At 72.8% G+C, this 115,343-nt stretch carries 92 protein-coding genes and 2 pseudogenes (2 of these 94 running past the window's edge); 55 read left to right on the top strand and 39 right to left on the bottom strand.

Annotated features, from left to right (window positions below):
- The 3 genes from IF01_RS0121025 to IF01_RS0121015 form a co-directional block, all read right to left on the bottom strand.
- Positions 1 to 1,278 carry the 5' portion of an ABC transporter substrate-binding protein gene (locus tag IF01_RS0121025; RefSeq protein WP_030395017.1) on the bottom strand. The gene continues 84 nt to the left of window position 1, outside the view, so only the first 1,278 of its 1,362 coding nucleotides appear in the window; its start codon is at positions 1,276 to 1,278; its stop codon lies beyond the left edge, outside the window.
- A 153-nt stretch (positions 1,279 to 1,431) separates the two neighbouring features.
- Positions 1,432 to 2,619, bottom strand: coding sequence for an ROK family transcriptional regulator (locus IF01_RS0121020; RefSeq protein ID WP_030395016.1), 1,188 nt, complete (start codon positions 2,617 to 2,619; stop codon positions 1,432 to 1,434).
- Between the two features lie 227 nt (positions 2,620 to 2,846).
- Positions 2,847 to 4,061 carry a mechanosensitive ion channel family protein gene (locus IF01_RS0121015; RefSeq protein ID WP_078880150.1) on the bottom strand — a complete coding sequence of 405 codons (1,215 nt, stop codon included), beginning with the start codon at positions 4,059 to 4,061 and terminating at the stop codon, positions 2,847 to 2,849.
- A gap of 479 nt (positions 4,062 to 4,540) precedes the next feature.
- Here IF01_RS0121015 and IF01_RS0121010 point away from each other — a divergent pair, with 479 nt between their 5' ends.
- A complete protein-coding gene (locus tag IF01_RS0121010; RefSeq protein WP_078880149.1) occupies positions 4,541 to 5,215 on the top strand; it encodes an HNH endonuclease in 675 nt (224 codons plus the stop codon).
- Here the strand turns inward: IF01_RS0121010 and IF01_RS42100 are convergent.
- Positions 5,212 to 9,339, bottom strand: coding sequence for a glycoside hydrolase family 84 protein (locus IF01_RS42100; RefSeq protein WP_244215576.1), 4,128 nt, complete (start codon positions 9,337 to 9,339; stop codon positions 5,212 to 5,214). The two genes, IF01_RS0121010 and IF01_RS42100, sit on opposite strands and share 4 nt — an antisense overlap.
- 531 nt (positions 9,340 to 9,870) lie before the next feature.
- On the opposite strand from IF01_RS42100, the gene malQ reads away from it, so the two are divergent.
- Entirely contained in the window at positions 9,871 to 12,057 is a 2,187-nt protein-coding gene (malQ, locus tag IF01_RS0121000) for a 4-alpha-glucanotransferase (protein WP_063764259.1), read from the top strand.
- Positions 12,058 to 12,077: 20 nt separating this feature from the next.
- Complete coding sequence (locus IF01_RS0120995) at positions 12,078 to 12,308, top strand: hypothetical protein (RefSeq protein ID WP_030395011.1); 231 nt, start codon at positions 12,078 to 12,080, stop codon at positions 12,306 to 12,308.
- 153 nt (positions 12,309 to 12,461) lie between these two features.
- Here IF01_RS0120995 and pepN read toward each other — a convergent pair whose 3' ends face one another.
- Positions 12,462 to 15,041: an aminopeptidase N gene (gene pepN, locus IF01_RS0120990; RefSeq protein WP_030395010.1), complete on the bottom strand. Its 2,580-nt coding sequence runs from the start codon at positions 15,039 to 15,041 to the stop codon at positions 12,462 to 12,464.
- A 139-nt stretch (positions 15,042 to 15,180) separates the two neighbouring features.
- On the bottom strand, positions 15,181 to 17,076 hold the full coding sequence (locus IF01_RS51080; RefSeq protein WP_157855302.1) for an outer membrane protein assembly factor BamB family protein: 1,896 nt from the start codon (positions 17,074 to 17,076) through the stop codon (positions 15,181 to 15,183).
- Positions 17,077 to 17,606: 530 nt separating this feature from the next.
- On the opposite strand from IF01_RS51080, the gene IF01_RS0120980 reads away from it, so the two are divergent.
- The 3 genes from IF01_RS0120980 to IF01_RS0120970 all read left to right on the top strand — a co-directional run bounded on the left by IF01_RS0120980 (position 17,607) and on the right by IF01_RS0120970 (position 22,612).
- The gene (locus tag IF01_RS0120980; RefSeq protein ID WP_030395008.1) at positions 17,607 to 18,791 is read left to right on the top strand and encodes an ROK family transcriptional regulator; all 1,185 of its coding nucleotides are present in this window, start codon (positions 17,607 to 17,609) and stop codon (positions 18,789 to 18,791) included.
- Between the two features lie 202 nt (positions 18,792 to 18,993).
- On the top strand, positions 18,994 to 20,913 hold the full coding sequence (gene dxs / locus IF01_RS0120975; protein WP_030395007.1) for a 1-deoxy-D-xylulose-5-phosphate synthase: 1,920 nt from the start codon (positions 18,994 to 18,996) through the stop codon (positions 20,911 to 20,913).
- Between the two features lie 157 nt (positions 20,914 to 21,070).
- Positions 21,071 to 22,612, top strand: a complete 1,542-nt coding sequence (locus IF01_RS0120970; RefSeq protein ID WP_244215575.1) for an ArnT family glycosyltransferase — start codon at positions 21,071 to 21,073, stop codon at positions 22,610 to 22,612.
- A 111-nt stretch (positions 22,613 to 22,723) separates the two neighbouring features.
- Here the strand turns inward: IF01_RS0120970 and IF01_RS0120965 are convergent, their stop codons facing one another.
- The 5 genes from IF01_RS0120965 to IF01_RS0120945 form a co-directional block, all read right to left on the bottom strand.
- Positions 22,724 to 24,853 carry a 3-hydroxyacyl-CoA dehydrogenase NAD-binding domain-containing protein gene (locus IF01_RS0120965; protein ID WP_030395005.1) on the bottom strand — a complete coding sequence of 710 codons (2,130 nt, stop codon included), beginning with the start codon at positions 24,851 to 24,853 and terminating at the stop codon, positions 22,724 to 22,726.
- A gap of 2 nt (positions 24,854 to 24,855) precedes the next feature.
- Positions 24,856 to 26,073 carry a thiolase family protein gene (locus IF01_RS0120960; RefSeq protein ID WP_030395004.1) on the bottom strand — a complete coding sequence of 406 codons (1,218 nt, stop codon included), beginning with the start codon at positions 26,071 to 26,073 and terminating at the stop codon, positions 24,856 to 24,858.
- 256 nt (positions 26,074 to 26,329) lie between these two features.
- Entirely contained in the window at positions 26,330 to 27,607 is a 1,278-nt protein-coding gene (locus IF01_RS0120955; protein WP_051755787.1) for a ribonuclease D, read from the bottom strand.
- 166 nt (positions 27,608 to 27,773) lie between these two features.
- Complete coding sequence (locus IF01_RS0120950; RefSeq protein ID WP_030395002.1) at positions 27,774 to 28,502, bottom strand: response regulator transcription factor; 729 nt, start codon at positions 28,500 to 28,502, stop codon at positions 27,774 to 27,776.
- A gap of 317 nt (positions 28,503 to 28,819) precedes the next feature.
- Complete coding sequence (locus IF01_RS0120945; protein WP_030395001.1) at positions 28,820 to 29,482, bottom strand: DUF3000 domain-containing protein; 663 nt, start codon at positions 29,480 to 29,482, stop codon at positions 28,820 to 28,822.
- 249 nt (positions 29,483 to 29,731) lie between these two features.
- Here IF01_RS0120945 and hemE point away from each other — a divergent pair, with 249 nt between their 5' ends.
- Complete coding sequence (hemE, locus tag IF01_RS0120940; RefSeq protein ID WP_030395000.1) at positions 29,732 to 30,835, top strand: uroporphyrinogen decarboxylase; 1,104 nt, start codon at positions 29,732 to 29,734, stop codon at positions 30,833 to 30,835.
- A gap of 55 nt (positions 30,836 to 30,890) precedes the next feature.
- On the opposite strand, the gene IF01_RS0120935 is transcribed toward hemE, so the two are convergent.
- Positions 30,891 to 31,883 carry a DUF4349 domain-containing protein gene (locus IF01_RS0120935; protein WP_157855301.1) on the bottom strand — a complete coding sequence of 331 codons (993 nt, stop codon included), beginning with the start codon at positions 31,881 to 31,883 and terminating at the stop codon, positions 30,891 to 30,893.
- A 220-nt stretch (positions 31,884 to 32,103) separates the two neighbouring features.
- Between IF01_RS0120935 and IF01_RS0120930 the strand changes: the two genes are divergently transcribed.
- Genes IF01_RS0120930 through hemQ form a run of 3 tightly spaced genes read left to right on the top strand, consistent with a single transcriptional unit; the run spans position 32,104 to position 34,893 of the window.
- Complete coding sequence (locus IF01_RS0120930) at positions 32,104 to 32,700, top strand: Uma2 family endonuclease (RefSeq protein ID WP_030394998.1); 597 nt, start codon at positions 32,104 to 32,106, stop codon at positions 32,698 to 32,700.
- 34 nt (positions 32,701 to 32,734) lie between these two features.
- Positions 32,735 to 34,171 (top strand): protoporphyrinogen oxidase, encoded by a 1,437-nt coding sequence (gene hemG / locus IF01_RS0120925; protein ID WP_030394997.1) that lies wholly within the window; start codon positions 32,735 to 32,737, stop codon positions 34,169 to 34,171.
- Positions 34,168 to 34,893 carry a hydrogen peroxide-dependent heme synthase gene (gene hemQ, locus IF01_RS0120920; RefSeq protein WP_030394996.1) on the top strand — a complete coding sequence of 242 codons (726 nt, stop codon included), beginning with the start codon at positions 34,168 to 34,170 and terminating at the stop codon, positions 34,891 to 34,893. Before hemG ends, hemQ begins: the two co-directional genes overlap by 4 nt.
- 73 nt (positions 34,894 to 34,966) lie before the next feature.
- On the opposite strand, the gene IF01_RS0120915 is transcribed toward hemQ, so the two are convergent.
- The 3 genes and pseudogenes from IF01_RS0120915 to IF01_RS45730 form a co-directional block, all read right to left on the bottom strand.
- Positions 34,967 to 35,743 (bottom strand): TIGR04222 domain-containing membrane protein, encoded by a 777-nt coding sequence (locus tag IF01_RS0120915; RefSeq protein WP_030394995.1) that lies wholly within the window; start codon positions 35,741 to 35,743, stop codon positions 34,967 to 34,969.
- A gap of 99 nt (positions 35,744 to 35,842) precedes the next feature.
- Positions 35,843 to 36,925, bottom strand: a complete 1,083-nt coding sequence (locus tag IF01_RS0120910; RefSeq protein WP_030394994.1) for a TIGR04222 domain-containing membrane protein — start codon at positions 36,923 to 36,925, stop codon at positions 35,843 to 35,845.
- A gap of 178 nt (positions 36,926 to 37,103) precedes the next feature.
- A pseudogene (locus IF01_RS45730) lies at positions 37,104 to 38,389 on the bottom strand (MbnB/TglH/ChrH family RiPP precursor modification enzyme).
- 434 nt (positions 38,390 to 38,823) lie between these two features.
- Here IF01_RS45730 and IF01_RS0120895 point away from each other — a divergent pair.
- The 9 genes and pseudogenes from IF01_RS0120895 to IF01_RS45725 form a co-directional block, all read left to right on the top strand.
- Positions 38,824 to 39,744 carry a GNAT family N-acetyltransferase gene (locus tag IF01_RS0120895; protein WP_030394991.1) on the top strand — a complete coding sequence of 307 codons (921 nt, stop codon included), beginning with the start codon at positions 38,824 to 38,826 and terminating at the stop codon, positions 39,742 to 39,744.
- Positions 39,745 to 39,951: 207 nt separating this feature from the next.
- A complete protein-coding gene (locus IF01_RS0120890) occupies positions 39,952 to 40,698 on the top strand; it encodes a hypothetical protein (RefSeq protein ID WP_030394990.1) in 747 nt (248 codons plus the stop codon).
- A 231-nt stretch (positions 40,699 to 40,929) separates the two neighbouring features.
- Positions 40,930 to 41,952, top strand: a complete 1,023-nt coding sequence (locus tag IF01_RS0120885) for an MBL fold metallo-hydrolase (protein ID WP_051741332.1) — start codon at positions 40,930 to 40,932, stop codon at positions 41,950 to 41,952.
- Between the two features lie 97 nt (positions 41,953 to 42,049).
- Complete coding sequence (locus tag IF01_RS0120875; RefSeq protein ID WP_051755779.1) at positions 42,050 to 43,954, top strand: ATP-binding protein; 1,905 nt, start codon at positions 42,050 to 42,052, stop codon at positions 43,952 to 43,954.
- Between the two features lie 107 nt (positions 43,955 to 44,061).
- The gene (locus tag IF01_RS0120870) at positions 44,062 to 44,454 is read left to right on the top strand and encodes a roadblock/LC7 domain-containing protein (RefSeq protein ID WP_030394988.1); all 393 of its coding nucleotides are present in this window, start codon (positions 44,062 to 44,064) and stop codon (positions 44,452 to 44,454) included.
- Positions 44,451 to 44,813, top strand: a complete 363-nt coding sequence (locus tag IF01_RS0120865) for a DUF742 domain-containing protein (protein ID WP_030394987.1) — start codon at positions 44,451 to 44,453, stop codon at positions 44,811 to 44,813. The genes IF01_RS0120870 and IF01_RS0120865 overlap by 4 nt, the downstream gene beginning before the upstream one ends.
- Entirely contained in the window at positions 44,791 to 45,426 is a 636-nt protein-coding gene (locus IF01_RS0120860; protein ID WP_030394986.1) for a GTP-binding protein, read from the top strand. Before IF01_RS0120865 ends, IF01_RS0120860 begins: the two co-directional genes overlap by 23 nt.
- A complete protein-coding gene (locus tag IF01_RS0120855) occupies positions 45,423 to 46,676 on the top strand; it encodes a cytochrome P450 (protein ID WP_030394985.1) in 1,254 nt (417 codons plus the stop codon). The genes IF01_RS0120860 and IF01_RS0120855 overlap by 4 nt, the downstream gene beginning before the upstream one ends.
- A gap of 103 nt (positions 46,677 to 46,779) precedes the next feature.
- A pseudogene (locus IF01_RS45725) lies at positions 46,780 to 47,916 on the top strand (RNA-guided endonuclease InsQ/TnpB family protein); the annotation flags it as partial.
- 165 nt (positions 47,917 to 48,081) lie between these two features.
- Here the strand turns inward: IF01_RS45725 and msrB are convergent.
- The 4 genes from msrB to IF01_RS0120835 all read right to left on the bottom strand — a co-directional run bounded on the left by msrB (position 48,082) and on the right by IF01_RS0120835 (position 51,431).
- Positions 48,082 to 48,489, bottom strand: a complete 408-nt coding sequence (gene msrB / locus IF01_RS0120850; protein WP_030394984.1) for a peptide-methionine (R)-S-oxide reductase MsrB — start codon at positions 48,487 to 48,489, stop codon at positions 48,082 to 48,084.
- A 21-nt stretch (positions 48,490 to 48,510) separates the two neighbouring features.
- Positions 48,511 to 49,914, bottom strand: coding sequence for a UDP-N-acetylmuramate--L-alanine ligase (gene murC, locus IF01_RS0120845; RefSeq protein ID WP_030394983.1), 1,404 nt, complete (start codon positions 49,912 to 49,914; stop codon positions 48,511 to 48,513).
- A gap of 146 nt (positions 49,915 to 50,060) precedes the next feature.
- Positions 50,061 to 50,522: a hypothetical protein gene (locus IF01_RS0120840; protein ID WP_030394982.1), complete on the bottom strand. Its 462-nt coding sequence runs from the start codon at positions 50,520 to 50,522 to the stop codon at positions 50,061 to 50,063.
- Positions 50,523 to 50,663: 141 nt separating this feature from the next.
- Entirely contained in the window at positions 50,664 to 51,431 is a 768-nt protein-coding gene (locus IF01_RS0120835) for a pyrimidine reductase family protein (RefSeq protein ID WP_030394981.1), read from the bottom strand.
- Positions 51,432 to 51,493: 62 nt separating this feature from the next.
- Between IF01_RS0120835 and zapE the strand changes: the two genes are divergently transcribed.
- The 4 genes from zapE to IF01_RS0120815 all read left to right on the top strand — a co-directional run bounded on the left by zapE (position 51,494) and on the right by IF01_RS0120815 (position 56,910).
- Positions 51,494 to 52,570: a cell division protein ZapE gene (gene zapE / locus IF01_RS0120830; RefSeq protein WP_244215574.1), complete on the top strand. Its 1,077-nt coding sequence runs from the start codon at positions 51,494 to 51,496 to the stop codon at positions 52,568 to 52,570.
- Positions 52,571 to 52,606: 36 nt separating this feature from the next.
- The gene (uvrB, locus tag IF01_RS0120825; protein ID WP_030394979.1) at positions 52,607 to 54,712 is read left to right on the top strand and encodes an excinuclease ABC subunit UvrB; all 2,106 of its coding nucleotides are present in this window, start codon (positions 52,607 to 52,609) and stop codon (positions 54,710 to 54,712) included.
- Positions 54,713 to 55,114: 402 nt separating this feature from the next.
- Positions 55,115 to 55,696 (top strand): TerD family protein, encoded by a 582-nt coding sequence (locus IF01_RS0120820; RefSeq protein ID WP_030394978.1) that lies wholly within the window; start codon positions 55,115 to 55,117, stop codon positions 55,694 to 55,696.
- Between the two features lie 212 nt (positions 55,697 to 55,908).
- Entirely contained in the window at positions 55,909 to 56,910 is a 1,002-nt protein-coding gene (locus tag IF01_RS0120815; protein ID WP_030394977.1) for a TerC family protein, read from the top strand.
- Between the two features lie 77 nt (positions 56,911 to 56,987).
- Here the strand turns inward: IF01_RS0120815 and IF01_RS0120810 are convergent, their stop codons facing one another.
- Together IF01_RS0120810 and IF01_RS0120805 are read right to left on the bottom strand one after the other, a co-directional pair.
- Positions 56,988 to 57,641: an MBL fold metallo-hydrolase gene (locus IF01_RS0120810; protein ID WP_030394976.1), complete on the bottom strand. Its 654-nt coding sequence runs from the start codon at positions 57,639 to 57,641 to the stop codon at positions 56,988 to 56,990.
- A gap of 57 nt (positions 57,642 to 57,698) precedes the next feature.
- Positions 57,699 to 58,481 (bottom strand): maleylpyruvate isomerase family mycothiol-dependent enzyme, encoded by a 783-nt coding sequence (locus IF01_RS0120805; protein ID WP_078880147.1) that lies wholly within the window; start codon positions 58,479 to 58,481, stop codon positions 57,699 to 57,701.
- A gap of 269 nt (positions 58,482 to 58,750) precedes the next feature.
- On the opposite strand from IF01_RS0120805, the gene uvrA reads away from it, so the two are divergent.
- From uvrA to IF01_RS0120750, 11 genes are all read left to right on the top strand, one after another.
- A complete protein-coding gene (gene uvrA, locus IF01_RS0120800) occupies positions 58,751 to 61,663 on the top strand; it encodes an excinuclease ABC subunit UvrA (RefSeq protein ID WP_030394974.1) in 2,913 nt (970 codons plus the stop codon).
- 136 nt (positions 61,664 to 61,799) lie between these two features.
- The gene (locus tag IF01_RS0120795; protein WP_030394973.1) at positions 61,800 to 62,234 is read left to right on the top strand and encodes a Rieske (2Fe-2S) protein; all 435 of its coding nucleotides are present in this window, start codon (positions 61,800 to 61,802) and stop codon (positions 62,232 to 62,234) included.
- Between the two features lie 51 nt (positions 62,235 to 62,285).
- A complete protein-coding gene (gene uvrC / locus IF01_RS0120790) occupies positions 62,286 to 64,376 on the top strand; it encodes an excinuclease ABC subunit UvrC (RefSeq protein WP_030394972.1) in 2,091 nt (696 codons plus the stop codon).
- 118 nt (positions 64,377 to 64,494) lie between these two features.
- Positions 64,495 to 65,406, top strand: coding sequence for an RNase adapter RapZ (gene rapZ / locus IF01_RS0120785; RefSeq protein ID WP_369826124.1), 912 nt, complete (start codon positions 64,495 to 64,497; stop codon positions 65,404 to 65,406).
- Between the two features lie 93 nt (positions 65,407 to 65,499).
- Complete coding sequence (locus IF01_RS0120780; RefSeq protein ID WP_094745610.1) at positions 65,500 to 66,603, top strand: gluconeogenesis factor YvcK family protein; 1,104 nt, start codon at positions 65,500 to 65,502, stop codon at positions 66,601 to 66,603.
- Positions 66,594 to 67,574, top strand: a complete 981-nt coding sequence (whiA, locus tag IF01_RS0120775; protein ID WP_030394969.1) for a DNA-binding protein WhiA — start codon at positions 66,594 to 66,596, stop codon at positions 67,572 to 67,574. Before IF01_RS0120780 ends, whiA begins: the two co-directional genes overlap by 10 nt.
- A gap of 334 nt (positions 67,575 to 67,908) precedes the next feature.
- Positions 67,909 to 68,913, top strand: coding sequence for a type I glyceraldehyde-3-phosphate dehydrogenase (gap, locus tag IF01_RS0120770; protein ID WP_030394968.1), 1,005 nt, complete (start codon positions 67,909 to 67,911; stop codon positions 68,911 to 68,913).
- Between the two features lie 151 nt (positions 68,914 to 69,064).
- Positions 69,065 to 70,270 carry a phosphoglycerate kinase gene (locus IF01_RS0120765; protein WP_030394967.1) on the top strand — a complete coding sequence of 402 codons (1,206 nt, stop codon included), beginning with the start codon at positions 69,065 to 69,067 and terminating at the stop codon, positions 70,268 to 70,270.
- A gap of 7 nt (positions 70,271 to 70,277) precedes the next feature.
- Positions 70,278 to 71,063 carry a triose-phosphate isomerase gene (gene tpiA, locus IF01_RS0120760; protein ID WP_030394966.1) on the top strand — a complete coding sequence of 262 codons (786 nt, stop codon included), beginning with the start codon at positions 70,278 to 70,280 and terminating at the stop codon, positions 71,061 to 71,063.
- Between the two features lie 87 nt (positions 71,064 to 71,150).
- Entirely contained in the window at positions 71,151 to 71,387 is a 237-nt protein-coding gene (gene secG, locus IF01_RS0120755) for a preprotein translocase subunit SecG (protein ID WP_030394965.1), read from the top strand.
- 205 nt (positions 71,388 to 71,592) lie between these two features.
- Complete coding sequence (locus tag IF01_RS0120750) at positions 71,593 to 71,880, top strand: RNA polymerase-binding protein RbpA (protein ID WP_030308030.1); 288 nt, start codon at positions 71,593 to 71,595, stop codon at positions 71,878 to 71,880.
- 69 nt (positions 71,881 to 71,949) lie between these two features.
- Here IF01_RS0120750 and pgl read toward each other — a convergent pair whose 3' ends face one another.
- The 5 genes from pgl to tkt form a co-directional block, all read right to left on the bottom strand.
- Positions 71,950 to 72,738 (bottom strand): 6-phosphogluconolactonase, encoded by a 789-nt coding sequence (pgl, locus tag IF01_RS0120745; RefSeq protein WP_030394964.1) that lies wholly within the window; start codon positions 72,736 to 72,738, stop codon positions 71,950 to 71,952.
- Entirely contained in the window at positions 72,735 to 73,808 is a 1,074-nt protein-coding gene (gene opcA / locus IF01_RS0120740; protein ID WP_030394963.1) for a glucose-6-phosphate dehydrogenase assembly protein OpcA, read from the bottom strand. Before opcA ends, pgl begins: the two co-directional genes overlap by 4 nt.
- The gene (gene zwf / locus IF01_RS0120735; RefSeq protein WP_030394962.1) at positions 73,805 to 75,352 is read right to left on the bottom strand and encodes a glucose-6-phosphate dehydrogenase; all 1,548 of its coding nucleotides are present in this window, start codon (positions 75,350 to 75,352) and stop codon (positions 73,805 to 73,807) included. Before zwf ends, opcA begins: the two co-directional genes overlap by 4 nt.
- 67 nt (positions 75,353 to 75,419) lie before the next feature.
- Positions 75,420 to 76,559 carry a transaldolase gene (gene tal / locus IF01_RS0120730; RefSeq protein WP_030394961.1) on the bottom strand — a complete coding sequence of 380 codons (1,140 nt, stop codon included), beginning with the start codon at positions 76,557 to 76,559 and terminating at the stop codon, positions 75,420 to 75,422.
- A gap of 91 nt (positions 76,560 to 76,650) precedes the next feature.
- Complete coding sequence (gene tkt / locus IF01_RS0120725; protein ID WP_030394960.1) at positions 76,651 to 78,747, bottom strand: transketolase; 2,097 nt, start codon at positions 78,745 to 78,747, stop codon at positions 76,651 to 76,653.
- A 508-nt stretch (positions 78,748 to 79,255) separates the two neighbouring features.
- Here tkt and IF01_RS0120720 point away from each other — a divergent pair.
- Entirely contained in the window at positions 79,256 to 80,197 is a 942-nt protein-coding gene (locus IF01_RS0120720; RefSeq protein WP_030394959.1) for a heme o synthase, read from the top strand.
- A gap of 81 nt (positions 80,198 to 80,278) precedes the next feature.
- On the opposite strand, the gene IF01_RS0120715 is transcribed toward IF01_RS0120720, so the two are convergent.
- The gene (locus IF01_RS0120715; RefSeq protein ID WP_030394958.1) at positions 80,279 to 80,920 is read right to left on the bottom strand and encodes a DUF2461 domain-containing protein; all 642 of its coding nucleotides are present in this window, start codon (positions 80,918 to 80,920) and stop codon (positions 80,279 to 80,281) included.
- Positions 80,921 to 80,992: 72 nt separating this feature from the next.
- Here IF01_RS0120715 and IF01_RS0120710 point away from each other — a divergent pair, with 72 nt between their 5' ends.
- A complete protein-coding gene (locus tag IF01_RS0120710) occupies positions 80,993 to 81,331 on the top strand; it encodes a hypothetical protein (protein WP_030394957.1) in 339 nt (112 codons plus the stop codon).
- 95 nt (positions 81,332 to 81,426) lie between these two features.
- Here IF01_RS0120710 and IF01_RS0120705 read toward each other — a convergent pair whose 3' ends face one another.
- The gene (locus IF01_RS0120705) at positions 81,427 to 82,413 is read right to left on the bottom strand and encodes a COX15/CtaA family protein (RefSeq protein WP_037780471.1); all 987 of its coding nucleotides are present in this window, start codon (positions 82,411 to 82,413) and stop codon (positions 81,427 to 81,429) included.
- Between the two features lie 252 nt (positions 82,414 to 82,665).
- Between IF01_RS0120705 and IF01_RS0120700 the strand changes: the two genes are divergently transcribed.
- Both IF01_RS0120700 and IF01_RS0120695 read left to right on the top strand, forming a co-directional pair.
- Complete coding sequence (locus tag IF01_RS0120700) at positions 82,666 to 84,072, top strand: choice-of-anchor A family protein (protein WP_030394955.1); 1,407 nt, start codon at positions 82,666 to 82,668, stop codon at positions 84,070 to 84,072.
- A gap of 343 nt (positions 84,073 to 84,415) precedes the next feature.
- The gene (locus tag IF01_RS0120695; protein WP_037780468.1) at positions 84,416 to 85,165 is read left to right on the top strand and encodes an LAETG motif-containing sortase-dependent surface protein; all 750 of its coding nucleotides are present in this window, start codon (positions 84,416 to 84,418) and stop codon (positions 85,163 to 85,165) included.
- A 94-nt stretch (positions 85,166 to 85,259) separates the two neighbouring features.
- On the opposite strand, the gene IF01_RS0120690 is transcribed toward IF01_RS0120695, so the two are convergent.
- Both IF01_RS0120690 and IF01_RS0120685 read right to left on the bottom strand, forming a co-directional pair.
- Positions 85,260 to 85,979 carry an ABC transporter permease gene (locus IF01_RS0120690; protein ID WP_051741328.1) on the bottom strand — a complete coding sequence of 240 codons (720 nt, stop codon included), beginning with the start codon at positions 85,977 to 85,979 and terminating at the stop codon, positions 85,260 to 85,262.
- 41 nt (positions 85,980 to 86,020) lie between these two features.
- Positions 86,021 to 86,947, bottom strand: coding sequence for an ABC transporter ATP-binding protein (locus IF01_RS0120685; protein ID WP_030394952.1), 927 nt, complete (start codon positions 86,945 to 86,947; stop codon positions 86,021 to 86,023).
- Between the two features lie 164 nt (positions 86,948 to 87,111).
- Here IF01_RS0120685 and IF01_RS0120680 point away from each other — a divergent pair, with 164 nt between their 5' ends.
- From IF01_RS0120680 to IF01_RS0120645, 8 genes are read left to right on the top strand one after another with little or no spacing between them, the layout of a single operon-like run.
- Positions 87,112 to 87,957, top strand: a complete 846-nt coding sequence (locus tag IF01_RS0120680; RefSeq protein ID WP_051741072.1) for a helix-turn-helix transcriptional regulator — start codon at positions 87,112 to 87,114, stop codon at positions 87,955 to 87,957.
- Between the two features lie 9 nt (positions 87,958 to 87,966).
- Positions 87,967 to 89,382, top strand: coding sequence for a Fe-S cluster assembly protein SufB (gene sufB / locus IF01_RS0120675; protein WP_030394950.1), 1,416 nt, complete (start codon positions 87,967 to 87,969; stop codon positions 89,380 to 89,382).
- Positions 89,383 to 89,442: 60 nt separating this feature from the next.
- Entirely contained in the window at positions 89,443 to 90,675 is a 1,233-nt protein-coding gene (gene sufD / locus IF01_RS0120670) for a Fe-S cluster assembly protein SufD (protein ID WP_030394949.1), read from the top strand.
- A 5-nt stretch (positions 90,676 to 90,680) separates the two neighbouring features.
- Positions 90,681 to 90,998 (top strand): bifunctional 3-phenylpropionate/cinnamic acid dioxygenase ferredoxin subunit, encoded by a 318-nt coding sequence (locus IF01_RS0120665; RefSeq protein ID WP_030394948.1) that lies wholly within the window; start codon positions 90,681 to 90,683, stop codon positions 90,996 to 90,998.
- A 6-nt stretch (positions 90,999 to 91,004) separates the two neighbouring features.
- Entirely contained in the window at positions 91,005 to 91,769 is a 765-nt protein-coding gene (sufC, locus tag IF01_RS0120660) for a Fe-S cluster assembly ATPase SufC (RefSeq protein WP_030394947.1), read from the top strand.
- Between the two features lie 26 nt (positions 91,770 to 91,795).
- Positions 91,796 to 93,043 carry a cysteine desulfurase gene (locus IF01_RS0120655; protein WP_030394946.1) on the top strand — a complete coding sequence of 416 codons (1,248 nt, stop codon included), beginning with the start codon at positions 91,796 to 91,798 and terminating at the stop codon, positions 93,041 to 93,043.
- Between the two features lie 17 nt (positions 93,044 to 93,060).
- On the top strand, positions 93,061 to 93,510 hold the full coding sequence (gene sufU / locus IF01_RS0120650; RefSeq protein ID WP_030394945.1) for a Fe-S cluster assembly sulfur transfer protein SufU: 450 nt from the start codon (positions 93,061 to 93,063) through the stop codon (positions 93,508 to 93,510).
- 23 nt (positions 93,511 to 93,533) lie between these two features.
- Positions 93,534 to 93,911: a metal-sulfur cluster assembly factor gene (locus IF01_RS0120645; RefSeq protein WP_078880144.1), complete on the top strand. Its 378-nt coding sequence runs from the start codon at positions 93,534 to 93,536 to the stop codon at positions 93,909 to 93,911.
- A gap of 312 nt (positions 93,912 to 94,223) precedes the next feature.
- Here IF01_RS0120645 and IF01_RS44120 read toward each other — a convergent pair whose 3' ends face one another.
- Both IF01_RS44120 and IF01_RS0120635 read right to left on the bottom strand, forming a co-directional pair.
- Positions 94,224 to 95,087 (bottom strand): helix-turn-helix domain-containing protein, encoded by an 864-nt coding sequence (locus tag IF01_RS44120; RefSeq protein WP_078880143.1) that lies wholly within the window; start codon positions 95,085 to 95,087, stop codon positions 94,224 to 94,226.
- 139 nt (positions 95,088 to 95,226) lie between these two features.
- Positions 95,227 to 95,658 (bottom strand): NUDIX hydrolase, encoded by a 432-nt coding sequence (locus IF01_RS0120635; RefSeq protein WP_030394942.1) that lies wholly within the window; start codon positions 95,656 to 95,658, stop codon positions 95,227 to 95,229.
- Between the two features lie 363 nt (positions 95,659 to 96,021).
- Between IF01_RS0120635 and hemC the strand changes: the two genes are divergently transcribed.
- The gene (gene hemC, locus IF01_RS0120630; protein ID WP_030394941.1) at positions 96,022 to 96,984 is read left to right on the top strand and encodes a hydroxymethylbilane synthase; all 963 of its coding nucleotides are present in this window, start codon (positions 96,022 to 96,024) and stop codon (positions 96,982 to 96,984) included.
- Here the strand turns inward: hemC and IF01_RS44115 are convergent.
- Complete coding sequence (locus IF01_RS44115; RefSeq protein WP_051755777.1) at positions 96,945 to 97,916, bottom strand: porphobilinogen synthase; 972 nt, start codon at positions 97,914 to 97,916, stop codon at positions 96,945 to 96,947. The two genes, hemC and IF01_RS44115, sit on opposite strands and share 40 nt — an antisense overlap.
- Positions 97,917 to 97,950: 34 nt before the next feature.
- Positions 97,951 to 98,475 (bottom strand): ATP-binding protein, encoded by a 525-nt coding sequence (locus IF01_RS42085; protein ID WP_051755776.1) that lies wholly within the window; start codon positions 98,473 to 98,475, stop codon positions 97,951 to 97,953.
- 220 nt (positions 98,476 to 98,695) lie between these two features.
- Here IF01_RS42085 and IF01_RS0120610 point away from each other — a divergent pair, with 220 nt between their 5' ends.
- Positions 98,696 to 99,970 carry a helix-turn-helix domain-containing protein gene (locus tag IF01_RS0120610; RefSeq protein WP_244215573.1) on the top strand — a complete coding sequence of 425 codons (1,275 nt, stop codon included), beginning with the start codon at positions 98,696 to 98,698 and terminating at the stop codon, positions 99,968 to 99,970.
- Between the two features lie 223 nt (positions 99,971 to 100,193).
- Positions 100,194 to 100,838 carry a Uma2 family endonuclease gene (locus tag IF01_RS44110; protein WP_051755773.1) on the top strand — a complete coding sequence of 215 codons (645 nt, stop codon included), beginning with the start codon at positions 100,194 to 100,196 and terminating at the stop codon, positions 100,836 to 100,838.
- A gap of 310 nt (positions 100,839 to 101,148) precedes the next feature.
- Here IF01_RS44110 and IF01_RS0120600 read toward each other — a convergent pair whose 3' ends face one another.
- Positions 101,149 to 102,480 (bottom strand): MFS transporter, encoded by a 1,332-nt coding sequence (locus tag IF01_RS0120600; protein WP_051755772.1) that lies wholly within the window; start codon positions 102,478 to 102,480, stop codon positions 101,149 to 101,151.
- A 357-nt stretch (positions 102,481 to 102,837) separates the two neighbouring features.
- Between IF01_RS0120600 and IF01_RS48390 the strand changes: the two genes are divergently transcribed.
- Positions 102,838 to 104,466, top strand: coding sequence for a hypothetical protein (locus IF01_RS48390; RefSeq protein WP_244215572.1), 1,629 nt, complete (start codon positions 102,838 to 102,840; stop codon positions 104,464 to 104,466).
- 42 nt (positions 104,467 to 104,508) lie between these two features.
- On the opposite strand, the gene IF01_RS0120590 is transcribed toward IF01_RS48390, so the two are convergent.
- Positions 104,509 to 104,955: a VOC family protein gene (locus IF01_RS0120590; RefSeq protein WP_030394934.1), complete on the bottom strand. Its 447-nt coding sequence runs from the start codon at positions 104,953 to 104,955 to the stop codon at positions 104,509 to 104,511.
- A 372-nt stretch (positions 104,956 to 105,327) separates the two neighbouring features.
- Between IF01_RS0120590 and IF01_RS0120585 the strand changes: the two genes are divergently transcribed.
- The gene (locus IF01_RS0120585) at positions 105,328 to 106,521 is read left to right on the top strand and encodes a hypothetical protein (RefSeq protein WP_030394933.1); all 1,194 of its coding nucleotides are present in this window, start codon (positions 105,328 to 105,330) and stop codon (positions 106,519 to 106,521) included.
- 277 nt (positions 106,522 to 106,798) lie between these two features.
- Complete coding sequence (locus IF01_RS0120580) at positions 106,799 to 108,283, top strand: alkaline phosphatase PhoX (RefSeq protein WP_030394932.1); 1,485 nt, start codon at positions 106,799 to 106,801, stop codon at positions 108,281 to 108,283.
- Between the two features lie 89 nt (positions 108,284 to 108,372).
- On the opposite strand, the gene IF01_RS0120575 is transcribed toward IF01_RS0120580, so the two are convergent.
- A complete protein-coding gene (locus tag IF01_RS0120575) occupies positions 108,373 to 109,974 on the bottom strand; it encodes a PucR family transcriptional regulator (RefSeq protein WP_030394931.1) in 1,602 nt (533 codons plus the stop codon).
- A 288-nt stretch (positions 109,975 to 110,262) separates the two neighbouring features.
- Here IF01_RS0120575 and pruA point away from each other — a divergent pair, with 288 nt between their 5' ends.
- The 3 genes from pruA (at position 110,263) to IF01_RS0120560 (ending at position 113,852) form a co-directional block, all read left to right on the top strand.
- The gene (gene pruA, locus IF01_RS0120570; protein ID WP_030394930.1) at positions 110,263 to 111,891 is read left to right on the top strand and encodes an L-glutamate gamma-semialdehyde dehydrogenase; all 1,629 of its coding nucleotides are present in this window, start codon (positions 110,263 to 110,265) and stop codon (positions 111,889 to 111,891) included.
- A 150-nt stretch (positions 111,892 to 112,041) separates the two neighbouring features.
- Positions 112,042 to 112,971 carry a proline dehydrogenase family protein gene (locus IF01_RS0120565; protein WP_030394929.1) on the top strand — a complete coding sequence of 310 codons (930 nt, stop codon included), beginning with the start codon at positions 112,042 to 112,044 and terminating at the stop codon, positions 112,969 to 112,971.
- Between the two features lie 185 nt (positions 112,972 to 113,156).
- Positions 113,157 to 113,852 (top strand): RraA family protein, encoded by a 696-nt coding sequence (locus IF01_RS0120560; protein ID WP_369826123.1) that lies wholly within the window; start codon positions 113,157 to 113,159, stop codon positions 113,850 to 113,852.
- A 24-nt stretch (positions 113,853 to 113,876) separates the two neighbouring features.
- On the opposite strand, the gene IF01_RS0120555 is transcribed toward IF01_RS0120560, so the two are convergent.
- On the bottom strand, positions 113,877 to 114,368 hold the full coding sequence (locus tag IF01_RS0120555) for a GNAT family N-acetyltransferase (protein WP_030394927.1): 492 nt from the start codon (positions 114,366 to 114,368) through the stop codon (positions 113,877 to 113,879).
- A gap of 64 nt (positions 114,369 to 114,432) precedes the next feature.
- Positions 114,433 to 115,343, bottom strand: the 3' portion of a protein-coding gene (locus tag IF01_RS0120550) for a TerD family protein (protein WP_030394926.1). The gene runs 361 nt beyond the window's last position; only the last 911 of its 1,272 coding nucleotides appear in the window; its start codon lies beyond the right edge, outside the window; its stop codon occupies positions 114,433 to 114,435.

The following is a 115,343-nucleotide window of genomic DNA, read 5'->3' as shown; positions in this document are numbered from 1 at the left end:
GTAGTCGTAGCCGAGGTTCTGCACGGAGACCAGGTAGCCGCCGCCGTTGACCACGGCCGGCGTGGTGCCGGAGCTGGCGTGCTTGGCGATGTTCACGAAGGTCTTGAAGTTCTCGTCGGCGACCAGCTTCGGCGACTCCAGCGCGGCGAAGGTGCTCGGCACGTTGTGGATCGCGTTGGCGAAGGAGACGACCGCGTCGGTGTCGGTGGTCAGGAACTTCACGAACTCCCAGGCGGCGGCCTGCTTCTTGCTGGTGCTGGCGATGCCGACGATGGTGCCGGTCTGGTAGCCGCGGCCGTAGGTGTCCTGCTGGTCGTCCGGCACCGGGAACGGGGCGGTGGCCCACTCGAAGTCCGGCTTGTCGGTGGCGAGCGAGGCGGTGCGCCACTCGCCGTCGATGGCCATCGCGACCTGGCCGGTGTGGAACGGGTTCTTGGCGCTGAACTCCTCGCCGAAGGTGGCGCGGTACTTCTCCAGCTTGTCGAAGCCGCCGAGCTTGTCGACCATGCTCTTCTGCCACTTCATCATCGCGGCGACCTTCGGGTCGGTGGCGACGGTGGACTTGCCGGCGGGGTCGAAGTAGGTGGGGCCGTACTGGCCGAGGAAGTGCTCGGTGGTCGACTCGTAGCCGTGGTAGAGCGGCATGAAGCCGAGCTGCTTGTAGCCGTCGCCCTCGGGGACGGTGAGCTTGTTGGCGACCTCGGCGAACTCGCTGAAGGTCTTCGGCGGGTTGGTGATGCCCGCGTCGGCGAAGGCCTTCTTGTTGTAGTACAGGCCGAAGGCGTCGCCGAGCAGCGGCAGGGAGCACTGGTTGCCCTGGAACTGCGTGTAGTTGAGCATCGCGGCCGGGAAGGTCTTGGCGGCGTCGATGCCGTCCTTGGCCAGCAGCGGCTTGAGGTCGACGAAGGCCTTGGTCGAACAGAACATGCCGACGTTGTTGGTGGTGAAGGAGGACACCACGTCGGGGGCGTCGTCGCCGCCGGCCCGCAGGGACTGGTTGACCTTGTCGTCGGCGATGTTGCCGACGGCCTTGACGTGGATGTTCGGGTGGGCCTTCTCGAAGGCGGCGATGTTGTCGTTGATCGCCTTCACCTCGGAGTCCTGGCTCCAGCCGTGCCAGAAGGTGATCGTGACGTCCTTGCCACTGGCCGAGTCGTCGCTGCCGCCGCCGTCGCTGCTGCCGGTGCAGGCGGTGGCGAGCAGGGCGAGGACGGCGCTGCCGGTGACGGCGGCGAGGGTCCGGCGGCTTCTGCGGGCGGGGGAGGTGGTGGATTGCACTTCGAGGTCCTCCTGGGGGTGCCGCGGGCAGGCGTCATTGCCTCGGGTCCCGCGTTCGGGATGGGGAGAGGTGGGTGCAGGGTCGGGCGGTGCAGGCGGTGCGTCGGGCTGTACGTCGGGCCTGGGGCGGTGCGTCGGGCCGTGCGGCGGGCGTCAGTGGGTCGAGAAGACCGCCTCGCGGGCGGCGGCCAGCGCGCGGGCCAGTGCGCCGATCAGGACGGGCGAGCCGGTCAGCGTGCTGCCCCGGACCTCGGGCCGGGCGGGCGAGATCCTGGCCAGCTCCTCCTCGACCAGGGCCCGCAGCCGTTCGCCACCGGTGGTCGGGACCCCGCCGGAGAGCACCACCAGCCGGGGGTCGACGACGGCGACGATCACGGCCAGGCCGACGGCCAGCCGGGCGGCCAGTTCGGTGAGGAAGGCGTCCCCCGCGCCGGGGGTGGCGAGGGCCCGGGCGACCGCCTCCTCGGCGGTCGGCGCGGCGATCCCGTGCTCCTTGGCCAGGGCCCGGACGGCGGGGGCGCCGACCAGTTCCTGGAACCCGCCGGAGTTGCGCCGGCGGACGTCCCGGACCGGCGAGCCGGGCACCGGCATGTAGCCGACCTCCCCGGCGCCGCCGGTGAAGCCGCGGTGCAGCCGGCCGGCGATCACGATCGCGGCGCCGGTGCCCTCGCCCGCCCACAGCAGCACGAAGTCCTCGAAGCCGCCGGCCGCGCCGGAGGACTGCTCCGCGACGGCGGCGAGGTTCACGTCGTTCTCGATCGTCACCGGCGCGCCGATCGCCTCGGCCAGCCCCTCGACCAGCCGGGGCGCGTGCCAGCCGGGCAGGTGCGAGGCGTACCGCAGCTTGCCGGTGACCGGGTCGGGCGCGCCGCCGACGCCGATCACCACGGTGTGCAGCGCGTCCTCGGCGAGCCCGGCGGCGCGGACCGCCCCGGCGACCGCGTCGGCCACCCGGGGCACGGTCGCGGCGGCCTGCCAGCCCTTGGTGGGGACGACGTGCTCGGAGAGGGTGGTGCCGCTGATGTCGGCGACCGCGACCCGGACCTGGCTGTTGGTGACGTCCAGCCCGGCGACGTATCCGGCGGCGGGATTCACTTGGTACAGCTGCGCGTTGGGCCCCGGTCCGCCGGCCGTGGTGCCCACCGGCAGCACCAGCCCGGCCGCTTCCAGCCGCGCCAGCAGCTGGGAGGCGGTCGGCTTGGAGAGCCCGGTGAGGGTACCGATCTGGGTGCGGGAGAGCGGGCCGTTCGCCAGCAGCAGTTCGAGCGCGGCGCGGTCGTTGATGGCCCGCAGCAGGCTGGGGGTGCCCGCGAGGGGGGTCTTGGTGTGGCTTCTGGTCACGTGACGATCCTCCTCCTCGGGGCGGCCGGGTTTCCGGTCGGGCCAGCGGCGAACTGTTAGGAAACTTTCCAGTCGCTTGGGACAGGACCGTACGGGCCCCGTCAGCGGAGTGTCAATGGCCCTTCGCACGGAGGATGCCGACTCGTTACCGGACCGCCCCCGAACGGTCCGGAGCCCCGCCCCCGAGTGGCTCGGGGGCGGGGCTCCGCAGGGGTGTCGGACCGGCGTCAGGGGGTCCTGGTGGGGTCGGCCGGAGGGGACTGCGGCAGCGGTATCGGGGTCGCCGCCTTGTAGCCCGCCGAGGTCGGGTCGGCCAGGGCGGACGGCGGGGCCGGGTCGGTGCCCGGGGCCGGGGCCGCGGCGGTGCTCAGGACCATCGCGGCGGCCGTCCCGGCGGCCGCGCCCGCGGCGGCGGCGGGGGTGACCTCCTCCTTGACCTTGATCCCGGCCTCGTCGAAGACCTGCTTGAGCCGCTGGCGCAGCGCCCGCCCCACGCTCAGCGACTTGCCGGGGGCGGTCCGCGCCTCGACCCGCAGCACCACCGAGTCCGCCGCGACCGACTCCACGCCCAGCACCGAGAACGGCGCCCAGACCAGCTCGTCGAACGGCGACTCCTTGGCCAGCGCCTCCGCGGTGTCCTTGATCAGCGCCTCGACCCGCTCCAGGTCCTCCTTGTAGCCGACCTGGACGTCCACCGAGGCGGTCGACCAGCCCTGGCTCATGTTGGCGATGCGCTTCACCTCGCCGTTGCGGATGTACCAGATCTCGCCGCCCGCGCCGCGCAGCTTGGTCACCCGCAGGCCGACCTCCAGCACCGTGCCGGTGGCCACCCCGGTGTCGATCTCGTCGCCGACGCCGTACTGGTCCTCCATGATCATGAAGACCCCGGAGAGGAAGTCGGTGACCAGGTTGCGGGCGCCGAAACCGATCGCCACACCGGCCACACCGGCGCTCGCCAGCAGCGGCGCCAGGTTCACCCCGAGCGCGGACAGCACCATCAGCGCCGCCGTGCCCAGGATCGAGAAGGACGCGACGCTGCGCAGCACCGAGCCGATCGCCTCGGCCCGCTGCTGGCGCCGCTCGGGGTTGACCACCCCGGTGTTGGCCAGCAGCCCGCCCAGCCGGCTGGGCTCGTCCTCGTTCTCGCCCGGCCGCACCATCCGCGTTATCAGCTGGGTGATCACCTTGCGCACCATCGCCCGCAGCACCAGGGCCAGCACGATGATGAAGACGATCCGGACGCCGCTCGCCAGCCAGTCCTGCCAGTGCGAGTCGAACCAGCTGGCGGCCTGCCGGGTGGTGTCGGAGACCTCCTGGGCGCTGGTCGGGATTCTGAGGTCCGGCAACTCCGGGGCCGTGGGAGTCGGGGACGGCGCGGGCGTCGAGGCCGGCGTCGTCGTGGACGCGTCGGCGAGGAGGCCGGCGGCACCGGAGCGGAACACGTGCGGGACCTTCCTGCAGGGGTCGTGACCCGGTCCGCCGCCGCGGTGCCCACCCGGGGTTGGCACGCCCCTGGCCTGCGGACCGTCCGCCTACCCTAGCCGCCGCCCGGCCGCGGGCTTGACACGCCGAGGGCAGGCCGAGGGCAGGCCGAGGGCACGCCGAACGGGCCGGGAGGGTCCGCCGCAGGGCGCGTGCACCCGTCCGGACGCCCCGTCAACGCCCCCGCACGCCGCGTTCCGCGCTGCTCCGCCCGGCCCAGCGACACCCCGGAGGGGCACCGGAGTGCAACCCGCGCTTCCCCCGGGCATACCGGGTATGACAGAACCCACACCCGGAGTTCACATCGGGTCCGTTACACAGGAGTGGTGGCGCCGTACAAAGGCGTAAGGCGACACTGGGGTGGATCACGCACCCGTTGCGTGATCGAACCGCTCGTCCCGGCGCGAGCCACGCGCCGCAGGCGTCCAAGGAGGCATCCGTGCCGCATGTCCTGGTCCTCAACGCGTCCTACGAGCCACTCGGCGTCGTATCGATGCGCCGCGCACTCATCCTCGTCCTCAACCACAAGGCGGTCAGCCTGGAGGACTCGGGGGTCACTCTGCACAGCGCCACCAGCGCCCTTCCGGCGCCGTCCGTCGTCCGTCTGACCCGCTTCGTCCGGGTCCCCTTCTGCGGGCCGGTCCCGCTCACCCGCCGGGCGCTGTTCGCCCGCGACCACGGTCGTTGTGTCTACTGCGGGGCCGCCGCCACCAGCGTCGACCACGTCATCCCGCGCAGCCGGGGAGGCCAGCACCGCTGGGACAACGTGGTGGCGGCCTGCCGCCGCTGCAACCACACCAAGGCCGACCGCCACCTCACCGAACTCGGCTGGCGGATGAAACGACCACCCGCGCCGCCCAGCGGCCTGGCCTGGCGGATCATCGGCACCGGGATCAAGGATCCGCGCTGGCGGCCCTACCTGGAGCCGTACGGCGGGAACGACCAGCTGCGCGCCCCGCAGTGGGACGAGTACGAACACCACGACCATACCGACCCGGCCCACCCGGTCCCACTCGGCCGGGCCCACGCCGGCCACCCCACCCCGCACCGGGGAGCACGGCGGCCCGCCGTTTGCCCCCGTGCGGGGCGAACGGCGGGCGACGACGGACGCTAGGGCTTCTGCCGCGAACCGGTCGGACTGCCGCTCGGGGTGCCGGCACCGCCACCCGGGCCGGTGGTGGTGGTCGGTGCGGGGGCCGGCCCGGTCGGGGAGGCCGAGGGCGTCGGCACGGCCGGCGGCGTGGTCGCCGTCCCGCCCCCCGGGCCCCCGGTCTGGCCGCCGCCCGACTGCTGGCCACCGCCCGGCTGCCCGGTCGGCGGCGTCACCGGCGGGGTGACCGGAGGCGTCACCGGCGGCGCCACCTGGCCGTCCACCGGGGCGACGGCGTACAGCTCGACGCCCCAGAGCGAGTAGCCGTACTTGGTCGCCCTGGCCACGCCCTGGATGCGCAGGAACTTCGCGCCCGGCGCGTCGAAACGCACCGTCTCGTTGCCGCCCCTGCCGTCCCCGACGGTCGCGACCGTGGTCCAGGACCGCCCGTCCGCCGAGGACTGGATCTTGTACGCGGCGGCGTACGCGGCCTGCCAGTGCAGCACCGCCGAACCCAGGTGGGTCGCCTTCGGCAGCTCCAGCTGCACCCAGGCGTCGTCCGCCGCCGGCGAGGACCAGCGGCTCTTCGGGTCCTGGTCGGCCACCGCCGAGGCCGGGAAGTTCGCGGTCTCGTCGCCCGAGGAGGTGGCCTGCGCGGTGATCGCCAGGTCGGGACCGCCGGTCGGCGGCACCACGTGCACCTGGAGCACCTGGCGGACCGTGGTCTGGCCGGCCACGAACACCACCGGCACCTGGTACGTCCCGGACGGCGTCTCCGGCCCGGCGGTCACCAGCAGCGGCACGCCGACCTTGCCGCCGCGCGGCACGCTCACCCCGGTCACCGGCGCCACGGTCAGCCCCTTGGCGACCACCGGCACCTCGGTGCGCAGCTCCCCGGTGACCCCCTCCGGCCGGCCGGCCTCGACGGTGACCCGGGCCTGCACCGGGACGGCGTCCCCGGTCACCGCGTCCACCGAGGCGTCGGCCAGGCTCAGCCGGGCCGCCGGGGCGTCCGCGTACCAGGGGATCACCTGGTTGACCACGGGCGGCTCCCCGCCCGGCTTCCAGGCCAGCCGGAACGCGTCGGCGGGCAGACCGCCGGCCGCGAGCTCGTTCCAGCCCGGCTGCACGGTGCCGATCTCGGTCCAGGTGCCGTCCGGGTGCCGCACCGCGACGGCGGCCGAGGCCCGCACACCCGGGTCGGTGAGCACGGTCAGCCGGTCCAGCGGCCGGGCGGCGCCCAGCTCGACCGTCAGCGGCTCGTCCTGCGCGGTCGGCGCGGTGGCCGCCCGGTAGGCGGTGTCCGGGTTGCCGTCCAGCACCGCGGACGCCGAGGAGCCGGGCAGCGCGGCCGGGCCGCCGGAGACGCTGGACGGCAGCTCGTCGGGCGCGGTCACCGAGAACTCGCGCACCGCGACCGCGGTCTTCTGCGCGGCGGTGGCCCGCAGCCGCACCGCCCGGACCACCGTCCCGGCCGGCACCTGCGCCGAGACGGACTTCTGGTTCTTCACCGAGGCCAGCTTCTTCCAGCCGCCCTCCCCGGTGGAGTACTCCAGCACGCCGTCCCGGATGTAGTCGTCCAGCGCGCTCTGCCCGTCCGGGCCGCTGCCCCAGGAGCCCATCAGCACGGTGACACTGCCGACCGGGCGCCCGCCGCCGAGGTCCAGGCCGACCGAGTCGCCCTGCTGCGGCGGCGCCGAGCTCCAGTAGAAGGTGTCGGCGACGCCGTCGGCCATCAGCGCCGGCAGGTGGTCGTGCGCGGTGCCCAGGGTCGTGGTCGCGGTGATGCCGCCGCCCTGCACCCCGGCCCAGGTGTCGGCCGCCTGCAGCGCCCGCTCCAGGAACGGGCCGAGCACGCCCGCGCCGACCGTCGCCGGGCTCTGGCCGAGCTGCTCGCGCAGCTTGGTCAGCTCCACCCGGGCCTTCCAGGCGGCCCCGCCGTCGCCGCCGCGCTGGGCCAGCAGCATGTCCAGGGCGGACTGCCCGGCCAGCCCGAAGTCGCGCAGCGGCGCCAGCCAGGGCGCGGCCTCGGCGGCCAGCGGGGCGGTGGCCTGGGCGGCGGCCAGGGTCTGCTGGGCGCCGGCCATCGCGGTGAACGCCTCCCGCAGCGGGGCGGCCGACTCGATCAGCCGCGCCAGGTCCGGCGCCGCCCCCGAGGTCGGCTCGGCGGACGCCCAGAACCGGTCCATCAGCGGCAGCAGATAGCCGGACTCCTGCTTGGCCAGCGGCGAGGACACGCTGTTCCCGGCCAGCGCGGTCACCGCGGCCAGGGTCTCCCCGGTCGGCGTGGCCGTCGCGCCGGTCGGCCCGGCCAGCGAGCGCAGCGCCGCCCGCCAGGAGTCCTCCGGCTTGTAGGCGGACGGGTTCCAGGCGAAGTCGCCGGCCGTGGAGAGCGCGATCCGTGAGGCCACCGGCTGCCGCATCGCACCGGTCAGCATGACGGCCGACCGGGTCGCCACCTCACTGTCCCGGCCGGTGTAGGCGCCCAGGAAGAGCCGGTCCGGGGTGGCGTCGTTGACCGGGTAGTTGTCCATGGTGACCAGCGGGTGCCCGTACAGGCCGCCGGTGTCCGCGACCTGGGTGCCGGTGATCCGCTCCGGGATCACCCCGACGCCGCTCCAGGCCACCTGCACCGCGGGGGGCAGCGCGGCGGCCAGCGCCGTCCGGTACGGGCTGGAGCCCTGCTGGTGGTACTCGGTGGGGACGACCGACAGCGGCGCCAGGGCCGGGTTCCGCGCGATCAGCCGGTCCTGCACCTTGGCCGCCAGCTCCGCCTGCGCCCTCGCCGCCGCGGCCGGGCCGGTGCCGTACTTGGACCGGTCGTCGGAGCAGTGCCACTCCTCGTAGGACACGTCCAGGAACTGCAGCTGGAACGCCGAGAAGCCGAGCCGGCGCAGCCCGTCCAGCTTGGCGACCAGCGCGTCCGCGTCCTTCCCGGAACTGAAGCAGAAGGACTGCCCCGGGTCGATCGCGTAACCGAGGGTGACATGGTCGCGCGCGGCGCGGGCGCCCAGCGCGCGCAGGTCGTTCTCCCGCTCCTGCGGGTAGGCGTCCCGCCAGCGGGCCAGCCGGTACGGGTCGTCGCCCGGCGCGTAGAGGTAGAAGTTCTGCTTCGACCGGCCGAGGAAGTCCAGCTGGTCGAGCCGCTGCTGCTGCGTCCACGGGGTGCCGTAGAACGCCTCGGCGGTCCCGCGCACCGGCGCGCCGGACGGCCAGTCGCGCAGCACGATCCCGGGCAGCCCGAGGCCGGCCGCGCCGGGCAGCTGGCCCTGGTCCGCCGGGACGGCCGCCAGCAGCTGGCGCAGCGACTGCGCGGCGTAGAAGGTGCCGGCCGCGTCGGCCCCGGCCAGCACCACCGCGCCGTAGCTGCCGCCGCCGGCCACCGGCAGCTGACCGGCCACCAGCACATGGCCGCCGGACGGCAGCCCGGCGGTGGTGGGCGCGGCGGTGTCCTTGCCGCCGGCCGCGACGGTGAGCTCGCGCAGGATCCGGTCGGTGTCGCCGCCCGCGCCCTCGGCGGGTCCGCCGACGTACACCACCAGCGAGCCGGCCACCGGCGGGTTCGGCGCCGGCAGCGCGGTCACGGCGGTCGCGCCGGCGACGCCGAGGACCTCCCGCACCGCAGCCACCGCGCCGGGGTCCGCGTTCGGCGCGGTGACCAGGGTGACGGCGCCCGGCACGGTGACCGGCTTCCCGGTCACCCGCTGCTCCTGCGGGCGCGGGAACACCTGGGGGTCGCCCAGACTGCCGAGCGGGGTCTGCGAAGTGCCGCTCGCGGTGCTCACCACGTCCGGACCGGGCGTGTACCCGGGCGCCACGGCGTACGCGGCCGGCCCGCTCACCAGCAGACCGCCGACCACGGCGGCCGCCGACAGGGTGGCCGCCACCTGGAGGGTCCGCCGGCTCGGCGCCCCCGGGCGGGCGGCCAGGGCGCGCTCGGCCCGGACCGAAGGCAGCAGCGGCGAGGTGCCCTTGAGATCGGCGATCAGTCGATCGGCCGTCCTGGGGGCCAGTTGACGGCACGTCCGCGCGGTGGCCCGGCGGGCCGCGAGCGCCGTCGGGTGCTGGAGCACCTCGCGCAGCGCGGGGCTCTGCTCCAGCTGCTGACGGAACCGCCGGCCGGCCACCTCGGACACTCGGGCTTGCACAGGAGCCTCCTAGCCAGGCCGGAACCACATCGCGGCACAGCCCACCAGCTCTGTTTGACGGTGTCAACGTCGTCGACGGGTATGCCGACTTTGTCCGGTTTACCCGCGACTGCAACCCTTCGCGCACCCCCCTTTCTTGGGCTCGGCTCGCCTCCGGGGCGCTTACCCCTTCTTCGGGCTCGGCTCGCCTCCGGGGCGCTCTGGTCCGGTGCCGACGGTCGGCGCTCCCTCGCTCCTTCGTCGCTCCCTCGCGCTCTCCCTTTCGGCACCGGCGCGCCCCTTCGGCTCGCTCGCGGTCCGTGCCTGGCGGGGGTCAAAGAACCCACCCGCGCGTGGTGCCGCTGGACTCCATCCGTGCGTGGCGCCGGTGGACTTGCCCGCTCGTGGTGCCCCTGCGTCCGTGTACTCGTGGTGCCCCGGTCGGCTCCCGGTTCCGATCCCCCTCGTGTCGCGCCGGGTCACCGGGTCGTCACCCGGGTAGGACTGTGCCTGTCCTGACTGGGCGTTGCCGAGACATCGCAGGAGCCGCGAGTGGCCGCTTATCTCGACCGTGACGGAGCCGACGCACTGGAGGTGCCGGCCCAGGACGCGCCCCCGCCGCCGCCCGAGCTGGTGGCGCTGGCGCAGGCCCACGGGGTGGACGCCGGCCACGGCCCCGGCGGGGTGCCGGCCGGTGCCCGCACCCTGGTCGCCGTCCTCGCCGCGCTCGGCGTGGCCGCCGCCACCCCCGACGCCGCCCGCGAGGCCCTCGCCCGCCACCGGGCGGAGCAGCGCGCCCGCCTGCTGCCCCCGACGGTGGTCGCCCGGGCCGGCCGCCGCACCGCGCTCGACCTCCCCGCCGACACCCGGCTCACCGTCGTCCTGGAGCAGGGCGAGCGGTGGCGGCTGCCGAACGGCCACGCCCACTGGCTGCCCGCCGACCTCCCGCCCGGCCGGCACACCCTGCACGCCGAGGCCGCGGACCGCACCGCCACCGCGCACCTGATCGTCGCCCCCGACCGCCTCCCCGCCCTGCCCGGCCGGGGCTGGGGCTTCCTCGCCCAGCTGTACTCCGTCCTCTCCGACCGCTCCTGGGGCATGGGCGACCTCGCCGACCTCGCCGACCTCGCCACCTGGGCGGGCTCCCTCGGCGCGGGCTTCGTCCAGATCAACCCGCTGCACGCGGCCCTGCCCTCGACGCCCTCCGACCCGTCCCCCTACCGCCCCTCCTCCCGGCGCTTCGCCGACCCGGTCCACCTGCGGATCGAGGAGGTGCCGGAGTACGCCTACCTGGCCGGCGAGGAGCGGGCCGAGGTCGACGAGCTGCTCGCCCGCGCCGCCCGGCTGCGCGCCGAGGTGCTGGTCCACGACGGCCTGATCGACCGCGACGAGGTCTGGGCCCTCAAGCGCAGCGCCCTGGAGCTCCTGCACGCCGCGTACCGCCGGTACGCGGACGGGCACGGCGCCGTCCGCACGGCCGCGTTCGACGCCTACCGGGCCCGCGAGGGCGAGTGGCTGGAGCGGTACGCGGTCTGGAACGCCCTGGCCGAGCGTCACAGCGCCGACCACCATCACTGGCCGAAGGGCCTGCGCCACCCGGACTCCCCGCACGTCCGCCACGAGGCCGCCGAACTGGCCGACCGGGTCGCCTTCCACCGGTGGCTCGCCTGGCAGGTCGACCGCCAGCTCGGCCGCGCCCAGCAGGCGGCCCGCACCGCCGGCATGCCGGTCGGCCTGGTGCACGACCTCGCGGTCGGCGTCCACCCGGACGGCGCCGACGCCTGGGCGCTCCAGGACGTCCTGGCTGCCGGGATCTCGGTCGGCGCGCCGCCGGACGCCTTCAACGCGCACGGCCAGGACTGGGGCCTGCCGCCCTGGCGCCCGGACGCGCTGGCCGCCGCCGGCTACGCGCCCTTCGCCGAGCTGATCCGCTCCGCCGCCCGGCACGCCGGCGCCCTGCGGATCGACCATGTGATGGGCCTGTTCCGGCTCTGGTGGGTGCCGGCCGGGCACGCCCCGACCGAGGGCGTCTACGTCCGCTACGACGCGGAGGCGATGCTCGCGGTGCTCGCCCTGGAGGCCCACCGGGCCGGCGCCGCCGTGGTCGGCGAGGACCTCGGCACCGTCGAGCCGGGGGTGCGCGAGGAGCTGGCGGAGCGCGGCGTGCTGGGCACCTCGGTGCTCTGGTTCGAGCGGGACTGGCAGAGCGGGGGCGCGATCCTGCCCCCGGGGCGCTGGCGCCCGGGCAGCCTGGCCACCCTGACCACGCACGACCTGCCGTCCACCGCGGCCCGGCTCTCCGGCGAGCACGTCGAGCTGCGCCACCGGCTCGGCCTGCTCCCCCGCGCGCTCGGCGAGGAGCAGGCGGAGGCGGCCGCCGAGCTGGCCGACTGGCGGGCCGAGCTGCTCCGGCTGGGCCTGCTGTCGGGGGACGAACCGCTGTCGGCGACGGCGCTCTACCGGTTCCTGGCCGACACCCCGGCCGAGCTGGTCGGCGTCTGGCTGCCGGACGTGGTCGGCGACCCGCGCCCGCAGAACCTGCCCGGCACCTGGGACCAGTACCCGAACTGGCGGCTGCCGGTCGCGGACGGCTCCGGGCGCCCGGTCACCCTGGACGGCCTGGCGGCCGCCCCGGCCGTGCGGACCCTCGCCGACCTGCTGCGCTCCGTGGGCGCCCGACCGGCCGCCGGGCCCGGACCGGCTCCCGAAAGGCCGACCCCGCCGAGCGGCTCGGCGTAAGTCACGGGTAAGTTGGCACCGTGGACAAGAGGAACGCTTTGCGAGCCGGCGCGGTCACCGCAACGGTCACGCTGATGATGCTGCTGTCGTCGCCCGCCATGGCCCTCACCCGGGACGACGGCGACGACCCGGGTAGCGGCCTGAGCGTCGCCCAGACCCTCGGCCTGTACGTGCTGCTCCCGATCGCGGCCTTCGTGATCATCGGCGGCCTGGCCGCGATGCCGTACGGCAACAAGGACAAGAAGAAGTAGCCGAGGGCCCTCCACCACGGAGCCCAGCACAGACCCCGAGGGGGCGCCGGACGATGTCCGGCGCCCCCTCGGGCGTTCCCGTTCCGCGAGAGGCGCGACCCGGTGCGGGGCGCGTCCCTCCTCCGCGCGGGAGGGGGACGCACCCCGCCGGTGTCAGCGCTCCCCGGCCGCCCGGTCGACGGCCTGCGCCTTGAGCGCCCGCTCCACGCCGGCCCGCGCCTCGACGATCTGACGGCGCAGCGCCGGCGCCGGCTCCGCGGCGGTCAGCCAGGCGTCGGTGGCGTCCAGGGTGCCCTGCTCGACCAGCAGCGCCGGGTACAGGCCGGTGATGATCTGCTGCGAGATCTCGTGGCTGCGGCTCTCCCAGACGTCCTTCACCGCGGCGAAGTACTTCTCCGAGTACGGCGCCAGCAGCTCGCGCTGGTCGGCCTGCTGGAAGCCGCCGATCACCGCCGCCTGCACGTAGTTGGTGAGCTCGTCCGAGTCCACCACGGAGGCCCAGGCCGCCGCCTTGGCCTCGGCCGTCGGGCGGGACGCCCGGCAGCTGGCCGCGTGCTCCTGGCCGGCCGCGGTGTTGTCGCGGGCGAGCTCGGCCCCGATCGCGGCCTCGTCGGCCCGGCCGGTCGCGGCGAGGCGGCCCAGCAGGACCCAGCGCAGCTCGGTGTCCACGGCCAGGCCGGGGATCACGGTGCCGCCGTCCAGCAGCCCGGCCAGCAGGTCGAGCTGACCGTCGGTCCGGGCGACGGAGCCGAGCACCCGGGCCCAGGCCAGCTGGTGGTCGCTGCCCGGCTCGGCGTCGCGCAGCGCCTGCTCGGCGGCCTCGGCCCAGCGGGCCAGGCCCTGCTCGCGCCAGTCCGGGTCGGCGTAGACGTCGAGCGCGAGCTTGACCTGGCGCTGCACCGACTGGACGACACCGATGTCGCTCTCCCGGGGCAGGCCGGAGAGGGCGAGGGTCAGGTAGTCGCGGGCGGCCAGCTCGCCGTCGCGGGTCATGTCCCAGGCGGAGGCCCAGCACAGCGCGCGCGGCAGCGCCTCGGTGAAGCCGCCGAGGTTCTCGGTGACGACGGCCAGCGAGTCCTCGTCGAGGCGGACCTTGGCGTAGGTGAGGTCGTCGTCGTTGAGCAGGATCACCGCGGGGCGGTGGCGGCCGACCAGCTCCGGCACCTCGGTGCGCGGGCCGTTGACGTCCAGCTCGATCCGGTCGGTGCGCACCAGCGCGCCGTCGTTGAGCTCGTACAGGCCGACGGCGATCCGGTGCGGGCGCAGCACGGCCTCGCCCTTGGCGCCGGCGGGGAGCGCCGGGGCGGTCTGCAGCACGGCGAAGGACTCGATCTCGCCGTCCGTGTTGAGGGTCACCGCGGGGCGCAGCACATTGATGCCGGCGGTCTCCAGCCAGGCGGCGGACCAGGACTTGAGGTCGCGGCCGCTGGCCTTCTCCAGTGCGCCGAGCAGGTCGCCGAGCCGGGTGTTGCCCCAGGCGTGCTGCTTGAAGTAGGCGCGCACGCCCTCGAAGAAGGCGTCCTGGCCGACGTAGGCCACCAGCTGCTTGAGCACCGAGGCGCCCTTGGCGTAGGTGATGCCGTCGAAGTTGACCTGGACGTCCTCCAGGTCGTTGATCTCGGCCATGATCGGGTGGGTGGACGGCAGCTGGTCCTGCCGGTACGCCCAGGTCTTCATCTGGTTGGCGAAGGTGGTCCAGGAGTTGGGCCACCGGGAGCCGGGCGCCTCGGCCTGGCAGACCGCCTCGGCGTAGGTGGCGAACGACTCGTTCAGCCAGAGGTCGTTCCACCACTCCATGGTGACGAGGTCGCCGAACCACATGTGGGCGAGCTCGTGCAGGATCGTCGCGGCGCGGGCCTCGTACGCGGCGTCGGTCACCTTGGACCGGAACACGTACTGGTCGCGCAGGGTGACGGCGCCCGCGTTCTCCATCGCGCCGGCGTTGAACTCCGGCACGAACAGCTGGTCGTACTTGGCGAACGGGTAGGGGAAGTCGAACTTCTCCTGGAAGTAGTCGAAGCCCTGCTTGGTGACCTCGAAGATCGCCTCGGGGTCGAGGAACTCGCGCAGCGAGGGCCGGCAGTAGATGCCCAGCGGCACCTTCTGCTCGCCGTTCTCGTAGCTGTCGAAGACCCCGACGTAGGGGCCGGCGACGAGCGCGGTGATGTACGAGGAGATCCGGCCGGTCGGCGCGAACCGCCAGACCCGGGTGTCGCCCTCGCCCTCGGGCTGGGGGGTGGGCGAGTTGGAGACCACGACCCAGTGGGCGGGCGCGGTCACGGTGAAGGCGAACGCGGCCTTGAGGTCGGGCTGCTCGAAGGAGGCGAAGACCCGGCGGGCGTCCGGCACCTCGAACTGGGTGTACAGGTAGGTCTCGCCGTCGACCGGGTCGACGAACAGGTGCAGGCCCTCACCGGTGTTGGTGTAGGCGCAGTCGGCGACCACCCGCAGCTCGTTCTCGGCGGCGAGGTCCGGCAGCGCGATCCGGCTGTCGGCGAAGGCGCTGTTGTCGAGCCGCACGCCGTTGAGGACGATCTCCTCGACGCTCGGGGCGACCAGGTCGATGAAGGTGGCCGCGCCCGGGGTGGTGGCGGTGAACCGGACCACGGTCGTGGACCGGAACGTGCCCCCCTCTCGGGCCGAGCTCAGGTCGAGCTCGATCTCGTACGCGTCCACGTGCAGGAGGTCGGCCCGGGTGCGGGCCTCGTCACGGGTCAGGTTGGTGCCGGGCACTCGCAGGACTCCTTTGTCGGGCTGATGCCTGGCATCCTGCCATGTCCGCCCGCGGGTGCCGGAGGAATACTCCCCGGGTACGCCGCGGGCGGGGTGGTACGGGCCGGTCGGGCCCGCACCACCCCGCCCGGGGGTGCCGCTACTTCTTGACGAACTTGAACACCGGAGCGTCGATGCTGCTGCGGGAGAACCCGTACAGCGCGCCGTCCGAGTTCAGCACGAACTCGTTGCTGCTCAGGCTGATGCTGAAGGAGGAGGAGTCCTTGCCGAGCGCGATGGTGCCGAGCTCGCTGACGGCGCCGTCGGCGGGGGCGAGCGAGGCCAGCTTGGCGTCGGTGCCGTAGCCCATGTCCATGATGACCCGGACCTTGCCGTCCTTGTCGGTGCCGGAGACCAGCCGCAGGCCGTCCTTGGCCTTGCCGTCGGTCGACCAGAGCCGCTTGCCGGTGTTCAGGTCGTAGGCGTTCACCGCGGGCTTGGTCGGGTTGGTCTGCACGTACAGGGTGCTGCCGCTGACCACGCTCTGGGTGATGGCGTCGCCCAGGCCGCTGAGCCGCAGGCTGTCGTAGCCGGGCTCCTTGACGGGCATCTGGGTGCCGGCCTTGTTGGTCTTGTCGAACGGCAGCACGTAGTCGCCGTTCGGGCCGCTGGACATCGAGACCACGAGCGGCTGCTCGGAGAGCACCTTGTCGACCCGCTCGATGGTGCCGGCCAGGGTGATCGGCGCGGGCGAGGTGACCTTGCCGCTGTCCGTCTCGACGATCACCAGCTGCGACTTGACGGTGGTGTTGAGGCCGTAGCAGCGGTCGGTGACCACGATCTGGGCGCCGGCGACGGTGCCGTAGACGCTGCAGTCCTTCTCGCGCGGCTGGAACGACCAGGCCGCGGAGCCGTCGGCGATGTTGACCGCGGCGGCCGTGTTGGCGCCGATGCCGACCACCTTGTCGGTGACGGTCAGGGTGGGGGAGGACATCCGGCTCTGCCCGACCTTGACGGTCCAGCTCAGCTTGCCGGTGGTGAGGTCGACCGCGGCGATGGTGGAGCAGTCGCTGTCACCGGTGTTCAGCGCGATCGCGGCGACGTGCTTGGAGTTGGCGCTGTACGAGGCGGAGCAGAACTCCTTGGCGCCGGAGGGCACCGGGATGTTCCAGGCCTCCTTGCCGTCCGAGGTGTTGACGGCGCGGATGCCGGTGGTGTCGGCGCGCACCGCGACCTTCTCGGCGCCCCAGATGGCGAGCATCCGGGTCGAGCCGCTGACCGAGCTGGCCGGCTTGTCGGCCGCCCAGGCCGGGTTGTAGGCGCCGGCCTTGCCGCCGCCACCGCCGCCCGTGCCGCCGGTGGCGCCGCCGGTGGCCGGCGCGGTGACCGTGCCGCCGGTGGCGGTGGCGTCCCCGCTGGGCCCGCCGGTGACCTGGCCGGTGGTGCCGCCGGAGGCGGTCGGCTGGTCGTCCTTCTTCTTGTTGTCGTCGGTGAACAGCACGATCAGCGCGGCGACGATGGCGATCGCCAGCACACCGCCGATGATGCCGCCCCAGACCATCACCGGGTTGCGCTTCGGCGGGGCGACGGGCGCCGGGGCGCCCGGGTAGCCGTAGCCGCCCGCCTGCTGCGGGTAGCCGTAGCCGGCCGCGCCGCCGTCGGCGGGCGGGGCGGTGTACCCGTACTGCTGGCCCGCGGCCGGGGCGCCGAACTGCGGCTGGCCGGGGGAGGGGTCGTACGGGCCCACCGGCGGGGCCTGCGGCGGGGCGCCCGCCGGGCCCTGGGAGGGGAAGGCGGGGGCGGTGGGCGCGTAGGCGTAGGCCCCGGCGGCCCCCGGCGCCCCGGCCGGCGGTGCGGGCGGCGCGGCCGGGGCCGGCGGTGCGGCCTGGCCGGGGACCGCGGCCCCGTCGAGCTGTGTCTGCTGGTCGGCCACGGCCGCCGGGTCGACGCCGCCCGCCGGGCGTCCGAGCGAGACGCCCCGGTTGTCCGGACCGCCGCCGGAAGCTTCGCCAGCCCCCGGTGTAGGGTTGTCCCCTGCCATCTGATGCCCCGTCATGTCTGGAATCGTCCCGGGAGCGGCGCGCATCCGCGGCCGCCGGGACGGGTGAGATTGGGCACCATCGTACGGGGGGCCGGTTTTCGCACCTGCGCCGGAACCCGGGCTCACGGCCGCCCCCGCGCCGACCTGCGGCGCTGTCAGCTCCCGGCCCGCCCCGCCGACCTGGGCCGGGACCGCTCCGCGGGCCCGTTCGCGCCCCCTTGGCGGCTTCTTCTCCCTCACCGGCCCTTCGCCCACTCTCCCCCGTGCCTTCACCTGGGGACAGGCCTCAGGGCCTGTCTCCTGGATCCTTGCCGGGGTCGCGGCGGTGGGGCACGCACCTCGCCGCGTTGTCGTCGGTCGCCAATGGCCCCCAGCCTTCGGCCGGGAGGTGCCCCCACCGCAGTGGCTCCCTCCTCCGCCTTGCGATGCACGCACCCCACCGCCGCGACCTTGCCCGACAAAATCCAGGAGACAGGCCCTAGGCTTCAGGAGTTGAAAGGGGACACCCGGCGGAGGGGTCCCCGGCCCCCTTGGGAGGGTGGATCATGTCGACGGACACTCCGGGCTCGCAGTCCTCGCTGCACCGGGCCAACCTGGAACGAGTCCTCCGCGCGGTGCGGATGGCCGGCTCGCTGACCCAGGCCGAGATCGCCCGCGGGACCGGACTCTCGGCGGCCACGGTGTCCAACATCGTCCGAGAACTGAAGGAGAGCGGCACCGTCGTGGTGGCCGACACCTCCTCCGGCGGACGGCGCGCCCGCAGCGTCTCGCTCAGCGGTGACGCGGGCATCGTGGTGGGGATCGATTTCGGCCACACCCACCTGCGGGTCGCGGTCGGCAACCTCGCCCACCGGGTCCTCGCCGAGGAGAGCGCCCCGATGGACGTCGACGTCTCGGCCGCGCAGGGCTTCGACCGGGCCGAGGCCCTGGTCGAGCGGCTGCTCGCGGAGGCCGGCTTCCGTCCGGACAAGGTGATCGGCGTGGGCCTGGGCGTGCCCGGCCCGATCGACGTGGAGACCGGGGCGCTGGGCTCCACCGCGATCCTGCCCGGCTGGACCGGCATCGCCCCCGGCCGCGAGCTGGCCGAGCGCCTCGGCATGCCGGTGCACGTCGACAACGACGCCAACCTCGGCGCCCTCGGCGAGCTGGTCTGGGGCGCCGGCCGGGGCCTGAGCGACCTCGCCTACATCAAGGTGGCCAGCGGCGTCGGCGCGGGCCTGGTGGTCAACGGGCAGATCTACCGGGGCCCGGGCGGCACCGCGGGCGAGATCGGCCACATCACCCTGGACGAGGCCGGCCCGGTCTGCCGCTGCGGCAACCGGGGCTGCCTGGAGACCTTCGTCGGCTCCCGCTACCTGCTGAACCTGCTCACCCCGACCCTCGGCCCCGAACTCAGCCTGACCCGGGTGGTGGAGCTGGCCCACCAGGGCGACCTCGGCTGCCGCCGGGTGATCGCCGACGCGGGCCGGCAGATCGGCACCGGTGTGGCCACCCTCTGCAACCTGCTCAACCCGCGCCGGGTGATCCTCGGCGGCGACCTCGCGGACGCCGGCGAGCTGGTGCTCGCGCCGATCCGCGACTCGGTGGCCCGCTACGCGATCCCCAGCGCCGCCCGCCAGCTGTCGGTGGTCCCCGGTACCCTGGGCGGCCGGGCCGAGGTCCTGGGCGCGCTCGCCCTGGTCATGAGCGAGGCGGGGGACTCCAGCGCGCTCGCCGTCGCCCGTCCCTGAGCCGCCCCGGCCGGGTGCAACGACACGCCGGTTTTCCACGTTCACTCGAAAGGGTGACCGCCGAGGTGACTGGCGCGTACCGGCCGTCGGCACCGGACGCCCCGCCCGGCGTCCGGTGGGCGGACATTAGACTCGACCGGTCGACACCGGGCAGCGACGCCCGTCGGACCTCCGGTCCGCGAACACGAACGAGGAGGAACGGGTGGCCCTGCTGACCCGCATTCGGGGACCGCGCGATCTCGACCGGCTCACGCCCGGACAGCTGGCCGCACTGGCCCAGGAGATCCGGACCTTCCTGGTGACCGAGGTCTCCAAGACGGGCGGCCACCTGGGCCCGAACCTCGGCGTGGTGGAGCTCACCATCGCGCTGCACAAGGTGTTCGACTCCCCGCGCGACCGCATCCTCTTCGACACCGGCCACCAGAGCTACGTCCACAAGCTGCTCACCGGCCGCCAGGACTTCTCGGGGCTGCGGACGAAGGGCGGCCTGTCCGGCTACCCCTCGCGCGCCGAGTCCGAGCACGACGTGATCGAGAACTCGCACGCCTCCACCGTGCTCTCCTACGCCGACGGCCTGGCCAAGGCCAACCAGCTGCTGGGCAAGCACGACCCGGTGGTCGCCGTGATCGGCGACGGCGCGCTCACCGGCGGCATGGCCTGGGAGGCGCTCAACAACATCGCCGACGCCGAGGACCGCCCGCTGGTCATCGTCGTCAACGACAACGAGCGCTCCTACTCGCCGACCATCGGCGGCCTCGCCAACCACCTCGCGACCCTGCGCACCACCCAGGGCTACGAGCGCTTCCTGTCCTGGGGCAAGGACGCGCTGCAGCGCACCCCGGTGGTCGGCCAGCAGCTCTTCGAGACCCTGCACGGCGCCAAGAAGGGCCTGAAGGACTTCATCGCCCCGCAGGGCATGTTCGAGGACCTCGGCCTCAAGTACATCGGCCCGATCGACGGCCACGACCTCACCGCCCTGGAGTCCGCGCTCACCAAGGCGCGCGGCTTCGGCGGCCCGGTGATCGTGCACTGCCTGACCGAGAAGGGCCGCGGCTACCACGCCGCCGAGAACAACGACGAGGACCGCTTCCACGCGGTCGGCGTCATCCACCCGGAGACCGGCCTGCCGATCAAGAGCTCCGGCAAGGACTGGACCTCGGTCTTCGCCGAGGAGATGGTGGCGCTCGGCCACGAGCGCGAGGACATCGTCGGCATCACCGCCGCGATGCTCCACCCGGTGGGCCTGGCCCCGTTCGCGGAGGCCTTCCCGGACCGGATCTTCGACGTGGGCATCGCCGAGCAGCACGCCGTCACCAGCGCGGCCGGCCTGGCCACCGGCGGACTGCACCCGGTCTTCGCGGTCTACGCGACCTTCCTCAACCGCGCCTTCGACCAGGTGCTGATGGACGTCGCCCTGCACAAGCTGGGCGTCACCTTCGTGCTGGACCGCTCCGGCGTCACCGGCACCGACGGCGCCTCGCACAACGGCATGTGGGACATGTCGATCCTCCAGGTCGTCCCCGGCCTGCGGCTCGCCGCCCCGCGCGACGCCGACCAGGTCCGCGCCCAGCTGCGCGAGGCCGTCGAGGTCAAGGACGCCCCGACCGTGGTCCGCTACTCCAAGGGCTCGGTCGGCGAGGCCGTCCCCGCGGTCGGCACGGTCGGCGGCATGGACGTCCTGCGTGCCGCCGTGCCCGACTCCCTCGGCGGGGCCGAGGACGGCCGCCGGGCCGATGTGCTGATCGTCTCGGTCGGCGCGCTCGCCCCGATGTGCCTGGAGGTGGCCGACCTGCTGGCCGCCCAGGGCATCAGCTCCACCGTGGTGGACCCGCGCTGGGTCAAGCCGGTCGACCCGGCGCTGCCCGGCCTGGCCGCCGAGCACCGGGTGGTCGTCACGGTCGAGGACAACGGCCGGGTCGGCGGTGTCGGCGCGGCGATCGCCCAGGCGCTGCGGGACGCGGACGTGGACCTGCCGCTGCGTGACTTCGGCATCCCGCAGCAGTTCCTGGACCACGCCTCGCGCCCGGAGATCCTCGCCGAGATCGGCCTCACCGCCCCGGACATCGCCCGCCAGGTGACCGCCCTGGTCTCCCGGCTGGACGTCGCCACCGTCGAGGCCTGACCGCTTCGCCGCGCGGAGTACCGCCGTCCGGGGGAGAGCCCCGGGCGGCGGCACTCCGCCCCGGCTCTGCGACAGCTCTGCAACAGTGAGGCCGATAATCGCACCAAAGGCGGGACCGGCGCTGCCCGTGCCGATTCCGCCCGGTAGGTTGTCATCCGTGCCGACCCCCACCCGAACCCGCTCGACCGCGCTCACCGAGCGCCTGCCCTTGGGGGTACCCCCGGCCGACGGCTGGGAGCGGGTGAGGACGGGTTACTGGTCGCGGCTGGTGCCGCTGCTGGCCCTGGTCGCCCTGCTCACCCACCTGCCGTCCTTCGTCCGCCCGGTCTGGAGCCCCGACGAGGGCTTCCTGGCCACCCAGGCCCGGATGCTCGCCGACGGCGGCGTGCTCTACGACACCGTGGTGGACCGCAAGCCCCCGCTGCTGCCCTGGCTCTACCAGGCCTGCTTCACGGTCTTCGGCTCCGCCTCGCTCTGGCCGCTGCGCACCCTCGCGGTGGCCGCCCACCTGGTCACCGCGATCCTGCTGGCCTCGATCGCCCGCGGCCGCTGGGGCAACCGGGCCGGCGCCGGCGCCGGACTGCTCTACCTGCTGGTCTCGATCGGGCTCTCCCCGGAGGACACCCAGGCGGCGACCTTCGAGGTCTTCATGCTGCCCGCCATGGTGGCCGCCTTCCGCTACGCCGAACGCCGCCGCTGGCTGGCCGCGGGCATCGCGGTGGCGCTCTGCTCGCTGACCAAGCAGACCGGCGGCGCGGTGCTGCTGCCGGTGCTCTGGATGCTCTTCCAGGACGCCCGGCAGCGCGGCGTCCGCTGGATCCCCGCCCTGTTCAAGATCGGCTTCGGCTTCACCCTGCCGATAGCGCTGGTCTCGGTGATCCTGACCAAACCCAAGGGCTTCCTGTTCTGGGTGGTCACCGGCAGCGGCGACTACGCCACCTCCGGCGGCGCCTGGCTGCAGATGGTCGGGCGGGCGCTCGGCAACTCGGCGATCCTGGTCGGCGCCGGGCTCGGCTTCCTGCTGCCGGTCGGCCGGAGACTGTGGCTGAAGTACCGGCACCGACCGCTGCCGGTCGCCGGCGAGGAGCACGGCTCCACCACCGACCTGTGGATGTGGCTGCTCTCCTCGGTGGTCGCGGTCAGCGTCGGCTTCCACTTCTTCGGCCACTACTACCTCCAGCTGATGCCCCCGCTGGTGCTGCTGGGCACCGGGGCGGTCGCCACCTCGGCGGTCCGCTGGAAGCCGGTGCTGGTGTACACCACGGCCGCCGCCACCGTCTTCTGGGGCCTGGCGCTGGCCTGGCCGGGGGAGCGGCTGGACCGCACCACCGAGGTCGCCACCGCCGTCGCCGCGCAGACCACGCCCAAGGACACCGTGCTGGTCTGGGGCATGCACCCGGAGCTGTACTGGCTCGCCGACCGCAAGCCCGCCACCCGGTACCTCACGGCCGGCTTCCTGACCAACTACAGCGGCGGCAAGGACGGCAGCCCCAACGTCGGCGAGCAGTTCTCGATGGCCAACGCCTGGCAGACCTTCGACCAGGAGATCGCCAAGGGCCTGCCCGAGGTGGTCGTCGACGACTCCGGCCTCGCGCCGTACCAGCCGGGCATGATCCCGAAGATCGAGAACCTGCTGGACACCCACTACGAGATGGTCGGCGTCTTCGCCGACACCGTCGTCTACCGCCTCAAGCGCTGACGACGGGCCCGGCACCCGCCGGAAGGCCCGCGACGGCCCCGTACGGGCCGCGGGAGAACGACAGAGGGCCCCGGTGACCGATCAGGTCACCGGGGCCCTCTGTCGTCATCCTCAGGCGGGCACGGAGGCCAGGCCCGGGGCGAGGAAGCGCTTGCCGTTCACACGCTCCGAGATGCCCTCACGGTCCAGGTACGGGGTGATCCCGCCCAGGTGGAAGGGCCAGCCGGCGCCGGTGATCATGCAGAGGTCGATGTCCTGCGCCTCGGCGACGACACCCTCCTCCAGCATCAGACCGATCTCCTGGGCGACGGCCTCCAGGGCGCGGCCCAGCACCTGCTCCTCGGTCAGCACGGTGTCGCCGAAGGTGAGCAGCTCCAGCACCTCGGGGTCGAGGACCTGCTGGCCGTCCACCCAGGTGTAGAAGCCGCGCTTGCCGGCCTTGACCACCCGGCCGAGGTTCTCGGAGACGGTGAACCGCTCCGGGAACGCGCCGTGCAGGGTCTCCGAGACGTGCAGCGCGATGGCCGGGCCGACCAGCTCCAGCAGCACGATCGGGGACATCGGCAGGCCGAGCGGCTCGACGCCCTTCTCGACGGTGGCGATCGGGGTGCCCTCGTCGATGATGCCCTGGATCTCGCCCATGAAGCGGGTCAGGATCCGGTTCACCACGAACGCCGGGGCGTCCTTGCAGAGCACCGCGGTCTTCTTCAGCTTCTTCGAGACGCCGAAGGCGGTGGCCAGCGAGACGTCGTCGGTCTTCTCGCCGCGGACGATCTCCAGCAGCGGGAGGATCGCGACCGGGTTGAAGAAGTGGAAGCCGACGACCCGCTCGGGGTGCTTCAGCTTCGAGGCCATCTCGGTGACCGAGAGCGAGGAGGTGTTGGTCGCCAGCACGCAGGTCGGCGAGACCACGTTCTCCAGGTCCGCGAAGACGGTCTGCTTGACGCCCATCTCCTCGAACACGGCCTCGATCACGAAGTCCGCGTCACCGAAGGCGGCGGCCTTGTCGAGCGAGCCGGAGACCAGGCCCTTGAGGCGGTTGGCCTTGTCCTTGCCGATGCGGCCCTTGCCGAGCAGCTTGTCGATCTCGGCGTGGACGTAGCCGACACCCTTGTCGACGCGCTCCTGGTCGATGTCGGTGAGGACCACCGGCACCTCCAGCCGGCGCGCGAACAGCAGGGCCAGCTGCGAGGCCATCAGACCGGCGCCGACGACGCCGACCTTGGAGACCGGGCGGGCCAGCGACTTGTCCGGCGCGCCGACCGGGCGCTTGGCCCGGCGCTGCACCAGGTTGAAGGCGTAGATGCCGCTGCGCAGCTCGCCGCCCATGATGAGGTCGGCCAGGGCCGCGTCCTCGGCGTCGAAGCCGGCCTGCAGGTCCTGGTCCTTCACCTGGGCGATGATGTCCAGCGCCCGGTACGCGGCCGGGGCCGCCCCGTGCACCTTGGCGTCGGCGACCATCCGGCCCCAGGCGACGGCGTCGTCCCAGCCCTTGCCGCGGTCGATCGCCTCGCGCTCGACGGCCACGTCGCCCTTGAGGACCTTGGCCGCCCAGAGCAGCGACTGCTCCAGGAAGTCGGCCGGCTCGAAGATCGCGTCGGCGATCCCCAGCTCGAACACGTCCTTGCCCTTGAGCTGCTTGTTCTGCGCCATCGAGTTCTCGATGATCACCTTGACGGCCTTGGCCGGGCCGATCAGGTTCGGCAGGATGCTGCAGCCGCCCCAGCCGGGGACGAGGCCGAGGAAGACCTCGGGCAGCGAGAACGCCGGGACGCCCGCCGACACCGTGCGGTAGTCGCAGTGCAGGCCGACCTCGACGCCGCCGCCCATCGCCGCGCCGTTGTAGAAGGCGAAGGTCGGGACGGGCAGCGCGGCGATCCGCTTGAAGACCTCGTGGCCGCCCTTGCCGATGGCGAGCGCGTCCGCGTGCTGCTGGAGCAGCTCGACGCCCTTGAGGTCGGCGCCGACCGCGAAGATGAACGGCTTGCCGGTGATCGCGGCGCCGACGACGGTGCCCTCGGCGGCCTCGGCCTCGACCTGGTCCAGCGCCTCGCTCAGCTTGAGCAGGGAGCCCGGGCCGAAGGTGGTCGGCTTGGTGTGGTCGAAGCCGTTGTCCAGGGTGATCAGGGCCAGCCGGCCGGCCTGCAGCGGCAGGTCCAGGTGGCGGACGTGCGCGGTCGTGACGACCTCGCCGGGGAAGAGCTCGGCGCCGCGGGTCAGCAGCTCAGTCGTGGTGCTCATGCTCACTTACCACCCTCGAAGTGCGGGTTCTCCCAGACGATGGTGGCGCCCATGCCGAAGCCGATGCACATCGTGGTGAGGCCGTAGCGGACGTCCGGGCGCTGCTCGAAGCGGCGGGCCAACTGGTTCATCAGGCGCACGCCCGAGGAGGCCAGCGGGTGGCCGAACGCGATCGCGCCGCCGAACGGGTTGACGCGCTCGTCGTCGTCGGCGATGCCGTAGTGGTCCAGGAACGCCAGGACCTGCACGGCGAAGGCCTCGTTGACCTCGAACGCGCCGATGTCGTCGATGGTCAGACCGGCCTTGGCCAGCGCCTTCTCGGTGGCCGGCACCGGGCCGATGCCCATGACCTCGGGCTCGACGCCGACGAAGGCGTAGGAGACCAGGCGCATCCGGACCGGGAGGCCGAGCTCCTCGGCGACGTCCTCGGCGGCCAGCAGCGAGGCGGTGGCGCCGTCGTTCAGACCGGCCGAGTTGCCCGCGGTGATGTTGCCGTGCGGGCGGAACGGGGTCTTCAGGCCGGCCAGGCTCTCCATCGTGGTGCCCGGGCGCATCGGCTCGTCCGCGGTGGCCAGGCCCCAGCCGGTCTCGCCGACCTCGGGGTTGGTGTTGCGGATCGAGATCGGCACCAGGTCGGGCTGGATGTCGCCGTTGGCGTACGCCTTGGCGGCCTTCTCCTGCGAGCGCACGGCGTAGGCGTCGCAGCGCTCCTTGGTGATGTGCGGGAACCGGTCGTGCAGGTTCTCCGCGGTCATCCCCATGAACAGGGCGGACTCGTCGACGAGCTTCTCGGAGACGAAGCGCGGGTTCGGGTCGACGCCCTCGCCCATCGGGTGGCGGCCCATGTGCTCGACGCCACCGGCCACGACCACGTCGTAGGCGCCGAAGGCGATGCCGCCGGCGGTGGTGGTCACGGCGGTCAGCGCGCCGGCGCACATGCGGTCGATCGCGTAGCCGGGGACGGACTTCGGCAGGCCCGACAGCAGTGCTGCGGTGCGGCCGATCGTCAGACCCTGGTCACCGATCTGCGTGGTGGCCGCGATCGCGACCTCGTCGATGCGCTCGACGGGCAGGTTCGGGTTACGACGCACGAGCTCCCGGATGCACTTGACGACGAGGTCGTCGGCACGGGTCTCGTGGTAGATGCCCTTCGGGCCTGCCTTGCCGAACGGGGTGCGGACGCCATCGACGAAGACGACGTCCCTCGCGGTACGAGGCACGGGGGCTCTCCTCCCAGGGACCAACGGTTCAGGTGGGCAGGCTGCCGCGAGCCGTCGCACGAATGGACGCGGGCGGCGCCGCCCACGGCCATGCTACCCGTCGGTAACCACCATGCCCAGGCCCGGAAGCCGCAACACCGGATGTGTTGTCGCCCACTCCCTGATTCACCCGCCCGCCGCGGTCCGGGGACGACGAAGGGGATGCCGCCCGCTCCGGGCGACATCCCCTTCCTTGCTCTTCCTTGTTCCTGCCCGCTCAGCCCTGCTGCGCGGCCGTGCCGGCCTTGGCCTCGGCGCCGGCCTTCGCCGCCTCGGCGAAGGCGGTGGCCAGCGTCGGCGCGACCAGGTCCACCTGCCACTGCCGGGCCCCGAGCCGCCGCAGCGCGGCGGCCACGTTGGCGGCCGAGGCGTCGGCCGGCGGCTCCCAGGAGACCCGGCGGACCAGGTCCGGGGTGATCAGGTTCTCGGCCGGCAGGTGGTGCCGCTCGGCCAGCTCGCCGACCGCGGCGCGCGCCCCGCTCAGCCGGGCGGCCGCCACCGGGTCCTTCTCGGCCCAGGCGCGCGGCGGCGGCGGGCCGTCGTGCGGTGCGGCGGCCGGCGGCAGCTGGTTCTCCGGCACCTCCCGCCCGCGCTGGACGGCGGCCAGCCACTGCTCCAGCTGACGCCGGTGCACCCGGGGCCCGAAGCCCTGGACGCCCTGCAGTGCCGCGATGTTCAGCGGCATGGCCAGCGCGGCGTTGACGATCGCGGCGTCCGAGAGCACCCGGCCCGGCGAGACGTCCCGCTCCTGCGCCGTGCGGTCGCGGGCCAGCCACAGCTCGCGCACCACGGCCAGCTGGCGGCGCCGGCGGACCTTGTGCAGCTGCGAGGTGCGGCGCCACGGGTCGGTCCGCGGGGCCGGGCGGGGGGCGGCGACGATCGCCGCGAACTCCTCCAGGGCCCAGTCCAGCTTGCCCTGGGCGTCCAGCTCCCGTTCGAGTGCGTCGCGCAGCTCGACCAGCACCTCGACGTCCAGAGCGGCGTAGCGCAGCCACGGCTCGGGCAGCGGACGGGTGGACCAGTCCACCGCCGAGTGCTCCTTGGCCAGGCTCAGCCCGAGCACGTTCTCGGTCATCGGTCCGAGGCCGACCCGGGCGAAGCCGGCGATCCGGCCGGCCAGCTCGGTGTCGAACAGTCGCTGCGGTCTCATGCCGACCTCGGCCAGGCAGGGCAGGTCCTGGGTGGCGGCGTGCACCACCCATTCGGTGTCCGCGAGGGCCGCGCCCAGCCCGCTGAGGTCGGGGCAGGCGATCGGGTCGATCAGCGCGGACCCGGCGCCCGCGCGGCGTAGCTGGATGAGGTACGCCCGCTGGCCGTAGCGGTAGCCGGAGGCCCGCTCGGCGTCGACGGCGACCGGTCCGGATCCCGCGGCGAAGGCGGCGACGGTGTCGGCCAGCGCCCGCTCGTCCGCCACGACCGGAGGGATCCCCTCCTTCGGCTCGAGGAGCGGGACCGGGGCTGCTTCTTCTGGGATGGCTGCTACGGCGTCGGTCACCTACCAAGGGTACGACGGACCCCGCGACCGGGAGTGTTGTCGGACTGGTCAGACCGATGAAGGGGCCCGCCCGAGGCTCTCCGGACGGGCCCCGGGGGGCGTTCCCGGCCGCGGTGGCGGCCCGGGAGGAAACGTTCCTCCTGGGCCGCCGCAGCGGCGCCGGGGCTCAGTGGATGATGCCGGTGCGCAGCGCGACCGCGACCATGCCGGCCCGGTCGCCGGTGCCGAGCTTGCGGGCGATCCGGGCGAGGTGGCTCTTCACGGTGAGGGCCGAGAGGCCCATCGCCACGCCGATCGCCTTGTTCGACTGGCCCTCGGCGACCAGTCGCAGCACCTCGACCTCACGGCCGGACAGCTCGCGGTAGGCGGTCTGCTGGGCGCCCGGAGCGCCGTGGGCGCCGTGGGCACCGGGGGCGCCGCCGGGGGCCCCGGCCGCGCCGGGCATGCCCGGCATCCCGGGGCGCCGCATCCGGCCGGCCAGCCCGGCGGCGCCGAGCGGCAGGCCCGGGCGGCCCGGCATGGCGACATTGGTGCGGGTGCCGGTCACGACGTAGCCCTTGACCCCGCCCGCCAGCGCGCTGCGGACCGCGCCGATGTCGTCGGCCGCGGAGAGTGCCAGCCCGTTGGGCCAGCCGGCGGCGCGGGTCTCGGCGAGGATGGTCAGCCCCGAGCCGTCGGGGAGGTGGACGTCGGCGACGCAGATGTCGCGCGGGGTGGAGACCCGGGGGCGGGCCTCGGCGATGGAGGACACCTCGATCACGTCCCGGACGCCGAGCGCCCAGAGGTGACGGGTGACGGTGTTTCGGACGCGGGGATCGGCGATGACCACCATGGCGGTGGGCTTGGTCGGGCGGTAGGCGACCACGTTTGCGGGGTGCTCAAGAAGGACCGACACCAGGCCTCCTGCGGGAGTGGCGGACGGAACCCCGAGGGGGCGGTCGGAGTGTTCCGCGTTCGGAAAGGGTCACAGTCTGCTTCGGCAGCATCCGTGCCCGGCTTTAGCGAAAGATCACGATCTAGTGAGTAACAATACGGACAAATCGCGCAGTTGACTGATTACGACATGCCTGGAATTCGCACAAAATCGATCAGGCTCGACACGAAGCAGTCGGATTCGACCGGTTTATTGACGGAGAGCCGCACCGAAGTCACACTCCGTCAGCCCTGGGGGTGGCGGTGCGTCCGGTGATGACGCCGCGGCGGCGCCACTCCTCAGTGCGAGCGCGGACGTCGCCTGGCGGGCATCGGGACCACTCCACCGAGTGACGTGACGTCGGCGGGCGCGTGCGGCGCCGCGGCGGCGGGCGGCAGGCCCGCGCTGATGCAGAGCAGGTCCCCCCAGGCCGCCAGATGCCGCTCGAAGCGGCCGTCGGCCGGCGTCCAGGACGCCCTGATCTCGATCTCGGTGGTCGACGCGCGCTCGGCCAGCCCGCCGAAGTACTGCGAGGCGCAGAGCGACACCGTGCCCGACGGCTCCGTGTACCCGGCCCCGTGCGCCTGCAGCGCGTCCAGCAGCCAGGCCCAGCCGACCTCGGAGAGCATCGGGTCGCCGGCCATCTCCGGCTCCAGCTCCGCCCGGGTCATGGTGACCACGCGGAAGTCCCCGTTCCAGGCTTCCTGCCCGGCCGGGTCGTGCAGCAGCACCAGCCGGCCGTCGGCCAGCTCCTCGCCGTCGACCTCGACGGTGGCGGTCAGCGCGAAGGAGTGCGGCGCCAGCCGGCGCGGGGCCGGGGCGGGGGAGAGGACGAGCTCGGGGCGCAGCCGGGCACCGGAGAACGCCTCCACGGCGGCCCGGAACTCGCTCGGCGCCGCCTCCCGACCCGTTCCGCCACCTGCTCCGCCACCCTGTGCGGGGTGCCCTCCGACCGCTGCCATGACCCGAAGACTAGGTCGAAAACCCGGGTAATCGCCGTAACTTCTGCCCGCGCGGCGCGCCGGGGCGGCAATCCGGCCAGATCTCCGGCCGGATCCCGGCCCGGGGCCTCACCGGAGTGTCGGCGGAGTCTCGGCGGATCCTGTCCGGATCCTTGTCCGGATCCCCGGTCGGATCCCTGTTCGGATCCTGGAGGAAGCAACGGGACCGCCGGGACGGGCCGGTCCGGGCCGCGTGCGAAGATTTGGAGCGTGAGCGAGACGACGGCAACCCCCCCGACCGGCGCCACCCCCGGTCAGCAGCCCGACGCGCGCCGCGGCGCCGCGTACGACTCGGCGTTCCTGCGCGCCTGCCGGCACGAGCCGGTACCGCACACCCCGGTGTGGTTCATGCGCCAGGCGGGCCGCTCGCTGCCCGAGTACCTGAAGGTCCGCGAGGGCATCCCCATGCTGGAGTCCTGCATGCGGCCCGAGCTGGTCAAGGAGATCACCCTCCAGCCGGTGCGCCGGCACAAGGTGGACGCGGCGATCTTCTTCAGCGACATCGTGGTGCCGCTCCGGGCGGTCGGCATCGACGTCGACATCAAGCCCGGCATCGGCCCGGTCATCGCCGACCCGATCCGCAGCTTCGCCGACCTGGAGCGGCTGCGCCCGCTGGAGCCGGACGACGTCCCCTACATCACCGAGGCCGTCGGCCTGCTAGTGGACGAGCTCGGCCCGACGCCGCTGATCGGCTTCGCCGGCGCGCCCTACACGCTCGCCAGCTACCTGATCGAGGGCGGGCCGTCCAAGAACCACGAGAACACCAAGGCCATGATGTACGGCGCGCCCGACCTGTGGGCCGCCCTGCTCGACCGGCTGGCCGGGATCACCGCCGCCTTCCTCAAGGTGCAGATCGAGGCCGGCGCCTCGGCGATCCAGCTGTTCGACTCCTGGGTCGGCGCGCTCGCGCCGGACGACTACCGCCGCTCGGTGATGCCGGCCAGCACCAAGGTGTTCGACGCGGTGGCCGGGTACGGCGTGCCGCGGATCCACTTCGGCGTGGGCACCGGCGAGCTGCTGGGCCTCATGGGTCAGGCCGGCGCCGACGTGGTCGGTGTCGACTGGCGGGTGCCGCTGAACGTCGCCGCCGAGCGGGTCGGCCCCGGCAAGGGCCTCCAGGGCAACCTCGACCCGGCGGTGCTCTTCGCGCCCACCAGCGCGGTCGAGACCAAGGCCCGCGAGGTGCTGCACGCCGCCCAGGCGATCGGCAGCAGCGGCCACATCTTCAACCTCGGCCACGGCGTGATGCCCAGCATGGACCCGGACGCGCTCAGCCGCCTGGTCGCCTTCGTGCACGAGGCCAGCGCCCGCTGACCCGCCGTCCGGTGGCGGCCCCCTGCGGAGGGGGCCGCCACCGGCGGGCCCGGGATCAGTGCACGGGCTCCTTCTCCTCTTCCTCCTCGGCCCGGTCCTGCTCCTGCTCCGGTACCGGGACCGGCTTCCGCCGTCGGCGCAGCACCCACACCACCGCCGCCACCGGCGCGGCCACCAGCAGGAACGGCAGCACGGCGGCCACCGTCACGGCGACCCCGCGCACGATCGCGCCCAGCAGGTGCCAGCCGCCGCCGAGCGCCGAGCCGACCGAGGCCCAGAACCCCTTGTCCTTCGGCGCGTCCGGCACCTCCTGGACCGGGCCGGTCTTCTGCCGCACGTCCAGCGTGACGGTGGACAGCGAGGTCCGCGCCGACAGCTCCTTCACCTGCTTCTGCAGCGACTCCAGGTCCGACTCCCGCCGGCTCAGCTCGCTCTCCAGACTGACGATCTCGGCCAGCGTCTTCGCCTGCGCCATCAGCGCGCGCACCCGGTCCACGCTCGCCTGCTGGCTCTGCATCCGGCTGTTGACGTCCGCGACCTGCTGGGTCAGGTCCTCCGCCTGGCTGCGCCGGGAGAGCACCTCGCCGAGCCCGGCCAGCTGGTCCAGCGTCGGCTGGAACGCCGCCGAGGGCACCTTCACCGTGATCTGCCCGCTCTGCGGTCCGCCGTCCCCGCCGGAGCTCCCGGTCTCGCTCGCCACATAGCCGCCCGCCGCGACGGCCAGGTCCCGGGCCTTCGCCAGCACCGTGTCCACCTGCGCCGTCCGCACCGTCAGCTGCGCCGAGTACGCGATCTGCCGGCCGTCCACCGCCGGCGCCGCACCCGTCGGCCCGGCCGGCGGCGCCTTGGGTGCCACCGAGGCCACTCCCGGTGCCCCGACGGCGGCGTCCCCCTTGGCAGCCTCCCCGGCGGCGGCCTGCGCCGGGGCGGCCGCCGACATGTCCTTGCTCCCGCCGTCCCTGTCCGCCGAGCAGCCCGCCGCCAGCACCGCCGCCACGGCCACCGCCGCCAGCGCCCCCGCTCTGCGCCGCCCTCGTCCTCGTCCCACGTTCGAGCCCTCCCCGTCGTCCGGTGCTTCCCGGCGCCCCCTCCCGGGGCACCCACACCATTTCGACGGACCCCGCCCCGCTCCGGACCCACCCGGGAGGTCGCAGCTCGATCACGTCTCGGCCGCGAGCAGGACAAGGCGCCCCGTCCGTCGGTACACCTCGGGCTCGTGCGGGCCCGACGGGCTCCGCGCTTGCCCCGGAGTCGCTACCGTGGTCCGCATGAGCGAGTTGCCGGACTGGATGTACCCGCCCCGCGCCGAGGGATGGTTCGCCGAGGACCTCGACCGTCTGCCGCAGGCTCCGCGCCACACCGAACTGATCGACGGAGCACTGGTCTTCATGATGTCCCCGCAGCGCTCGTGGCACAGCAGGGCCGTCACGGCGCTGACCACCGTCCTGGAGGACCTGGTCCCGGACGGTCTCCTGGCCGAGCGGGAGATGACGATCAAGCTCGACCGGCGGAACCGCCCCGAGCCGGACCTGGTGGTCGCGGCGGTCGACTACGACCCCGACCGGACCTGGTTCGATGCCGCGGACGTGACGCTCGTCGTCGAGGTCGTGTCCCCCGAGTCGGCGCACCGGGACCGTACGGTCAAGCGGCGGAAGTACGCCGAGGCCGGCATCCCGCACTACTGGGTGGTCGAGGAGGAGGACGGCCTGCCGGTGGTCCATGTGTTCGAGGCGGACGCCTCCGCGCCGACCTACACGCTCGCCGGGATCTTCCGCGAGCGGCTGGAGCGGCCGGTGCCGTTCCCGGTCGACATCGACCTGGACGGGCTCGTGCCCGCCCGCAAGGGGCAGAAGCGGGCGGATTGAGGCAAAGGTGTAAAGACCTGCGAGACTGCGGGGCATGGCGCAAGCACATGTCGTGGTGATCGGCGGCGGGATCGCGGGGCTGACCGCAGCGGCCGTGGTCGGTGGGGGTGCGGGGGAGCCGGCCCGGGCGCGGGTGACGCTGTTGGAGGCGTCGGAGCGGCTGGGCGGGAAGTTGCGGGGCGGCGAGGTGGGCGGGGTCCGGGTGGACCTCGGGGCGGAGTCGATGCTCGCCCGGCGGCCGGAGGCGGTCGAGTTGGCGCGGGCCGTCGGGCTCGCGGAGCGGCTGGAGCCGCCGACCACCGCCAAGGCCGCGATCTGGACCAGGGGCGCGCTGCGGCCGCTGCCCGGCGGACAGGTGATGGGCGTGCCCGGGGACCTCGCCGCGCTGGCGGACTCCGGTGTGCTGAGCCCCGAGGGCCTGGAGCGGGCCCGGCACGAGGTGGTCGGGGAGGCGGTCGCGGACGATGTCGCGATCGGCCGCTACGTCGCCGACCGGCTCGGCCGCGAGGTCGTGGACCGGCTGGTGGAGCCGCTGCTCGGCGGTGTCTACGCCGGGCACAGCGACGAGATCTCGCTGCGCGCCGCAGTGCCCGCGCTGCTGCCGGTCGCCCGCGGCGGCGGATCCCTGGTCGAGGGCGTGCACCGGCTGGCCACCCGGCCGGCGACCGTCGGCACCCCCGTGTTCCAGGGTCTGCGCGGCGGCCTCGGCACCCTGCCGGAGGCGGTCGCCGCGGCCTGCGCCGAGGCCGGCGTCGAGCTGCGCACCCGGACCGAGGTGACGGAGCTGCGCCGCACCCCCGACGGCTGGCGGGTGACCACCGGCGACGGCGAGGTGCTCGCCGCGGACGCCGTCGTGCTGGCCGTGCCCGCGCCGGCCGCCGCCCGGCTGCTGCGCGCCGACGCGCCCGCCGCGGCCGCCGAACTGGACACCGTGGAGTACGCCGGGATGGCGCTGGTCACGCTGGCCTTCCGCCGCGCCGACCTGGCCCGCACCCCGGCCGGAAGCGGCTTCCTCGTCCCGCCCGTGGACGGCCGCCGGATCAAGGCGTCCACCTTCTCCTCCAACAAGTGGGGCTGGCTGGAGCGGTCCGCGCCGGACGCCTTCGTGCTGCGCACCTCGCTGGGCCGGCTGCGCGAGGAGGAGCCGTTGGAGCTGGCGGACGAGGAGCTGGTCGCCCGCTCGCTGGCCGACCTGGGCGAGGCGATCGGCCTGACCGCCCGTCCGTACGACACCGCCGTCACCCGGTGGCGGGCCGGACTGCCGCAGTACCCGGTCGGCCACCTGGACCGGGTGGCCCGGATCAGGGCGGCGGCGGAGCGGGTGGGGGCGCTGGCCGTGTGCGGGGCCGCGTACGACGGCGTGGGCATCCCGGCGTGCGTTGCGAGCGCCCGGGCGGCCGTCGCCGCGCTCGACCGAGTACTGACCCCGCTGGCCGGGGCGAACGTCACCGAGAGGACAATGGGCGCATGACTGAGACCGCTGAGCAGCAGGCCGCCGAGCAGCCCGCCAAGTTGAAGGCGCGGGACCTGAACCAGGTCATCCGCTACACCATGTGGTCGGTGTTCAAGCTCAAGGGCGCGCTGCCCGAGGACCGCACCGGCCTGGTCACCGAGGTCGAGGAGCTGTTCGCCCAGCTGGAGGCCAAGGACGTCACGGTGCGCGGCACCTACGACGTGTCCGGTCTGCGCGCGGACGCCGACATCCTGGTGTGGTGGCACGCCGCCGACTCGGACGACCTCCAGGAGGCGTACAACCGCTTCCGCCGCACCGGCCTGGGCCGGCAGCTGGAGCCGGTCTGGTCGAACATGGCGCTGCACCGCCCGGCGGAGTTCAACAAGTCGCACATCCCGGCGTTCCTCGCCGACGAGCGCCCGCGCGACTACGTCTGCGTGTACCCGTTCGTGCGCTCCTACGAGTGGTACCTGCTGCCGGACGCCGAGCGGCGCGCGATGCTCGCCGAGCACGGCCAGATGGCGCGCGGCTACCCCGACGTGCGGGCCAACACGGTCGCCTCGTTCGCGCTGGGCGACTACGAGTGGCTGCTCGCCTTCGAGGCGGACGAGCTGCACCGGATCGTGGACCTGATGCGCGACCTGCGCCCGTCCCGGGCCCGGCTGCACGTCCGCGAGGAGGTGCCGTTCTTCACCGGCCGCCGCAAGCCGGTCGCCGAGCTGCTGAACGGCCTGGTCTGAGCAAGCCCGTGCACTGACACGCCGAAGGGCCCGTCCGCCGGAGATCTCCGTGCGGGACGGGCCCTTCGGCGTGTCAGTGGCGGCGCAGGGCGGCGCGCAGCCGGGCGTCCTGGAGGGCGGCGGGGCCGTTCATCGCGACGGCGGTGAGCAGTTCGCGCTCGTCGTCGTCGGTGAGGCCGTGCTGGCGCGGCGGGCGGACCTCGCGGAGCACCTCCTGGCCGATCGGCGAGGCCCAGCGGGTGTACGGGTAGACGTCGACCCGGGCCATCAGCAGGGTGCCCGAGGTGAGCACCAGCGGCAGCGAGAACCAGGCCAGCGGGGTCAGCGCGTCACCGTCGGTCAGGCCGCCGACGACCAGCGCCACGGCCAGCAGCACCACGGAGAGCAGCAGCGCCTGCCGGACCTGCCGGACCACCAGCACGGTGTGCCGCCGCACCGTCGCCGGGGTGGCCAGCCCGGCGAGCGAGAGCCGGCTGCCGATCTCCAGCACGGTGGGGTGCGCGGCCATCGCCAGCCGCAGGTCGTCGGTGCGGCACTGGCCCTCGGGGCCGACGGTGGCGATCACCGCGCGTTCCAGCCGGCTGCGGCCGCGCGGGTCGACGACCGTGGTCCAGCCGGTGTGGGCGAGGTGCAGCCGCCCCCGGGAGGCCATCAGGACGAGCGCCAGCTCGACCACCCGGTCCGGTCCGCCGGCCAGGTACGCCGTCTCGTAGAGCCCGATCCCCACCGCCTCGGACGGCCGGGGGCCCTCCTGACCGGACAGCGCGTCGGCGGTGGCGGTCGTCCGGACGAGCCGGATGCAGGAGAGCACCGCGGCGACGCAGGCCGGGAGGAGGAAGAGCAACCACATGGGCTTGTTGTAGTCCCGGCCGCGCCGCACGCGGAACGTCTTCCCGGACCGCGATACCGAACTGTGACGTCCGGTGCGTCCTCGGCCCCCGGTCGGGGCTCAGGATCCGCAGCCCCCGCCGCCGCCGCAGCTGGAGCCACCGCCGCAGCTGGAGCCCGAGGAGGACCCGCAGGAGGAGCCCGAGGAGCAGCTGGAGCCGGAGGAGCAGCTGGCGGAGCTGCCGCAGCCCGAACCCGAGGAACCGCAGGAGCCGGAGGAGCCGGAGGAGTCCGAGGAGGAGCCGCACCAGGTGGCCGGGCCGGTCGCGCAGGAGGAGCCGGAGGAACCGGAGGAACCGGAGGACGAGGGGCCGCCGCCGGCGGCGGCGAAGGCCCGGGCCGACTGGTCGGTGGCCGCCGCGGCGAGCATCGCCTCGTGCAGTTCCGCGTCGCCGAGGCCGTCGGCGCCGACCAGGGCCAGGCCGCCCATCGCGACGGCGCCGAGCAGCACGGCGTCCGCGCCGCTCACGAACGCGCCGTGGTGCGGCTGCCAGGGCTTGCCGGTGTCCATCAGTCCGAGCTGGCGCCGCCCGGCCGGGGTGACCCGGCCCTTGGGCGGACGGGTGGCCAGCAGCGAGACCAGGCCGAGGACGAGCAGCACCATCGGGATCCAGAGCGAGGGGCCGTCGCTGCCCGGCTCGTCGGAGGCCAGCAGCAGGGCGGCGACGGCGAACGCCAGGGTGACCGCCAGGGCGAGCCAGATCGTCCGGTTCGCGGTCCGGGCCCGGCGCAGCCGCTCCGGGTTGCGCAGCAGGCCGCGGGCGGCCAGGGCGTCGCCGACGGCCTGGACGGCGGGCGCGCGCATCACCGCGACGCGCAGCGAGTCGAGGTCCCGGCTGCGGGACGGGCCGATCGCGTCGACGATCGCGCCGTCGACCTCGTCGAGGGGCTCACTGGCGGTCAGCGTGACCAGCCGGGAGCGGCTGACCACGACGTGGCCGCGTCGGTGCATCCGGACCAGGGCGGTGTCGAAGACCCGGCCCGGGCCCCCGGACAGGAAGGCGGCCTCCAGCAGGGCGATGCCGCGGCCGGGCAGGCCCTTGGGGTCGCTGACGCGCTGCGCGGCCTGCTTGGCCTGCTGCGCGTAGAGCACGGTGGCGGCCAGCAGGAGGCCGGGCACGAGGTAGAAGGCGTTGTGCCACATGAGTGGTTCCCCCGGGTGGTGAGACATGGTTCGGGCGCGCGTGGCGCCGTCGTGGGGCGGTGGTGGGGCGGTGCTGGGGTGCGGTCCGGACGGACGCGCGGCCCGGGCGGGCGCGGCGTCGGGGCGGACGGGCACGGGTGCTGAAGGGAGTGGTGCGGTGCGGGCGCGGGCCCGGTGCTCAGGCCTCCCGGCCGGGCCGCAGGGCGCGGCGCAGGCGGGCGAGCGGGCCGGGCCGGCGTTCGGAACGGTCCTCGGGCGCCGGACGGAGCCAGCGTTCCAGGTCCCGTCGTTGGTCCTCGGACGGTTCCGGGCGGCCGGTGAGTGCCCACTCGGCGAAGGCCCGGGCGTCGGCGCGGTAGCCGCCGGTCTGCGGATTGCCGCGGGCGTAGGCGAGGAACAGCGGCCCGTACTGCGCGCCGAGCAGGCGGGGCAGGTCCGGGACCACCTTGGCGGCGGTGTCGCGCCGCTTGGCGGCGAGGCCGGTCGCCTGGGCGCGCACCTGCGCCGGGTCGAAGCCGGGCGGCACCGGGCCGCCGGCCACCAGGGCGGTGAGCAGTTCGGTCTGCCGGGCCGCCAGCCGGGCCCGCGCGGCGTCGGTGGCGGAAACGGCGTCGGCGGAGAGAGCGGAGTCGATGGCGGACACGGTGTCGGTGCCGGACGCGGAGACGGCGGCGGCGTCCGCGCCGGGGGCGGCGGTCACCGGCCGCCCTCCAGCACCCGCCGGACGGCGTCGAGTTCGGCCGCCAGCTCGGCCGGCGGCGGGAACGCGGCGTCGCGCTCCAGCAGCACCCCGGGCGGCACGACCCGGGAGCACAGCTCGGCCAGCACCTCCAGCACCGGTTCGGTGACCGGGTGGGCGTGGGTGTCGTGCCAGACACCGTCGACCATGGTGCCGCCCGCGACGTGCACGTAGGCGAGCGCCTCCAGCGGCAGCCGGTCCAGTTCGGCGGCCGGGTCGATGCCGAGATTGACCCGGTTGGTGTGCAGATTGGCGACGTCGATCAGCAGCCGGACCCCGGTCCGCTCGACCAGCTCGGCCAGGAACTGCCCCTCGGTCAGCTCGTCGTCCGGCCAGGCCAGCTGGGCGGCGATGTTCTCCAGGGCGAGCGGCACCGGCAACTGGTCCTGGGCGATCCGCACGTTCTCGGCGACCACCCGCAGGGCGTCGCGCGAGCGCGGCACCGGCAGCAGGTGGCCGGCCTCCAGGCCGCCGGCCCGGACGAACGCCAGGTGCTCGGTGACCACCGGGGAGCCGAGCAGCTCGGCAGTCCCGGCGAGCTTGGCCAGCCGGGCCGGGTCGGGCCGGTCGGCGCCGCCGAGGCCGAGCCCGACGCCGTGCGGGACGACGGTGAGGCCCCGGTCGAGCAGGATCCGCAGGGAGGCGGGGAGGTGGTCGTCGCAGATGTTCTCGGCGACGACCTCGACCCAGTCCAGGCCGGGCTGCCGCTCGACCACGGTGTCGATCTCGCTGCGCCAGCCGAGGCCGACGCCGAGCCGGCGCGTGGTGCCGGCGCCGGTGGTGCCCGTGCCCGTGGTGTCGGCGGTGCCGGTGGTTGTGCTGACAGTGGTGCTGCCGGTGGTGCCCGTCGTCGTTGCGGGCGGCTGCGGAGCGGTCCGCAGGGCGGGGGAGGTCATCGGTGCGCCCCCTTCGGAGGGCTGGGTGGAAAGCCGTCGGTCGGCGCGGGCCTCGTCGCCAGGGCCGCCGGGCTGTGGTGCTGAGCATGTCCCCGGACTGAGCGGCTGCCAAGCCTCGACCGGTCATCTCAGAGCATTACTTGAGCTTGGCGTTGAGTCAATCCGCGACCTCGGCCCGAATTTCCCGCATCGCCGCTGGTGGGGGCGGTTGCGGCGGAAAACGAGTTCGCGGACGGACCGACGGTGGCTACTGTGACGCAGCTATGACACCGCTGACGATTCGTGACTTCCGCCCCGAGGACGCCGGGGCTGTGGCGGCCGCCCACCGGGCCGGGCGTGAGCACCTGGTCGAGGCGCCCGAGATGTTCGTCTGGCTGAACGCCCAGCGGACCAGGGGCCACTACCGCACCTTCGTCGCCGAGCTGGACGGCCGGGTGGTCGGCTCGGTCCGCTGCGGGGTGGTGACCGGGACCAGCACGACCGGCGTCGGCCACGCCAACGGCAGTGTCCTGCCCGAGTACCGGCGACGCGGCGCCTTCACCGCGCTGCTGGCCGCCGCCGAACGGCACCTGGCCGGGCACGGCGTGGTCGAACTGCACAGCTGGGTGGACGAGGAGCCCGGTCCGCGCGCCTTCGCCGCGGCCCGGGGCTTCACCGAGGGACGGATCGCCCACTTCGGCGCCCGGGACCTCGCCCGTCCGCTGCCGGAGGCCCCGCCGCTGCCGGCCGGCGTCGAGCTGAGCCCGGCGCGCGACTGGGCGGCCGACCCGCACCCGGTGTTCCTGGTCGAGGCGGACGCGATACGGGACGAGCCGGGCGAGGTGGTGATGGACGCCGCCGACTACGACGAGTGGCTCGCGGGGGAGTGGCAACGCCCGGCCTTCGACGCCGGTCTGAGCGTCGTGGCCGCGGTCGACGGCCGTCCGGCGGCGTTCACCGCCGTCCACACGGACGGCGCGGACCGCTACTGGTCGGCGTTCACCGCCTGCCGCCGGGAGTTCCGCGGCCGGGGGCTGGCCAAGCTCGCCAAGCTGGAGTCGCTGCGCCTGGCCCGGGAGGCCGGTCTGCGGCACGCGTACACCTCGAACGACGCGACCAACGCGCCGATGCTGGCGATCAACGCCTGGCTGGGCTACGAACGCTGTGCCAGTGAGCGGAAGTTCGTCAAGCGTCTGGACGGCTGACGGGCCTGTCACGACCGGGCTGGTCCTGTCCCGTCCACCAATGACGGAGTGTGACGCCCGCCGGGCCGGCGGACTGGGCCGGACGGGTGAATCGGGGGCGTGGAGGGGCGTGGACGCCCGGTGTCGGCCCGGGTCGGGAGTTCCCGGGGTTCTACGGGGCATCACATCGGCGCCGACAGTTCGTGCCCGAGTCATCGCGGGGGTGCCGTGGAGATCCTGCTCCAGATACTGATCGGGTTCGTTCCGGCGGTGATCGGCTTTCTCGCGGCGCGGTCGCTCGCCCGGACCCGCCTCTTCCTGCGCTACGGCTTCCTGCGCGCGCTGCTCGGCCCGTACAGCCGGGTGCAGATAGTCACGCCGAGTATCGAGGTCGGCGAGTTCGCCTACGCCAAGGACGGCTGCCGGCTCACCAGCCGGGGCCCGCGGAACGTGCTGTTCATGCCGATGGCCGAGGCGCGGGCGATCGCCGAACTCACCGACCTGCTGCGGAAGATCAACCGCAAGGCCACCATCGAGCTGGTCACCGCGGGCGCGCAGGACCCGAGGATGCCGACCTTCTCGGTCGGCGGGCCGAGCGTCAACGCCTACTCGGCGGGCGTCCTGGCCACCGACTTCCCGGACTTCCGGCTGGAGCACCCGCAGGCGGCCCGGGCCCGCTGGGGCGGGATGGCCTTCGAGGCGCAGTACAACGCGGCCGACGAACTCGTCCGCGACCACGGCTTCGTGTTCGTCACCCGGACCTCGCGGCAGGCGCCCTGCGTGGTGCTCTGCGGGGTCTTCGCCTTCGGCTCGGCGATGGGGGTGGAGGCGCTCGCGGCGGCCGGGCGGCAGTCCCCACTGGCCGGGTTGTTCCGCTCGGGGGAGAAAGGATTCGTCGCCGTCGAGGGCCGGGTGATCGGCCTGGACACCGTGGACGTGACGGTGGAGGTCTGCCGCGTGCTGCCGTCCGGCTGACCGCGTGTCGGCCGTCCGCCCGGGCCGCGTCGGCCGTCCGCCCGAGGCCGCGCCGACCGGATGTCGGGCACACACCGACCGGATGCCGGGCGCCCGTTGACCGGATCCCGGAACGGTGGCGGGCGGCGAACCGGGAGGAAAGGGGCGGGACGGGAGAGTCCGGGGCGGGGAATGGCCGAAAACGCCAGGGTTTCGCTCCACCGCTGTCACATCATCGGCATAATCGCGGCCATGACGATCAACCGTGCGAACGTGAGCGCGATTGCCGAGGACCTGTACGTCTGGCTCCCGCCGAAGCGGGGCTGGGGCCTGGCCAACTGCGGACTGCTCGCCGGTCGACGGACAGCGTTGTGGATCGACACCCCCTACGACCCCTCGCTGGCCGCCGAGTTCCTCGCCGAGAGCCGCAAGCGGCTGGCCGACGGCGTCGACGTCGACCGGATCGTCGTCACTCACGCCAACGGCGACCACCTCTGGGGCGCGGGCGTGCTGCCGGACGCCGAGGTGATCGCCACCCGCGAGGCGCTGGAGCACATCCACTGGGAGCCGACGCCCCAGCAGACCCACGCGCTGGTCACCGGGAGCGACCCGGACTCGCCGCTCGGCGACTACCTCCGGCGCCACTTCGGGCAGTTCGACTGGTCCGCGACCGATCCCGTGCACCCGGACACCGTCTTCCAGGGCGAGCTGGAACTGCGGGTGGGGGAGTACCCGGTGCAGATCACCGGCCTGCCCGCAGCCCACACCGGCGGCGACCTCATCGTCCACCTCCCGCACCAGCGCGCGGTGTTCACCGGCGACGTGATCTTCGGCTCGACCGCCGCCCAGCCGGGCGACCACCCCTCGCACTGGGCCGGTCCGCTGGAGAACGTCATCGCCGCCTGCGAGCGGATCCTGGCCACCGGCGCCCGGATCGTCGTGCCCGGCCACGGACCGGTGCTCGACCGCCCGGGCGTGCACGAGCACATCGCCTACCTCACCCACGTCCGCGAGCGCACCCACGCCCTGCACCGCGCCGGACTCACCGCGCTGGACGCCGCCCGCCGGATCATCGCCGAGCAGCGCTACCCCGAACTCGGCCTGCCCGAGCGGCTGGTGCTCACCGTCGCCGCCGAGTACCGGCACCTGGACGGCAGCGAGGTGCCGAACATCCTGGCGGCGATGAACCAGGTGGCGCTGGTGGCCCGTGAGATCGACGAGGACACCGACCGCCGGGCACCCCGCCCGCGCGCGGACGGCCGCGCCACGGCCTGAGCCCCGGCCACCACAGCCCGAGCCCCGGCCTGCGGCACCCGGCCGTCGGCACCCCGACCGAGCCCGTTCTTCGTACAAGGAAACTCCGAGGACGTCGATGACGCAGTTCCTGGTACCGGCCCTGGCGCTGATCGCGCTCGCCGCGCTCGTGGCCGCCGCGCTCCTGGCGCGCGGCCGCTCGCGCGCCGTGGCCCGGGCCGACGCCGCCGACGCCGCCTCGGGCCTGGCCGCCGAACGCGCCCGCGCCGCCGAGGGACAGACCGCCCGGGCCGAGCAGCAGGCCCGCGAGGCCGGGGCCGAGGCACGGCAGGCGGCCGTCGAGGCCAGCGCCGCGGCCGACCGCGCGCTGGCCGCCGAGGACCGCGCCCACCGGGCGGAGAACCGGGCCGCCGAGGCCGGACAGCGCACGGCCGAGGCCGACCACCGGGCGGCCGCCGCCGACCACCGGGCCGACACCGCCGAGCAGCGCGCCGCGGCGGCCGAGGCCGGCGTCGCCGCCCTGCTGGCGGAGATCGGCCACCTCGCCACCGAGCGGGTGGCCGCCGCCGCCCTGCGGCTGAGCCACCCCAACGCGCCGATCGCCGGACCGCTCGACGCCGCCGCCGTCGGCCCGGCCGCCGTGCAGGCCCTGCAGGCCGTCCTGGACGCGGCCTCCGCCGCCGTCACCGACGAGCGGGAGCGCGTCGACGCCGCCGCCCGCTCCGCGATGCGCGGCGCCACCTCCAAGATCCAGACCCTGCTCTACCAGATCCAGAGCCTGGTCCAGCAGCTCCAGGACGACAACGACGACCCCCGGCTGCTGGAGGTCGACTTCCGCAACGAGGTCGCGCTGCGCCGGATCCAGACCGTCGCCGTGCTCTGCGAGGCCTGGCCGGGCCTGGCCCGCACCGACTCGCCGCTCGCCGAGGTGGTGGTCGGCGCGCTCTCCCGGGTGCCCGGCTACGCCCGAATCAAGGTGGCCAACCACCTGCGCGAGGGCCGGCTGGCCGTGGTGGCCCGGGCCGCCGAGCCGGTGGCCATCGCGGTCGCCGAACTGCTCGCCAACGCCACCGCCTACTCGCACCCCGAGACGGACGTCCCGGTCACCCTCCAGCAGGGCGGCCGGGGCGCGATGGTGATCGTCGACGACAGCGGCATCGGGATGGAGGAGGACCAGCTCCGCCGGGCCCGCCGACTGCTGGCGGGCCCGACCGACGTACTGCTCACCGAGCTGGGCAACCCGCCGCGGACCGGGTTCGCGGTGGTCGGCAAGCTGGCCCGGCAGTACGGCTTCTCCTGCCACGTCGAGCCCTCCCCGTACGGGGGGATGCGCGCCCTGGTCCGGATCCCGGCCGGGCTGCTGACGGTGGTGGACGAGGAGCAGCCGCTGTCGGTGCTCACCCCGCTGCCGCTGCGGGCCGGATCCGGTCCGGCCGGTCCAGCCACCGCCGCGGGCGGACGCGCCCGCGAGGGTGTCCCGACCATCCATGTCGTCCCCCCGGTGCAGGACCGGCCCGAGCTGCCCGGCCCGTCCGACCCGCAGCGCCCGTCCGACGGACCGCCGGTGCACGCCGTCCCGCCGGTGCGGGCGGTGCCGGACGAGCCCGCCGTGCCGGACGACGGCACCGGGCTGCCCAGCCGCCGCCGGCGTCGGCCGGTGCCCGCGCAGCCCTCGCCCGCCGACGGTGTCTCGGCATCCGCGCCCGGCGCCGTCCGCCCGGTGCGGACGCCCGAGCAGGCGGCCGCCCGCTGGCAGGCGCTCCAGCACGGCACCGGCTCCGGCCGCGCCGCCGTCGCGGAGGCGGAGGCCGGCACCGCCGAGGCCGCCGTCACCGAGGCCGTCACCGAGGCCGTCACCGCCGAAGCCGCCGAGGCCGACGCCACCCAGAGCCCCCACTCCCCGTCCCCCGAGGCGACCGGCCCCGCCGGCGCCGACCGGGCGGCCCCGCCCCGCCCCGACGCCGCCCACACCGGCGCCGGTCCCGCGGCGGCGTCCGGCCGCCGGAGCACCCAGACCTCCTGAGGAGCCGCGCCGTGAGCAGCACGTCCAGCCCCAGCACCGCCACCGCCACCGCCACCCCCGCACCCGCGGGCGCGCCCACCGGCGGCGCCCCGGCCGCCGCCGAAGGCATCGGGTGGGTGCTGAGCCCGCTCCTGGAGCTGCCGGGCGTCGTCCACGCGGTGATCGCCACCGGTGACGGCCTGGTCGAGGCCGCCTCGGCCGGCCTCGGCCGCGCCTCCGCCGAGCGGGTCGCCGCGATGACCGCCACCGTCCACGCGGCCGCCCGCGCGTTCACCACCGCCTTCACCGACACCGAGCAGCCCCGGCTGGCGCAGACCGTGGTCGAGTCCGAGCTGGGCTTCGCCGTCGTCGTCCCGGCCGGGGAGAACACGTCGCTCGCGGTGTTCACCACGCCCGAGGCCCAACTCGGCAACGTCGCCTACCAGATGCAGGTCCAGGTGGCCGCCCTCGGCCGCGCCCTGGCCAGCCCGGCCAGGCGGCAGGACGCCCCGCGGTCATGACCGCCGTCCCCCGCAGGCGGATGGTGCCCGCCTACCTGGCCACCGGCGGCCGGGCCCGCGCCGGCGCCGACGGATTCGAACGGCTGACCGTGCTGTTCGCGACCGGCGCCGAGCAGCCGGAGGCGCTCACCGAGCTGGAGGCCGAGCACCGGCGGCTCTGGGAACTGCTGCGGCCCGGCGCGCTCACCGTCGTGGAGGCCGCCGCGCACCTGCGGCTCCCGGTCAGCGCGACCGTCTTCCTCGCGGCGGACCTGGTCGAGGCGGGCTGCCTGCACGCCCGCGCGCCGATCCCCCGCGCCCAGCAGACCGACCGCTCCCTCGTCGAGAGGCTCCTCGTTGGACTCCGCACTCTCCGGTAGGCCGCCCGGTCCGGGGCGCCCGGACCGGGTGGGCTACCTGCCCGACCCCGAACAGACGCTGATGAAGCTCGTGGTCGCCGGCCCCTTCGGCGTCGGCAAGACGACCTTCATCCGCACCCTCTCGGAGATCCCCACCCTGCACACCGAGGAGGCGATGACCGAGACCGGCGCGCCCGTCGACGATTTGGCGGGCCTCCCCGGCAAGTCCACCACCACGGTCGCGGTCGACTTCGGGCGGCTCACCCTGCCCGGCGAGGTGGTGCTGTACATGTTCGGCACCCCCGGCCAGCGGCGGTTCTTCCCGCTCTGGCAGGACATCGCGCGCGGCGCCCTCGGTGCCCTGGTCCTGGCGGACACCCGCCGGCTCGCCGACTCCTTCGAGATCATGGACATGGTCGAGGAGCAGGGCCTGCCGTACGCGGTCGCGGTCAACCGCTTCCCCGAATCGCCGGCGCACCCGCCCGAGGTGCTCCGCGCCCACCTCGACCTGCACCCGGCCACCCCGCTGGTGCTCTGCGACGCCCGCGAGCGCGGCTCCAGCCTGGACGCCCTGATCGCGCTCACCGAACACGTCCTGCACGGCCTGCCGCCCTCCGCCCCGGAGCAGTCATGACCACCCCCACCGCCCAGCCGCCCACTGCCCAGCCCTCCGCCGCGCAACCCCTCGCCGCGTTGCCCCCGACCGCCCTGCACGGCCCGGCCTTCGCCGCCGACCCGCAGACCGTCTACGAGCGGCTGCGCCGGCAGGGCCCGGTCGCCCCGGTGGAGATCGCTCCCGGCGTCGAGGCCCTGCTGGTCACCGACTACCAGGCCGCGCTGGACCTGCTGCGCGACACCGACACCTACTCCAAGGACTCCCGGGCCTGGCAGCAGACCGTCCCCCCGGACTCCCCGCTGCTCCCGGTGCTCGGCTACCGGCCGACCGCCCTGTTCAGCGACGGCGAGACGCACGCCCGCTACCGGCAGGTGATCACCGACGGCCTCGCGCTGCTGGAGCCGCACCTGCTGCAGCGCCGGGTCGCCGAGGTCGCCCACCGGCTGATCGGCACCTTCGGGGCCACCGGCTCCGCCGACCTCATCGCCGACTACGCCCGCCGGCTGCCCGTCCACGTGGTCACCACCTGGTTCGGCGTGCCCGACGAGCACCGGGAACGGCTGGTGGCCGGCATCGTCGGCATGATCGAGTCCACCCGGCAGGCGGTGACCGCGTACGCGGACCTCGTCGCCGTGGTCACCGCGATGGTCGCCGAGCGCCGCGAACGCCCCCGGCACGACCTGACCTCCTGGTTCCTCACCCACCCGGCGGGGCTCGACAACGACGAGGTGGTCCGGCAGATCACCCTGACCATGATCGCCGGGAACGAGCCGACCACCAACCTCATCGGCAACGCCCTGCGCCGGCTGCTCACCGACGCCCGCTACGCCGGCTCGCTGTTCGGCGGAGCGATGACCGCGCACCAGGCGATCGACGAGGTGCTCTGGCACGAGCCGCCGCTGGCCAACCTCTCCGCCCACTACCCGCGCTGCGACACCGTCCTGCACGGCCGGGCGATCCCGGCCGGCTCGCTCGTCCTGGTCTCCTACGCCGCCGCCAACTCCGAGGCCGCCCCGCCGGCCGACAGCCCCGACACGGCCGGGCTGCGCAGCGGCGAGTCGGCGCACCTCGCCTGGGCGGCCGGCCCGCACGCCTGCCCGGCCCGCGACCCGGCCCTGCTGATCGCGATCACCGCCGTCGAGCAGCTGACCAGCCGGATCGGCGACCTCGAACTCGCCGAGCCCGCCGACACCCTGCGCTGGCGCCCGGGCCCCTTCCACCGCGCCCTGGTCCGCCTCCCGGTCCGCTTCACCCCGGTCACCGGATAGTGCCGAAGGAAAGGTTTAAAATTTCGATCACGTGAGGTTGCATCCATAAAATTTGTGGTCAATTCTGTGGTTTGTTCAAATAGTCACTGCCCGGGCCGTCTCGGTGGCGTACGTTCGTGGTCGGAGCGGAGGAGGCGCAGTGTTGTCCGGATGGCAGTACCGGCTTGATCCGACATGCAGTCAGGTCGAGCTGTGCGAGACATTCGGTGACATCTGTCGGGCGGTTTGGAATATCGCCTTGGAACAGCGCAGGGAATACCGTCGGCGCGGTGCCTGGATGAACTATGAGCCGCAGGCCGCGGAGTTGGCCGTGGCGAAGCGGGAGTTTCCATGGCTCGCGGAGGCGCCTTCTCACATTCTGCAGCAGGCGCTACGTGATCTCGATCGGGCCTGTCGGGAGCGAGGGACTTTCAACGTTCGATGGCGTTCCAAGGCGCGCTGGTCGCCCTCGTTCCGCTTTCCGGATGCGAAGCAGATTGCGGTGGAGAGAACCAGTCGCAGATGGGGTCGGGTGCGTCTTCCCAAGCTCGGGTGGGTCCGGTTCCGTTGGTCGCGAGCGCCGGGTGGTCGCATCCGATCGGCGACGGTTTCGCGCAGAGGCGGACACTGGTTCGTCTCCTTCCTGATAGAAGACGAGCAGCGGACCCCGGCATGCCATGCGCTTCCCGGAAGCGTGGTCGGAATCGACAGGGGCGTGAAGGTGGCGCTGACCACTTCGGCCGGTCATTTCTACGACCGGCCCTTCGTCTCCCCGGGCGAGTCGGCACGGATGCGCCGACTTCAGCAGAAACTGGCGCGACAGACGGCCGGGAGCGGACGTCGTCGGCGGACGGTGGCGGCGATCGGATCGTTGGCGGCTCGTGCCCGCAACCGGCGGGCAGACTTCTGTGCCTGGACGGCGAACCGGATCGCGGACCAACACGCGGTGGTCGTTCTGGAGGATCTGCGGATCAAGTCGATGACCGCCAGTGCAGCCGGTACGGTCGACGAACCTGGCCGGAACGTCCAGCAGAAGGCGGGGCTCAACCGTTCGATCCTTGCGAAGAGCTGGGGTCTGTTCGAACTGGCGCTCCGTAGTCGGGCTCGTTGCACCGGCACCCGGATCGTGCTGGTGCACCCGGCATACACCTCCCAGACGTGCAACGCCTGCAAATACCGGGACGCGAAGTCGCGCGAGAGCCAAGCCGGCTTCCGGTGCACTGCCTGTGGGCATTGTGATCACGCGGATGTGAATGCCGCCAAGAACATCCTCATCGCCGCAGGGCATGCGGTGCCAGGGCGTGGAGACCTCGGGAGTGCCCGGTCCGTGAAGCGCCAACCATCGGGCGCGCGCCCCGTCGGAGGAAGCACGCGCCCGAACCCCTGCCGCGAGGCGGGGAGGAAGTCAAGCAGTAGCGCTGGTCCGTCAGCCTTCATCGGGCTTCAGGGTCAGCGAGACACTGTTGATGCAATAACGGAGGTCGGTGGGGGTTCCGTATCCCTCGCCTTCGAACACGTGTCCAAGGTGGCCGCCGCAACGGGCGCAGCGCACCTCGACCCGTCGCATGCCGAGGCTGCTGTCCTCGAGTAGCTCCACCGCGTCGGAGTTCCGGGGGTCGAAGAAGGACGGCCAGCCGCAGTGGCTGTCGAACTTGGTCTCGGAGCTGAACAGCTCGGCCCCGCAGGCCCGGCAGCCGTAGACGCCGACGGTCTTGGTGTCGGTGTACTCGCCGGTGAACGGGCGCTCGGTGCCGGCCTCCCGGAGGACGTGGTACTCCTCCGGGGACAGCTGCTCACGCCACTCGGCGTCGGTCTTCTCGATCTCGTAGCTCATGACGGCTCCAGGTCGGGGGACTCAGACGTTGGTGGAAACGTTCGCGAGGTGCTCCAGGATTTCCGGTCCCAGGTTGGTGACGTCCCCGGCACCCATGGTGAGCAGCAGGTCGCCGGGGCGGGCCAGGCCGGCCAGCAGGGCCGGGGCGGCGGCGAAGTCGTGCTCGGCGGTGACCTCGGCACCGGCCCGGCGGGCGGCGTCGAGGATCAGCTCGCTGGTGACACCGGGGATCGGGTCCTCGCGGGCCGGGTAGATGTCCAGCACCACGGAGGCGTCGGCGAGCGCCAGCGCGGCGCCCATCTCCTCGGCGAGCTGCTGGGTGCGGCTGAACAGGTGCGGCTGGAAGACCACCAGCACCCGGCCCTCGGTGGCCTCCCGGATCGCCTCCAGGTCGGCGGTCATCTCGGTCGGGTGGTGGGCGTAGGAGTCGATCACCTGGACGCCGCCCGCCTCGCCCTTGAGCTGGAGCCGGCGGCGCACGCCGGTGTAGGCGCCGAGGGCCTTCGCCAGGTCCGCGGCCCGGACACCCAGCGCGACACCGGCGGCCAGCGCGGCGACCGCGTTGTGGGCGTAGTGCCGGCCGGGCACCGAGACGGTGAAGCCCAGCTCCTCGCCGTCCAGCAGCACGGTGACCTCGCTGGTCATGCCGCGCGCGACGACCGACAGCACCCGCAGGTCGGCGTCCTCGGCGGCGCCGACGGTGACCACGTTCAGGTCCTCGCGGCCGGCCACCCGGGCGGTCAGCTCGCGGGCGCCGTCGTGGTCGGCGGAGACCACCAGGGTGCCGCCGGGGGTGATCCGGGCGACGAAGGTCTCGAAGGACTCGTGGATCTCGTCGATCGAGGCGTAGTTGGCGTGGTGGTCCAGCTCCACGTTGAGCACGATCGCCACCTCGGGCGCGTACTTGTGGAAGCTGCGGTCGCTCTCGTCGGCCTCGGCGACGAAGATCTCGCCGGTGCCGTGGTGGGCGTTGGAACCGGGGGCGTCGAGGTCGCCGCCGATCGCGTAGGACGGGTCCAGGCCCAGTTCGCCGAGGGCGACGGCGAGCATGCTGGTGGTGGTGGTCTTGCCGTGGGTGCCGGCCACCGCCAGCGCCCGGCGGCCGCCCATCAGCGCGGCGAGCGCGTCGGAGCGGTGCACCACCGGGATGCCGCGCTCGCGGGCCGCGGCCAGCTCCGGGTTGTCGGCGCGGATGGCGCTGGAGACCACGATGCTGCTCGCGCCGTCCGGCACGTGCTCGGCGGCGTGGCCGATGTGGACGGCGGCGCCGAGGGCGCGCAGCGCGAGGACGGTCTCGGACTCCTTGGAGTCGCTGCCGGAGACGCTGGCCCCGCGCACCGCGAGGATCTTCGCCAGGCCGGACATGCCGGCGCCGCCGATGCCGATGAAGTGCGGGGCGTGCAGGTCGTGCGCGGCGTCGTTCAAGGCGGGGCTCCGTACGGGGCGGGGACGGGGGAGGTGCGGACGACGGTCGTTTCGTCCTCGCGGCCGGGGCGCGCCGGACCGCAAGGACGATTCTGCACCACGACGGCGCCCGGACCCCGCCCCGCCCGACGCGGGGAGGGCCGGGGTCAGGAGTCGCTGGCGAACAGCCGCAGCACCGGGACGCCCACCTTGTGGCGGGCCTGGGAGGCCCAGTCGCGGTGGAAGAACTCCTCCACGAAGTGCGGGGACGTGAGCACCACCACCTCGTCGGCGCGGTGCTCCTCCACCACGGCGCGCAGCCGGTCCAGCGGCTTCTCCTCGACCAGTTCGCCGACCGCCTCGGCGCCGGCCCGGCGCAGGTGGCGCAGGCTGTGCTCCAGCGACTCGGTGGCGACCGTGGGCCCGCTCTCGGACTCGTCGTGCTCGCGCACCACCTTGTCGAGGTGGCCGAGGGCCACGTCGTCCAGCGCCCGCAGCAGTTCGTCCTGCTTGCCGCGCGGCTGCATCAGGACGACGAAGGACACCTTCTCCTCGCTGTGCAGCGTGGTGACGAGCTCCACGTCGGCGTCGGAGAGCGCCTTTTCGATCATCAGTACCGTCTTGAACACGTGAGTCCCTTCCAGACACCGGCCCCCGGGCCCCGGCTTCGCATCCCATACTGCCCGGCGGAAGCTTTCCGCACGCTGCTCACCCGGCACACGGGCCACGCGGAGGAAGTCCCGGAAGAGAGCGGGATCACGGTGCGGAGGTCATGGGGTCGGCGGACGCAGGTAACGGGTGAAGAGGAATCCTTTCTGCTCGATCAATGAGACCAGTCGCATCCGCCGCACGTCAGGCATTTCCGCATCGTGGATGATGCGCGGCGCGTCGCCGCCGGTGATCAGCGGGGCCAGCGACAGGCACAGCTCGTCCAGCAGGTCCGCGGCGGCCAGCTGCCCCAGCAGCCGCGGGCCGCCCTCGGTCAGCATCCGCGGCAGGCCCCGCTCCGCCAGCGCCGCGACCGCCGCCGGCAGGTCCACCGAACCCCGTCCGACCGCGATCACGTCGGCCACCTCGGCCACCGCGGCCAGGCTGCGCGCCGGCGCGTCCTCGGTGGTGACCACCACCGTGCGCACCAGCGGTTCGGTGAACAGCGGCGCCGCGAGGTCCAGGCCCAGCGAGCGGCTGACGACCGCGATCACCGGGGCCGGCGCCTGCCCGGCCGCCCGGCGCGCCGCGGCGGACCCGGCCGGCGCCGCGGCCGGGCCGTACCCCTCGGCGCGCACCGTCTCGGCGCCCACCAGCACCACGTCCGACAGCGCCCGCAGCACCCCGAAGATCCGCTTGTCGGCCGGGCTCGACAGGCCCTCCGAGAGCCCGTCCAGCCGGGCCCCGCCGTCCAGGCCGGCCACCATGTTGGCGCGCAGCCACGGGCGGCCGTGATTCACCTGCCCGGGGTACGCGTACACGGCGGCGAGCGCCTCCGACGACTCCGGATCCTCGAACACCGCGCCCGGCGGAGCGATCAGCTGCTGCATGTCCCCAGTCTCGCAGCGGCCGGGGTCGGAGTCCGCGCCGGGCGGGCGTACCCTTGACCACCGTGCCCGCAGCCTCCCGCCCCGACACCGTGACCGAGCCGATAGCCGGCAGCGCCGGTTCGCCGATCGCCCTCACCGACCGCCGTCCGGTCGTGCCCGCCGAGCGCCTGGTCGCCGAGATGGTGCCGCCGCCGCGCTTCTCCGACGTGAGCTTCGGGACGTACATCCCGGACCCGGGCCAGCCCAGCCAGTACGAGGCCGTGCAGGTCCTGGAGCAGTTCGCGGGTGCGCTCAACGGCGGGAACGGCGCCGCGCCCAAGCGCGGCTGGTTCCGCCGCAGCGCCCCGGCCCCCGTCGGCCCGGCCGGCATCTACCTCGACGGCGGCTACGGCGTCGGCAAGACCCACCTGCTCGCCTCGCTCTGGCACGCCGTCCCCGGCCCCAAGGCCTTCGGCACCTTCGTCGAGCTGACCAACCTGGTCGGCGCGCTCGGCTTCCAGCAGGCCGTGCGGACCCTGTCCGACCACCGCCTGCTGTGCATCGACGAGTTCGAGCTGGACGACCCGGGCGACACCGTCCTGGTCTCCACCCTGCTCGGCCGCCTGGTCGAGAACGGCGTCAAACTGTGCGCCACCTCCAACACCCTGCCGGAGAAGCTCGGCGAGGGCCGGTTCGCCGCCGCCGACTTCCTGCGCGAGATCCAGGGCCTGTCGGCGCACTTCCGCCCGATGCGGATCGACGGCCAGGACTACCGCCACCGCGGCCTGCCCGACGCCCCGCCGCCCTACGGCGACGCCGAGGTCGACGCCGTCGCCGCCCGCACCCCCGGCGCCTCGCTGGACGACTTCGACACCCTGCTCGCCCACCTCCCCGCCGTCCACCCCAGCCGCTACGGCGCCCTCCTGGACGACGTGACCGCCGTCTGCCTGCGCGGCGTCCGCCAGGTCGAGGACCAGTCCACCGCCCTGCGCCTGGTCGTCCTCGCCGACCGCATGTACGACCGCGAACTCCCCATCACCGCCTCCGGCCTCCCCTTCGACCAGGTCTTCCCCGAGGAGATGCTCCGCGGCGGCTACCGCAAGAAGTACCTCCGCGCCGTCTCCCGCCTCGTCGCCCTCGCCCGGGACAGCGCCAAGTAGTCCGCGCTTGTCGGTGGTGGGTCGTACGGTGGTGGCGTGCGACCCATCACGAGTATTGAGCGGTCAGTGGCGCCCTTCGAGGTCGTCAGTCCCTACCAGCCCAACGGTGACCAGCCGGCGGCGATCGCCGAGCTGGAGCGGCGGATCCGCGGCGGGGAGAAGGACGTCGTCCTGCTCGGTGCCACCGGTACCGGCAAGTCGGCCACCACGGCCTGGATGATCGAGAAGCTGCAGCGGCCCACCCTGGTGATGGCGCCGAACAAGACGCTGGCGGCGCAGCTGGCGAACGAGTTCCGCGAACTGCTGCCCAACAACGCGGTCGAGTACTTCGTCTCGTACTACGACTACTACCAGCCCGAGGCGTACGTCCCGCAGACGGACACCTACATCGAGAAGGACTCCTCGATCAACGAGGAGGTCGAGCGGCTGCGCCACTCGGCGACCAACTCGCTGCTCACCCGCCGGGACGTGATCGTGGTCGCGTCCGTGTCCTGCATCTACGGCCTCGGCACCCCGCAGGAGTACGTGGACCGGATGGTGCGGCTGAAGGTCGGCGAGGAGATCGACCGGGACGTGCTGCTGCGCCGTTTCGTCGAAATCCAGTACACCCGCAACGACCTGGCCTTCACCCGCGGCACCTTCCGGGTCCGCGGCGACACCATCGAGATCTTCCCGGTGTACGAGGAGCTGGCCGTCCGGATCGAGATGTTCGGCGACGAGATCGAGGCGCTCTACACCCTGCACCCGCTCACCGGCGAGATCATCAGCCAGGACGACTCCGTGTACGTCTTCCCGGCCTCGCACTACGTGGCCGGTCCGGAGCGGATGGAGCGCGCGGTCACCGACATCGAGAAGGAGCTGGAGCAGACCCTCGCCAGGATGGAGAAGCAGGGCAAGCTGCTGGAGGCCCAGCGGCTGCGCATGCGCACCACCTACGACATCGAGATGCTGCGCCAGATCGGCACCTGCTCCGGGGTCGAGAACTACTCGATGCACTTCGACGGCCGCGAGCCCGGCTCCCCGCCGAACACCCTGCTGGACTACTTCCCGGAGGACTTCCTCCTGGTCATCGACGAGTCGCACGTCACCGTGCCGCAGATCGGCGCCATGTACGAGGGTGACGCCTCGCGCAAGCGGACCCTGGTCGAGCACGGCTTCCGGCTGCCCTCGGCGATGGACAACCGCCCGCTGAAGTGGGAGGAGTTCCTGGAGCGGATCGGCCAGACCGTCTACCTGTCGGCGACCCCGGGGAAGTTCGAGCTCTCCCGGGGCGACGGCCAGGTCGAGCAGATCATCCGCCCGACCGGTCTGATCGACCCCGAGGTGATCGTCAAGCCGACCGAGGGCCAGATCGACGACCTGGTGCACGAGGTCCGCAAGCGGGTGGAGCGGGACGAGCGGGTCCTGGTCACCACGCTCACCAAGAAGATGTCCGAGGACCTCACCGACTACATGCTCGGCCTGGACATCCGGGTCCGGTACCTGCACAGCGACATCGACACCCTGCGCCGGGTCGAGCTGCTGCGCGAGCTGCGGGCCGGCGAGTACGACGTACTGGTGGGCATCAACCTGCTCCGCGAGGGCCTGGACCTGCCCGAGGTGTCGCTGGTGGCGATCCTGGACGCGGACAAGGAGGGCTTCCTGCGCTCCGGCACCTCGCTGATCCAGACCATCGGCCGCGCGGCCCGCAACGTCTCCGGCCAGGTCCACATGTACGCGGACCGGATCACCCCGGCGATGGAGAAGGCCATCGACGAGACCAACCGCCGCCGGGAGGTCCAGCAGGCGTACAACAAGAAGCACGGGATCGACCCGCAGCCGCTGCGCAAGAAGATCGGCGACATCCTGGACACCCTCGCCCGCGAGGACGTGGACACCGACGAGCTGCTCTCCACCGGTTACCGCGCGCCGGGCGGCGGCAAGGGGGCCAAGGGCAAGGCGCCGGTGCCGGCCCTGGGCGCCGACCGCAAGCCGGCGAAGTCGATGCCGGCCGCGGAGCTGGCCGAGCTGATCCAGTCGATGACCGAGCGGATGCACGCCGCCGCGACCGACCTCCAGTTCGAGGTGGCGGCCCGGCTGCGCGACGAGGTCAAGGAGCTGAAGCGGGAGCTGCGCCAGATGCGCGAGGCCGGCATCGCCTGACGCCCGCCCGGCGGGCGTGGCCGGTTCTCTGCCCGGCCGCGCCCGCCGGTGCGTCGCCGCCCCGGCGAGGGGGTACACGGCGGGAAAGGCGTTGGACCGCAGGGCTCAGGCCCTGTCTCCTGGATCTTGTCGGGTCAGGCCGCGGCGGTGGGGTGCGTGCATCGCAAGGCGGAGGAGGGAGCCACTGCGGAGCATTGGCGACCGACGACAACGCGGCGAGGTGCGTGCCCCGGCGTCGAGGCCCCGGCAAGGATCCAGGAGACAGGGCCTAGGCTGGTCCGCGGTGCCGTCCTTGTCGGGCGGCCGGTAAAGAGGGGGCCTCAGCCGGGGGACGGCAACGGGGTGTTCCACCGTGGAGCCGGCGCGGGGATCCCGTGCGGCTGGGCAGAGAGGACAACCGCCGTGTCGGTGAACCTGGCCAAGGGGCAGCGGGTCAGTCTGCAGACGGGCCCGGGGGAGACGCTGACCGTGGTCCGGATGGGCCTGGGCTGGCGGGCGGCGCCCCGGCGGGGCCTGTTCGGCAGCCGGACGCGGCAGATCGACCTGGACGCCTCGGCGCTGCTGTACGCCGAGCACACTCCGTCCGACGTGGTCTTCTTCCAGCACCTGGAGAGTTCCGACGGTTCGGTCCGGCACACCGGGGACAACCTGGTCGGCGGCTCCGGGGCGGGGGAGGACGACGAGGCGATCCTGGTGGACCTGGCGCACGTGCCGCCGCACATCACCCAGGTGGTGTTCACGGTCAGCTCCTACACCGGGCAGACCTTCGCCGAGGTGCAGAACGCGCACTGCCGGCTGGTGGACGAGTCGACCGGGCTGGAGCTGGCCCGCTACGACCTGACCGGCGGCGGTCCGCACACCGGGCAGATCATGGCGAAGGTGTTCCGGGACGGTGCCGGGGGCTGGGAGATGCAGGCGATCGGCGCCCCGGCGAAGGGCCGCTCCTTCCAGGACCTGCTGCCCGCCATCGAGCCGTTCCTCTGACGGTTCTTTACCTTCTTTACCTTTCCTTGGGAGTGCTGTTACCCTTCTTGCAGCGGAGGGGAGTATTCCCTCGCAGTCGTCCCCGTCATCACGGGTGCCTGTCACGGCACCCCGGGGCGCTGGTCCGCGGTCGCGCAGTCGCGCGTCCGACGGGCGGAAGAGACCTCCGGCAGTGACGATGACTGTCTCGCCTACCTGCCGGAGGAGCAGTAGTGGACGTTTCCGTAAGTTTGTGGGTCGGCACGATCGTGGTGCTGTTGGCACTGGTCGTGGCCGATTTCTTCATCGGCGGGCGCAAGCCGCACGAGGTCTCGATCAAGGAAGCCGGCATCTGGACCACGGTCTGGGTCGTGCTGGCGGTGATCTTCGGCGGTTTCCTCTGGTGGCACTCCGGCGCGACGCCGGCCGGTGAGTTCTTCGCCGGCTACATCACCGAGAAGTCGCTCAGTGTCGACAACCTGTTCGTCTTCATCCTGATCATGGGCAAGTTCGCGGTGCCGCGGATCTACCAGCAGCGCGTGCTGATGTTCGGTGTGATCATCGCCCTGGTGCTGCGCGCGGTCTTCATCGCCGGCGGTGCCGCGCTGGTCGCCCAGTTCTCCTGGGTCTTCTTCATCTTCGGCGGCTTCCTGATCTGGACGGCCTGGAAGCTGATCAAGGAGGCGCGGGCCGACGAGGAGGAAGAGGAGTTCGAGGAGAACCGCCTGCTCAAGTCGATCGAGCAGCGCTTCCCGTCGACCGACAAGTACCACGGCACCAAGCTCTTCGTTCGGGAGAACGGCCGCCGGCTGATGACCCCGATGCTGATCGTCATGATCGCGATCGGCACCACCGACGTCCTGTTCGCGCTGGACTCGATCCCGGCGATCTTCGGCCTGACCCAGGACCCGTACATCGTCTTCACCGCCAACGCCTTCGCCCTGATGGGCCTGCGCCAGCTGTACTTCCTCATCGGCGGTCTGCTGAAGAAGCTGGTCCACCTGTCGTACGGCCTGTCGGTCATCCTGGGCTTCATCGGGGTGAAGCTGGTGCTGCACGCGCTGCACGAGCAGGGTGTGCACGTGCCGGAGATCGGCATCCCGTTCTCGCTGGGCTTCATCGTGGTGGTGCTCGCCATCACCACCGCGACCAGCCTGATGGCCTCCAAGAAGGCCGCCCTGGCCGAGCAGGCGGAGCAGGGCGGGCAGGGCGAGCCGGAGAAGCTGGACGCCTGACGCACCTCCTCCGTCGAACGGGCGGGCCCGCGACCGATCACCTCGGTCGCGGGCCCGCCCGTTCCGGCTGTCGGCGGCTACCAGCCGCGCTCGCGCCACTCCGCGAGGTGCGGGCGCTCGGTGCCGAGGGTGGTGTCGTCGCCGTGGCCGGGGTAGACCCAGGCCTCGTCCGGCAGCACGTCGAAGATCTTCCCGGTGACGTCCCGGAACAGGCTCGCGAAGGCGTCCCGGTCGCCCCAGGTGTTGCCGATGCCGCCGGGGAAGAGGCAGTCGCCGGTGAACACGTGCTGGTGGCCCACCGGGTCGTCGTAGACCAGCACGATCGCGCCGGGGGTGTGGCCGACCAGGTGCCGGACGGTCAGCTCGCAGCGGCCCACCGCGAGGGTGTCGCCGTCCGCGAGCGGCAGCGCGGTGGGGACGTCGATGCCCTCGGCGTCGTGCTCGCCCGCCGCGGTGCGCGCGCCGGTGGCGGCGACCACCTCGGCCAGCGCCCCCCAGTGGTCGTGGTGGCGGTGGGTGGTGACCACGGTGGCCAGCCGCTCGCCGACCGTCTCCAGCAGCACCGGCGCGTCGGCCGCCGCGTCGATCAGCAACTGCTCGTCGGTGTCCCGGCAGCGCAGCAGGTAGGCGTTGTTGTTGTGGGGGCCGACCGCCACCTTGGTGATGATCAGGTGCGCCAGCTCGCGCACGTCCGGCGGCCCGCCGACCTTGACCGCTCCGTGGTACGTCATACGTCCGCTCCTTGTCGGGCTACAGGGTCAGGGCCATCCTCGCGCCTGCGAGGGGGCTCAGCCCAACGGGGGGAGGACCGGCAGGTCGGTGCCGGGGGTGCGGCGCAGGGCGGCGCCGTCGGACCGGCCGGAGAGCCAGGCGAGCAGGGCGCGGACGGGGCCCTCGACGGTCAGGGCGGGGGTGCCGGCGCCGATCACGGCGCGTTCGGCGGTGTCCTCGGCCAGCAGCTCGACGGCGGGCAGCCCGGCGCCGGCCGGTCCGGCCAGCTTCTCGGCGAGCTGCCGGAACTCGGTGGCGGCGAACTCCTCCGGCCAGTGCGCGGGGGTGTAGCCGGCGTCCAGGTCGACGTGGTGGTACTCGACCTCCGCCAGCCGCCGCCAGGGGATCTCCGCGGCCGGGAAGACGGCGCCGCTGCGGTGCTTGACCTCCGCGGCCCAGGCCCCGTCCGGCAGCAGGGCGGCCGCCGCTACGAAGCGGGCGTGGGAGGCGCGCAGGTCGGCGAGCTGCTCGTCCACCGGGCGGGGCGCGCCCTCCTCGATGTCCCGGTCACGGGCCTCCTGGCTCGGGTACTGCGGGATGTCGGTGCCGGTGCGGGCGCCGTCCAGCAGGTTGACCAGCGAGTCGGCGTTGCGGGCGAGGTGGGCGAGGACGTGGCCGCGGGTCCAGCCGGGCAGCGCGGAGGGCCCGGCGGCGGCCTCCGCCCCGATCCCGGCGACGGTCCGCAGCAGCAGGCGGGTGCTCTCCTCGACCTCGGCCAGGCGCCGGGCGGCGACGGCGGGGAGGGAGGGGGCGGGGTCGGTCTGCGGCCCGGTGCGCGGGTCGGTCTGCGGGTCGGTCATCGATTCGGCCTTCGGTGGGAGACGGCGCGTTGCCCCGAGGGGGCTTCGCTCGTTGACCAGGTGACGCTACCGCCGTTGCCCCCCCGCCGAGCAGGGGCTTTTCGGTCCGCGCGTCAAGACTCCGCGCATCGTCCTCACTCGTTCGGGTGGACCCGGCTGGACGAGCTCGATAATCGAACGCGTGAGCTAGTAGGCTGGCTGCCGCATCCTGGAAGAAGTACACCCCTCGAAACCCAGCCCTCTCGCCCCGGAGAAAGGCGCCAGAAGCAGTGGCCGACCGCCTCATTGTGCGCGGTGCTCGCGAGCACAACCTCAAGAACGTCTCGCTCGACCTGCCCCGCGACTCCCTCATCGTCTTCACGGGCCTCTCCGGCTCCGGCAAGTCCTCGCTGGCCTTCGACACCATCTTCGCGGAGGGCCAGCGCCGCTACGTCGAGTCGCTGTCCTCCTACGCCCGGCAGTTCCTGGGCCAGATGGACAAGCCGGACGTCGACTTCATCGAGGGCCTCTCCCCGGCCGTCTCGATCGACCAGAAGTCCACCAACCGCAACCCCCGCTCGACCGTCGGCACCATCACCGAGGTCTACGACTACCTGCGGCTGCTGTTCGCCCGGATCGGCAAGCCGCACTGCCCGCACTGCGGCCGCCCGATCGCCAAGCAGTCCCCGCAGGCCATCGTCGACAAGGTGCTGGAGCTCGCCGAGGGCACCCGCTTCCAGGTCCTCAGCCCGGTGGTGCGCGAGCGCAAGGGCGAGTTCGCCGACCTCTTCGCCGACCTCCAGTCCAAGGGCTACGCCCGGGCCCGGGTGGACGGCGAGACGGTCCAGCTCGCCGAGCCGCCCAAGCTGAAGAAGCAGGAGAAGCACACCGTCGAGGTGGTCGTCGACCGCCTCACCGTCAAGGACAGCGCCAAGCGCCGGCTGACCGACTCGGTGGAGACGGCCCTGCGGCTGAGCGGCGGCATGGTCGTGCTCGACTTCGTCGACCTCCCGGAGGACGACCCCGAGCGCGAGCGGATGTACTCCGAGCACCTCTACTGCCCGTACGACGACGTGTCGTTCGAGGAGCTGGAGCCGCGCTCGTTCTCCTTCAACTCGCCGTTCGGCGCCTGCCCGGACTGCTCCGGCCTCGGCAACCGGATGGAGGTGGACCCGGAGCTGGTGGTGCCCGACGACGAGCGCTCGCTGGACGAGGGCGCCATCCACCCCTGGTCCGGCGGCCACACCAAGGAGTACTTCCAGCGGCTGATCGACGCCCTCTCCGGCGAGCTGGGCTTCCGTACCGACATCCCCTGGGCCGGGCTCCCGGCCCGCGCCAAGAAGGCGCTGCTGTACGGCCACAAGCACCAGGTCGAGGTCCGCTACCGCAACCGCTACGGGCGCGACCGCTCCTACACCACCGGCTTCGAGGGCGCGGTGCCCTTCATCCAGCGCCGCCACCAGGAGGCCGAGAGCGACTCCAGCCGGGAGCGCTTCGAGGGCTACATGCGCGAGGTGCCCTGCCCGACCTGCCAGGGCAGCCGGCTCAAGCCGGTGGTGCTGGCGGTCACCGTCGAGGGCCGCTCGATCGCGGACGTCTCCTCGATGTCGATCAGCGACTGCTCCGACTTCCTCGGCGCGATGAAGCTGAACGCCCGGGACAAGCAGATCGCCGAGCGGGTCCTCAAGGAGGTCAACGAGCGGCTGCGCTTCCTGGTCGACGTCGGCCTGGACTACCTCTCGCTGGACCGCGCGGCCGGCACCCTCTCCGGCGGCGAGGCCCAGCGGATCCGGCTCGCCACCCAGATCGGCTCCGGCCTGGTCGGCGTGCTCTACGTGCTGGACGAGCCGTCGATCGGCCTGCACCAGCGCGACAACCACCGGCTGATCGAGACCCTGGTCCGGCTCCGCGACATCGGGAACACCCTGATCGTCGTCGAGCACGACGAGGACACCATCAAGATGGCCGACTGGGTGGTCGACATCGGCCCCGGCGCCGGCGAGCACGGCGGCAAGGTGGTGCACTCCGGCTCGCTGAAGCAGCTGCTCGCCAACAAGGAGTCCCTCACCGGCCAGTACCTGTCCGGCAAGCGGAGCATCCCGATCCCGGCCGCCCGCCGCGCCCGGGACAAGAAGCGCCAGCTCACCGTGCACGGCGCCCGCGAGCACAACCTCAAGGACGTCACGGTCGGCTTCCCGCTCGGCACCTTCACCGCGATCACCGGTGTCTCCGGCTCGGGCAAGTCCACCCTGGTCAACGACATCCTCTACACCCACCTCGCCCGGGAGCTGAACGGCGCCCGCACGGTGCCCGGCCGGCACACCCGGATCACCGGCACCGACCTGGTGGACAAGGTGGTGCACGTCGACCAGTCGCCGATCGGCCGCACCCCGCGCTCCAACCCGGCCACCTACACCGGCGTCTTCGACCACGTCCGGCGGCTGTTCGCGGAGACCCAGGAGGCCAAGGTCCGCGGCTACCTGCCCGGCCGGTTCTCGTTCAACGTCAAGGGCGGCCGCTGCGAGAACTGCTCCGGCGACGGCACCATCAAGATCGAGATGAACTTCCTGCCGGACGTCTACGTCCCGTGCGAGGTCTGCCACGGCGCCCGCTACAACCGGGAGACGCTGGAGGTCCACTACAAGGGCCGCTCCATCGCCGAGGTGCTGGACATGCCGATCGAGGAGGCGCTCGACTTCTTCGAGGCCGTCCCGGCGATCGCCCGGCACCTGCGCACGCTCAACGACGTCGGCCTCGGCTACGTCCGGCTCGGCCAGTCCGCGCCGACCCTCTCCGGCGGCGAGGCCCAGCGGGTGAAGCTCGCCTCCGAGCTGCAGAAGCGCTCCACCGGCCGGACGGTCTACGTGCTGGACGAGCCCACCACCGGCCTCCACTTCGAGGACATCAGCAAGCTGATCAAGGTGCTCTCCGGCCTGGTGGACAAGGGCAACACGGTCATCGTCATCGAGCACAACCTCGACGTCATCAAGACCGCGGACTGGATCGTCGACATGGGCCCCGAGGGAGGCTCCGGCGGCGGCTCCGTGGTCGCCGAGGGCACCCCCGAGGAGATCGCGGCCGTCTCCGAGAGCCACACCGGCAAGTTCCTCCGGGACATCCTGCCGGGCGGCTTCGAGGAGGCCCCGGCCGCGCCGACCAAGGCCAAGACCCCCCGCAAGCGCGCCGCGGCGGCGCGCAAGTAGCGGACGGGCCTCGCCGCCCGCCTCCGCCCGCCCCCGGCACCCCGGGGGCGGGCGGAGGCGCGCCGCATAGAATTCCGGGCGGCCCGCAGCCGCGAAGCCGCCGCCGAACGCCGCCGCCGAAACCAGGAGCACCCTCATGTCCGAGGCCCCCGAGAGTCCCGCCCCCTCCCGCCGCACCCTGCTCTGCGGGGCCGCGGCCGTCCTCGCCGCCGGCGGCACCGTCGCCGTCACCGGCTGCGCCTCGACCTCCTCCGGCTCCGACTCCGCCGCCAAGACCCCGGTCGACCTCGGCCCGGCCTCCGGCGTCCCGGTCGGCGGCGGCACCGTCTTCCGCGAGAAGAAGATCGTCGTCACCCAGCCCGCCGAGGGCCAGTACAAGGCGTTCAGCGCCAAGTGCACCCACGCCGGCTGCATCGTCGACCAGGTCAAGAACCAGAAGATCCAATGCCCCTGTCACGGCAGCATGTTCGGCATCACCGACGGCGCCGTGCAGGACGGCCCGGCCCCGACCCCGCTGCCCGCGTACGACGTGGTGGTCGAGGGCGGCAACCTCAAGGTGACCCCGCGCTGAAGCAGTTGATCTCCCGCACGCGCCCCCGGCCCGAGTCGGTACGGTGGACCCATGGCTGACCCGTCCACCTACCGTCCGGCGCCGGGTGCGATCCCGACCTCGCCCGGTGTCTACAAGTTCCGCGACGCCCACGGGCGGGTCATCTACGTAGGCAAGGCCAAGAGCCTCCGGCCCCGGCTGTCCTCCTACTTCCAGGACCTCGCCGGACTCCACCCGCGCACCGCGACCATGGTCACCACCGCCGCCTCGGTGGAGTGGACCGTCGTCGCCACCGAGGTCGAGGCGCTCCAGCTGGAGTACTCCTGGATCAAGGAGTTCGACCCCCGGTTCAACGTCAAGTACCGGGACGACAAGAGCTATCCGGAACTCGCGGTCACCCTCAACGAGGAGTTCCCGCGGGTCCAGGTGATGCGCGGCGCGCACCGCAAGGGCGTGCGCTACTTCGGCCCCTACGGCCACGCCTGGGCGATCCGCGAGACCGTCGACCTGCTGCTGCGCGTCTTCCCCGTCCGCACCTGCTCCAACGGCGTCTTCAAGCGCGCCGCCCAGGTCGGCCGCCCCTGCCTGCTCGGCTACATCGGCAAGTGCGCCGCGCCCTGCGTGGGCCGGATCACGCCGGAGGACCACCGGGCGCTGGCCGAGGACTTCTGCGACTTCATGGCCGGGCGCACCGGCAACTACCTGCGCCGGCTGGAGACCGAGATGCAGGAGGCCGCCGCCGACCTGGAGTACGAGAAGGCCGCCCGGCTGCGCGACGACATCGGCGCCCTCAAGCGGGCCATGGAGAAGAACGCCATCGTGCTCGCCGACGCGACCGACGCCGACCTGCTGGCCGTCGCCGAGGACGAACTCGAGGCGGCCGTCCAGATCTTCCACGTCCGCGGCGGCCGGGTCCGGGGCCAGCGCGGCTGGGTCACCGACAAGGTCGAGGACGTCGACACCGCCGGCCTGGTCGAGCACGCCCTCCAGCAGCTCTACGGCGGCGTCGGCGGCGGCGCCGAGGACCGCGGCGAGGCCGTCCCGCGCGAGGTGCTCGTCCCCGCGCTGCCCGACCCGGTCGAGCCGGTGCGGGAGTGGCTGGGCGGGCTGCGCGGCGCCCAGGTGGACCTGCGCATCCCCCAGCGCGGCGACAAGAAGGACCTCATGGCCACCGTGCAGCGCAACGCCCAGCAGGCGCTGGCGCTGCACAAGACCAAGCGCGCCTCCGACCTCACCACCCGCAGCCGCGCCCTGCAGGAGATCACCGACGCGCTGGAGCTGGACAGCGTCCCGCTGCGGATCGAGTGCTTCGACATCTCCCACCTCCAGGGCGAGGACGTGGTCGCCTCGATGGTGGTCTTCGAGGACGGCCTGGCCCGCAAGAGCGAGTACCGCCGCTTCGAGATCAAGGGCTTCGAGGGCCAGGACGACGTCCGCTCGATGCACGAGGTGATCAGCCGCAGGTTCCGCCGCTACCTCCAGGAGCGCGAGCGCACCGGCGAGTGGGCCGTCCCCGAGGAGGGCCCCGAGGACGCCGCGGACGGCACCGGTGCCGGTGTCGACGGCACCGGCACCGGCGTCGACACCCGCGCCGAGGACGGCCGCCCCCGGCGCTTCGCCTACCCGCCGCAGCTGCTGGTCGTCGACGGCGGACAGCCCCAGGTCGCCGCCGCCCAGCGGGCCCTGGACGAACTCGGCATCGACGACATCGCGCTGTGCGGCCTGGCCAAGCGCCTGGAGGAGGTCTGGCTGCCCGGCGAGGACGACCCGGTGGTGCTCCCGCGCAGCAGCGAGGGCCTCTACCTGCTCCAGCGGGTCCGCGACGAGGCCCACCGCTTCGCCATCGGCTACCAGCGCGGCAAGCGTTCCAAGCGACTCACCGCCGGAGAACTGGACTCCGTCCCCGGCCTCGGCGAGACTCGCCGTCAGGCGCTGCTCAAGCACTTCGGCTCGCTCAAGAAGCTCCGGGCGGCCACCGTCGACGAACTCTGCGCGGTCCCCGGCATCGGCCGGCGGACGGCGGAGACCGTTGCGGCGGCGTTGTCGTCCCGTACACCTGCCGCACCAGCCGTGAACACCGCCACGGGCGAGATCATCGAGGACGACGCCGACGAGCCGGCGCCCGCGGCGCCCGAGACCGCACCCATCCAGGAGACGCCATGACGGCCGACGCCGCCCGTCAGCCGGCGTGCCCCGCGCCCACTCGTCCGAGTGGCGCCGGGAAGCATGCCCGCGCGACGCGCGTTCTCCACAGCAGAACCACCGAGAGCGGGGAACCGAAGTGACCGTGTCCGATTACGGGGGCACCGCCCGGCCGGAGGCCGGCGGCGAGAACACCCCGGAGCTGGTGATCATCTCCGGCATGTCCGGGGCGGGCCGCTCCACCGCCGCCAAGTGCCTGGAGGACCTGGGCTGGTTCGTGGTGGACAACCTGCCGCCGGCCCTCATCCCGACCATGGTCGACCTCGGAGCCCGCTCCCAGGGCAACGTCGCCCGGATCGGCGCCGTGGTGGACGTCCGCGGCCGGCAGTTCTTCGACGACCTGCTGACCTCGCTGGACGAGCTGGAGAAGCGCGGCGTGCGGCTGCGCGTCGTCTTCCTCGACTCCTCCGACGACGCCCTGGTCCGCCGCTTCGAGAGCGTGCGCCGCCCGCACCCGCTCCAGGGCGACGGCCGGATCGTCGACGGCATCGCCCAGGAGCGCGAGCTGCTGCGCGAGCTCCGCGGCGAGGCCGACCTGGTGATCGACACCTCCAACCTCAACGTCCACCAGCTGCGGGCCAAGCTCGACGCCCAGTTCGCCGACCACGACGAGCCCGAGCTGCGCGCCACCGTGATGTCCTTCGGCTTCAAGTACGGCCTGCCGGTCGACGCCGACCTCGTGGTGGACTGCCGCTTCCTGCCGAACCCGCACTGGGTGCCCGAGCTGCGGGCCAGGACCGGCACCGACGCGGACGTCGCCGACTACGTGTTCCAGCAGCCCGGGGCCAACGAGTTCCTCAACGGCTACGCCGAGCTGCTGCGCATTGTCACCGAGGGCTATCGCCGCGAGGGGAAGCGTTACATGACCCTTGCCGTAGGCTGCACCGGTGGCAAGCACCGCAGCGTCGCGATGTCCGAGCGGCTGACGAAGCGTCTGATCGCGGACGGTGTGGAAACGGTGCTCGTCCACCGTGACATGGGACGGGAGTAGCCGCCGCACCCCCTGCCGGGCCGCCGGTGGAGGTCGGCGGCCCGGCAAGAGGAACGCGAGGTAGGTGTGACGGGATACGTGCCCGGGCGGCAGCTGCAGAACAAGACCGCCGACCGGAGCGGGACCACGGCCAGGTCGATCGTGACCGGCCGATCCCGCACCGGGGCGGCCCGCACCGGCCCGGCCCGTCCCCACCAGGCCCCCAGGAGCAGTCAGGCCCCGCGGATCACCGCGCTCGGCGGCGGCCAGGGCCTGTCGGCCTCGCTCTCCGCGCTGCGCCGGCTCACCACCGACCTCACCGCGGTGGTGACCGTCGCCGACGACGGCGGCTCCAGCGGCCGGCTCCGCGAGGAGCTCGGAGTGCTGCCCCCCGGCGACCTCCGCAAGGCGCTCGCCGCGCTCTGCGGCGACGACGACTGGGGCCGGACCTGGTCCGAGGTGATCCAGCAGCGCTTCACCGGCACCGGCGAGCTGGGCGGCCACGCGGTCGGCAACCTGCTGATCGTCGCGCTCTGGGAGAAGCTCGGGGACCCGGTGGCGGCCCTGGACTGGGTCGGCCGGCTGCTCAACGTCCAGGGGCGGGTGCTGCCGATGTCGGCGGTCCCGCTGGACATCGAGGCGATAGTCCGGGGGCACGACCCGGCCTTCCCCACCGAGCTGGGCGCCGTCCGCGGCCAGGCCAGCGTGGCGGTCACTCCCGGCACCGTGCAGTCCGTCCGGCTCGTTCCGGACGAGCCGCCCGCCGTGCCGGAGGCGGTCACCGCGGTCCGGGAGGCGGACTGGGTCGTCCTGGGCCCCGGCTCCTGGTTCACCAGCGTGCTGCCGCACCTGCTGGTGCCCGAGCTGGTCAAGGCCCTGGTGGAGACCCGCGCCCGCCGCCTGCTCACCCTGAACCTCGCCCCGCAGCCCGGCGAGACCGAGGGCTTCACCCCGCAGCGTCATCTGGATGTCATCGCCGACCACGCCCCCGCGCTCGCGGTGGATGCGATCCTGGTGGACGAGCGCGCCGTCACCGGCGGTGCCTTCGGCCAGGCCGACCTGGCCGGCCTGGAGAAGGCGGCCGAGCGAATGGGAGCCGCACTGGTGCTCGGGCGGGTCGCCCGTACCGACGGCACGCCGCGACACGACCCGGAGCTCTTGGCGGCCGCGTACGACCGGATTTTCCGGACACATGGAAGGATCGGGCCATGGCGATGACTCCAGCGGTGAAGGACGAAATCAGCCGGCTCCCGGTCACCCGGGCCTGCTGCCGCAAGGCGGAGGTGTCGGCGATCCTGCGTTTCGCGGGCGGGCTGCACATCGTGAGCGGCCGCATCGTGATCGAGGCGGAGCTCGACACCGGAGCCGCCGCCCGGCGCCTGCGCAAGGACCTGCTGGAGATCTTCGGACACTCCTCGGACCTGGTCGTGATGGCCCCCGGCGGCCTGCGGCGCGGCAGCCGCTACGTGGTCCGGGTGGTCAAGGACGGCGAGCTGCTCGCCCGCCAGACCGGGCTCGTGGACGGCCGAGGTCGCCCGATCCGCGGTCTGCCCCCGGCCGTCGTCTCCGGCGCCACCTGCGACGCCGAGGCGGCCTGGCGCGGCGCCTTCCTGGCCCACGGCTCGCTCACCGAGCCCGGCCGCTCGTCCTCGCTGGAGATCACCTGTCCCGGTTCGGAGGCCGCCCTCGCCCTGGTCGGCGCCGCCCGCCGGCTCGGCATCCCCGCCAAGGCCCGCGAGGTGCGCGGCGTGGACCGGGTGGTGATCCGCGACGGCGACGCGATCGGCGCGCTGCTCACCCGGCTCGGCGCGCACGAGTCGGTGCTGGCCTGGGAGGAGCGCCGGATGCGGCGCGAGGTGCGGGCCACCGCCAACCGGCTGGCCAACTTCGACGACGCCAACCTGCGCCGCTCGGCCCGGGCCGCGGTCGCGGCCGGCGCCCGGGTGGCCCGCGCGCTGGAGATCCTCGGCGAGGAGGTGCCCGAGCACCTGGCCGCCGCCGGCCAGCTGCGGATGCAGCACAAGCAGGCCTCGCTGGAGGAGCTGGGCGCGCTCGCCGACCCGCCGCTGACCAAGGACGCGGTGGCCGGCCGGATCCGCCGACTGCTGGCGATGGCCGACAAGCGCGCCTCCGAGCTCGGACTGCCGAGCACCGAGGCCAACCTCACCGACGAGATGGCGCTCAGCTGACGCCTCCCGCCGACCGGATCCGGCCGGGGTCTTGACGATCGCACCCGGAGATGATCTCTGCGCCGGTGCCCGCCAACGCGGGCACCGGCGCAGTCGTGTCCGGGGGTTGGAACGGGCCGTTGCGGCGGCCCTCGCGCGGGTCGGGACCAACTGCCCGGACGGGCAAGGCCGGACGGCCCGAAATCGGTGGGAACACGCGCCACGCCAGGGGTTGCGCATTCGCCTGATGTGCTCCACCCGGCCTCGGAGGGGTAGGGTCATAGGCGGTCGGGGACATCCCAAAATTCCACCCCGTCGGCATAGCGTCCGGCGTACCTAACGAGGAGATCGGTTCGTGACGATCCGGGTAGGCATCAACGGATTCGGCCGCATCGGCCGCAACTTCTTCCGTGCGGTTAAGTCCCAGGGCGCGGACATCGAGATCGTCGGCGTCAATGACCTGACCGACACCAAGACCCTGGCGCACCTGCTCAAGTACGACTCGATCCTGGGCACCTTCCCGGGCGAGGTGTCCCACACCGCGGACAGCATCACGGTCGACGGCACGACCTTCAAGGTCATCGCCGAGCGCGACCCGGCCAACCTCCCCTGGGGCGAGCTGGGTGTCGACATCGTCATCGAGTCGACCGGCATCTTCACCAAGGCCGAGGCGGCGAAGAAGCACGTCACGGCCGGCGCGAAGAAGGTCATCATCTCGGCGCCCGCCACCGACGAGGACATCACCATCGTCATGGGCGTCAACGACGAGAAGTACGACGGTGCCAAGCACACCGTCATCTCCAACGCCTCCTGCACCACCAACTGTGTGGCGCCGCTGGCCAAGGTGCTGAACGAGAACTTCGGCATCGTCAAGGGTCTGATGACCACGGTGCACGCGTACACCAACGACCAGGTCACCCTGGACTTCCCGCACAAGGACCTGCGTCGCGCCCGCGCCGCGGCCCTCAACATCATCCCGACCTCGACGGGTGCCGCCAAGGCCACCGCCCTGGTCCTCCCGGAGCTCAAGGGCAAGCTGGACGGCACCTCGCTGCGCGTCCCGGTCCCGACCGGCTCGATCACCGACCTGGTGGTCACCCTGGAGCGCGACGTCACCGTCGCCGAGGTCAACGAGGCTTTCCAGAAGGCCTCCGAGACCACCCTCAAGGGCATCCTGCAGTACACCGAGGACCCGATCGTCTCCTCCGACATCGTGAACTCGCCGTTCTCCACGATCTTCGACTCGCTGATGACCATGGTCCAGGGCAACCAGGTCAAGGTCTTCGGCTGGTACGACAACGAGTGGGGCTACTCGAACCGCCTCGTCAACCTGACCACCCTCGTCGGTGCCGGGCTCTGACGCAGCGGGAGCTGACGTGAAGTAGGGGGGAGGGCCCGGAAGGCATGTGCGAAGCCGACCGGGCCCTCCGTCTGCGCACCCTCAACTCCCCTTTGACGGCCCGCTGTTGTGCCGTCGCCTGCTCCACCATCTCGCCAGGAGACCGAAGACCGTGAAGACCATCGAAGATCTGGACGTCGCCGGCCGGCGCGTGTTCGTGCGCGCGGACCTGAACGTCCCGCTGTCCGGCGGCACGATCACCGACGACGGCCGGATCCGCGCCGTCGCCCCGACCATCGCCAAGCTCGTCGAGCGCGGGGCGAAGGTCGTCGTCGCCTCCCACCTCGGCCGCCCCAAGGGCGAGCCGGACCCGCAGTTCTCCCTCGCGCCGGTGGCCGCCCGCCTCGGCGAGATCCTCGGCAGGCCGGTCGCGTTCGCGACCGACACCGTGGGCGAGAGCGCGAAGGCCACCGTCGCCGCCCTGGCCGACGGCGAGGTCACGCTGCTCGAGAACCTGCGCTTCAACGCCGGTGAGACCAGCAAGGACGATGCCGAGCGCGGCGCCTTCGCCGACGAGCTGGCCGGCCTCGCCGACCTCTACGTCGGTGACGGCTTCGGTGCGGTGCACCGCAAGCACGCCTCGGTGTTCGACCTGCCGGCCCGCCTGCCGCACGCGGTCGGCGACCTGATCGCCACCGAGGTCGGCGTCCTCAAGCGCCTCACCGAGGAGGTCGAGCGCCCGTACGTGGTGGTGCTCGGCGGCTCCAAGGTCTCCGACAAGGTCGGCGTGATCGACAACCTGCTCGGCAAGGCCGACCGCATCCTGATCGGCGGCGGCATGGCGTTCACCTTCCTCAAGGCCAAGGGCTACGAGGTCGGCAGCTCGCTGCTGCAGGAGGACCAGATCCCGACGGTGCTGGACTACCTCAAGCGCGGTGAGGAGAACGGCGTCGAGTTCGTGCTGCCGGTGGACGTCGCGGTCGCCGGGTCGTTCCCGGACGTCAAGACGCAGGCGCCGGTCGAGGATTTCGCCGTCGTCGCCGACGACGCCATTCCGGCGGGCACGCTGGGCCTGGACATCGGCCCCCGCTCCGGCGCGCTGTTCGCGGAGAAGCTGGCCGACGCGAAGACGGTGTTCTGGAACGGCCCGATGGGCGTCTTCGAGCACCCGGCCTTCGCCGACGGCACCCGGGCCGTCACCCAGGCCCTGATCGACAGCGACGGGTTCACCGTGGTCGGTGGCGGCGACTCCGCCGCGGCCGTCCGCATCCTGGGCTTCGACGAGACGAAGTTCGGACACATCTCGACCGGCGGTGGCGCGAGCCTCGAATACCTGGAGGGCAAGACCCTCCCCGGTCTCGCCGCACTGGAAGGCTGAATCACGCATGACTGAGCGTCTCCCGCTGATGGCGGGCAACTGGAAGATGAACCTCAACCACCTCGAGGCCATCCAGCACACCCAGAAGCTGGCCTTCGCGCTGGCCGACAAGGACTACGAGGCGGTCGAGGTGGCCGTCCTCGTGCCGTTCACCGACCTGCGTTCGGTGCAGACCCTGGTCGACGGCGACAAGCTGAAGATCAAGTTCGGCTCGCAGGACATCTCGCAGTACGACGGCGGCGCCTACACCGGCGAGATCTCCGGCCCGATGCTGTCCAAGCTGAAGTGCACCTACGCGGTGATCGGGCACTCCGAGCGCCGCGAGTACCACAACGAGACCGACGAGCTGGTCAACGCCAAGGTCAAGGCCGCCTACCGGAACGGGATCACCCCGATCCTGTGCATCGGTGAGCCGCTGGAGATCCGCAAGGCCGGCACCCACGTCGAGTACACCCTGGCCCAGCTCGACGGCGGCCTGAAGGACGTCCCGGCCGACCAGGCCGAGTCCGTGGTCGTCGCCTACGAGCCGGTCTGGGCGATCGGCACCGGCGAGGTGGCGACCCCCGAGGACGCCCAGGAGGTCTGCGCCGCGATCCGCGCGCGGATCGCCGAGCTGTACTCCGCCGAGCTCGCGGACAAGGTCCGGGTGCTGTACGGCGGTTCGGTCAAGTCGTCGAGCGCGGCCGGCCTGATGGCCAAGCCGGACGTCGACGGCGGCCTGGTCGGCGGTGCCTCCCTGGACGCCGAGGAGTTCGTCAAGATCGTGCGGTACCGTGAGCAGGCAGTAGGCTAACGCCGCCGCAGCAACGTAGGCTTTGGGGCCGGACCACCTGGCGTGGTCCGGCCCCTTCGCCGAAGATACGAGAGAGTTGGTCCCGCCGTGGTTCTCGGGTTCTCGATTGCCCTGATCGTCTTCAGCCTGCTGATGATCCTCCTGGTGCTGCTGCACAAGGGAAAGGGCGGCGGCCTGTCGGACATGTTCGGTGGCGGCGCGATGTCCACCGGCGGTGGCTCCGCGGTCGCCGAGCGCAACCTGGACCGCATCACGATCGTGGTCGGTCTGGGCTGGTTCGCCTCGCTGTTCGTACTCAGCATGGTCCTGAAGTACAAGAGCTGACATACCTCTGACGCCCCGTCGCCCCGCGGCCTATCCTGGAAGGGTCCGGGGCGGAGCCGGTGGTGGCGCATCCTTAACTCCTGCTTACACTAGGACGACTTTCGCCACCGACGCGCATCGCGGCGCGTCGGCGCACCAGCACGCAGGGAGTCAGACCGTGGCAAGTGGCAACGCCATCCGTGGCAGCAGGGTCGGAGCCGGCCCGATGGGTGAGGCGGAGCGCGGCGAATCCGCCCCCCGCAACCGGATCTCCTTCTGGTGTGCCAACAAGCACGAGACCCGGCCGAGCTTCGCGGCCGAGGCGGTCATCCCGGACACCTGGGACTGCCCGCGCTGCGGCTTCCCGGCCGGGCAGGACGAGCACAACCCGCCCGCCCCGTCCCGCAACGAGCCGTACAAGACCCACCTGGCGTACGTGCGCGAGCGGCGCACCGACGCCGACGGCGAGGCGATCCTCGCCGAGGCGCTGGCCAAGCTCCGCGGCGAGATCTGAGCAGGCGAACACCGAAGGGCGCCACCCGTGACGGGTGGCGCCCTTCGGTGTTCCCTACGACCCCTGGCCTCAGGCCGAGGCCGGGGGGTACAGCTGGGGCGGCAGCCGGTCCGCGGCGGCGCGGTCCAGCAGCCACAGGGTGCGGCCGGTGCCGTGCGCGCCGGAGGCGGGCGCCTGGAGCTCGCCCGGGCCGGACAGGGCCAGCGCGACCGCGTCCGCCTTGTCCTCGCCGGCCGCCAGCAGCCAGACCTCGCGGGCGGCCCGGATCGCCGGCAGGGTGAGCGAGATCCGGGTCGGCGGGGGCTTCGGCGCGCCGCGCACGCCGATCACCGTCAACTCGGTCTCCCGCACCCCGGGGTGCTCCGGGAACAGCGAGGCGACGTGGGTGTCCGGGCCGACGCCGAGCAGCAGCACGTCGAAGGCGGGGACCCGCAGCCGGTCGGCCGGACCGGCCGCCTTCGCGAGCTCCTCGGCGTAGCGGGCGGCCGCGGCGTCCACGTCCGAGCCGTCGACGCCGTCCGAGGCGGGCATCTCGTGCACCCGCGCCGGGTCGAGCGGGACGGCGTCCAGCAGCTCGGCGCGGGCCTGGACGGCGTTGCGCTCCGGGTCGCCGGAGGGCAGGAACCGCTCGTCGCCCCACCAGAGGTCCAGCCGCGCCCAGTCGATCGCGTCGCGCGCCGGGGAGGCGGCGATCGCGGCCAGCAGGGCGTTGCCGTTGCGTCCGCCGGTGAGCACCACCGAGGCGGCGCCGCGGGCGGCCTGGGCGTCCACGATCCGGGTGATCAGCCGGGCCGCGGCCGCCTGGGCCATCAGCTCCTTGTCCCGGTGGACGACCAGCTGCGGGGTGGCCGCGGTCATGCGCCCGCCTTCTTGGCGCCGCGCTTGGCGGCGCCCTTGCGGGCCCCGGCCTCCGGGGCGGTGGCGGCGGCGGTCTCCTCGGCCACGGCCTCGTCGACGGCCGCGGCGGCGCTGGCGGCCGCGGCCGCCACCTCGGCGGTGTCCCGCTCCTTGAGCCGCTCCACCGGGGTGCGGACGGCCACCGCGTAGATGTCGTCCGGGTCGAGCCGGCGGAGCTCCTCGGCGATCAGCTCCGAGGTCTCGCGCCGCTTGAGCGCCACCTGGCGGTCCGGCGAGCGGGGCATCGAGAGCGTGCCCAGCAGGCCGTCCGGGCGGTCCAGGGTGATGTCCCCGTCCGTGGTGCGCAGGTGCACCGCGGTGATGCCCGGGCCGCTGGTGACGACCCGCTCGACCGGCACGTGCAGCCGGTTGTGCAGCCACAGGCCGAGCAGCTCCACGCTGGGGTTGTACGACTCGCCCTCGACCACCGCGGAGGTGATCGTGGACGGCCGCTGGTCCAGCGCGGCGGCCAGCATCGAGCGCCAGCCGGTGATCCGGGTCCAGGCCAGGTCGGTGTCGCCCGGGGTGTAGCTCTGGGCCCGCTGGGCGAGCTGGCCGACCGGGGACTCGGCGGTGACCGCGTCGGTGATCCGGCGCTGGGCGAGCGCGCCGAGCGGGTCCTGCGCCGGGTGCAGCGGCGCGTTCTCCGGCCACCAGACCACGACCGGGGCGTCCGGCAGCAGCAGCGGCAGGACGACCGACTGGGCGTGCGCGGCGAGTTCGCCGTGCATGCGCAGGACGACCGTCTCGCCGGAGCCGGCGTCGGAGCCGACCAGGATCTCGGCGTCCAGACGGGTCTCGGCGCGGGCCCGGGGCGAGCGCCCGGCGCGCTTGATGACCGCCAGGGTGCGCGAGGGGTGCTCGCGGGAGGCGTCGTTGGCGGCCCTGAGGGCGTCGTAGGCGCTGCCCTCGTCGGTCACGATCACCAGGGTGAGCACCATGCCGGCGGCCGTCGAGCCACTGGCCCGGCGCGCCTCCATGAGCGCTGCGTTGATCTTGCTGGACGTGGTGTCCGTGAGGTCGGTCTTCATGGCCGGCGCCAGCTCCTGCCGTCTCGTGCGAGCATCTCGTCCGCCTCGGCCGGGCCCCAGGTGCCGGCCGCGTACTCGGCGGGCTTGCCGTGGGCGTCCCAGTACTTCTCGATCGGGTCGAGGATCTGCCAGGAGAGCTCGACCTCCTGGTGGCGCGGGAAGAGGTTGGCGTCGCCGAGCAGCACATCGAGGATGAGCCGCTCGTACGCCTCCGGGGAGGACTCGGTGAAGGACTCGCCGTAGGCGAAGTCCATCGTGACGTCCCGGACCTCGAAGGAGGTGCCCGGCACCTTGGAGCCGAACCGCACGGTGACGCCCTCGTCCGGCTGCACCCGGATGACCAGGGCGTTCTGCCCCAGCTCCTCGGTCGCGTAGGAGTCGAACGGCAGGTACGGGGCACGCTGGAAGACCACCGCGATCTCGGTGACCCGGCGGCCCAGCCGCTTGCCGGTGCGCAGGTAGAACGGCACTCCGGCCCAGCGGCGGTTGTTGATCTCCAGCTTGATCGCCGCGTAGGTGTCGGTCTTGGAGTCCGGGTTGATGCCGTCCTCGTCGAGGTAGCCGCCGACCTCCTCGCCGCCCTGCCAGCCGGCCGTGTACTGGGCGCGCACGGTGTGCTCGCCCAGGTCGGTCGGGAGCTTGACGGCGCTGAGCACCTTGAGCTTCTCGGCCACCAGCGCCTTCGGGTGGAAGGACGCCGGCTCCTCGATGGCGGTGAGCGCCATCAGCTGGAGCAGGTGGTTCTGGATGACGTCACGGGCGGAGCCGATGCCGTCGTAGTAGCCGGCCCGGCCGCCGATGCCGATGTCCTCGGCCATCGTGATCTGCACGTGGTCGACGTACGACCGGTTCCAGATCGGCTCGAACATCTGGTTGGCGAACCGGAGCGCCAGGATGTTCTGGACCGTCTCCTTGCCCAGGTAGTGGTCGATCCGGAAGACCTCGTCCCGGGGGAAGACCTCGTGGACGATCCGGTTCAGCTCCTGGGCGGACTCCAGGTTGTGGCCGAAGGGCTTCTCGATGACGGCGCGGCGCCAGGATCCGCTCGGCGGGTCGGCCAGCCCGTGCTTCTTGAGCTGCTGGACGACGGTCGGGAAGAACTTCGGCGGCACGGACAGGTAGAAGGCGAAGTTGCCGCCGGTGCCCTGTGCCTGGTCCAGCTCCTCGATGGTCTCGCGGAGCTTGTCGAAGGCGTCGTCGTCGCCGAAGTCGCCCTGGACGAAGCGCATGCCCTTGGCGAGCTGCTGCCAGACCTCCTCGCGGAAGGGGGTGCGGGCGTGCTCCTTGACCGCGTCGTGGACCTCCTTGGCGAAGTCCTCGTCCTCCCACTCGCGGCGGGCGAAGCCGACGAGCGAGAAGCCCGGCGGCAGCAGGCCGCGGTTGGCCAGGTCGTAGATGGCCGGCATGAGCTTCTTGCGGGAGAGGTCGCCGGTGACCCCGAAGATGACCAGGCCGGACGGCCCCGCGATGCGCGGGAGCCGCCGGTCCGAGGGGTCGCGAAGCGGGTTGACGGGTGCCGGCGGGAGGTCGTCCGCGTCCTGCACCGGGGTCAACTCGGGGAAGTCAGTGCTCACTTGATGGGCTCCGCTTTCGTGCGCCGTTCGCAGGGGGTCACTTCTCGTCGGCGAAGGAGGCGAGCGAGGCGGTGACGGTGTCGAGCAGCTCGTTCCAGGACTGCTCGAACTTCTCGACGCCCTCGTCCTCCAGCACCTGGACGACGTCGTCGTAGTCGACGCCCGCGGCGGCGATGGCGTCCATCACGGCCTTGGCGTCGGCGTAGTTGGGGACGATGGTGCCGCCGGTGACCACGCCGTGGTCGTCGGTGGCGTCCAGGGTGGCCTCGGGCATCGTGTTCACGGTGCCGGGTGCGACCAGCTCGGTGACGTAGAGGGTGTCCGGCAGCGCCGGGTCCTTGACGCCGGTGGAGGCCCAGAGCGGACGCTGCGGCTTGGCGCCGGCGGCCTCCAGGGCGACCCAGCGGGCGCTGCCGGCGCTCTTGCCGTCGACGCTGCCGAAGACCTCCTCGTACGCCTGGTAGGCGAGGCGGGCGTTGGCCAGCGCGGCCTTGGAGCGGAGCTCCTTGGCCTCGCCGCCGACCTTCTCCAGGCGCTTGTCGATCTCGGTGTCCACGCGGGACACGAAGAAGGAGGCGACCGACTCGATCTGGGAGAGGTCCAGGCCCTTGGCCTTGGCGGCCTCCAGGCCGGTCAGGTAGGCGTCCATGACGGCCTTGTAGCGCTCCAGCGAGAAGATCAGCGTGACGTTGACGCTGATGCCCTTGCCGATGACCTCGGCGATCGCGGGCAGGCCGGCCTTGGTGGCGGGGATCTTGATGAAGACGTTCGGGCGGTCGACCAGCCACCACAGCTGCTTGGCCTCGGCCACCGTCGCGGCGGTCTCGTGGGCCAGGCGCGGGTCGACCTCGATCGACACCCGGCCGTCGCGGCCGTTGGAGGCGTCGTAGACCGGGCGCAGCACGTCGGCGGCGTCACGGACGTCCGAGGTGGTGATCATGCGGACGGCCTCGTCCGTGGTCACCTTGCGGACGGCGAGGTCCTTCAGCTGGCCGTCGTAGGAGCTGTCGCCGCCGCCGATGGCCTTCTGGAAGATGGTCGGGTTGGTGGTCACGCCCACCACGTGCTTGTGCTGCACCAGCTCGGCGAGGTTGCCGCTGTTCAGCCGCTTGCGGCTGAGGTCGTCCAGCCAGATCGCCACGCCTTCGTCGCTGAGGCGCTTCAGTGCGTCGGTCATGGTGCTTCAGTCCTTACGTCTTTTGCTGCTGTGGGGTGTGTGGGGCGGACCGGGGCGCCGATGTGCGGTCGGCGCCCCGGCCCGGGTGCCGCTAGCGGTTGACGGCCTCGAGCGAGCGGAGGGCGTTGTGGGCCTCGGCGACGACGCGCTCGGCGGTGATGCCGAACTCCTCGAACAGCACCTGGTAGTCGGCGGAGGCGCCGAAGTGCTCCAGCGAGACGATCCGGCCGTGGTCGCCGACCAGCTCGCGCCAGCCCTGGGCGATGCCGGCCTCGACCGAGACGCGGGCCTTGACCGACGGCGGCAGCACGCTGTCGCGGTAGGCCTGGTCCTGCTCCTGGAACCACTCGAAGGACGGGACCGAGACGACGCGGGTGGCGATGCCCTCGGCCTCCAGGACCTCGCGGGCCTTGACGGCCAGCTGGACCTCGGAGCCGGTGCCGAGCAGGATCACCTGCGGGCTGCCGGTGGAGGCCTCGGCCAGGATGTAGCCGCCCTTCGCGGTGCCCTCGGCGGAGCCGTACACCGTGCGGTCGAAGGTCGGGACGTTCTGGCGGGTGAGGGCCAGGCCGACCGGGCCGGGGTGGGTGGTCTGGCGCTCCAGGACGGTGCGCCAGGCGACGGCGGTCTCGTTGGCGTCGGCCGGGCGGACCATGGCCAGGCCCGGGATGGCGCGCAGCGAGGCCAGGTGCTCGACCGGCTGGTGGGTCGGGCCGTCCTCGCCGAGGCCGATGGAGTCGTGCGTCCACACGTAGGTGACCGGCAGCTTCATCAGGGCGGCCAGGCGGACGGCGGGGCGCATGTAGTCGGCGAAGACCAGGAAGGTGCCGCCGAAGACGCGGGTCTTCCCGTGCAGCGCGATGCCGTTCATGGTGGAGCCCATGGCGTGCTCGCGGATGCCGAAGTGGATGGTCCGGCCGTAGGGGCTGGCCGACTTCAGCGGGTTGCCCTCGGGGAGGAAGGAGCTGTCCTCGTCGATGGTGGTGAGGTTGGACTCGGCGAGGTCGGCCGAGCCGCCCCACAGCTCCGGGATCACCGCGCCGAGGGCCTTCAGGGTCTCGCCGCTGGCCTTGCGGGTGGCGACGGCCTTGCCGGCCTCGAAGACCGGGACGGCCTTCTTCCAGCCCTCGGGCAGCTCGCCGGCCGTGATGCGGTCGAACTCGGCGGCGCGGTGCGGGTTGGCGGCGCGCCAGGCCTCGAAGGACTTCTCCCACTCGCCGCGGACGGCCTTGCCGCGCTGGACGACCAGTCGGGCGTGCTCGATGACCTGGTCGCTGACCTCGAAGGTCTTCTCCGGGTCGAAGCCCAGGACCTTCTTGGTGGCGGCGATCTCGGCGCCGCCGAGCGCGGAGCCGTGGGCCTTGGCGGTGTTCTGGGCGTCCGGGGCCGGCCAGGCGATGATCGTGCGCATAGCGATCATCGACGGGCGGGAGGTCTCGGCCTTGGCGGCGGTGAGGGCCTCGGCGAGCGCGGCGACGTCGATGTCGCCGTTGGACTTCGGGGCGACGCGCTGGACGTGCCAGCCGTACGCCTCGTAGCGCTTGAGGACGTCCTCGGAGAACGCGGTCTCGGTGTCGCCCTCGATCGAGATGTGGTTGTCGTCGTAGAGCGCGACCAGGTTGCCGAGCTTCTGGTGGCCGGCGAGCGAGGAGGCCTCGGCGGAGATGCCCTCCTCCAGGTCGCCGTCGGAGACGATGGCCCAGACGGTGTGGTCGAACGGCGACTCGCCGGCCGCGGCGTCCGGGTCGAACAGGCCGCGCTCGAAGCGGGCCGCCATCGCCATGCCCACGGCGTTGGCGATGCCCTGGCCGAGCGGGCCGGTGGTGGTCTCGACGCCGGCGGTGTGGCCGTGCTCGGGGTGACCGGGGGTGCGGCTGCCGGCGACCCGGAAGGCCTTGAGGTCGTCGAGCTCCAGGCCGTAGCCGGAGAAGTAGAGCTGGGTGTAGAGCGTCAGACTGGTGTGCCCGGGGGAGAGGACGAACCGGTCACGGCCGGCCCAGGCCGGGTCGGTCGGGTCGTGGCGCAGGAAGCGCTGGAAGATCAGGTAGGCGGCGGGGGCCAGCGACATGGCCGTCCCCGGGTGTCCGTTGCCGACCTTCTGAACCGCGTCCATCGCCAGGACGCGGGCCGTGTCGACGGTCCGGTCGTCGAGGTCCGACCACTCGAATGCATTCGGCGTCGTGCTCACCCTGTCTCAGGGCTCCTTCCGTTGTGAAGAGTGACCCCGTGAGGGACCGGGTCGGCCACGTCGCTGGGGCCGGACGCTGGGTGGTGCCGGTCACGGAGGGTAGATCCCGCTTCTGTGGGCGAGCCTACCGTCCGGCCCGGGGCTCACCCTCCGTGGTGGGACAACCCAGGCATGTTGGCAGTCATTCCCCGGACATTTCGTGGACGACCGTGCGACCGGAGGCCCGGTCCCTTTGTCCACCCTCGCCCGGATCCGTCCGGTTCGCCTCTCCGGCGCGCGGGACGGGGGACCGGCGGTCCGGGCGGGCCCGGGAGCGGCGTCGCGGACAACGTTCCTGGTCGGGGCGGCGGGGGTTCACCCGGGGGTGTGCGTTCCGCCCCGCCGGGGCACCCCGGGGCCGGTGGGGAGATATGGAGCGTCTAAGGTGGCGTGGTACGCGCAGAGCGGACGATTCGGGAACAACGTTCCGGTGGCCGCCTGTGAGGATTCATCTTCAGTTGGGGTGTTAGTGACCGCCGTCGAATCCCGTCCCGCCGGGGTCACCGGGGCGACGCCTGCGCACCGGCCGTTCGGGGCCCGTGCCGGCGCCTTCGTCGCACTGACCAAACCGCGGATCATCGAGCTGCTGCTGATCACCACGGTGCCGGTGATGTTCCTGGCGGAGCGCGGGGTGCCGAACCTCCTGCTGGTGCTGAAGGTGGTCATCGGCGGTTACCTCTCGGCGGGTGGCGCCAACGCCCTCAACATGTACATCGACCGCGACATCGACGCGGTGATGTCCCGCACCGAGCGCCGCCCGATCGTCACCGGCATGGTGTCGCCGCGCGAGGCGCTGGTGTTCGGCATCGCGCTCGGCGTCCTGTCGACGGTCTGGCTGGGCGTCCTGGTCAACTGGCTGTCCTCGGCGCTGGCGCTGGGCGCACTCCTCTTCTATGTGTTCGTCTACACGCTGGGGCTGAAGCGCCGCACCGCGCAGAACATCGTCTGGGGCGGCATCGCCGGCTGCATGCCGGTCTTCGTCGGCTGGGCCGCGATCACCAACTCGCTCTCCTGGTCGGCGCTGGTGCTGTTCCTGGTGATCTTCTTCTGGACGCCGCCGCACTACTGGCCGCTGTCGATGAAGGTCCGTGAGGACTACGCCCGGGCCGGGGTGCCGATGCTGCCGGTGATCAAGGGCAACCTGGCGGTGGCCAAGCAGATCGTCGCCTACTCCTGGGTGATGGTGGGGGTCTCGCTGCTGCTGTGGCCGCTGGCCGACACCAGCTGGCTGTACCCGGCCGCCGCGGTGGTGCTGGGCGCCTTCTGGCTGAAGGAGGCGCACGCGCTGTACGGGCGGGCGAAGTCCGGTGTGGTCGGCGCCAAGCTGAAGGAGATGCGGCTGTTCCACTGGTCGATCACCTATCTGACGCTGCTGTTCGTGGTGATCGCGGTGGACCCGTTCGTGAAGTGACGCGGTGACGCAGATGTGAGGAAGGGCCCCGGTCGAGTCGACCGGGGCCCTTCGCGTTCCTGGCGGCGGGGCGGACAGGCCCTAGCGGTCGGGCAGCTCGGAGGGGCCGACGTGGCCGTCCAGCCAGTCCTTGAGCGGCTGCGAGGCGCGCAGGAACCCGGTGATCCGCTCGTACGCGGCGCGGGTGCCCAGCCAGGGCTCGGGGGCCCACTCCTGCCAGGCGATCAGCCCCTTGTGGCGGAGCAGTCCGATCCGCGGGTGGTCCTTGGGGTAGCCGCGCGGGGCGGACTTCAGCGAGTCCCGGCCGACCACCTCCGGCCCGGCCCGGCGGACCCGGTCGGCCACCCGCTCCAGCTCGGCGCCGGAGACGTCCTCGGCGACCGCGGTCCGGTAGCGGTCCAGCTGGTCGGGGGCGAGCCGGTACAGCCCGTTGCCGCAGGCCAGGCCGTCGGCGGAGAGCTGGACGTAGCCACCGGCCGCCAGATGGGCGCCGATGTGCGTCTTGTACGGGGACTTGTCGGCGCTGAACCGCACGTCGCGGTTGGGCCGGAAGATCCTGCCGGGCCCGAACTCGGGTTCCAGCTCGTCCAGCAGCCGTTCCATCGGCTCCCGGACGGCCTGCTCGTACCGGTTCTTGTGGGACTGCCAGAAGGTCTTGGAGTTGTCGGCCTCGAGGTGCTCGTAGAAGTCGAGCGCCTCGGCCGGCCAGCCGTCGAAGGTCACCCCACCAGTATGTGGCCCGGTGCACACGGCGCTCCCGTCGCCAGCTCTCCTACCGCTCGGTAGCATGCGGGCATGAGCAGCGCAGAGACCGCCACCCCCGCCGCGCCGGACGCCCGTGCCGAGCGTCGTGCCAAGCGCATCGCCAAGCACCTGACCGCCTTCGCCGCGGCGCACGGCGGCAGCGCCGACGGCGTCGTCGAGTACGTCGGCGCGGTCGCCACCCGGATCGTCGTGGTCGGCGCCGACGGCGCCTGGGGCGACCAGGTCGCGCCCAGCTACGCGGTCGGCCGCCGGGCCGCCGAGCTGGCCGGGGTCACCCTGCACGAGAACTTCGAGGGCGAACTCGGCCTGAAGGTGCGCACCGGCGCGTACGAGTGGAAGCGGATGGCCGGCATCCAGATCGGCGGCTGAGCCCGCCCCCTGTCACACGCAGCAGGGCCCCGGTCGCTGGAGACCGGGGCCCTACTGCGTGTGACGTGGCCCGAGAGGTGCCGGGGGTGCCGGGGTCAGGCGGTCGCGGGCTCGGGGGTGCGGGCGGGCGGTGCGTCCTGGGCCGGGGCGTCCTCGCGGGCGCGCAGGGCGAGCGGGATGCGCAGGGCGGCGATCCAGATCAGGGTGGCGCCCAGCATGTGCAGGCCGACCAGCAGCTCCGGGACGTCGGTGAAGTACTGGACGAAGCCGATCACGCCCTGGAGCAGCAGGCCGACCAGCAGCTCGCGGGCCCGGGCCCGGGCGGCCGGCGGGGCCTTGACGGCGGCGAACACGAAGACCACCGCGATCGAGAGGCCGATCGAGAGGAAGGCCAGGTCGGCGTGGGCCTGGGCGAGGCGGTCGTAGTCCAGTGGGATCCGCGGGACCATCTTGTTGTCCTTGGGCGTCCCGGGGTGGTGGCCGGCGCCGGTGACCAGGGTGCCGGCGGCCACCAGCAGGCCGATCACGCCGACCAGGGCGTAGGAGAGCCGCTTGATCGGCTCGGCCACCAGCGGCCGGGCCGGGCCGTCCCCCTCCTTGGACCGCTCCCACATCAGGGTCGCGACCCAGACCAGGGCCATCGCGGCGATCAGGTGCAGCGCCACCGTGTACGGGTTGAGGCCGGTCAGTACGGTGATGCCGCCGAGTACGGCGTTGCTCATCACCAGCCAGAACTGGGCCCAGCCGAGCTTGGTCAGGCCGCGCCGCCGGGGCCGCGCGCAGCGCGCGGCGACGATCGCCCAGCCGACGGCGGCGCTCAGTACATAGGTGAGCATCCGGTTGGTGAACTCCACGACGCCGTGGAAGCCCATCTCGGCGGTCGGGGTGAGGCTCTCGTCGGTGCAGCGCGGCCAGGTGGTGCAGCCGAGGCCGGAGGCGGTGAGGCGGACGGCACCGCCGGTCACGACGATCACCACGCTCATCACCAGCGCGGCGAACGCGGCGCGCTTGACCATGGCGGCGGAGGGCTGCCAGCGCTCGGCGAGCAGGGAGAAGGGGGTGGTGTTAGGCACGGCGTCCATGGTATGCGGCCTTACAGCCGATCTTGGGGCGGGGGCGGGCGTGGGGGCGGGCGCGGGTCGGCACGCGGCGCTGGGCTCCCGGTGTCGACTTGGCGGCAAATCCATCAGGGGCATGACGGGGCAAAGCGGATCATTCGGTCAATGCAGTCATTGGTCTTGACCAATTGCCTACATGGCCGAAAGAGTGCGGTTTGGTCCATACCTTTTTCCGGACCCCTCCCACACCCCCGCACGCAAGCGGAGATCCTGCACATGCGCATATCCGTTCCCGCCGCAGCGCTCGCGCTCGGCGGATCCTTCGTTCTGGCCGGGCTCGTCGCCCCGGCCGCCGCCCAGGCCGCCCCGACCCAGTGCCTGAACCTCGGGGTCGCCAACCTCTACGGGGAGTTCGTCGAGGGTGACGACACCCATACGCCGGACGCCGAGGGTGCGGTGGCGGTCGGTGGCAACGCCGACTTCACCGGCGGCTTCTCGGTCGGCCAGGAGCTGACCCCCGAGCAGGTCAAGGCGCTGCCGGGCGGCAACGCCCTGGTCGTCGCCGGCAAGCTGACCGGCCACAACACCCAGGTGATGAAGGGCAACGGCGTCTACGGCTCCAAGGCCGAGGGCGCCGTGATCCAGGCCCACCAGGGCACGGTCGGCCAGGGCAAGTCGCCGATCGACTTCGCCGCCGAGTTCGCCCGGGTCCGCGCCGTGTCCACCACCCTGGCCGGCACGCCGCAGACCGCCGGCGCCACGGTCGAGGCCAAGGGCAAGGAGCTCTACCTCACCAGCGGCGACGCCGCCTTCAACAGCTTCACCGTCTCCGCCGCCGCGCTCCAGGGTGCCACCGGGATCTTCGTGAAGGTGCCGGCCGGCTCGGTCACCGTGGTCACCGTCACCGGCGACTCCTACGACATGGCGGCCGCGAAGACCACCGGCTTCTTCCTCTGGGACGAGGGCAAGAAGTCCTACGTCCTGGACGACAAGCTGCAGAGCGCGCACGGCGGGGCGATCCGCTCCAAGCTGCTCTGGAACTTCCCGACCGCCACCAAGGTGGTCAAGAACAGCCAGGCCGCCTGGTCCGGCACCGTGCTGGCGCCGAACGCGGCGTTCGACCTGGGCTCGGCGGCCCCGGTGAACGGCTCGGTCATCGTCAAGTCGCTGACCGGCAAGGGCGGTGCGGAGACGCACCACTACCCCTTCACCGGCTGCCTGCCGACCACGCCGCCCACCACCCCGCCGACGACGCCGCCCACGACGCCGAGCACCCCGCCCACCACGCCGCCGGTGGTGCCGCCGACCGGTACGCCGTCGGCGAGCGTCACCCCGAGCACGCCGGGCTCCACCGGGACCCCGAGCACGCCGCCGACCACCCCCGGCACGACCGGCACCCCGGCGCCCTCGGTGACCCCGGGCGCCTCGGGCAGCCCGTCCGTCCCGGCCACCGCCAGGCCGAGCGCGAGCGGGTCGGCGAGCCCGTCCGCGAGCGCCTCCGCCTCGGCTGCCGTGCCGGGCGCCTCGGCGAGCCGGTCGGCCGGTGCCGTCACCGAGGGCGGCCTCGCCCACACCGGCTCCGGCCCGGTCGTGCCGCTGACGATCGCCGGTGGCCTGGCCCTCGCCGCCGGTGGCGCGCTGGTCGTGGTCGCGCGTCGGCGCAAGGCGGCCGGCCGGGTCTGACCCGTGCGACCCGTGGCGGTCCGCTCCGTACCGGTTGAAGGGGCATGACCCGTTTTGCTCCTTCAGGCACCCCTGGTGATCGAAAATGATCACCAGGGGTGCAGTCTTTCGGCCACCCTGACCGTGTCCATTCGGGTCGGTGGCAGCGCCATTGCCCGAGCTGACGGGCCTGCGCGGGCGCCGAAGCACATCCGGATGTCACCGGAAAGTCGAAATCCGGACGTGCAGCGGGGTGTGGAGCGGTAGGGGGCTGCCGGTAGAGTCCCCCGGACAGTCGTAGCGGGCCCACCGCTGTTCCACTCAATGCGCCTGCTGCACAAGACCGTTCGGAGGGAACTACGAAATGGCGCGACAGCGGCGGCAGATAGGCATCGGCAGTGCGGCGATCGCGGGAACGGCCGTGGCGGCCGTCCTGCTGCCGGTGGCGCTGGCGACCAGTGCCTCGGCCCACGTCCCGACCTGGCAGGTCACCTGCGACAAGATCGTGATCGACCTCGCCAACTACAGCGACAAGGCGGGCGTCAAGAACGCCGTCAGCCTGACCGTCGACGGCGAGAAGGTGCTGGACCAGAAGGAGTTCGGCAAGACCTTCAAGCAGACCTTCCCGGTGAAGGACCACAGCGCGCCGATCAAGGCCACGCTGGTGGTGACCACCACCGAGGACCCGAAGAACGCGGACTGGAACAAGACGGAGACGAAGACGATCGAGGTCTGCGCGACCCCGACGCCCACTCCGACCCCCACCCCGACCGTCACCCCGACGCCGACCCCGACGGCGACGGTGACGCCCACCCCGACTCCCACCGCGACGGTGACGCCGACGCCGAGCCCCACCGCGACGGTGACGCCGACCCCGCCCCCGGTCACCCCGACCGTGACGCCGAGCCGGCCGGCCACGCCGACGGCCACCCCGTCGACCGCCGCGCCCGTCCCGCCGAAGACCTCCTCGCCGACCCCGGCCGGCCCGGCGCTGGCCGCGACCGGTAGCAGCGACGCCACCCCGGTCATCGCGGCCGTCGGCGGCGGTGTCGTGCTCCTCGGCGGCGCGCTCGTCCTGCTCGCCCGCCGTCGTCGCGGCGGCGACCAGGGCTGAGCTGCGGCGCCTCGCGCACCGAGGCGGTAGCAACGCCGACGGCCCCCCGGTCCTGATGGACCGGGGGGCCGTCGTGTCGTGTCACGCGGCCGGGCTACTCCCAGCGGAAGAAGCGCGCGGCGGCGGCGAGGCCGAGCACGGCCCAGCCGCCCAGCAGGCCGAGGTCGGCCCACGGCACCCCGGCGCCGTCCTGGAGCACCGAGCGCAGACCGTCCGACAGCGCGGCGATCGGCAGCAGCTCCAGGACGGACTGCGCCGCCGCCGGGAACTTCGACAGCGGCACGACCACCCCGCCCGCGAGCAGCAGCAGCACGAAGACCAGGTTGGCGGCCGCCAGCGTCGCCTCCGCCTTCAGCGTGCCGGCCATCAGCAGGCCGAGCCCGGAGAAGGCGGCGGTGCCGAGCACCAGCAGGGCGGTTACGGTCAAGGGGTTGCCCTGCGGCGACCAGCCGAGGGCCAGCGCGATCACCGACAGCAGCGCCACCTGGAGCGCCTCGGTGACCAGGACGCAGCCGGTCTTGGCGGTCAGCAGCGCCCAGCGCGGCAGCGGGCTGGCGCCCAGCCGCTTCAGCACGCCGTAGCGGCGCTCGAAGCCGGTGGCGATGGCCTGCCCGGTGAAGGCCGTCGACATCACGGCCAGCGCGAGCAGTCCCGGCGCGAGGAAGTCGACCCGCTTGCCGGGCCCCTCGACGGCGACGATGTCCACCGCGGAGAAGAGCACCAGCAGCACGGTCGGGATGACCACGGTGAGCAGCAGCTGCTCGCCGTTGCGCAGCAGCATCCGGGTCTCGAACGCCGTCTGGGCCAGCAGCATCCGGCCGACCGGCGCCGCTCCGGGACGGGGGGAGTAGTCGGTCACGAGCGCAGGTCCCGTCCGGTCAGGTCGAGGAAGACGTCTTCGAGGCTGCGGCGCTGCACCGCGAGCCGCTCCGGGAGGATGCCGGTGGCCGCGCACCAGGCGGTGACGGCGGCGAGCAGCTGGGGGTCGACCGGCGCCTCGATGCGGTAGCTCCCGGGGGAGGGCTCGGCGGCGGTGGCGCCCTCGGGCAGCTCCTTGAGCAGGGTGGTGAGGTCGAGCCCGGGCGGGCCGTCGAAGCGCACGCTCGACTCGGCGCCGCCGCGGCACAGCTCCTCCGGGGTGCCGCCGGCGATCACCCGGCCCCGGTCGACGATCGCGACCCGGTCGGCGAGCTGCTCGGCCTCGTCCATGTGGTGGGTGGTGACGACCACGGTGACGCCGTCCCGGCGCAGGTCGCGGACCAGCTCCCAGGTGGCGCGGCGGGCCTGCGGGTCGAGTCCGGCGGTGGGCTCGTCCAGGAAGACCAGTTCGGGGCGGCCGACCACGGCCATCGCCAGGGCGAGCCGCTGCTGCTGGCCGCCGGAGAGGCGGCGGTAGGTGGTGCGGCCGCAGGAGCCCAGGCCGAGCCGTTCGACCAGCGCGTCGACGTCCAGCGGGTCGGCGTGCAGCTTCGCGGTGTGCCGGAGCATCTCGACGGCGCGGGCGCCCGCGTACACGCCGCCGGACTGGAGCATCACGCCGATCCGGGGGCGCAGCTCGGCGTTCTGCGCGACCGGGTCGAGGCCGAGCACCCGGACGGTGCCGGCGTCGGGGCGGCGGTAGCCCTCGCAGGTCTCGACGGTGGTGGTCTTCCCGGCGCCGTTCGGGCCGAGGACGGCGGTGACGGTGCCCCGGTCGATGCGCAGGTCGAGACCGTCCACCGCGGTCTTCTCGCCGTAGCGCTTGACCAGCCCGGTGATCTGGACCGCGGGTTCGGATTGCATGCCTGTGAGTCTAAGAGGGGCCAACGGATGGCCCCGACACCGGGTTTGGTGATCATTTCCGCAGGTCAGGTAAGGCTAACCTGCGTGACAGATGCCACGGGTGAGGCCTGGGTCACGGCTTGTCCTGTCGGAAGGAATTACGCAACACTGGTGTTGTGAAAAACATGCGCGAGCACTCCACGCAGCAGGAGGCCGAGTCGGCCCCCGGCTGCGCCGTGCCCGCGACGGCGGCAGAGGTGCTGCTGGACGGCCACCGGGCCACCCGGGACCGGGTCGCCCGGTCGATCCTGGACCACGGTCCCTCCTCCGCCGCCGACCTGGCGAGCCGGCTCGGTCTGACCACCGCGGCCGTCCGCCGTCACCTGGACGGCCTGACCGCCGCCGGCCTGGTCGAGTCCCGCGAGCAGCGGGTCTACGGCAGCCGCGGCCGGGGCCGTCCGGCCAAGGTCTTCGCCCTGACCGACGGTGGTCGCGACGCCTTCTACCAGGCGTACGACCAGCTCGCCGCCGACGCCCTGCGCTGGATCTCCGACGCGGTCGGCGGCGGCAAGGCCGGGGAGGAGGCGGTCGCCGCCTTCGCCCGGGCCCGGTTCGGCCGGCAGGCGGAGAAGTACGGCGAGGCCCTCAGCTCCGCCGGAGCGGGCGAGCGCACCGAGGCACTGGCCCAGGCGCTCAGTGCCGACGGGTACGCTGCCACGGTGCGGCGGGTCCCGTCTGCCGCGGCCCAGGCCCCGGCGGGCGCGCAGCTCTGCCAGCACCACTGCCCGGTCGCGCACATCGCCGAGCAGTTCCCGCAGCTCTGCGAGGCGGAGACCGAGGTCTTCTCCCAGTTGCTGGGCACCCATGTGCAACGGCTGGCCACCATCGCCCACGGCGACGGGGTCTGCACGACCTATGTGCCGGCACCCGGTGCCGCATCGTCGCCCGCCCTGCGCTCCGCCGCGGGCCGGGACACCGATGCCGCGCCGACTGCCGGTACGTCCACCGATGATTCAGCGTCCGCGCGTTAGGAAGCTCGCATGACTGACACCGTTTCGCACCCCGAGCTCGACGGCCTGGGCAACTACGAGTACGGCTGGGCCGACCCGGACGTCGCCGGCGCCGGGGCCAAGCGTGGGCTCAGCGAGGACGTGGTCCGCGACATCTCGGCGAAGAAGAACGAGTCCGAGTGGATGCTGAACCTGCGTCTCAAGGGCCTGAAGCTGTTCGGCAAGAAGCCCATGCCGACCTGGGGCTCCGACCTCTCCGGCATCGACTTCGACAACATCAAGTACTTCGTCCGCTCCACCGAGAAGCAGGCCGAGTCCTGGGAGGACCTGCCCGCGGACATCAAGGCCACCTACGACAAGCTGGGCATCCCGGAGGCGGAGAAGCAGCGCCTGGTCGCCGGTGTCGCCGCCCAGTACGAGTCCGAGGTCGTCTACCACCAGATCCGCGAGGACCTGGAGGAGCAGGGTGTCATCTTCCTGGACACCGACACCGCGCTCAAGGAGCACCCGGAGCTCTTCCACGAGTACTTCGGCACCGTCATCCCGACCGGTGACAACAAGTTCGCCGCGCTGAACACGGCCGTGTGGTCCGGCGGCTCCTTCATCTACGTGCCGAAGGGTGTCCACGTCGACATCCCGCTCCAGGCCTACTTCCGGATCAACACCGAGAACATGGGCCAGTTCGAGCGGACGCTGATCATCGTCGACGAGGACGCCTACGTCCACTACGTCGAGGGCTGCACCGCGCCGATCTACTCCTCGGACTCGCTGCACTCGGCGGTCGTGGAGATCATCGTCAAGAAGGGCGGCCGCTGCCGCTACACGACCATCCAGAACTGGTCGAACAACGTCTACAACCTGGTCACCAAGCGCGCCGTGGCGTACGAGGGCGCGACCATGGAGTGGGTCGACGGCAACATCGGCTCCAAGGTCACCATGAAGTACCCGGCCGTCTACCTGATGGGCGAGCACGCCAAGGGCGAGACCCTGTCGATCGCCTTCGCCGGCGAGGGCCAGCACCAGGACGCCGGCGCCAAGATGGTCCACATGGCGCCGAACACCTCCTCCAACATCGTCTCCAAGTCGGTGGCGCGCGGCGGCGGCCGGACCTCCTACCGGGGTCTGATCGAGATCGGCGAGGGCTCCAAGGGCGCCAAGTCCAACGTGCTCTGCGACGCGCTGCTGGTCGACACCATCTCCCGCTCGGACACCTACCCCTACGTGGACGTCCGCGAGGACGACGTGTCCATGGGCCACGAGGCGACCGTCTCCAAGGTCAGCGAGGACCAGCTCTTCTACCTGATGAGCCGCGGCATGACCGAGTTCGAGGCCATGGCGATGATCGTCCGCGGCTTCGTCGAGCCGATCGCGCGCGAGCTGCCGATGGAGTACGCGCTGGAGCTGAACCGGCTGATCGAGCTGCAGATGGAGGGCTCCGTCGGCTGACCCGCCGGCCGCCCGCCGTCCATCGACACTTTTTTGAGGAAGAGAGCACAACGAACAGCCATGGCTGACGTCCAGAACAACTCCGGCTCCACCACCGCCGGTTCGATCGAGGTCGGCACCGCCGGTGCCGGCGCCCAGCTCGCCGGTCCCGGCACCGGTCGGGACAGTGTCCGGCAGCCGATCGACGCGCGCGTCGCGGTCGCGCCGTCCTTCGACGTCGCGGACTTCCCGGTGCCCACCGGCCGCGAGGAGGACTGGCGGTTCACCCCGCTGCACCGCCTCGGCGGCCTGCACGACGGCACCGCCGCGACCGCCGACAAGGGCGAGGACAAGGTCGAGCTGAGCCTGCCCGAGGGGGTCACCGCCGAGACCGTCGGCCGTGACGACGCCCGCCTCGGCAAGGCCGGCAAGCCGGTCGACCGGGTCGCCGCGCAGGCGTTCAGCGCCTTCGAGCAGGCGCTCGTGGTCACCGTCCCCAAGGAGACGGTCATCACCGAACCGGTGCGGATCGACGTGCACGGCGAGGGCGGCACCCGCTTCGCGCACGTGGTCGTCGACGTCAAGCCGTTCGCCGAGGCCGTCGTGGTGATCAACCACACCGGCACCGGCACCCGGGCCGCCAACGTCGAGCTGCTGGTCGGCGACGGCGCCAAGCTGACCTTCGTCTCGGTCCAGGACTGGGAGCGCGACGCGGTCCACGTCGCCCAGCAGACCGCGCTGGTCGGCCGCGACGCCTCGCTGAAGTCCGTCGTCGTCACCTTCGGCGGCGACGTGGTCCGGATCCACCCGCGGGTCAACTACGCCGCCCCCGGTGGCGAGGCCGAGCTGCTCGGCCTCTACTTCGCCGACGCCGGCCAGCACCTCGAGCACCGTCTGGTCATCGACCACGACACCCCGCACTGCCGCTCCAACGTCGTCTACAAGGGCGCGCTGCAGGGCCAGGACGCGCACGCGGTGTGGATCGGCGACGTGCTGATCCGCGCCGCCGCCGAGGGCACCGACACCTACGAGCTCAACCGCAACCTGGTGCTCACCGACGGCGCCCGGGTCGACTCGGTGCCGAACCTGGAGATCGAGACCGGCGAGATCGTCGGCGCCGGCCACGCCTCCGCCACCGGCCGCTTCGACGACGAGCAGCTCTTCTACCTGCGCTCGCGCGGCATCCCGGCCGACGAGGCCCGCCGCCTGGTGGTGCGCGGCTTCTTCGCCGAACTGGTCCAGCAGATCGGCGTCGCCGAGATCCAGGACCACCTCATGGAGAAGATCGAGGCCGAGCTGGAAGCGGCGGTCTGACACCCATGAGCTTCCTTCGCGCCTGTGCGCTGAGCGAACTGGCTGAGGACGTGCCCAAGCGCGTCGACCTCAACGGCGTACCGGTCGCCGTCGTCCGCACCGACGAGGGGGTGTTCGCGGTCAACGACATCTGCTCGCACGCGAACGTCTCGCTGTCCGAGGGCGAGGTCGAGGACTGCATGATCGAGTGCTGGCTGCACGGCTCCAGCTTCGACCTGCGCACCGGCAAGCCCTCCGGCCTGCCCGCCACCCGGCCGGTCGCTGTCTACCCCGTAAAGATCGAAGGGGACGATGTGCTCGTCTCCGTCAACCAGGAGTCCTGAGTACACATGGCTACCCTTGAAATCCGCGACCTGCACGTCTCCGTCGAGGCCGAGAACGGTCCCCGGGAGATCCTGAAGGGCGTCGACCTGACCGTGAAGCAGGGCGAGACCCACGCCATCATGGGTCCGAACGGCTCCGGCAAGTCCACCCTGGCCTACTCCCTGGCCGGTCACCCCAAGTACACCGTCACCGGCGGCTCGGTGCTGCTGGACGGCGAGGACGTCCTGGAGATGTCCGTCGACGAGCGCGCCCGGGCCGGCGTCTTCCTGGCCATGCAGTACCCGGTCGAGGTCCCCGGCGTCTCGGTCTCCAACTTCCTGCGCACCGCCGCCACCGCCGTCCGCGGCGAGGCCCCCAAGCTGCGGCTGTGGGTGAAGGAGGTCAAGGAGGCGATGGCCGCCCTCCAGATGGACCCGGCCTTCGCCGAGCGCAACGTCAACGAGGGCTTCTCCGGCGGCGAGAAGAAGCGCCACGAGATCCTCCAGCTGGAGCTGCTCAAGCCCAAGGTCGCGATCCTCGACGAGACCGACTCCGGCCTGGACGTCGACGCGCTGCGGGTCGTCTCCGAGGGCATCAACCGGGTCCGTTCCACCGGGGAGGTGGGCACCCTCCTGGTCACCCACTACACCCGCATCCTGCGGTACATCAAGCCCGACCACGTCCACGTCTTCGCGGGCGGCCGCATCGTCGAGTCCGGCGGTGCCGAGCTGGCCGACAAGCTGGAGGCGGAGGGCTACGAGGCCTATGTGAAGGGTGGCGCGTCCGAGTGACCTCTTCCACGCACGAGTCGGCGGTCCTGTCGGGCCTGCTCGACACCGACGCGATCCGCAAGGACTTCCCGGTCCTGCAGCGGCTGCTGCACGACGGCAAGCCGCTGGTCTACCTGGACAACGCGGCCACCTCGCAGAAGCCCCGCCAGGTGCTCGACGCCCTGAACGCCTACTACGAGCGGCACAACGCCAACGTCCACCGCGGCGTGCACGTGCTCGCCGAGGAGGCCACGGCGCTGTACGAGGGCGCCCGGGACAAGGTCGCGGCTTTCGTCAACGCGCCGAGCCGCAACGAGGTGGTGTTCACCAAGAACGCCTCCGAGTCGCTCAACCTGGTCGCCAACATGCTGACCTGGGCGGACGAGCCGTACCGGGTGGACGCCGAGTCCGAGATCGTCATCACGGAGATGGAGCACCACTCCAACATCGTCCCGTGGCAGCTGCTCTCGCAGCGCACCGGCGCGAAGCTGAAGTGGTTCGGGCTGACCGACGAGGGCCGGCTCGACCTGTCCAACATCGACGAGCTGATCACCGAGAAGACCAAGGTGGTCTCCTTCACCCTGGTCTCCAACCTGCTGGGCACCGTCAACCCGGTCGAAGCCATCGTGCGCAAGGCCCAGTCGGTCGGCGCGCTGGTCGTGATCGACGCCTCGCAGGCCGCGCCGCACATGGTGCTGGACGTCCAGGCGCTGGAGGCCGACTTCGTCGCCTTCACCGGCCACAAGATGCTGGCGCCGACCGGCATCGGCGTGCTCTGGGGCCGCCAGGAGCTGCTGGAGGACCTCCCGCCGTTCCTCGGCGGCGGCGAGATGATCGAGACCGTCACCATGGGCTCGTCCACCTACGCCCCGGCGCCGCACAAGTTCGAGGCCGGCACCCCGCCGATCGCCCAGGCGGTCGGGCTGGGCGCGGCCGTCGACTACCTGACCGGCATCGGCATGGAGCGGATCGCCGCCCACGAGCACGCCATCACCGAGTACGCGCTCGAGCGGCTGCTGGAGGTCCCGGACCTGCGGATCATCGGCCCGCGCACGGCCGTCGACCGCGGTGCGGCGATCTCGTTCACGCTGGGCGACATCCACCCGCACGACGTGGGCCAGGTGCTGGACGAGCAGGGCATCGCCGTGCGCGTCGGCCACCACTGCGCGCGGCCGGTCTGCCTGCGGTACGGAATTCCTGCGACCACGCGGGCGTCGTTCTACCTGTACTCGACGCCGGGCGAGGTCGACGCGCTCGTGGAGGGCCTCCACCACGTCCGGAACTTCTTCGGCTGAGGACGGGGCACGCGACCATGAAGCTCGACTCGATGTACCAGGACATCATCCTGGACCACTACCGCAACCCGCACGGCAAGGGGCTGCGGGACGGTGACGCCGAGGTGCACCACGTCAACCCGACGTGCGGCGACGAGATCACCCTGCGGGTGAAGCTCGACGGCTCCACCGTTGTCGACGTCTCCTACGAGTCCCAGGGCTGCTCGATCAGCCAGGCCAGCGCCTCGGTGCTGAACGACCTGGTGGTCGGCAAGACCGTGGGCGAGGCCCAGGCGGTCCAGGAGGCCTTCCTGGAGCTGATGCAGAGCAAGGGCCAGGGCGAGGGCGACGAGGAGGTGCTGGAGGACGCGGTCGCGTTCGCCGGCGTCTCCAAGTACCCGGCCCGGGTCAAGTGCGCCCTGCTCAGCTGGATGGCCTGGAAGGACGCCACCGCCAAGGCCCTCGCCGAGCACCCCGCCACCGACTGACACCGCAGAGGAGGACACCCGCCATGACCGAAGAGACCACCTCCCCCGCGGAGGAGACCACCCCGGCCGGCCCGGTCGGCACCAGCGCCGGCACCGTCGCCGTCGAGGACCTCGTCGAGGCCCTGATGGACGTCGTCGACCCCGAACTGGGCATCGACGTCGTCAACCTGGGCCTGATCTACGGCGTCCACATCGACGACGCCGATGTGGCCACCATCGACATGACCCTCACCTCGGCGGCCTGCCCGCTGACGGACGTGATCGAGGACCAGGCCAGGACCGCCACCGACGGCCTGGTCAAGGACCTGCGGATCAACTGGGTCTGGATGCCGCCGTGGGGCCCCGACAAGATCACCGACGAGGGCCGCGACCAGCTCCGCGCCCTGGGCTTCAACGTCTGAGGCCCTGAGTCGATCGTCGACCCGCTGCCGCGCGAACCGCAAGGTTCGCGCGGCAGCGGCGTTTCCGGGGTGCACCCGCGTGTGATCTCGGTCGTTGAGCAGCTCTACCGCCGTTCCCCACCGTCCACCCCCCACCCGCCTCCCGGCAGGTGCCCACCCCGGGCCCGGCCGCGTGCCGCCCGGCCGGGCGGCACGCGGTGCTGATGCAGCAGGAGGAAGCACTCGCCGGCAGCATGCAGCCGAAGCGACGCACCTGCCGGAAGCGACAGTCCCCGTCCTGCCGGCCCCTTCGCACCGGTGGGACAGCGTGTGTCAGGCGGCGATGTGAGCAGGCCGTCCACCGGCCAGCGCTGAGTGCAGGGCGGTTCGGACTCGGGCGGCACCTGCAGCTGCCGCCTCTGCCGCCTTCCCGGGCGGGGGTGTGAGGGTGGTCAGGCCGGAGCACGGGCGACAGATGCCCGGTCGGGGCACGGGGTCGTGGCACTTGGCGCACTCGGCGTACCGGGCCGGTGGCAGTGCGGTGGGCCGGGCGGGCGGCATCTTGTGCTCCAGCCGGTAGCGGATGACGGCCGCCGCCGAGTGCATCGGGACGGGCAGGCCCGGCAGCAAGGCGTGAGCGAGGTCGGTCCGGGTCGCTCCGCGCTCCAGCCACTGTGCGACCAGGGGCGCGAGTTCGGCGGCCTCGGCCTCGCCCAGGCGCAGGCGTGGTTCGGGCCGGATCACGCGGAACAGGGTGGCCACGGCTTCGCGGACCTCTGCGGCCTTGCCGTCGTCGGCCGAACTCGCGGGGAGGGAGGGTTCTTTGCGCCGGTTCTTAGGAGGAGGGCTGTCAGTGTGCCCGGTGCCCGCTCCACCGGGTGCCGGACGGGTGGCATCCGGCGAGGACCAAGGCGTGTCGTACACGTGGGTCTCGGTGCGGATGGTGCCGTCCGGCATCCGGATCTTCTCGACGCGGTAGTAGCCCGCGTCGGTCAGCTCCTTCAGGGCCTTGCGGATCGCGCCGCGCCCCTGCGGGCTGGAGTCAGCCATGTGGCGACCGTCCTCCCGCCAGCCGTCGGGGCGGGAGAGGAGGTCCGCGAGCAGGCCACGGGCGGTGTAGGAGAGCCGTCGGTACTGCAGGACGGCGTTGGGCAGCACGGTGAAGTTGCGCACGTGGGCGCTACGATGGACGCGCATCGGGAGTGATAGCTCCTGTTGCCGGACCCCGGGGTGTTGGTAGCACCGCCGGGGTCGCCTTTTTCACTTTGAGTACGGAACGTATCACGGTATTTGACGCACCGTGAGGCGTTTCTGGCACCCAGTGAGGCCACAGCGGCTACCTGGCGGCGAGGAGTTCGCCACGTTCGACGGCCTCGTGGAGAACCACGGCGATCTCCTGGGGCAGGAGGTTGATCGCGCCGATGGCTTCGCCGGTGAGGGGGATCTCCTGCAGGAGGTACTCACCTCGGCCTTCCTCGCTGAACTCGGGCCCGGTGCGGTCCTCGAAGCTCCACTTCTCGACGGTGGCGAGGTAGAAGTCCTGGCGCTCGTCCCCGGTTTCGATGGTGTGGAGGAGGCTGACGACCTCAGCCTCGCCCGCGATCTCCTCGCGGACCTCGCGCAGCAGGGCCTCCTCGGGGCTGGCGTCGGTCGGCTCGATCTTGCCGCCGACGATCACCCAGTACGGGTCGACGCCGGGGCGGAGGCGCTTGATCAGCAGCATGGTGTTGTTCGGGGTGAGGAGAACGGCGCGGACGCGGTGCTGCACGGTGGCCTGCTTCCTGTTCGGTGGCGTGGGGCGGTGAGCGGAGAAGCTTGCCACAAGTGCAACGACTGGCCGATGGTCAAGGACGCGCTGCACGCGGCCGTGCGCCGAGTTCACCGGCGCTGTCGGTCGTGACACCTGGCGGTCGAGCACGGCCGAGATCGCCCGCTCGTGGACGAAGCCGGTCCGGTCGGCGCGTTCAATCTGCGATGACGTCGATCAGGTCGCGGGCGCCGATGCGGATCGTGCTGCGGTTGGGCGGCATTCGATCTCTCCAATCACGACTCCGACAAACCGTCGGAAAAAGGTGGGCCGGTGTTCGAGTAGCATCCGGTCAACATCTCTTCAGGTGCCGGGAGTTCGGGAATGCGGAAGCTGATTGTCGGATCGCGGGCCAGTCACCTCGCACGAGCGCAGGTCAAGGAGTTCCTGGCGCCGCTGCGGGAGCGCTTCCCCGACGTCGAGTTCCGCCACCAGGTGATTCTTGAAGGCGGGGACCGGGACCGGAAGACGGCCCTGTCGCAGGTGTCGGCCCTGTCCGGTGGCTCCGCGTTCTCCACTGAGCAGGAAGCCGCGTTGGTGCGGGGCGAGGTGGACGTGGTCGTCCACTCGCTGAAGGACCTGCCGACCGGTAGCCCGCCCGGCCTGGTGCTGCTGCCCCCGCCCGGCCGCGAGGACGTGCGGGACGCCCTGTGCGGCTCGACGCTGGCCGGCCTGCCGCGGGGCGCCCGGGTCGGCACCTCTGCGGCCCGCCGGATCGCCCAGTTGCTGCACGTCCGCCCGGACCTGGTCTTCGTGCCGATTCGTGGAAACGTGCCGCCTCGGCTGAACAAGCTCAAGACGATGAACCTCGACGGCGTCGTGCTGGCAGCGGCCGGGCTGGTGCGACTCGGCATGGACGACGCGATCGGCGAGCTGCTGCCGCTCGACCAGTTCCCTCCGAGCCCCGGTCAGGGGGCGCTCGGGATCCAGATCCGCGAGGACAACGAGCTGGCGCACGAGATCCTGGCGGACACCGGCGACCTGGTGGTGGACGCGGAGGTTCGGGCCGAGCGTGCGATGCTCGGCGAGCTGCACGGCGGGTGCTCGGTGCCGGTCGGTGCCTACGCGAGGGCCGACGGCGAGACGCTGTCGCTGCACGCGCAGGTCACCTCCCTGGACGGGACGGAGCAGGTCGAGGCCCGCTCCTCCGGTCCCGTCTCGGAGCCGGAGAAGTTGGGCATCCAGGTGGCCGGCATTCTCCTGGACCAGGGCGCCGAGGCGATCCTGTCGGAGATCCGCCCGGCCGCTCAGCCGGTCAGCAATCGCGCGAGGTCGGCAGCGGCATAGGTGATGATCCGCTCGGCACCCGAGCGCTTGAGCATCGTGAACAGCTCCAGCAACGGACGGAAGTCCCGCCGCCCGGTGCCCGGGTCGAGAGGTGCGAGCCGGGTGTACTCGCCGGAGACGGAGAACGGCATCAGCGGCGCCGACGTCTTCTGCTTGAGGGTGGTGAGCACGTCCACCGAGAGCATCCCCGGCTCCAGCAGCAGCATGTCCGCTCCCTCACCGACGAAGGCCAGGCCGGTGTCCACCGCTGTCTCCGGCTGGCGCGGGCTGATCTGGAACGGCCGGTGGGCACCGGAGGCGGGGGTGGCCCGCATGGTGGCCCGGTAGCCCTCGTAGAGGGCGGAGTCGAAGATCAGGTGCGGCATGGTCGCCACGTCGCGGTGGCCGTTCTCGTCCAGAGCCGCTCGCACGCAGGCGGTGGTGCCCCGGATCATCGCGGCCGGTCCCACGATGTCGGCGCCGGCTCGCGCCTGGAGGACGGCCTGGGCGGCGATCATCGCCGCTGTGCCGCCCAAGTCGATCCGGCCACTGCTGGTCAGGTGGCACTCGCCGGTGTCGGTGTGGCCGCACAGGCAGTTCTCGGTCATCACCGCGATGCCCGGCTCGGCGCCCTTGGCGGCGTGGATGGCCCGGACCATCAGGCTGTCCGGTGCGACGGCGCCGGACGCATCTGCGTCGCGGTGCAAGCTGTTGGCGAACACCTTCACCGAGCGGATGCCGAGGGTGGCGAGGTCGCGCACCGTCTGCGGGATCTCGGCCACCGTGACGGTCGGCATCGGCCGGTCGGAGTCCTCGCTGTCCTCGCGGACGAGCAGGACCATCGACAGGTCGGCCGCTGTGAGCGAAGGGCCGTCCAGGAAGCTGCGGACGGCGGCCCGGCCGTGAAGCCGGGCGGTCTCCGTGAGCGCGGCGTGGTGCTGGGTGGTGGTCATGTCGTCCTCTCGATCGTGGCTACGGGCGCCCGGGTCAGCGGGCGCGGGAGGCAGCCGGGGCGGGCGGGTGTATCGGCGGGCGGCGCGGGCCGGACAGGCGGCGGGCCACCGCGCGGGCCGCCCGACGGGGGTGGACGAGAAGCCGGCGCCGGGTGAGCGGCTGTTCGGGCAGGGCGACCTCGGCCCAGACCTTCTTGCCCCGTGCGGTGTGCTCGGCCCCGTGGGCGAGGGCCAGGCGCTCGACCAGGAACATGCCCCGGCCGGTCTCCGCGTCCGGGCCCGAAGCGTGGTGGCGGGGCAGGGCCTGCGAGTCGTCGTAGACCTCGATGATCAGGCGCCGCAGGTCGAGGTTGGCGTGCACCCCGACGGTGAGCATCGCTCCGGTGGTGTGCCGCACCGCGTTGGTGACGAGTTCCGAGATCACGGTGTTCATGGCCAGGCTGCTGTCGTTGTCCGTGCGGACGCCCCACTGTTTGATCAGCCGGCCGAGCCGCTGGCGGCTGACGGGGACGGAGGCGGGGTCGTGGACCAGGAAGAAGCTGCTGCTGCACACGCGCATGTCGAAGGAACCCTTCGGGGCGTCAGGCCGGAGCCGGGGCTTGGGGGTGCCGTGCGGAGGGAAGGACGGACCTCGCCCGGCCATCCGCTTGGCTGGTACACAGTCAACTACTGTCCGTAAAGCCACCGGTGGTGCCAGTAGGGGGTGCATTTCTCGCACGGGGGGCCGCTTCGGGGGGCCAGGATCGGGCACCAGTCAGTCAAAGGCTTGGGGGACGGGCATGATGGCACCAGACGGCATCGGCGCCGTGCTGAGGCGGATCCGGGAGACTGCCGAACTCACCCGCGAAGAGCAGGCCCGGCTCCTGCAGGACGCTCAAGGCGGCACGTGGTTCGACCCGGAGAACCTGAAGCGCTGGGAGACCGAGCGACGCCTGCCGACCCCGAGGTGGCGCCAGCTGCTGGCCGACGGATACGGGCTCTCGGTGGAGGAGGTCGCCCGAGCGGTGGCCGTCTCGCGGCGCTGGCGCAAGCTCCACCAGCAGCCGGTCGACGACGAAGGAGAGGAGGGTACGGCGGTGAATCGACGACAGTTTCTCGGCGCGGCGGCACTGGCGACAGGGGTCGCCGCGCTGCCCGGCATCGCGGAGGCACGAGAGGGGATCGACGCCGGCCTATCCGGTTCCGACGCCGGCGATCTCGCCTACCTCGACGGGGCGTTCGAACGCCACCGCGGCGGCTACCGCGGTCGGGCGCCCGGCATCGTGCTGGCTCAGATGCGCCAGGACCTCGGCCTCCTGCAAGCCGTCCTCAGCCGCCCGCACCCCGCCGGCACCCGAACCGACCTGGCCCGCACCGCAGCCGGGATCACCGGACTGGTCGCGATCATCCAGCACGACCGAGGCGACCAGCGTGACTCCCACGGCTGGTTCGCCACCGCCGAGAAGGCTGCCCGCGAATCCGGCGACCAGTACATGCTCGCCTGGGTCCTGGCCCGGCACGCGATGGTCCCGCTCAACTACGGCGCTCCGAACGCCGCCGCGAACCTGGCCATCAGCGCCCGCCGCGAGGCGGGCCGAACCCCCACGGCCGCCGCAGCCCTGGCCGCCGCCGTCACCGCGCGCGCCCTGGCCTCCATCGGTGACCACCGAGGAGCCCTTCGCGCGGTCGCCGACGCCCGCAACGTCGCCGAACACCTCAACACCGCGCAGGCCGCCGACACCTGGTTCGGCTACCCGCTCCAGAAGCACCACGTCCACCTGTCCCAGGCGTTCACGCTGATGGGCCGCACCCGTGAAGCAAACGCCGAACAGGAAGCAGCCCTCGCCCTCACCAAATCGCCGTCCGTCATGACCAGGGCCCTGCTGACCATGGACGCCGCGACCTGCCTGAGCATGGACGGCGACCCGGCCGCGGCCGCTGACATGGCCGTTGGGGTTTGGCAGCAGCTGCCGGCGGGGTTCCGGGACGGGCTGGTCCGCTCCCGTGCCGAGGCCCTTCACCGCACCCTCGCCGGATCGGCTCACACACGGCTCGGCGAGGCGCTGGTTGGTTGATGCGGATCGGACGTAGCGGGGGGTGGGGTCCGGACGGGCCCGTAACCCGCTCCGGCGCACGAACACGGTCGCCGCGAAACCGGTGGCCTCGTTCTGTCGGCCTTAACGGCCCAACGTCGGACGGACGAGCAGAACGTCAATCCACTGCCACCCAAACCGCTCCTTCGGGGGAATGGCTTGGGCGGCAGTGCTCTGTCTGCGACGGGGCGGCAAGGCTGGGGGCATGTCGTTCGTTGTTGCTGCCGGGCAGTGGGTCCTGCCCGAGTCGCCGTATGCGCTCTGGGTTCGGGGCGAACTCGACGAGCATCTCGGGCTGCCTGAGCGGTTGCGGGTAGAAGCGATCGGTGGCGAGTTCGTCGTGGCACCGTATCCACCGGTGGTTCACGCTGCGATCCTCTCGGACCTGCATCAAGGGCTGTTCCGCGCCGAGTCCAGGGATCAAGGCTTCCCGTGGCAGGTGTTGCAGCACGTTGGTGTCGATCTTGCCGAAGGGGACGGTTACTGTCCCGACCTCGCCCTGGTGAGCGCTGAGGTGGATCTGCTGGCAAACGCGGGGGACCGATATCTTCGCCCGGACGAGATCAGCCTGGTCGCCGAGGTCACTGCGTACCCCGGCGCACACAACGACCGGCGCCCGGTGTCCGGCAAGCCCACCAAGTGGAGCGGTTACGCGCGGAGCGGGGTGCCCTACTACCTGCTGGTGGACCGGGACCCGCAGCAGTCGGGCGTCACCCTGTTCGGCGAGCCGAACAGGGCTGAGGCTGCGTACCGAACCCTGGGTGAGTGGAAGTTCGGCGAGGCCGTCCGACTGCCGGGGCCGTTCGATGTCGAGATCGACACCGGTGCCTGGAGGCCCTGGCGCACGTAGGCGTGGTGGAACGCCGCCGCCCGCCCGAGTGCCTCGCCGCGCTGGGGATCGTGCTCATTCGGGGGCCTCTCTTTCCCGGCGGGCACGTTGCCCCCGCTGCATCAGCGCCCGCGCGCCGCTCGGCGGCGCGCGGGCGGGGCCGGGGCGGGCACCCGGCGCTGGGGGGTGGACGGTGGGGAACGGCGGGAGAACTGCCCAACGAAGCGGATGATGCGCGGGTGTTCACCCGGCGTGCGGCCGAGGTGCCAAAACGCCGCTGCCCGGGACTTCCGTAGGAGTCCCGGGCAGCGGCGTTCGGTGTGCGTGGCGGTCAGGCCGGCTTGGGCTTGCGGGCGACGGCGACGGCCAGGGCGGCGCAGAGGGTGGCCGCGAGGATCGCGAAGCCGCTGACGGCGGGGAGCAGGCCGTAGGACTGGACGAGGGCGCCGACGGCGACGATGGGGAGGGAGGAGCCGAGGTAGACGATGACCCAGAGGGAGGAGAGCTCGGAGCCCCTCCGTTCCGGGTTCATCGCGCCGACGGCGGTGGTGAACAGGGAGCGGAAGGCGATGCCCTGGCAGGCGCCGCCGAGGACGCTGCCGATGAAGAGCAGCGCCGGGGTGCCGGTGTACCCGGCGGTGACGACCAGGGCCAGGCCGGCGGCCAGGCCGGTCATGCCGAGGGCGATGACCACGCGGTCGGCGGTCGGCGGGACCAGCAGCTGGACGAGTGCCGAGGATCCGAGCAGCAGGGCCGCGACCACGGCGCCGATCAGCTTGGAGTCGGTGTGCAGCAGCTTGGTGGCGAAGGCCGGGGCCAGGCTGAGGTAGACGCCGAAGACCGCGTAGGAGATGAACCCGGCCGTGGCGGCGAGCAGGAACTCGCGGCGGCCGGTGTGCGGCAGCCGCAGGCGCTGCGGGCGCAGGTGGGCCGGGGTGGTGATCCGGGGCGGGTCGGCCGGCGGGCGGTTGCGGCCGGGCATCCGGGGGTGGACCAGGGCCAGCGGCACGCAGAGCGCGAGGAGGGCGATGGCGTGCAGCAGGAACGGGCTGAGCAGCGGGTCGGAGCCGCCCGCCAGCAGGGCGCCGACCACCGGGCCGAGCGCGACGCCGCCGGCCGAGCACGCCAGGGTGATCTTGGCGGCCAGGGTCGGCCGGTCGGGCAGCAGGTCGCCGAGGGCGGCCCCGGCGGCGCCGGTGGTCAGGCCGACGGCTATGCCCTGGACGGCGCGGCCGGCGGCGAGCTGCCAGAAGCTGCCGGAGGTGGCGAACACGACGTCGCCGACGGCGGACAGCGCCACGGCGGGCAGGATCAGGGCGCGGCGGCCCAGGTGGTCGGACCAGTGGCCGACCACGGCCAGTACCGGGACGAGTGCGAACACGTAGATCGCGAACAGGACGGTGGTGTCCAGCGCGGTCAGGTGCAGCTGTTGCTGGAGCAGCGAGTAGATCGGCGTCGCCAGATTGGCGCCGATGAGCATGAGCAGCAGGGCAGCGCCGACGAGGCCGACGCGGACACCGCGCAGCGCGTTCCAGCGGCTGATCGCGGCGAGCCGGAGCTGGGCGCGGGGCGCGAGCTCCAGGGGAAGCAGGGCCTCCGACAGTCGGCGTCCGTCGAGCTGCGCGGTGCGCAGGCCGGAGCCGGCGGGGGAGAGGTCCGCCATGGCAGGGGTCTCCTGTGGCCGGGCACCACGCGGGTCGGCGGGGTGTGCCGGCGCGCCCGTCCTGGGCGCTGTGGTGGTGGCCTCGGTGCGGGCTCCCTGGTGGTGCAGGTGAGCGAGAGCGGGGCTACGTTGCCCGTCGGTGCGCGCGGGGTTGTGCGCGGTACCGACTTCGAAGGATAAGGGGTGGGCGCGCGCTCGCGGCGCGCGCCCCTTGAGGCCGGGCATCGGGGGTGCCCGGCCTATACGCTGAGGTAGTGGGCCGGTACACGGAGGTGATCTCCGCGGTCCGGCCCGGCTGACCGTTCGGTGCAGCCCGATGGTGCTCGGTGAAGCTCGGTGTAGGGAGAACGCGCAACGATGGCCGCACGACGTCGCAGGAACGCCGGCCCCTCGGCGGCGGGGACCCCGGGCGAGGGCGCGGTGCTGCCCGCCGACCTGGAGCTGCAGGATCTGTACGGCGCGTTCGCCGCGCACGGACTGGACGACGAGGACCTGGACGACGCGGCGGTGCTGGTGCCGCCGGTCCGGCTGCCGGCCGAACCGGAGCTGGCCGCGCTGGCGAAGGCCGTCCCGATGTTCGACTGGGCGCTGCGGCTGTCCCGCTGGGCGGCCCCGCACCGGGCGGTGGACGAGTTCGGCGACCTCACCGCCCCGGACCGGCTCCCGGCCGCCCGGCTGCTCGGCCTCGCCCCCGAGGAGGGGGACGTCCCGGAGGAGGCGGTGGTCGAGGCGATGCGCGCCTGGTCGCTCGCCTGCGACCTGGACCTGGTCGAGATCGGCACCACGGCGGCCGGCGAGCACGTCGCCGTCCCGGGCCCGGACCTGGAGCCGGCCGAGGAGGGCGACCCCGAGACCGTCCTGGAGCTGTGGCTGACGGCCGCCGGGATCGTCCGCGAGCTGGCGGTGGAGGCGGACTCCCAGGAGCTGGAGGGGGAGGACGACGGGGACGCCGAGGCGGAGGCGGACGAGGAGGGCCTCGGCGAGGTCGAGGACGCCAGGGACGAGGCCGCCGAGCTGCTCGACGAGGCGCTGCAGGTGCTCTACGAGACCACGGCCTTCGCCGAGCCGGGCACCGAGACGGTGCCGCTGGGCGTGCTGGCGGCGCTGCTGGTCGTCCCCGAGGGCGAGGAGCCGAGCGACGAGCTGCTGGGCGACATCACCGATGTGATGGTGGCCCTGGACCCGATGCTCGCCGACCTCTCCGAGCTGGGCCTGCTGGACTACCGGCCGATCGACCCGGAGCTCTTCGACGAGGAGGAGGGCGAGGAGGCGGCCGGGGCCGGGGCGGAGGGCGAGCCGGCGGAGCTGGACGAGGCGGAGTCGGCCCGGTTCGGGCTGGTCCGGCTCACCCCGCTCGGCCAGTACGGGATCCGCCAGTGGCTGCTGGAGGACGGCTACGACGCGCCGCTGGTCGGCGATCTGGCCAAGGGGGACGCCGCCGCGCTGCTCCGCGGTGTCAGCGAGGCCGCCAATGTGCTGCCCGAGGAGGAGCTGAAGGTCTGGATCGAAGGTCGGGAGCCGGTGGCGGCGGCGCGCGAGCTGCTGGAGGCGGCGCGCGGCAGCGACGCGTACGCCCCGATGCGGCGGATGCTCTGCCACTCGGCGCTGACCCTGCTCGGTGCGCCCGCCGAACCGGCGGTGCGGGAGGTGCTGGGCGATCCGGAGCTGGGCGGCGGCGCGGCGGCCTGGCTGGTCGCGCTGGGCGCGGCGGACGTGCCCGCGCCGGACCGCGCGACGGCGCTGTGGACGGTCGTCGACGCCTTCGCGGCCCAGCTGCTGGACACCGGCGGCGATCCGGACCAGCTGCGCGAGCTGGTGGCGGAGCTGCCGGTGACGGAGGAGCCGGCGGACTACCTGGGCGAGCTGTGGCGGGTCGACCACCCGTACACGGCGGACGTGCTGGAGGCGGTCGGCGAGATGCACCCGGACCGGGCGGTGGCGAAGGAGGCCCGCAAGGCGGCGTTCAAGGCGCGCTCCAAGGGCTGAGGCCGCAAGCCCCCGCTGGTGCCCGGTACGGCGGGCGGGGGCTCAGCGGGGCAGGTCGAGCGAGCCGTCCTCGGTGAAGGGGAAGAACGGGTTGTGGGCCAGCTCCCAGAGGTGGCCGTCCGGGTCCTCGAAGTAGCCGGAGTAGCCGCCCCAGCCGGTCGGCGCCGGCGGCTTGACCACCACGGCGCCGGCCTCCACGGCCGTCGCCAGCGCGGCGTCGACCAGGGCCGGGGACTCCAGGTTGACCGCGAGGGTGACGCCCCGGAAGGCCGGCTCGCCCGCGGACGGCACGCCCGCGTCGGCGGCCAGCTCGTCGTGCGGGAAGAGGCCGAGCACCGAGTCGGCGGTGCGGAACCAGACGATCTCCGGGCTGGAGGCGGCGGACCGGTGCCAGCCGAGCGCCTCGTAGAAGCGGGCGCTGCGGTCGAGGTCGGTCACGCCGAGGGTGACGATGCTGAGCCGGGCCGGGAAGTCCGTGGTTGCTGTCATGCCGCCAGCGTAGGGAGGGGGACCGACAGCGGCGCCCCGGGCAGGGCTGTCCGGCGGGAACAGGGCGGGACAGGGCGGGACGCGGGCCGGACGAGGGCCGGACGCGCGCCGGACGAGGGCCGGACGCGCACCGGACGAGGGCCGGACCAGGCCGGCCGGGGGAGGACGGGGGCGGGACGGTGCCCGGTGGCCGCCCGCCCGGCGGCGGATCGGCCGGGTGCGCAAAGGGCCTGATGACCCGGCAGGTCGGGCCACGTATCGTTGCCGGGGTCTACGGCACGGCGGGAACGGCGAGGACAGGGGGTGCGGCGCGGGATGACGCGGGCGAGCGGAGGCGGTCGGAGCGGTCGGTACGGGGACGGTGCGGGCACGGTGGACCCGTGCGGCCGCCCGGGGGACTGTCCGCGCGAGTGCCGGGTCGGCGACCTGGAGGAGTTCCTCGGCGGTCAGGAGGACCTCGCCCGCCGGACCCTCGCCGCGGCCGACTTCCCGCTGTACGGCGTGGTGCCCGCGGCGGGACCGGGCGGTCCGGTCGCGCTGGTCGCGTTCGGCGGCGGCGCGGATCCCGTTCCCGGCTGGGTCGAGGTCGGCACCGGCGACTGGACCTCGGCGGCCGGCCCCTACGTCACCGTGCGCACCCACCGGCCGGGCGCCGACCGGTACGAGCCGCTGCCCGAGCTGGAGGACGTGGTCGAGGACGAGCGCGACCGGGTCTACGAGCAGCTCGGGGTCGACGAGGGCGACACCCCGGGCCGGGTCAGGGCGCTGCGCGAGTGGATCACCGTCGACGGCCGGGCGCACGCCGTCGAGGTGCACGAGGACCGGCGCGGCCTGTGGTCCGGCGCGCCGCTGCCCGGCTGCTGCCCGATGGGCGGCGCCGAGCCGGTCTGGGCGGGCCGGTTCCGGGTGGACGGGCTCACCGTGACGGTCTGCGGGCGCGGGGTGCCGCCGGGCGGCGTCGAGCTGGCCCGGATCCAGGACCCGGAGAGCTGTCTGCGCGGCCGCACCGAGCTGCTGCGCGAGCTGGCCGCCCGGCGCGGCCGGTGCCTGCCGGTGGAGCGGCGCGAGCTGGCCCCGGTCACCGGACTGGAGGCGCACCGGGAGGTGATCGCGCACGGCATCAGCGAGGCCGCCGCGGTCGAGGCCCGGCTGCGGTCCGGGCGGCCGCCGCGGCCGCTGCGGGGGGCGCGCGCGGAGGCGGGCGCGCTGCGGTGGGAGGCGGCGGTGCGTCAGCAGATGCGGCTCGCCTCGGAGACCAGGCCGGAGGCGGCGGAGGCGGTGGCCGCGATGGTCGAGCAGCTCCGGCGGCTGTCCCAGCTGACCCACTGGGTGGTGGGGACGCCGGAGGGCGACGCCGCGGTGGAGGAGTCGATCCGGTACTCGGTGTTCGCCAGCGAGGTGGCGAGTCTGCCGGCCCAGCTGGCCTGGCAGCGGGTACGGGCCGGGGAGCGGGTGCGGGACGGGGAGCGGGTGCGGGACGGGGAGCGCGGGGAGCACCACCGGATGGGCGAGCAGCTGTGGCTGGCGGCCTGGGAGCAGTGGCGGGTGGCGCGGGCCGGCCGCTGAGGCGGCCGGGCGGCGGGCCGGTTGAACGGCGGCCCTCCCGGGGGCCGAACGGGGGGTGGCCGGGGCCCGGCCGGTGGTGTGACCTGTGGGTACATGGCAAAAGTTGAGTCATGGGTTCGAATACGGTCGGCAAATGGCCGCTCTGACGCGGTGTCCCCTTTACCGGCTGTTCACCGGGCGGGCGGAGTCTGCTGGGCGTCGACGACCGTTCTCGACACCTCGCACGCCGCGCACCGGGTCCGCCCGGTCGGCTCCCCAGCCTTCAGGAGTGACTGCCATGTCGCTGTCCCGTCGGGACTTCGTCAACCGTTCCACCCTCGTCGGGGCCGGTGTTCTGATCGCCGGCAGCGCGGAGGCCCTGGCCACCGCCCCGGGTGCGATCGCCGCTCCTGCCGGTGGCGAGGCGCCGGCCGCCGAGGCCGCCGAGGCCGAGCGCCTCGCCGTGGGCTACGGCCCGCTGGTCGCCGACACCCAGGGCGGCCTGCTCGCCCTGCCCAAGGGCTTCAAGTACAAGGTCGTGAACCGCGCCGGCGTCACCAAGCTGCGCACCGGTGAGTTCACCCCGAGCAACCACGACGGCACCTCGGCGTTCGAGGACGAGCGCGGCGGCAACCTGCTGGTCGTCAACCACGAGCTGGGTGGCGCCCGCGCCAACTGGCCCAACCCGGTCCCGCTGACCGAGGGCCACGTCTACGACCCGGGCGCGGCCGGCGGCTGCACCATCGTGCACGCCAAGGCCAACGGCACGGTCGAGCAGTGGGTCGGCATCGCCGGCACCGCCACCAACTGCGCCGGTGGCGTCACCCCGTGGGGCACCTGGCTGTCCGGCGAGGAGACCGAGGACAAGGCCGGCAAGAACGGCTTCACCAAGGACCACGGCTACATCTTCGAGGTCGACCCGTTCGACGACGACTACAACCGCGACCCGCAGCCGGTGAAGGCCTTCGGCCGCTACGCCCACGAGGCCGTCGTCGTCGACCCGAAGCGCGGTCACGTCTTCCTGACCGAGGACGCCTCGAACCCCAACGGCCTGCTCTTCCGCTGGACCCCGCCGGCCGGCTTCAAGCACGGTCGCTACCAGCTGCGCAAGCTGGCCGCCGACGCCGGTGTGCTGGAGGCCTTCAAGGTCTTCGACGCCCAGGGAAAGTTCATCGACGACCTGTCCCGCGCCACCAAGGTCGGCACCACCTACGGCGTGGACTGGGTCAAGGTCCAGGACCGCGACGCCAGGACCGTCTCCGTCCGCAAGCAGTTCAAGGACGGCGAGGTCACCCGCGCCCGCAAGCTGGAGGGCATGTGGTGGGGTGACGGCGGCTTCTACTTCGTCTCCAGCTTCGCCCGCTCGGAGAGCCCGCTGCAGCACGACGGCCAGGTCTGGTTCTACAGCCCGGTCCGCCGCACCATCACCCTGAAGGTCCTGCTGGGCGTCAACACCGACGTCTGGGGCGACCACGACAACTTCGACGGCCCGGACAACATCACCGTCTCGCCCTACGGCGGCATCGTGATCGCCGAGGACGGCGAGGGTGTCTCGCACCTGTTCGGCGCCACCGAGGACGGCCTGACCTTCCCGATCGCCCGCAACGAGCTGAACATCGGCACCGCCGAGAAGCCCGAGTTCAGCGAGTTCACCGGCGTCACCTTCTCGGACGACGGCAAGACCCTCTTCGCCAACATCCAGACCCCGGGCATCCAGCTGGCCATCACCGGCCCGTGGCACCGCCTGAACGAGCACAAGCGCGGCCAGGGCTACGGCCAGTGAGCTGACCGCGAGTGAGTGATCGGGGCCCGCTTCGGCGGGCCCCTTTCGCGTGCCCGACGTACGGGCCCCGGGGACGTACGGGGGTGCCGTCAGGAGTCGGCCGGCAGCCGCAGCTGGAGCATCGCCAGCAGCCGCTGCTGCGGCTGGGCCAGGTCGATCCCGGTCAGCTGCTCGGCCCGGCGGACCCGGTACCGCAGGGTGTTCGGGTGGATGTGCAGGGCGTCCGCCGCGACCCGGACCTCGCCCAGCGCGTCCAGCCAGGCCAGCACCGACTCGGCGAGCCTGGTCCCGTGCCTGCGGTCGTAGGAGGTCAGCGCGGTGAGCCGCGGGTCGCGCAGGCCGTCGCGCTCCTGGAGCAGCGCCAGCACCTCGCTGACCAGCACCTCCGCCTGGACGTCGATCAGCGCCGCGACCTCCAGGTCGACCCCGCCGCGGCCCATCGCGTCCAGGATCCGGTCCGCCTGCGCGCGCGACTCCGGCACCTGGGCGAGGCCCTCCACGGTCGAACCGAGCGCCGCCCGCAGCCGGACGCCCAGGTGGTCCCTGGCCGCCTCGACCACCTCCTGAGCCCAGCCGCGCACGGTGGCCATCGGCAGGTTCGCGGGCAGGTCGGGCAGCAGCACGTACACCCGGGACTCGATCGGCGCGAGCAGCGCGGCGCGGTGCCGGGCCGCCGTGTGCACCGAGATGAGGCCGGTCACCTCGGCCCGGGTGAGCTGCTCGGTGGTGCCCGCGCTGTACGCCAGCACGGTGGCCGGGCGCCGCACGTCGAGGCCGAGGTGGGTGGCCAGCGACTGCGGGCCGGTGGAGCCCTCCAGCAGACCGGTGACCAGGGTCCGGGTGAGCCGGACGTCCGCGGACAGCTCCCGGCGGCGGCGCACCAGCTGGGCCGCGGCCACCCGGGCCGCGCCGACCAGCGCCTGCTCGGCGAGCGGCGCGAGCGGCCGGGCGCCCTCCTGCACCCAGATCGTGCCGAGCGGCTGCGCGCCGGTCCTGATGCCGATCGCCAGCCGGCGGCGCAGGCCGAGCTCCGGGTGGGGGTCGACGGCGATCACGGTGTCCGAGGTGCGCAGGTGCTGGAAGACGCCCCACTCGCGGAGCTTGGACAGGTACGGCTCGGGGCCCTGCCAGCCGAGGATGGAGAGCCGGCGCAGGTCGTCGACCTCGTCGGAGTCGGAGGAGCGCGAGTAGGCGAGCACCCGGCTGGAGGTGTCCTCGATCGAGACGATGCCGTTGGTGAGCACGGCGACGGTCTGGGCGAGCGAGAACAGGTCGCCGGCGTTGTGCTCGGGGGAGCCGGGCGCGTCCGGGGTGTCCGGTCCGGCGATGATCGCCCGGGCCAGGGAGTCGAGGTGCTCCCAGCGGGTCTCCCGGCGCACCGAGAGCAGCGCCACGCCGGCCTCGGTGGCCGCCTCGCGCAGCGCGTCGGCCTGGCCGGGGGCGTCCAGCTTGACGGCGACCGCGGCGGCCCCGGCCCGGCCGGCCGCGCGCAGGGCCGGGAGGGCGGCCCGGCCGCGGGCGCCGATGGCGAGCACGAGTTCGCCCGGGGCGGCGGTGGGCGGGTCCTCGGGGTCGAGGATGGCCACGTCGCGGACCGGGACGTCGAGGCCCTGCGGGGCGGTCTGGAGCTCGACCAGCGGCTCGCCCAGGGACATCAGCAGCTGCCGGAGCGGGAGGCCGGGGGCGGTCATCGGGCCTCCTCAAAGGTGTCCGACGGGCGGCGGGGGTCGGCCGCCGCCGTGGCCGGTGGCGGGTCGGGAGTGAACCGGGAGTGGGTCCGAGGTGGGTCCGGTGTGGCCGGTGGGTGGCCGAAGGGTGGCTTTCGTCCGAATCCTTCATCCGGTCGGACAACGCCGTCCGGATGATTTTAGCCGTCCGGCCAATCAAGCGACCCCTGATGCAGGAATAGCGTTCGTCATGTGGCCGTCGTGCGATCCGCGTCGGCATCCCCCGCAAGGAACGAAGGAGAGCGTGCGCTCATGGATGCTGTGACCCAGGTCCCCGCGCCGGTGAACGAGCCGGTCCACAGCTACGCCCCCGGCAGCCCGGAACGGGCCCGCCTGGAGGCGAAGCTGAAGGAGCTGGGCGGCCAGGAGCCGGTCCAGCTGACCATGACGATCAACGGTGAGCGCCGGATGGGCGGCGGCACCGAGTTCCACGTCGTCCAGCCGCACAACCACGCGGCGAGGCTCGGAACCCTGCGCAACGCCACCCAGGCGGACGCGCAGGAGGCCATCGACACTGCCCTGGCCGCGGCCCCGGCCTGGCAGGCGCTCTCCTTCGACTCCCGCGCCGCGATCTTCCTGCGCGCCGCCGACCTGCTGGCCGGCCCCTGGCGCGAGACCCTGGCCGCCGCCACCATGCTCGGCCAGTCCAAGACCGCGCAGCAGGCCGAGATCGACACCCCCTGCGAGCTGGTCGACTTCCTGCGCTTCAACGTGCACTTCGCCCGCCAGATCATGGCCGAGCAGCCGATCTCCTCGGACGGCGTGTGGAACCGCAGCGACCACCGCCCGCTGGAGGGCTTCGTCTACGCGATCACCCCGTTCAACTTCACCGCCATCGCCGGCAACCTGCCGACCGCGCCGGCGCTGATGGGCAACGTGGTGCTGTGGAAGCCCTCGCCGACCCAGCAGTTCTCCGCGCACCTGCTGATGCAGCTGCTGGAGGCGGCCGGCCTGCCCAAGGGCGTCATCAACATGGTGACCGGCGACGGCCTGGACGTCTCCGCCGTCGCGCTGAAGCACCCGGCGCTGGCCGGCATCCACTTCACCGGCTCCACCGCCACCTTCCAGCACCTGTGGCGCGAGGTCGGCAACAACATCTCCGGCTACCGCACCTACCCGCGGATCGTCGGCGAGACCGGCGGCAAGGACTTCCTGGTCGCCCACCCGTCCGCCGACCGGGCCGTGCTGAAGACCGCGATGACCCGCGGCGCCTTCGAGTTCCAGGGCCAGAAGTGTTCGGCGCTCTCCCGCGCCTACGTCCCGGCCTCGATCTGGGCCGAGCTGAAGGACGACTTCCGCGCCGAGGTCGACGGTCTGACCATGGGCGACGTCACCGACCTGTCGAACTTCATGTCCGCCGTCATCGACGACCGCGCCTTCGCCAAGAACAAGGCCGTGATCGACCGCGCCCAGGCCGACCCGCAGGTCGAGGTCCTGGCCGGCGGCACCTACGACGACAGCGTGGGCTACTTCGTCCGGCCGACCGTGCTGGTCTGCCAGGACCCGGCCTCGGAGTACTTCCGCGACGAGTACTTCGGCCCGGTCCTCGCCGTGTACGTCTACGAGGACGACAAGTACGACGAGATGCTGACCCAGATGGAGTCGGTCTCGGACTACGCCCTGACCGGCGCGATCATCTCCCAGGACCGCGAGGCCGTCCAGCACGCGATGCTCAAGCTGCGCAACGCGGCCGGCAACTTCTACATCAACGACAAGCCGACCGGCGCGGTCGTCGGCCAGCAGCCGTTCGGCGGCGCCCGTGCCTCGGGCACCAACGACAAGGCCGGCGCCAAGCAGAACCTCGCGCGGTGGACCTCGACCCGCTCGGTCAAGGAGACCTTCGTCCCGCCGACGGACTACCGCTACCCGCACATGGGCTGACCGTCCCACCGGGACCCGTACGCGGTCCCCTGACGCCCCCCGGCCCCGCAGCCGGGCGGCGTCCCCACGGGCGGCGGACCGACCACCCCCCTCGGTCCGCCGCCCGTCCCTTTCTGCCACCCCTTGGAAACACCAGCTCCAGGAGTCACGATGCTCCGTTCCGCCCTCCTCGCCGCCTCCCGTTCGGCCCAGGTCCGCACCGTCGTCGAGAAGTTCCCGCCGACCCACGCGATAGTCGAGCGCTTCGTCGCCGGCGAGGCCCTCGACGACGCCGTCACCGCCTGCGACGACCTCGTCGCGACCGGCCGCAAGGTCACCCTGGACCACCTCGGCGAGGACACCCGCGACTCCGCCCAGGCCGCCGGCACCGCCGAGGCCTACGAGCACCTGCTCAAGGCGCTCAAGGAGACCGGCCTGGCCGCCGGCGCCGAGGTCTCGGTCAAGCTCTCGGCCGTCGGCCAGTTCCTCCCGGTGGACGGCGAGAAGATCGCCCTGGAGAACGCCCGCCGCATCTGCGAGGCCGCCGCCGACGCCGGCACCACGGTGACCCTCGACATGGAGGACCACACCACCACCGACTCCACCCTCGCCATCGCCCGCGAGCTGCGCCAGGACTTCCCCTGGCTGGGTGTCGTGCTCCAGGCCTACCTGCGCCGCACCGAGGCCGACTGCCGCGAGTTCTCCGGCCCCGGTTCGCGGGTGCGCCTGTGCAAGGGCGCCTACAAGGAGCCCGAGTCGGTCGCCTTCCAGGGCAAGCACGAGGTCGACCTCGCGTACGTCCGCGCGCTCAAGGTCCTGATGGCCGGCGAGGGCTACCCGATGATCGCCTCGCACGACCCCAACATGATCAAGATCGCCGGCCAGCTGGCCGAGTGGAACGGCCGCAAGCGGGACTCCTTCGAGTACCAGATGCTCTTCGGCATCCGCCCCGAGGAGCAGCTCCGCCTCGCCGCCGAGGGCAACACCATGCGGGTCTACCTCCCGTACGGCGAGGAGTGGTACGGCTACTTCATGCGCCGCCTCGCCGAGCGCCCGGCCAACCTCACCTTCTTCCTGCGCGCCATGGCCACCCGCGGCTGACCCCCGCGGCAACCGCCCGGCCCGGGTCCCCCTTCCGCGATGGGGGGACCCGGGCCGTCGTGCGTCCGGGGGTGCTCCGTGCGGGGGCCGGGCCGGGTGTGGCGGGATTTCACTCGATGGCGGGAGGGGGGATCGGCGTAGGATCTTCGTGCTGGTGAACTCTGGCGTGTGAGCGAGGAGTTGGCATGGTGCTGAAGCGGTTCGCGGAGCTGTCCACGCCGTTGGTGGCGGATGCGTGCATGCGGGTGGGGGTGGGGTTGCGGGTGGCGCCGGCCGGGGTGGTGGGGGTGGTGCCGGGGGGTCGGGTCGCCGGGCGGGTGCTGCCGGTGCGGCACTACGGGAGTGTGGACGTGTTCCTGGAGGCGTACGGCGCGGCCGGGCCGGGGGACGTGCTGGTGATCGACAACGGCGGGCGGACGGACGAGGCGTGCGTCGGGGACCTCGCCGTGCTGGAGGCGCGGGCGGCGGGGATCGCCGGCGTGGTGGTGTGGGGGCTGCACCGGGACACGCCGGAGCTGGTGGAGATCGGGCTGCCGGTGTTCAGCTACGGCAGCCTGCCGCTCGGTCCGCTGCGGCTGGACGCGCGGGAGCCGGAGGCGCTGGCCACGGCGAGGTTCGGGCCGCACCTGGTGAGCGCGGCGGACGCGGTGTTCGCGGACGCGGACGGGGTGCTGTTCGTGCCGGGCGCGCGGCTGGACGAGGTGCTGGAGACGGCGGCCGGGATCGCCAGGACCGAGCGGTCGCAGGCGGAGCGGATCCGCTCCGGGGACACGCTGCGGCGGCAGACGTCGTTCGACGAGTTCCTGGAGCGTCGGGCCGCCGACCCGGGGTACAGCTTCCGGCAGCACCTGCGGCGGGTCGGCGGGGCGATCGAGGAGTAGGCGGAGGCCCCGGGGGGAGGGGGCTCAGAGCGCCAGGTGCATGACGTGCAGGGCGACGTAGCCGTGCACGGGGTGGTGGAAGGCCTCCGGGACGGTGCCGACGACGGTGAAGCCGAGCGACTCGTAGAGCTTCACCGCGTGCTCGTTGGAGGCGACCACGGCGTTGAACTGGACGGCCCGGTAGCCGGACCGGCGGGCCCAGTCGATGCTGTCGAGGACGAGCGCCCGGCCGATGCCCCGGCCGCCGTGCGCCGGGTCCACCATGTAGCTGGCGCTGGCGACATGGCCGCCGTTGCCCATCTGGTTGCGGTTCATCTTGGCGGTGCCGAGCACCGCGCCGGTGGCCTCGTCGACGGCGACCACGGTGCGGTGCGGCTCGGGCAGCAGCCACCACTCCCGGCCCTGCTCGAAGCCGAGGTCGAGCGGGTAGGTGAAGGTCTCGCCGGCGGCGACGATCGACTGGAAGAACGGCCAGATGCCCGGCCAGTCCTCGGTGGTGGCTTCCCTGATCAGCATCCGGACATGATGCGCGGCGGACGGCGGGAGGTCCAGTCGTTTTCTCCCGCCGCCCGACCGGCCGTCAGAGCATCGAGGCGGCCGGCTTGACCATCGCGCGGGCGGTCTTGGCGTCGACGTACTCGCCGATCGCGGTCATCACCCATTCGCCCGAGTACTGGCGGATCAGCTTGCACATCACCACGCCGGTGCGGGCCTCGGAGTGGGTGAGGTCGAAGCGGACCAGCTCCTCGTTGGTGCCCGCGTCGACCAGGCGGCAGTAGGCGTTCTTGACCTCGGTGAACTTCTGGCCGGAGAAGGAGTTCACCACGAACACCAGGCCGCACACCTCCGGCGGCAGGCCGTTGAGGTGGACGGTGATCGACTCGTCGTCACCGCCGCCCTCGCCGGTCAGGTTGTCGCCGGAGTGGGCGATCGCGCCGTTGAAGATGCCCAGCTTCATGAACCAGGCGGTGTCCAGCTTCTCGCGCTTGGCGTCGAAGGCGAGGCAGGAGGCGTCGAGGTCGATGTTGCGGCCGCGGCCGGCGGGCTCCCAGCCGAGACCCATCCGGATCGAGGAGAGGAAGGGCTTGCCGTTCTTCTCCAGCGAGACCGAGCCGCCCTTGGTGAGGCTGACCCGGCCCTTGTCCAGGGTGACCTTGGTGAGGGAGGGCGCGCCGGCCGCGGCGGGCGGGGCCGGGGGCATCGGGGGCGCGCTCTGCGGCATCGGCGGGGCGGAGGCCATGGCGAGCCGGGGGTCGACCGGGCCGGCGGCCGGCGGCGGGGTCGGCGCGGCGGGGGCCGGGGCGGGCGCGGGCGGCGCGACCGGGGTGACCGGGGCGGCGGCGGGCGCCGGTGCCGGCTGGTCGTCGACCGAGACGCCGAAGTCGGTGGCGATGCCGGCCAGGCCGTTCGCGTAGCCCTGGCCGACCGCGCGCACCTTCCAGGCGCCGTTGCGCTGGTAGACCTCGACCACGATCAGCGCGGTCTCCCGGC

The organism is Kitasatospora purpeofusca, assembly GCF_000718025.1.
Classification (GTDB): Bacteria; Actinomycetota; Actinomycetes; order Streptomycetales; family Streptomycetaceae; genus Kitasatospora; species Kitasatospora purpeofusca.
Note: the sequence above shows the minus strand (reverse complement) of the source record. Positions and strands in the feature narration are given on the sequence as shown.

What these genes read in the sequence shown, in the direction of transcription:
- IF01_RS51080 (WP_157855302.1), bottom strand. Translation starts at nt 17,076, where the DNA reads ATGACGGGGCATCAGATGGCAGGGGACAACCCTACACCGGGGGCTGGC.
- IF01_RS0120980 (WP_030395008.1), top strand. Translation starts at nt 17,607, where the DNA reads ATGTCGACGGACACTCCGGGCTCGCAGTCCTCGCTGCACCGGGCCAAC.
- IF01_RS0120965 (WP_030395005.1), bottom strand. Translation starts at nt 24,853, where the DNA reads ATGAGCACCACGACTGAGCTGCTGACCCGCGGCGCCGAGCTCTTCCCC.
- IF01_RS0120945 (WP_030395001.1), bottom strand. Translation starts at nt 29,482, where the DNA reads ATGGCAGCGGTCGGAGGGCACCCCGCACAGGGTGGCGGAGCAGGTGGC.
- IF01_RS0120930 (WP_030394998.1), top strand. Translation starts at nt 32,104, where the DNA reads ATGAGCGAGTTGCCGGACTGGATGTACCCGCCCCGCGCCGAGGGATGG.
- hemG (WP_030394997.1), top strand. Translation starts at nt 32,735, where the DNA reads ATGGCGCAAGCACATGTCGTGGTGATCGGCGGCGGGATCGCGGGGCTG.
- hemQ (WP_030394996.1), top strand. Translation starts at nt 34,168, where the DNA reads ATGACTGAGACCGCTGAGCAGCAGGCCGCCGAGCAGCCCGCCAAGTTG.
- IF01_RS0120915 (WP_030394995.1), bottom strand. Translation starts at nt 35,743, where the DNA reads ATGTGGTTGCTCTTCCTCCTCCCGGCCTGCGTCGCCGCGGTGCTCTCC.
- IF01_RS0120910 (WP_030394994.1), bottom strand. Translation starts at nt 36,925, where the DNA reads ATGTGGCACAACGCCTTCTACCTCGTGCCCGGCCTCCTGCTGGCCGCC.
- IF01_RS0120895 (WP_030394991.1), top strand. Translation starts at nt 38,824, where the DNA reads ATGACACCGCTGACGATTCGTGACTTCCGCCCCGAGGACGCCGGGGCT.
- IF01_RS0120885 (WP_051741332.1), top strand. Translation starts at nt 40,930, where the DNA reads ATGACGATCAACCGTGCGAACGTGAGCGCGATTGCCGAGGACCTGTAC.
- IF01_RS0120875 (WP_051755779.1), top strand. Translation starts at nt 42,050, where the DNA reads ATGACGCAGTTCCTGGTACCGGCCCTGGCGCTGATCGCGCTCGCCGCG.
- IF01_RS0120865 (WP_030394987.1), top strand. Translation starts at nt 44,451, where the DNA reads ATGACCGCCGTCCCCCGCAGGCGGATGGTGCCCGCCTACCTGGCCACC.
- IF01_RS0120855 (WP_030394985.1), top strand. Translation starts at nt 45,423, where the DNA reads ATGACCACCCCCACCGCCCAGCCGCCCACTGCCCAGCCCTCCGCCGCG.
- msrB (WP_030394984.1), bottom strand. Translation starts at nt 48,489, where the DNA reads ATGAGCTACGAGATCGAGAAGACCGACGCCGAGTGGCGTGAGCAGCTG.
- IF01_RS0120835 (WP_030394981.1), bottom strand. Translation starts at nt 51,431, where the DNA reads ATGCAGCAGCTGATCGCTCCGCCGGGCGCGGTGTTCGAGGATCCGGAG.
- IF01_RS0120810 (WP_030394976.1), bottom strand. Translation starts at nt 57,641, where the DNA reads ATGACGTACCACGGAGCGGTCAAGGTCGGCGGGCCGCCGGACGTGCGC.
- IF01_RS0120805 (WP_078880147.1), bottom strand. Translation starts at nt 58,481, where the DNA reads ATGACCGACCCGCAGACCGACCCGCGCACCGGGCCGCAGACCGACCCC.
- IF01_RS0120795 (WP_030394973.1), top strand. Translation starts at nt 61,800, where the DNA reads ATGTCCGAGGCCCCCGAGAGTCCCGCCCCCTCCCGCCGCACCCTGCTC.
- uvrC (WP_030394972.1), top strand. Translation starts at nt 62,286, where the DNA reads ATGGCTGACCCGTCCACCTACCGTCCGGCGCCGGGTGCGATCCCGACC.
- whiA (WP_030394969.1), top strand. Translation starts at nt 66,594, where the DNA reads ATGGCGATGACTCCAGCGGTGAAGGACGAAATCAGCCGGCTCCCGGTC.
- tpiA (WP_030394966.1), top strand. Translation starts at nt 70,278, where the DNA reads ATGACTGAGCGTCTCCCGCTGATGGCGGGCAACTGGAAGATGAACCTC.
- IF01_RS0120750 (WP_030308030.1), top strand. Translation starts at nt 71,593, where the DNA reads ATGGGTGAGGCGGAGCGCGGCGAATCCGCCCCCCGCAACCGGATCTCC.
- pgl (WP_030394964.1), bottom strand. Translation starts at nt 72,738, where the DNA reads ATGACCGCGGCCACCCCGCAGCTGGTCGTCCACCGGGACAAGGAGCTG.
- opcA (WP_030394963.1), bottom strand. Translation starts at nt 73,808, where the DNA reads ATGAAGACCGACCTCACGGACACCACGTCCAGCAAGATCAACGCAGCG.
- tal (WP_030394961.1), bottom strand. Translation starts at nt 76,559, where the DNA reads ATGACCGACGCACTGAAGCGCCTCAGCGACGAAGGCGTGGCGATCTGG.
- IF01_RS0120710 (WP_030394957.1), top strand. Translation starts at nt 80,993, where the DNA reads ATGAGCAGCGCAGAGACCGCCACCCCCGCCGCGCCGGACGCCCGTGCC.
- IF01_RS0120705 (WP_037780471.1), bottom strand. Translation starts at nt 82,413, where the DNA reads ATGGACGCCGTGCCTAACACCACCCCCTTCTCCCTGCTCGCCGAGCGC.
- IF01_RS0120700 (WP_030394955.1), top strand. Translation starts at nt 82,666, where the DNA reads ATGCGCATATCCGTTCCCGCCGCAGCGCTCGCGCTCGGCGGATCCTTC.
- IF01_RS0120695 (WP_037780468.1), top strand. Translation starts at nt 84,416, where the DNA reads ATGGCGCGACAGCGGCGGCAGATAGGCATCGGCAGTGCGGCGATCGCG.
- IF01_RS0120690 (WP_051741328.1), bottom strand. Translation starts at nt 85,979, where the DNA reads ATGCTGCTGGCCCAGACGGCGTTCGAGACCCGGATGCTGCTGCGCAAC.
- IF01_RS0120685 (WP_030394952.1), bottom strand. Translation starts at nt 86,947, where the DNA reads ATGCAATCCGAACCCGCGGTCCAGATCACCGGGCTGGTCAAGCGCTAC.
- IF01_RS0120680 (WP_051741072.1), top strand. Translation starts at nt 87,112, where the DNA reads ATGCGCGAGCACTCCACGCAGCAGGAGGCCGAGTCGGCCCCCGGCTGC.
- sufB (WP_030394950.1), top strand. Translation starts at nt 87,967, where the DNA reads ATGACTGACACCGTTTCGCACCCCGAGCTCGACGGCCTGGGCAACTAC.
- sufD (WP_030394949.1), top strand. Translation starts at nt 89,443, where the DNA reads ATGGCTGACGTCCAGAACAACTCCGGCTCCACCACCGCCGGTTCGATC.
- IF01_RS0120665 (WP_030394948.1), top strand. Translation starts at nt 90,681, where the DNA reads ATGAGCTTCCTTCGCGCCTGTGCGCTGAGCGAACTGGCTGAGGACGTG.
- sufC (WP_030394947.1), top strand. Translation starts at nt 91,005, where the DNA reads ATGGCTACCCTTGAAATCCGCGACCTGCACGTCTCCGTCGAGGCCGAG.
- sufU (WP_030394945.1), top strand. Translation starts at nt 93,061, where the DNA reads ATGAAGCTCGACTCGATGTACCAGGACATCATCCTGGACCACTACCGC.
- IF01_RS0120645 (WP_078880144.1), top strand. Translation starts at nt 93,534, where the DNA reads ATGACCGAAGAGACCACCTCCCCCGCGGAGGAGACCACCCCGGCCGGC.
- IF01_RS44120 (WP_078880143.1), bottom strand. Translation starts at nt 95,087, where the DNA reads ATGCGCGTCCATCGTAGCGCCCACGTGCGCAACTTCACCGTGCTGCCC.
- hemC (WP_030394941.1), top strand. Translation starts at nt 96,022, where the DNA reads ATGCGGAAGCTGATTGTCGGATCGCGGGCCAGTCACCTCGCACGAGCG.
- IF01_RS44115 (WP_051755777.1), bottom strand. Translation starts at nt 97,916, where the DNA reads ATGACCACCACCCAGCACCACGCCGCGCTCACGGAGACCGCCCGGCTT.
- IF01_RS42085 (WP_051755776.1), bottom strand. Translation starts at nt 98,475, where the DNA reads ATGCGCGTGTGCAGCAGCAGCTTCTTCCTGGTCCACGACCCCGCCTCC.
- IF01_RS0120610 (WP_244215573.1), top strand. Translation starts at nt 98,696, where the DNA reads ATGATGGCACCAGACGGCATCGGCGCCGTGCTGAGGCGGATCCGGGAG.
- IF01_RS44110 (WP_051755773.1), top strand. Translation starts at nt 100,194, where the DNA reads ATGTCGTTCGTTGTTGCTGCCGGGCAGTGGGTCCTGCCCGAGTCGCCG.
- IF01_RS0120600 (WP_051755772.1), bottom strand. Translation starts at nt 102,480, where the DNA reads ATGGCGGACCTCTCCCCCGCCGGCTCCGGCCTGCGCACCGCGCAGCTC.
- IF01_RS48390 (WP_244215572.1), top strand. Translation starts at nt 102,838, where the DNA reads ATGGCCGCACGACGTCGCAGGAACGCCGGCCCCTCGGCGGCGGGGACC.
- IF01_RS0120590 (WP_030394934.1), bottom strand. Translation starts at nt 104,955, where the DNA reads ATGACAGCAACCACGGACTTCCCGGCCCGGCTCAGCATCGTCACCCTC.
- IF01_RS0120580 (WP_030394932.1), top strand. Translation starts at nt 106,799, where the DNA reads ATGTCGCTGTCCCGTCGGGACTTCGTCAACCGTTCCACCCTCGTCGGG.
- IF01_RS0120575 (WP_030394931.1), bottom strand. Translation starts at nt 109,974, where the DNA reads ATGACCGCCCCCGGCCTCCCGCTCCGGCAGCTGCTGATGTCCCTGGGC.
- pruA (WP_030394930.1), top strand. Translation starts at nt 110,263, where the DNA reads ATGGATGCTGTGACCCAGGTCCCCGCGCCGGTGAACGAGCCGGTCCAC.
- IF01_RS0120565 (WP_030394929.1), top strand. Translation starts at nt 112,042, where the DNA reads ATGCTCCGTTCCGCCCTCCTCGCCGCCTCCCGTTCGGCCCAGGTCCGC.
- IF01_RS0120560 (WP_369826123.1), top strand. Translation starts at nt 113,157, where the DNA reads ATGGTGCTGAAGCGGTTCGCGGAGCTGTCCACGCCGTTGGTGGCGGAT.
- IF01_RS0120555 (WP_030394927.1), bottom strand. Translation starts at nt 114,368, where the DNA reads ATGCTGATCAGGGAAGCCACCACCGAGGACTGGCCGGGCATCTGGCCG.